The 96,025-nt window shown below is 40.8% G+C and carries 110 protein-coding genes, 1 tRNA gene, 10 pseudogenes, 4 riboswitches and 1 other annotated feature; of the genes and pseudogenes, 82 read left to right on the forward strand and 39 right to left on the reverse strand.

Annotation, left to right across the window (positions count from 1 at the left end; all coding sequences use genetic code 11):
- Positions 1-262: 262 nt before the first annotated feature.
- The 3 genes and pseudogenes from WAX46_RS03805 to spxA all read left to right on the forward strand — a co-directional run.
- Positions 263-460 (forward strand): annotated as a pseudogene (locus WAX46_RS03805) (HIT family protein); the annotation flags it as partial.
- Positions 461-956: 496 nt separating this feature from the next.
- Entirely contained in the window at positions 957-1,535 is a 579-nt protein-coding gene (locus WAX46_RS03810) for a GNAT family N-acetyltransferase (protein WP_226569286.1), read from the forward strand.
- Positions 1,536-1,728: 193 nt separating this feature from the next.
- Entirely contained in the window at positions 1,729-2,124 is a 396-nt protein-coding gene (gene spxA, locus WAX46_RS03815) for a transcriptional regulator SpxA (protein ID WP_226569288.1), read from the forward strand.
- Between the two features lie 39 nt (positions 2,125-2,163).
- On the opposite strand, the gene WAX46_RS03820 is transcribed toward spxA, so the two are convergent.
- Entirely contained in the window at positions 2,164-2,829 is a 666-nt protein-coding gene (locus WAX46_RS03820) for a TerC family protein (RefSeq protein ID WP_226569290.1), read from the reverse strand.
- Positions 2,830-3,092: 263 nt separating this feature from the next.
- On the opposite strand from WAX46_RS03820, the gene mecA reads away from it, so the two are divergent.
- The 4 genes from mecA (at position 3,093) to pepF (ending at position 8,727) form a co-directional block, all read left to right on the forward strand.
- Positions 3,093-3,758: an adaptor protein MecA gene (mecA, locus tag WAX46_RS03825; RefSeq protein ID WP_226569292.1), complete on the forward strand. Its 666-nt coding sequence runs from the start codon at positions 3,093-3,095 to the stop codon at positions 3,756-3,758.
- 83 nt (positions 3,759-3,841) lie between these two features.
- Entirely contained in the window at positions 3,842-5,362 is a 1,521-nt protein-coding gene (gene cls / locus WAX46_RS03830; RefSeq protein ID WP_226569294.1) for a cardiolipin synthase, read from the forward strand.
- Positions 5,363-5,522: 160 nt separating this feature from the next.
- Positions 5,523-6,686, forward strand: a complete 1,164-nt coding sequence (locus tag WAX46_RS03835) for a competence protein CoiA (RefSeq protein ID WP_336493386.1) — start codon at positions 5,523-5,525, stop codon at positions 6,684-6,686.
- A gap of 214 nt (positions 6,687-6,900) precedes the next feature.
- A complete protein-coding gene (pepF, locus tag WAX46_RS03840; RefSeq protein WP_336493387.1) occupies positions 6,901-8,727 on the forward strand; it encodes an oligoendopeptidase F in 1,827 nt (608 codons plus the stop codon).
- Positions 8,728-8,838: 111 nt separating this feature from the next.
- On the opposite strand, the gene WAX46_RS03845 is transcribed toward pepF, so the two are convergent.
- The 5 genes from WAX46_RS03845 to WAX46_RS03865 form a co-directional block, all read right to left on the reverse strand.
- Complete coding sequence (locus WAX46_RS03845; RefSeq protein ID WP_226569298.1) at positions 8,839-9,012, reverse strand: hypothetical protein; 174 nt, start codon at positions 9,010-9,012, stop codon at positions 8,839-8,841.
- A 296-nt stretch (positions 9,013-9,308) separates the two neighbouring features.
- Positions 9,309-10,220 (reverse strand): ClpXP adapter SpxH family protein, encoded by a 912-nt coding sequence (locus tag WAX46_RS03850; RefSeq protein WP_226569300.1) that lies wholly within the window; start codon positions 10,218-10,220, stop codon positions 9,309-9,311.
- Positions 10,217-10,615 carry a globin domain-containing protein gene (locus tag WAX46_RS03855; protein WP_226569302.1) on the reverse strand — a complete coding sequence of 133 codons (399 nt, stop codon included), beginning with the start codon at positions 10,613-10,615 and terminating at the stop codon, positions 10,217-10,219. The genes WAX46_RS03850 and WAX46_RS03855 overlap by 4 nt, the downstream gene beginning before the upstream one ends.
- 274 nt (positions 10,616-10,889) lie before the next feature.
- The gene (locus tag WAX46_RS03860) at positions 10,890-11,654 is read right to left on the reverse strand and encodes a lytic transglycosylase domain-containing protein (RefSeq protein ID WP_336493388.1); all 765 of its coding nucleotides are present in this window, start codon (positions 11,652-11,654) and stop codon (positions 10,890-10,892) included.
- Between the two features lie 21 nt (positions 11,655-11,675).
- Positions 11,676-12,254 carry a CYTH domain-containing protein gene (locus WAX46_RS03865; RefSeq protein ID WP_226569306.1) on the reverse strand — a complete coding sequence of 193 codons (579 nt, stop codon included), beginning with the start codon at positions 12,252-12,254 and terminating at the stop codon, positions 11,676-11,678.
- Between the two features lie 222 nt (positions 12,255-12,476).
- On the opposite strand from WAX46_RS03865, the gene WAX46_RS03870 reads away from it, so the two are divergent.
- From WAX46_RS03870 to WAX46_RS03930, 13 genes are all read left to right on the forward strand, one after another.
- Positions 12,477-12,842 (forward strand): hypothetical protein, encoded by a 366-nt coding sequence (locus WAX46_RS03870; RefSeq protein ID WP_226569308.1) that lies wholly within the window; start codon positions 12,477-12,479, stop codon positions 12,840-12,842.
- A gap of 33 nt (positions 12,843-12,875) precedes the next feature.
- Positions 12,876-13,505 carry a GTP pyrophosphokinase gene (locus tag WAX46_RS03875; protein ID WP_226569310.1) on the forward strand — a complete coding sequence of 210 codons (630 nt, stop codon included), beginning with the start codon at positions 12,876-12,878 and terminating at the stop codon, positions 13,503-13,505.
- A 65-nt stretch (positions 13,506-13,570) separates the two neighbouring features.
- Complete coding sequence (locus WAX46_RS03880; protein ID WP_226569312.1) at positions 13,571-14,371, forward strand: NAD kinase; 801 nt, start codon at positions 13,571-13,573, stop codon at positions 14,369-14,371.
- A gap of 17 nt (positions 14,372-14,388) precedes the next feature.
- A complete protein-coding gene (locus tag WAX46_RS03885; RefSeq protein ID WP_226569333.1) occupies positions 14,389-15,282 on the forward strand; it encodes an RluA family pseudouridine synthase in 894 nt (297 codons plus the stop codon).
- A 391-nt stretch (positions 15,283-15,673) separates the two neighbouring features.
- Positions 15,674-15,783: riboswitch (TPP riboswitch) on the forward strand.
- A 78-nt stretch (positions 15,784-15,861) separates the two neighbouring features.
- Positions 15,862-16,572: a thiaminase II gene (gene tenA / locus WAX46_RS03890; RefSeq protein WP_226569314.1), complete on the forward strand. Its 711-nt coding sequence runs from the start codon at positions 15,862-15,864 to the stop codon at positions 16,570-16,572.
- Positions 16,547-17,164 carry a thiazole tautomerase TenI gene (tenI, locus tag WAX46_RS03895; protein ID WP_226569316.1) on the forward strand — a complete coding sequence of 206 codons (618 nt, stop codon included), beginning with the start codon at positions 16,547-16,549 and terminating at the stop codon, positions 17,162-17,164. Before tenA ends, tenI begins: the two co-directional genes overlap by 26 nt.
- The gene (thiO, locus tag WAX46_RS03900) at positions 17,148-18,260 is read left to right on the forward strand and encodes a glycine oxidase ThiO (RefSeq protein ID WP_336493389.1); all 1,113 of its coding nucleotides are present in this window, start codon (positions 17,148-17,150) and stop codon (positions 18,258-18,260) included. The genes tenI and thiO overlap by 17 nt, the downstream gene beginning before the upstream one ends.
- Positions 18,257-18,460 carry a sulfur carrier protein ThiS gene (thiS, locus tag WAX46_RS03905; protein ID WP_226569320.1) on the forward strand — a complete coding sequence of 68 codons (204 nt, stop codon included), beginning with the start codon at positions 18,257-18,259 and terminating at the stop codon, positions 18,458-18,460. The genes thiO and thiS overlap by 4 nt, the downstream gene beginning before the upstream one ends.
- A gap of 4 nt (positions 18,461-18,464) precedes the next feature.
- Positions 18,465-19,232 (forward strand): thiazole synthase, encoded by a 768-nt coding sequence (locus WAX46_RS03910; protein ID WP_058014279.1) that lies wholly within the window; start codon positions 18,465-18,467, stop codon positions 19,230-19,232.
- Entirely contained in the window at positions 19,229-20,242 is a 1,014-nt protein-coding gene (locus WAX46_RS03915) for a thiazole biosynthesis adenylyltransferase ThiF (protein ID WP_226569323.1), read from the forward strand. The genes WAX46_RS03910 and WAX46_RS03915 overlap by 4 nt, the downstream gene beginning before the upstream one ends.
- 17 nt (positions 20,243-20,259) lie before the next feature.
- Positions 20,260-21,069, forward strand: a complete 810-nt coding sequence (thiD, locus tag WAX46_RS03920; RefSeq protein WP_226569325.1) for a bifunctional hydroxymethylpyrimidine kinase/phosphomethylpyrimidine kinase — start codon at positions 20,260-20,262, stop codon at positions 21,067-21,069.
- 149 nt (positions 21,070-21,218) lie between these two features.
- On the forward strand, positions 21,219-21,995 hold the full coding sequence (gene fabI / locus WAX46_RS03925; RefSeq protein WP_336493390.1) for an enoyl-ACP reductase FabI: 777 nt from the start codon (positions 21,219-21,221) through the stop codon (positions 21,993-21,995).
- 113 nt (positions 21,996-22,108) lie between these two features.
- Positions 22,109-22,681 carry a CotO family spore coat protein gene (locus WAX46_RS03930; protein WP_226569330.1) on the forward strand — a complete coding sequence of 191 codons (573 nt, stop codon included), beginning with the start codon at positions 22,109-22,111 and terminating at the stop codon, positions 22,679-22,681.
- A gap of 37 nt (positions 22,682-22,718) precedes the next feature.
- Here the strand turns inward: WAX46_RS03930 and WAX46_RS03935 are convergent, their stop codons facing one another.
- The 5 genes from WAX46_RS03935 to WAX46_RS03955 all read right to left on the reverse strand — a co-directional run bounded on the left by WAX46_RS03935 (position 22,719) and on the right by WAX46_RS03955 (position 25,350).
- Entirely contained in the window at positions 22,719-23,162 is a 444-nt protein-coding gene (locus WAX46_RS03935) for a CotY/CotZ family spore coat protein (RefSeq protein ID WP_226570032.1), read from the reverse strand.
- A 209-nt stretch (positions 23,163-23,371) separates the two neighbouring features.
- Positions 23,372-23,863 carry a CotY/CotZ family spore coat protein gene (locus WAX46_RS03940; RefSeq protein ID WP_226570034.1) on the reverse strand — a complete coding sequence of 164 codons (492 nt, stop codon included), beginning with the start codon at positions 23,861-23,863 and terminating at the stop codon, positions 23,372-23,374.
- Positions 23,864-24,010: 147 nt separating this feature from the next.
- A complete protein-coding gene (locus WAX46_RS03945) occupies positions 24,011-24,496 on the reverse strand; it encodes a spore coat protein (RefSeq protein WP_226570036.1) in 486 nt (161 codons plus the stop codon).
- Between the two features lie 88 nt (positions 24,497-24,584).
- A complete protein-coding gene (locus WAX46_RS03950; RefSeq protein WP_226570038.1) occupies positions 24,585-24,911 on the reverse strand; it encodes a spore coat protein in 327 nt (108 codons plus the stop codon).
- Positions 24,912-24,954: 43 nt separating this feature from the next.
- Positions 24,955-25,350, reverse strand: coding sequence for a spore coat protein (locus WAX46_RS03955; protein ID WP_226570040.1), 396 nt, complete (start codon positions 25,348-25,350; stop codon positions 24,955-24,957).
- Positions 25,351-25,518: 168 nt separating this feature from the next.
- Here WAX46_RS03955 and WAX46_RS03960 point away from each other — a divergent pair, with 168 nt between their 5' ends.
- From WAX46_RS03960 to WAX46_RS03980, 5 genes are all read left to right on the forward strand, one after another.
- Positions 25,519-25,872 (forward strand): DUF1360 domain-containing protein, encoded by a 354-nt coding sequence (locus tag WAX46_RS03960; RefSeq protein WP_226570063.1) that lies wholly within the window; start codon positions 25,519-25,521, stop codon positions 25,870-25,872.
- 71 nt (positions 25,873-25,943) lie between these two features.
- Positions 25,944-26,069 carry a hypothetical protein gene (locus WAX46_RS03965; RefSeq protein WP_336493391.1) on the forward strand — a complete coding sequence of 42 codons (126 nt, stop codon included), beginning with the start codon at positions 25,944-25,946 and terminating at the stop codon, positions 26,067-26,069.
- A 78-nt stretch (positions 26,070-26,147) separates the two neighbouring features.
- A complete protein-coding gene (locus WAX46_RS03970; RefSeq protein ID WP_226570042.1) occupies positions 26,148-26,369 on the forward strand; it encodes a hypothetical protein in 222 nt (73 codons plus the stop codon).
- Positions 26,370-26,453: 84 nt separating this feature from the next.
- A complete protein-coding gene (locus WAX46_RS03975; protein WP_226570045.1) occupies positions 26,454-26,567 on the forward strand; it encodes a YjcZ family sporulation protein in 114 nt (37 codons plus the stop codon).
- 138 nt (positions 26,568-26,705) lie between these two features.
- On the forward strand, positions 26,706-26,963 hold the full coding sequence (locus WAX46_RS03980; RefSeq protein ID WP_003212292.1) for a stage VI sporulation protein F: 258 nt from the start codon (positions 26,706-26,708) through the stop codon (positions 26,961-26,963).
- Positions 26,964-26,979: 16 nt separating this feature from the next.
- Here WAX46_RS03980 and WAX46_RS03985 read toward each other — a convergent pair whose 3' ends face one another.
- Complete coding sequence (locus tag WAX46_RS03985) at positions 26,980-29,289, reverse strand: ATP-dependent helicase (RefSeq protein WP_336493392.1); 2,310 nt, start codon at positions 29,287-29,289, stop codon at positions 26,980-26,982.
- Between the two features lie 126 nt (positions 29,290-29,415).
- Here WAX46_RS03985 and WAX46_RS03990 point away from each other — a divergent pair, with 126 nt between their 5' ends.
- Positions 29,416-29,673: a hypothetical protein gene (locus WAX46_RS03990; protein ID WP_336493393.1), complete on the forward strand. Its 258-nt coding sequence runs from the start codon at positions 29,416-29,418 to the stop codon at positions 29,671-29,673.
- Between the two features lie 80 nt (positions 29,674-29,753).
- Here the strand turns inward: WAX46_RS03990 and WAX46_RS03995 are convergent, their stop codons facing one another.
- From WAX46_RS03995 to WAX46_RS04005, 3 genes are read right to left on the reverse strand one after another with little or no spacing between them, the layout of a single operon-like run.
- Positions 29,754-30,191 carry a GNAT family N-acetyltransferase gene (locus tag WAX46_RS03995; RefSeq protein ID WP_226570050.1) on the reverse strand — a complete coding sequence of 146 codons (438 nt, stop codon included), beginning with the start codon at positions 30,189-30,191 and terminating at the stop codon, positions 29,754-29,756.
- A 6-nt stretch (positions 30,192-30,197) separates the two neighbouring features.
- The gene (locus WAX46_RS04000) at positions 30,198-30,713 is read right to left on the reverse strand and encodes a YjcG family protein (protein WP_226570052.1); all 516 of its coding nucleotides are present in this window, start codon (positions 30,711-30,713) and stop codon (positions 30,198-30,200) included.
- Between the two features lie 52 nt (positions 30,714-30,765).
- Positions 30,766-31,506, reverse strand: coding sequence for an esterase family protein (locus WAX46_RS04005; RefSeq protein WP_336493394.1), 741 nt, complete (start codon positions 31,504-31,506; stop codon positions 30,766-30,768).
- 216 nt (positions 31,507-31,722) lie between these two features.
- Positions 31,723-31,828: riboswitch (SAM riboswitch) on the forward strand.
- 78 nt (positions 31,829-31,906) lie between these two features.
- Here WAX46_RS04005 and WAX46_RS04010 point away from each other — a divergent pair.
- From WAX46_RS04010 to WAX46_RS04075, 13 genes and pseudogenes are all read left to right on the forward strand, one after another.
- Positions 31,907-33,025 carry a methionine biosynthesis PLP-dependent protein gene (locus tag WAX46_RS04010; protein ID WP_336493395.1) on the forward strand — a complete coding sequence of 373 codons (1,119 nt, stop codon included), beginning with the start codon at positions 31,907-31,909 and terminating at the stop codon, positions 33,023-33,025.
- Positions 33,022-34,200: a cystathionine beta-lyase gene (gene metC, locus WAX46_RS04015; RefSeq protein ID WP_226570057.1), complete on the forward strand. Its 1,179-nt coding sequence runs from the start codon at positions 33,022-33,024 to the stop codon at positions 34,198-34,200. Before WAX46_RS04010 ends, metC begins: the two co-directional genes overlap by 4 nt.
- Positions 34,201-34,317: 117 nt before the next feature.
- Positions 34,318-34,390: transfer RNA gene (locus WAX46_RS04020), tRNA-Val, on the forward strand.
- 158 nt (positions 34,391-34,548) lie between these two features.
- Complete coding sequence (locus WAX46_RS04025) at positions 34,549-35,523, forward strand: tyrosine-type recombinase/integrase (RefSeq protein ID WP_336493396.1); 975 nt, start codon at positions 34,549-34,551, stop codon at positions 35,521-35,523.
- A 390-nt stretch (positions 35,524-35,913) separates the two neighbouring features.
- Complete coding sequence (locus WAX46_RS04030) at positions 35,914-36,291, forward strand: helix-turn-helix domain-containing protein (RefSeq protein WP_336493397.1); 378 nt, start codon at positions 35,914-35,916, stop codon at positions 36,289-36,291.
- A 211-nt stretch (positions 36,292-36,502) separates the two neighbouring features.
- Entirely contained in the window at positions 36,503-37,288 is a 786-nt protein-coding gene (locus tag WAX46_RS04035) for a phage antirepressor (protein WP_226570334.1), read from the forward strand.
- Between the two features lie 22 nt (positions 37,289-37,310).
- Positions 37,311-37,646 carry a hypothetical protein gene (locus WAX46_RS04040; RefSeq protein ID WP_336493398.1) on the forward strand — a complete coding sequence of 112 codons (336 nt, stop codon included), beginning with the start codon at positions 37,311-37,313 and terminating at the stop codon, positions 37,644-37,646.
- A gap of 23 nt (positions 37,647-37,669) precedes the next feature.
- Positions 37,670-37,843 carry a hypothetical protein gene (locus WAX46_RS04045; protein WP_226570342.1) on the forward strand — a complete coding sequence of 58 codons (174 nt, stop codon included), beginning with the start codon at positions 37,670-37,672 and terminating at the stop codon, positions 37,841-37,843.
- Entirely contained in the window at positions 37,840-38,037 is a 198-nt protein-coding gene (locus tag WAX46_RS04050) for a hypothetical protein (protein ID WP_336493399.1), read from the forward strand. Before WAX46_RS04045 ends, WAX46_RS04050 begins: the two co-directional genes overlap by 4 nt.
- Entirely contained in the window at positions 38,034-38,246 is a 213-nt protein-coding gene (locus tag WAX46_RS04055) for a hypothetical protein (protein WP_336493400.1), read from the forward strand. The genes WAX46_RS04050 and WAX46_RS04055 overlap by 4 nt, the downstream gene beginning before the upstream one ends.
- A 95-nt stretch (positions 38,247-38,341) precedes the next feature.
- Positions 38,342-38,704, forward strand: coding sequence for a hypothetical protein (locus WAX46_RS04060; protein ID WP_336493401.1), 363 nt, complete (start codon positions 38,342-38,344; stop codon positions 38,702-38,704).
- Between the two features lie 145 nt (positions 38,705-38,849).
- Positions 38,850-39,286 (forward strand): annotated as a pseudogene (locus WAX46_RS04065) (BppU family phage baseplate upper protein); the annotation flags it as partial.
- Between the two features lie 42 nt (positions 39,287-39,328).
- Positions 39,329-39,595, forward strand: a complete 267-nt coding sequence (locus WAX46_RS04075; RefSeq protein ID WP_336493402.1) for a hypothetical protein — start codon at positions 39,329-39,331, stop codon at positions 39,593-39,595.
- A 439-nt stretch (positions 39,596-40,034) separates the two neighbouring features.
- On the opposite strand, the gene WAX46_RS04080 is transcribed toward WAX46_RS04075, so the two are convergent.
- The 5 genes and pseudogenes from WAX46_RS04080 to WAX46_RS04095 form a co-directional block, all read right to left on the reverse strand.
- Positions 40,035-40,589 (reverse strand): site-specific integrase, encoded by a 555-nt coding sequence (locus WAX46_RS04080; RefSeq protein ID WP_336493403.1) that lies wholly within the window; start codon positions 40,587-40,589, stop codon positions 40,035-40,037.
- Positions 40,590-40,594: 5 nt separating this feature from the next.
- Complete coding sequence (locus WAX46_RS04085; RefSeq protein ID WP_336493404.1) at positions 40,595-41,011, reverse strand: hypothetical protein; 417 nt, start codon at positions 41,009-41,011, stop codon at positions 40,595-40,597.
- Positions 40,980-41,189, reverse strand: a complete 210-nt coding sequence (locus tag WAX46_RS04090) for a hypothetical protein (RefSeq protein WP_336493405.1) — start codon at positions 41,187-41,189, stop codon at positions 40,980-40,982. The genes WAX46_RS04085 and WAX46_RS04090 overlap by 32 nt, the downstream gene beginning before the upstream one ends.
- Positions 41,182-41,367 (reverse strand): annotated as a pseudogene (locus WAX46_RS15730) (ImmA/IrrE family metallo-endopeptidase); the annotation flags it as partial. The pseudogene WAX46_RS15730 and the gene WAX46_RS04090, both read right to left, overlap by 8 nt.
- Positions 41,368-41,453: 86 nt before the next feature.
- Positions 41,454-41,668: pseudogene (locus WAX46_RS04095) on the reverse strand (transposase); the annotation flags it as partial.
- Positions 41,669-42,046: 378 nt separating this feature from the next.
- Here WAX46_RS04095 and WAX46_RS04100 point away from each other — a divergent pair.
- Complete coding sequence (locus WAX46_RS04100; protein WP_336493406.1) at positions 42,047-42,271, forward strand: hypothetical protein; 225 nt, start codon at positions 42,047-42,049, stop codon at positions 42,269-42,271.
- A 264-nt stretch (positions 42,272-42,535) separates the two neighbouring features.
- On the opposite strand, the gene WAX46_RS04105 is transcribed toward WAX46_RS04100, so the two are convergent.
- A complete protein-coding gene (locus tag WAX46_RS04105; protein WP_336493407.1) occupies positions 42,536-43,105 on the reverse strand; it encodes a site-specific integrase in 570 nt (189 codons plus the stop codon).
- 152 nt (positions 43,106-43,257) lie between these two features.
- On the opposite strand from WAX46_RS04105, the pseudogene WAX46_RS04110 reads away from it, so the two are divergent.
- Positions 43,258-43,443, forward strand: a pseudogene (locus WAX46_RS04110) (peptidoglycan-binding domain-containing protein); the annotation flags it as partial.
- A 170-nt stretch (positions 43,444-43,613) separates the two neighbouring features.
- A complete protein-coding gene (locus tag WAX46_RS04115) occupies positions 43,614-44,378 on the forward strand; it encodes a hypothetical protein (protein WP_226568933.1) in 765 nt (254 codons plus the stop codon).
- 385 nt (positions 44,379-44,763) lie between these two features.
- On the opposite strand, the gene WAX46_RS04120 is transcribed toward WAX46_RS04115, so the two are convergent.
- From WAX46_RS04120 to WAX46_RS04135, 4 genes are all read right to left on the reverse strand, one after another.
- On the reverse strand, positions 44,764-44,916 hold the full coding sequence (locus WAX46_RS04120; RefSeq protein WP_226568935.1) for a hypothetical protein: 153 nt from the start codon (positions 44,914-44,916) through the stop codon (positions 44,764-44,766).
- A gap of 123 nt (positions 44,917-45,039) precedes the next feature.
- A complete protein-coding gene (locus tag WAX46_RS04125; RefSeq protein WP_226568937.1) occupies positions 45,040-45,180 on the reverse strand; it encodes a hypothetical protein in 141 nt (46 codons plus the stop codon).
- A 114-nt stretch (positions 45,181-45,294) separates the two neighbouring features.
- Entirely contained in the window at positions 45,295-45,456 is a 162-nt protein-coding gene (locus WAX46_RS04130; protein ID WP_312887872.1) for a helix-turn-helix domain-containing protein, read from the reverse strand.
- Between the two features lie 455 nt (positions 45,457-45,911).
- Complete coding sequence (locus WAX46_RS04135) at positions 45,912-46,490, reverse strand: DUF421 domain-containing protein (RefSeq protein ID WP_226568940.1); 579 nt, start codon at positions 46,488-46,490, stop codon at positions 45,912-45,914.
- A gap of 164 nt (positions 46,491-46,654) precedes the next feature.
- On the opposite strand from WAX46_RS04135, the pseudogene WAX46_RS04140 reads away from it, so the two are divergent.
- Both WAX46_RS04140 and hag read left to right on the forward strand, forming a co-directional pair.
- A pseudogene (locus WAX46_RS04140) lies at positions 46,655-46,798 on the forward strand (galactose oxidase); the annotation flags it as partial.
- A 244-nt stretch (positions 46,799-47,042) separates the two neighbouring features.
- A complete protein-coding gene (gene hag / locus WAX46_RS04145) occupies positions 47,043-47,861 on the forward strand; it encodes a flagellin Hag (RefSeq protein ID WP_226568942.1) in 819 nt (272 codons plus the stop codon).
- 219 nt (positions 47,862-48,080) lie between these two features.
- Here the strand turns inward: hag and WAX46_RS04150 are convergent, their stop codons facing one another.
- On the reverse strand, positions 48,081-48,251 hold the full coding sequence (locus tag WAX46_RS04150) for a hypothetical protein (RefSeq protein ID WP_226568944.1): 171 nt from the start codon (positions 48,249-48,251) through the stop codon (positions 48,081-48,083).
- A gap of 473 nt (positions 48,252-48,724) precedes the next feature.
- Positions 48,725-49,096: a DUF5412 domain-containing protein gene (locus WAX46_RS04155; protein WP_226568946.1), complete on the reverse strand. Its 372-nt coding sequence runs from the start codon at positions 49,094-49,096 to the stop codon at positions 48,725-48,727.
- A 228-nt stretch (positions 49,097-49,324) separates the two neighbouring features.
- On the opposite strand from WAX46_RS04155, the gene WAX46_RS04160 reads away from it, so the two are divergent.
- Entirely contained in the window at positions 49,325-49,948 is a 624-nt protein-coding gene (locus WAX46_RS04160; protein WP_226568948.1) for a poly-gamma-glutamate hydrolase family protein, read from the forward strand.
- 10 nt (positions 49,949-49,958) lie between these two features.
- Here WAX46_RS04160 and WAX46_RS04165 read toward each other — a convergent pair whose 3' ends face one another.
- Positions 49,959-50,510, reverse strand: coding sequence for an ImmA/IrrE family metallo-endopeptidase (locus WAX46_RS04165; protein ID WP_226568950.1), 552 nt, complete (start codon positions 50,508-50,510; stop codon positions 49,959-49,961).
- 317 nt (positions 50,511-50,827) lie between these two features.
- Between WAX46_RS04165 and WAX46_RS04170 the strand changes: the two are divergent.
- Positions 50,828-51,202: pseudogene (locus WAX46_RS04170) on the forward strand (peptidoglycan recognition protein family protein); the annotation flags it as partial.
- A gap of 149 nt (positions 51,203-51,351) precedes the next feature.
- On the opposite strand, the gene WAX46_RS04175 reads toward WAX46_RS04170, so the two are convergent.
- The 6 genes and pseudogenes from WAX46_RS04175 to WAX46_RS04200 all read right to left on the reverse strand — a co-directional run bounded on the left by WAX46_RS04175 (position 51,352) and on the right by WAX46_RS04200 (position 54,865).
- A complete protein-coding gene (locus WAX46_RS04175; RefSeq protein WP_264188749.1) occupies positions 51,352-51,483 on the reverse strand; it encodes a hypothetical protein in 132 nt (43 codons plus the stop codon).
- A 99-nt stretch (positions 51,484-51,582) separates the two neighbouring features.
- Entirely contained in the window at positions 51,583-51,753 is a 171-nt protein-coding gene (locus tag WAX46_RS04180) for a type II toxin-antitoxin system SpoIISB family antitoxin (RefSeq protein ID WP_008358858.1), read from the reverse strand.
- Positions 51,728-52,498 carry a type II toxin-antitoxin system SpoIISA family toxin gene (locus WAX46_RS04185; protein ID WP_226568954.1) on the reverse strand — a complete coding sequence of 257 codons (771 nt, stop codon included), beginning with the start codon at positions 52,496-52,498 and terminating at the stop codon, positions 51,728-51,730. The genes WAX46_RS04180 and WAX46_RS04185 overlap by 26 nt, the downstream gene beginning before the upstream one ends.
- A 104-nt stretch (positions 52,499-52,602) precedes the next feature.
- Positions 52,603-53,601, reverse strand: coding sequence for an inorganic phosphate transporter (locus WAX46_RS04190; RefSeq protein WP_226568956.1), 999 nt, complete (start codon positions 53,599-53,601; stop codon positions 52,603-52,605).
- A 15-nt stretch (positions 53,602-53,616) separates the two neighbouring features.
- On the reverse strand, positions 53,617-54,234 hold the full coding sequence (locus tag WAX46_RS04195; protein ID WP_226568958.1) for a DUF47 domain-containing protein: 618 nt from the start codon (positions 54,232-54,234) through the stop codon (positions 53,617-53,619).
- A 195-nt stretch (positions 54,235-54,429) separates the two neighbouring features.
- A pseudogene (locus WAX46_RS04200) lies at positions 54,430-54,865 on the reverse strand (ASCH domain-containing protein).
- Positions 54,866-55,134: 269 nt separating this feature from the next.
- Here WAX46_RS04200 and ggt point away from each other — a divergent pair.
- The 15 genes from ggt (at position 55,135) to WAX46_RS04275 (ending at position 69,370) form a co-directional block, all read left to right on the forward strand.
- On the forward strand, positions 55,135-56,847 hold the full coding sequence (gene ggt, locus WAX46_RS04205) for a gamma-glutamyltransferase (RefSeq protein ID WP_376776450.1): 1,713 nt from the start codon (positions 55,135-55,137) through the stop codon (positions 56,845-56,847).
- Positions 56,848-57,370: 523 nt separating this feature from the next.
- On the forward strand, positions 57,371-57,529 hold the full coding sequence (locus WAX46_RS04210; RefSeq protein ID WP_226568962.1) for a hypothetical protein: 159 nt from the start codon (positions 57,371-57,373) through the stop codon (positions 57,527-57,529).
- A gap of 273 nt (positions 57,530-57,802) precedes the next feature.
- Positions 57,803-58,270, forward strand: a complete 468-nt coding sequence (locus WAX46_RS04215; protein WP_226568965.1) for a PTS sugar transporter subunit IIA — start codon at positions 57,803-57,805, stop codon at positions 58,268-58,270.
- 46 nt (positions 58,271-58,316) lie between these two features.
- Entirely contained in the window at positions 58,317-59,690 is a 1,374-nt protein-coding gene (locus WAX46_RS04220) for a PTS galactitol transporter subunit IIC (protein ID WP_226568967.1), read from the forward strand.
- Between the two features lie 19 nt (positions 59,691-59,709).
- On the forward strand, positions 59,710-59,988 hold the full coding sequence (locus tag WAX46_RS04225) for a PTS sugar transporter subunit IIB (RefSeq protein ID WP_226568969.1): 279 nt from the start codon (positions 59,710-59,712) through the stop codon (positions 59,986-59,988).
- A gap of 61 nt (positions 59,989-60,049) precedes the next feature.
- A complete protein-coding gene (locus WAX46_RS04230) occupies positions 60,050-60,496 on the forward strand; it encodes a hypothetical protein (RefSeq protein WP_226568971.1) in 447 nt (148 codons plus the stop codon).
- Complete coding sequence (locus tag WAX46_RS04235; RefSeq protein ID WP_336493408.1) at positions 60,493-61,524, forward strand: alcohol dehydrogenase catalytic domain-containing protein; 1,032 nt, start codon at positions 60,493-60,495, stop codon at positions 61,522-61,524. The genes WAX46_RS04230 and WAX46_RS04235 overlap by 4 nt, the downstream gene beginning before the upstream one ends.
- A 182-nt stretch (positions 61,525-61,706) precedes the next feature.
- Complete coding sequence (locus WAX46_RS04240; protein WP_226568976.1) at positions 61,707-62,690, forward strand: thiamine pyrophosphate-dependent dehydrogenase E1 component subunit alpha; 984 nt, start codon at positions 61,707-61,709, stop codon at positions 62,688-62,690.
- A gap of 31 nt (positions 62,691-62,721) precedes the next feature.
- Positions 62,722-63,702, forward strand: a complete 981-nt coding sequence (locus WAX46_RS04245) for an alpha-ketoacid dehydrogenase subunit beta (protein ID WP_226568995.1) — start codon at positions 62,722-62,724, stop codon at positions 63,700-63,702.
- Between the two features lie 18 nt (positions 63,703-63,720).
- A complete protein-coding gene (locus WAX46_RS04250; protein WP_336493409.1) occupies positions 63,721-65,043 on the forward strand; it encodes a dihydrolipoamide acetyltransferase family protein in 1,323 nt (440 codons plus the stop codon).
- A 12-nt stretch (positions 65,044-65,055) separates the two neighbouring features.
- Entirely contained in the window at positions 65,056-66,438 is a 1,383-nt protein-coding gene (gene lpdA, locus WAX46_RS04255; RefSeq protein ID WP_336493410.1) for a dihydrolipoyl dehydrogenase, read from the forward strand.
- A 30-nt stretch (positions 66,439-66,468) separates the two neighbouring features.
- A complete protein-coding gene (locus tag WAX46_RS04260; protein ID WP_226568982.1) occupies positions 66,469-67,164 on the forward strand; it encodes an SDR family NAD(P)-dependent oxidoreductase in 696 nt (231 codons plus the stop codon).
- Positions 67,121-67,927 (forward strand): SDR family NAD(P)-dependent oxidoreductase, encoded by an 807-nt coding sequence (locus WAX46_RS04265; protein ID WP_336493411.1) that lies wholly within the window; start codon positions 67,121-67,123, stop codon positions 67,925-67,927. Before WAX46_RS04260 ends, WAX46_RS04265 begins: the two co-directional genes overlap by 44 nt.
- A gap of 93 nt (positions 67,928-68,020) precedes the next feature.
- Positions 68,021-68,977 carry a sugar-binding transcriptional regulator gene (locus WAX46_RS04270; RefSeq protein ID WP_336493412.1) on the forward strand — a complete coding sequence of 319 codons (957 nt, stop codon included), beginning with the start codon at positions 68,021-68,023 and terminating at the stop codon, positions 68,975-68,977.
- A 63-nt stretch (positions 68,978-69,040) separates the two neighbouring features.
- Positions 69,041-69,370: a bh protein gene (locus tag WAX46_RS04275; RefSeq protein WP_226568989.1), complete on the forward strand. Its 330-nt coding sequence runs from the start codon at positions 69,041-69,043 to the stop codon at positions 69,368-69,370.
- A 12-nt stretch (positions 69,371-69,382) separates the two neighbouring features.
- On the opposite strand, the gene WAX46_RS04280 is transcribed toward WAX46_RS04275, so the two are convergent.
- Entirely contained in the window at positions 69,383-70,708 is a 1,326-nt protein-coding gene (locus WAX46_RS04280) for an APC family permease (protein WP_226568991.1), read from the reverse strand.
- A 503-nt stretch (positions 70,709-71,211) separates the two neighbouring features.
- Here WAX46_RS04280 and WAX46_RS04285 point away from each other — a divergent pair.
- Positions 71,212-71,422 (forward strand): annotated as a pseudogene (locus WAX46_RS04285) (ring-cleaving dioxygenase); the annotation flags it as partial.
- A 34-nt stretch (positions 71,423-71,456) separates the two neighbouring features.
- Here the strand turns inward: WAX46_RS04285 and WAX46_RS04290 are convergent.
- Positions 71,457-72,725, reverse strand: a complete 1,269-nt coding sequence (locus tag WAX46_RS04290; RefSeq protein WP_336493413.1) for a S1C family serine protease — start codon at positions 72,723-72,725, stop codon at positions 71,457-71,459.
- Between the two features lie 175 nt (positions 72,726-72,900).
- Between WAX46_RS04290 and WAX46_RS15735 the strand changes: the two are divergent.
- The 19 genes and pseudogenes from WAX46_RS15735 to WAX46_RS04380 all read left to right on the forward strand — a co-directional run.
- A pseudogene (locus tag WAX46_RS15735) lies at positions 72,901-73,137 on the forward strand (hypothetical protein); the annotation flags it as partial.
- A 117-nt stretch (positions 73,138-73,254) separates the two neighbouring features.
- Positions 73,255-74,079 (forward strand): M55 family metallopeptidase, encoded by an 825-nt coding sequence (locus tag WAX46_RS04295; protein WP_226569691.1) that lies wholly within the window; start codon positions 73,255-73,257, stop codon positions 74,077-74,079.
- An 18-nt stretch (positions 74,080-74,097) separates the two neighbouring features.
- Positions 74,098-75,033, forward strand: a complete 936-nt coding sequence (locus tag WAX46_RS04300) for an ABC transporter permease (RefSeq protein ID WP_226569688.1) — start codon at positions 74,098-74,100, stop codon at positions 75,031-75,033.
- Entirely contained in the window at positions 75,030-75,992 is a 963-nt protein-coding gene (locus WAX46_RS04305; RefSeq protein WP_226569684.1) for an ABC transporter permease, read from the forward strand. The genes WAX46_RS04300 and WAX46_RS04305 overlap by 4 nt, the downstream gene beginning before the upstream one ends.
- A 7-nt stretch (positions 75,993-75,999) precedes the next feature.
- Positions 76,000-77,013, forward strand: a complete 1,014-nt coding sequence (locus tag WAX46_RS04310; protein ID WP_226569681.1) for an ABC transporter ATP-binding protein — start codon at positions 76,000-76,002, stop codon at positions 77,011-77,013.
- Positions 77,010-78,632 (forward strand): peptide ABC transporter substrate-binding protein, encoded by a 1,623-nt coding sequence (locus tag WAX46_RS04315; protein ID WP_226569677.1) that lies wholly within the window; start codon positions 77,010-77,012, stop codon positions 78,630-78,632. The genes WAX46_RS04310 and WAX46_RS04315 overlap by 4 nt, the downstream gene beginning before the upstream one ends.
- 106 nt (positions 78,633-78,738) lie before the next feature.
- A complete protein-coding gene (locus WAX46_RS04320; protein WP_226569674.1) occupies positions 78,739-79,680 on the forward strand; it encodes a S66 peptidase family protein in 942 nt (313 codons plus the stop codon).
- Complete coding sequence (locus tag WAX46_RS04325) at positions 79,677-80,756, forward strand: dipeptide epimerase (protein WP_226569671.1); 1,080 nt, start codon at positions 79,677-79,679, stop codon at positions 80,754-80,756. Before WAX46_RS04320 ends, WAX46_RS04325 begins: the two co-directional genes overlap by 4 nt.
- Complete coding sequence (locus WAX46_RS04330; protein WP_336493415.1) at positions 80,756-81,673, forward strand: C40 family peptidase; 918 nt, start codon at positions 80,756-80,758, stop codon at positions 81,671-81,673. The genes WAX46_RS04325 and WAX46_RS04330 overlap by 1 nt, the downstream gene beginning before the upstream one ends.
- Positions 81,663-82,631, forward strand: coding sequence for an ABC transporter ATP-binding protein (locus WAX46_RS04335; RefSeq protein WP_226569667.1), 969 nt, complete (start codon positions 81,663-81,665; stop codon positions 82,629-82,631). Before WAX46_RS04330 ends, WAX46_RS04335 begins: the two co-directional genes overlap by 11 nt.
- Before the next feature lie 496 nt (positions 82,632-83,127).
- Entirely contained in the window at positions 83,128-83,649 is a 522-nt protein-coding gene (locus WAX46_RS04340; protein WP_226569665.1) for an acyl-CoA thioesterase, read from the forward strand.
- Positions 83,650-83,857: 208 nt separating this feature from the next.
- Positions 83,858-84,610 carry an HAAS domain-containing protein gene (locus tag WAX46_RS04345; RefSeq protein ID WP_226569663.1) on the forward strand — a complete coding sequence of 251 codons (753 nt, stop codon included), beginning with the start codon at positions 83,858-83,860 and terminating at the stop codon, positions 84,608-84,610.
- A gap of 110 nt (positions 84,611-84,720) precedes the next feature.
- Entirely contained in the window at positions 84,721-85,212 is a 492-nt protein-coding gene (locus WAX46_RS04350) for a small multi-drug export protein (RefSeq protein ID WP_226569660.1), read from the forward strand.
- 274 nt (positions 85,213-85,486) lie between these two features.
- Positions 85,487-85,595: riboswitch (guanidine-I (ykkC/yxkD leader) on the forward strand.
- 65 nt (positions 85,596-85,660) lie between these two features.
- Positions 85,661-85,990 (forward strand): DMT family transporter, encoded by a 330-nt coding sequence (locus WAX46_RS04355; RefSeq protein WP_117730043.1) that lies wholly within the window; start codon positions 85,661-85,663, stop codon positions 85,988-85,990.
- A complete protein-coding gene (locus WAX46_RS04360) occupies positions 85,987-86,301 on the forward strand; it encodes a DMT family transporter (RefSeq protein WP_226569658.1) in 315 nt (104 codons plus the stop codon). The genes WAX46_RS04355 and WAX46_RS04360 overlap by 4 nt, the downstream gene beginning before the upstream one ends.
- Entirely contained in the window at positions 86,294-86,536 is a 243-nt protein-coding gene (locus WAX46_RS04365) for a hypothetical protein (RefSeq protein ID WP_226569655.1), read from the forward strand. The genes WAX46_RS04360 and WAX46_RS04365 overlap by 8 nt, the downstream gene beginning before the upstream one ends.
- Positions 86,537-86,666: 130 nt before the next feature.
- Complete coding sequence (purU, locus tag WAX46_RS04370) at positions 86,667-87,569, forward strand: formyltetrahydrofolate deformylase (protein ID WP_226569653.1); 903 nt, start codon at positions 86,667-86,669, stop codon at positions 87,567-87,569.
- A gap of 43 nt (positions 87,570-87,612) precedes the next feature.
- Positions 87,613-87,829: a binding site (T-box leader), on the forward strand.
- Positions 87,830-87,884: 55 nt separating this feature from the next.
- A complete protein-coding gene (proB, locus tag WAX46_RS04375) occupies positions 87,885-88,982 on the forward strand; it encodes a glutamate 5-kinase (RefSeq protein WP_226569651.1) in 1,098 nt (365 codons plus the stop codon).
- 12 nt (positions 88,983-88,994) lie between these two features.
- Positions 88,995-90,242 carry a glutamate-5-semialdehyde dehydrogenase gene (locus WAX46_RS04380; protein WP_226569649.1) on the forward strand — a complete coding sequence of 416 codons (1,248 nt, stop codon included), beginning with the start codon at positions 88,995-88,997 and terminating at the stop codon, positions 90,240-90,242.
- 388 nt (positions 90,243-90,630) lie between these two features.
- Here the strand turns inward: WAX46_RS04380 and WAX46_RS04385 are convergent, their stop codons facing one another.
- The 3 genes from WAX46_RS04385 to WAX46_RS04395 all read right to left on the reverse strand — a co-directional run bounded on the left by WAX46_RS04385 (position 90,631) and on the right by WAX46_RS04395 (position 94,946).
- Entirely contained in the window at positions 90,631-91,101 is a 471-nt protein-coding gene (locus tag WAX46_RS04385) for a nucleoside deaminase (RefSeq protein ID WP_226570194.1), read from the reverse strand.
- A gap of 141 nt (positions 91,102-91,242) precedes the next feature.
- Entirely contained in the window at positions 91,243-93,531 is a 2,289-nt protein-coding gene (metE, locus tag WAX46_RS04390) for a 5-methyltetrahydropteroyltriglutamate--homocysteine S-methyltransferase (RefSeq protein WP_226570192.1), read from the reverse strand.
- A gap of 152 nt (positions 93,532-93,683) precedes the next feature.
- A riboswitch (cobalamin riboswitch) is annotated at positions 93,684-93,876 on the reverse strand.
- A gap of 107 nt (positions 93,877-93,983) precedes the next feature.
- Positions 93,984-94,946, reverse strand: coding sequence for a S8 family peptidase (locus tag WAX46_RS04395; protein WP_336493414.1), 963 nt, complete (start codon positions 94,944-94,946; stop codon positions 93,984-93,986).
- Between the two features lie 643 nt (positions 94,947-95,589).
- On the opposite strand from WAX46_RS04395, the gene WAX46_RS04400 reads away from it, so the two are divergent.
- Entirely contained in the window at positions 95,590-95,787 is a 198-nt protein-coding gene (locus WAX46_RS04400; RefSeq protein ID WP_336493416.1) for a helix-turn-helix transcriptional regulator, read from the forward strand.
- Positions 95,788-96,025: the final 238 nt, after the last annotated feature.

The following is a 96,025-nucleotide window of genomic DNA, read 5'->3' on the forward strand; positions in this document are numbered from 1 at the left end:
AATGCAGGCGATGCTTACTTTCGCTGCCATGAATCTCAAAAAGCTAGCAAACTGGACATGGAAAGGACCATGTCCAGCGTAAGACAACTGATAAATTTTATCAAAATAAGTGAAAACCCCACTTTTACTTGAAGTAAAGGTGGGGTTTGTCTACGGTCTGAAAGCACTGCAAGGTCAGTGCTTTTTTTATTTGGATTTGGTTTCAAATATTAAAAAGCATCAACCATCAAAGAAATAAACTTGCAAAAAGAAACGCTTTATTTATTTTTACAACGAAGATACCACCCATCATGTTCATATTTGGATGGTTCCAAGATATGAATGGATGTATAAATTTGGGCGTTCAGTTGAATCAGTCCGACCAGTATTACTTCACGCTAGAAATGAAATGAATATCAAAGACAATATTGAAGAAGTTAAGGAAGCCATCGACATTCTTACCAAAGAATTAAATAAATAATTGAATAGAAATTTCGTTTTTAGGTAGTGTATTTTCTTAAATACCAATACTAAACTTTAACAGATCCTTTACTTATAGTTAATGGTAATTTTAGGTAATAAACAACTTCCAGGAGGAAATAGATGTGGAGGATTTTTCGCTATTCATTGCTTCATTTTTTCAGCGTATTTATGCTTTTTTCAACGTTTTTTTCACTGAACCAAACGGAGGATAGTGGCTGCTTGGGTATATGGTGCTCATTGGTCTCGTTCTTTTTCGGGGGAATATATGCTTTACCGAAATATAAGCAATCAGAATCAAATCATGATGACACTTATTCTGTTTGTTTTTTTCATATGCTCATGAATCGTTCGATATAAAACTTTTTTTACATTGTTTGAAAAAAAGTGAAACCACCTATGACATTGTTGCGTCTTACTAGTACAGGCGTTTAAATAGCAGGAAATCGGGAATATCTAAGGAAGTGGTTCTTAACTATAGTATAAGGAGCGAATCCATGAATTGGTATGAAAAGCTCAGTGAATACTTCCCGATAGAAGAAATGAAGTCAAAAGAGCATATGGAAGCTTTATTAAAGGAAAGAAGTGATATTTATCATAAGGAGGAAGGACCTCATCATGTCATGATGTACGCTGAATTTGATTCTTTCATCTTTATTGATTATTTATTTGTTTCCAAAGATGCAAGGGGTGAAGGCCTCGGCTCAAAGCTCATTCATAAGCTAAAGAAAAAAAAGAAACCGATCTTGCTTGAGGTCGAGCCTGTAGATGATGACGATGAAGATACTGCAAAACGCCTAAAGTTTTATCAAAGAGAGCACTTCAAGCATGCAGAATCGATCGGTTATAAACGCAGGTCACTTGCAACCAATGAAGTGAACCGCATGGAAATCCTTTATTGGTCGCCTCTTACAGATAATGAGGAAGAAATGATGGAGGCCATGAGGAAGACATACGAAAGAATTCATACGTATAAAGATGAAGAATGGTATGGGCAATCGTATGAGGATGTTGATGACGTGTTAAAGGTCATTGAAAATAGAAAACAAAAGAATATTTTCAATCATCTCGACTAAATGATCATGTTCAGACATCAAGCATCACCATAAAAAGAATGAAATTGTCTAGTTTTTGTCACAAAAATTGCAAGAAAATCTGTTCACACTTACTTTTTTATAGTATAATCACTATAAAGATTACTTATTTAGAACAATTTTAATTTAAGAATACAGATCAATATTCATTCTACAAATTGAGGAGTGAAGATTTATGGTAACATTATATACATCACCAAGCTGTACATCATGTAGAAAAGCAAGAGCGTGGTTAGAAGAGCACAATATCCCTTATCAAGAAAGAAACATTTTTTCTGAGCCTCTTTCAATTGATGAAATTAAAGAAATTCTTCGAATGACGGAAGATGGTACAGATGAAATTATCTCAACACGTTCTAAAGTATTCCAAATGCTAAATGTGAATGTTGAAACAATGCCGCTTCAAAAATTGTATAAACTGATCAATGAGCACCCTGGTCTTTTAAGACGTCCAATTATTTTGGATGAAAAAAGACTACAAGTTGGGTACAACGAAGATGAAATTAGACGTTTCCTTCCAAGAACGGTTCGCACATTCCAACTAAAAGAAGCTCAACGACTTGCTAACTAATAGAAAAGCGAAAAGCTGCCGATCATTTGGCAGCTTTTTTTATTTGTTTTCAGCAGTTTGTTCATAAAATAGGCTAGCCAAAATGACGGTTGCGACTGTTAAAAATGGAAGTAAAAATTCAAGGATTGCATGCTGTGTCATAAATTCATTCAATTTTACATCACGAACGATCATTTCTCCGCCCGTAAAAGCCAAAAGAGCACTTCCGCCGTATAAAAGAAAAGGAAATTTGGTTAATGCGGCATGAATGAGCTTACTCCCCCAAATAATAATGGGAACTGAAATCATTAAACCAAAAGCGGTTAGGAACATGTTGCCTTTAGCCGCACCTGCAACAGCAATGACATTATCAAGTGACATAAAGAGGTCTGCAATGACGATGGTTTGGACTGCCCGCAAAAGGGAGCCGCTGCTTTTAATCAGAATGGGTTCTTTCTTTTGTTCAATTAACAGATTGTATCCTATATAAAGGAGAAAGAGCCCGCCAATAAATTGCAAATAAGGGATGGTCAATAAATAGACTGCAGCACCTGTCATTGTTATTCTCATTAGCACTGCCAAAAGTGTGCCGATCCATATGGCTTTATTACGTTTATCATTTGATAAGCTTCGACTTGCCAACGCAATGATTAAAGCATTATCCCCGCCTAAAATCAGGTCTATGCCAATAATCATAAGTAAGGATACGATCCACTCTGTTTCCATCCTATTCACCTCATTTCATTATAGAGCTCGTACAACCAATATATGAAGACAATTCAAATATATGTTTCTGTAAGTTTTCTCTGCAAAAAATGCGTTTTTATTTCTTTTATTCATGTTTTATCATAAAATAGACAGTACAAAGCAATACCTCAATTCTTTAAATGGCTAATATGTAGACGGAACGGGTAAAGTGTAGTAAAGTACTATTAATTGGGAGCTTGTATGTCCCTTCAACATCTTATATAGAAGGGAAGGTTGGCAAAATGGAAATCGAAAGAATAAATGAACATACAGTTAAATTTTATATTTCCTACGGTGATATTGAAGATCGCGGTTTTGATCGTGAAGAGATCTGGTATAATCGTGAGCGCAGTGAAGAGCTGTTCTGGGAAGTAATGGACGAAGTGCACGAAGAAGAAGAGTTTGCAGTAGAGGGGCCACTTTGGATTCAAGTACAGGCACTTGATAAAGGTCTTGAAATTGTCGTGACAAAAGCCCAACTTTCTAAAGATGGACAAAAGCTCGAATTGCCAATTCCAGAGGATAAAAAAGATCAAACAGATGAAGAAAGTCTAGATGCACTGCTTGATGATTTTCATAAAGAAGAGCAGGATCAAGAAGAACCTAATGAGAAGGAAAAAAAACTTCAACTTCAATTCGTGTTGAAAATGGATGACTTTGAAGATTTGATTGCACTTTCTCAGTTAAATATGCATGATTTTACCACAAGTTTATATTCGTTTGAAAACCGTTATTATCTATATGTTGACTTCCACGAGGATTTGTCAGATGAGCAAGTGGAGAATAAGCTCAGCATTCTGCTTGAATATGCTCATGAATCAGTTGTCAGCATCTACAGACTGCAAGAATACGGTCAGCTGATTGTGAAAGGTAATGCCCTTGAAACGATTCAACAGCACTTCTCGTAAACAACAAAAAGTCGATTTCTATAGAGGAATCGGCTTTTTTATCTGAATGAATAGTTAAACAAACAGATCAAGGAGAAAATGAAATGAGAAATGTAGTCAAGGTTCTTTTTTTTCTTATCATTACGATAGGTGCTTATTTGATTATTCAAATTTTTGCCGGTGATATAGCAGTAAGTGTACTAAGTTTCATCAGTGTCCTATTCACTTTATCGATTATCTTCATTGGATTTGTTATTTTCTTAGAGAACCGAAATCCGTCTCAAACCATCACTTGGCTTGTCCTACTTGGCAGCTTTCCGCTGTTCGGATTTTTGTTCTATTTTTTCTTTGGACGCAATATTAAAAAGCGCCGGCTGTTTGAAAAGAAAGCGGTACTAGATGAACAGTTAATCCAGGAAGATGAGCGCATTCACAGAGAAGCAATTGAAAAAATGACACATATGGGTGACCATCAGCAACTCTTATTTAAGCTGGCTCACAGACTTGGACATACCCCTATTACGTATCGCACTTCCTCTAAAGTCCTAACCAATGGGGAAGAAACGTTCTCTCATATTTTTGAAGAGATCAAAAAAGCAACACATCACATTCATCTAGAATATTATATTCTCCGCCATGATGACCTTGGCCAAGAACTAAAGGACATTTTAATTGAGAAAGCAAAAAAAGGCGTCATTGTTCGCTTTTTATATGATGATGTAGGGAGCTTAAAGCTCTCTCGTCAATATATTGCTGATCTAGAAAAGGCCGGTGTGCAGATCGTATCATTTTTACCAGTGAGACTGCCTTTGTTAAATAATAAAATTAATTTCCGAAATCACCGAAAAATTGTTGTGATTGATGGAGAAGTAGGCTTTGTCGGAGGGCTTAACATTGGGGACGAATACATGGGCAGAAGCAGACAATATGGGTTCTGGCGTGATACGCATCTCATGATTAAAGGCGAGGCTGTTCGCGATTTGCAGCAGATTTTTATGCAGGATTGGTATTATATGACCAATGAAAGATACTCAGGAGTAGACTACTTCAGAGATTTTAGCCACGTGGAGAGTAAAACAGAAGGCGTACAAATGATTGCTGGCGGTCCTGATAAACAGTGGGAGGTCATTAAAAATCTTTTTTTCTCCATGATCATCTCAGCCAAAAAATCGATTTGGATCGCTTCACCATATTTTGTTCCAGATGATGATATTTTGTCAGCTCTGAAAATCGCTTCTTTGAGCGGAGTAGATGTTCGGATTATTGCTCCTAAAAATCCAGATAAACGCATCGTATTCCACGCGTCTCGTTCATATTTCCCTGAACTTCTTGAAGCAGGAGCGAAGGTATATGAATATGATCAAGGCTTTATGCATAGCAAATTTATCATTGTCGATAGTCAACTGGCCTCAATTGGGACGGCGAATATGGATATGAGAAGCTTTCATTTAAACTTTGAAGTCAATGCTTTCCTCTATAAAACCAAAAGTACGGAAAAGCTAGTCAATGACTTCTTAGGGGATTTAGAGCAGTCGCATGAAATCATCCCAGAAGAATTTGCAAAGAGACCTCTGAGAGTGAGACTATTTGAATCAACAGCAAGATTATTATCACCACTTTTATAAACTTTTTATTTTCCCCCTTTCCTTAAGGGGGATTTTTTATTTTATCTATGAAATAATGGAGAAATATATAATTTGGAAGAAGAAAAGATCATTTTCTATATTCGCTTCCCTAGAAAAAATCAAGATATAATACGGTATCAAAGAGCAAGGAGCCAAATGAATGAATGCAGCGATCATGGATAATGGGAAGCTTATCCGAATTACACATCATCTAACGAAAAGCCGGTTAGAGCATATAAGGTCTACGTGCAAATTTTATTGTCCTGAATGCAGGCAGGAGGTTCAATTAAAGTTAGGTGAGCATCGTATCTATCATTTTGCACATAAACAGCAGACAGCATGTCCGTTAGCCGCTACAGGCGAAACAGCATATCATCAGTCGGGAAAGACTGCCCTCGAAGGTTGGCTTAAACGACTTGGACATGAGCCAATGCTGGAGAAATATGTTTCTAAGGTCCAGCAGCGCCCTGATGTGACCGTCGTTGAGGGAGATGTAGATTACGCGATCGAATTTCAATGTGCGAATATTTCTCAGCAAGAGGTAAGGAAAAGAACAAGAGGTCTCCGTGCCGCAGGGCTCTTCCCTATATGGATAATAGGTGCAAATCGTTTAACACGAATATCTACCCAGCTCTTTTCTTTCTCTGCTATTCATTGGGGAGTTTTAAGGCAATCGCACAAAAGGAGATTGATCTTTTATTGTCCATTTCAGCAAATGTTCATCCACCTTGATCATCTCCTCGCATTTCAGTCAACGAAAATATGTGCTACAATGACCGTCAGGCCGTCTTCAGCATACCATCAACTTTCAGCACTCCTCGATCCTCCCTTGAGTAAGCGTCCATTAAATAAGCAATGGGTGAGGTGTGTTCAGCAATTTAGGCAGCGGCCTCCCCGCATTTTATCAAATGAAAGTAGGCGTTTGAGACACATTTTTTATGAGCATCATCGCACCGCATATCCATTTCTACCAACTGAATTGTTTATTCCATTGACAGAAGCGTATATCTTTAGTAGTCCAGTTTATGTTTGGCAAGGGTGCCTTTATCATTGGATGGTAAAAAGGAAGGGAAGAGCACCAGTGACAATCCAACTGCTGATAAAAGAAATCTATCGGTGTGTGCAGGCAAAAGAAGTAAAGCTCCGATTTGCCAATGTCACAACCAAAGAAGTCAAAGACGTGATTACTGCATATATGAAGGCTCTCATCAGCAAAGGGTTTTTACACATGACGAAAGAGGGTAATTATCAAGTAACATCGAATCAAGTGCCTATACGAACAATAAATGAAGCGTTTAAACGTGATGCTTTCTTATTTCATTAGCATGTTTCAGGACCACTTTGATCATCATAAGAATAAGGTGGTGGTGCTGTTGATTAGAAAGAAACGCTTTATTCTCATTTTTTTAGTCTGTTTGGTATTTATTTCTGCATATGATTTGACAAATATAGTTCAAAACAAAGAAGATAAATACAACACCAATTTCTTTCACTTTCCGAAAGGTTGGTTCAACACAACTCATGCAAGGGGGATTCATATGACTTCACAAAGCAAAAACAACCATTTACCAGTCAGAAGCGAAGTAAAAGAAGAAAACAAATGGCGCCTTGAAGATATTTTTGAAAGCGTGGATTCGTGGAACAAGGAATTCAAGGCTGTAAAAAAAGAAATTCCTAAGCTAGCCCAATTTAAAGGCAAGCTGGCCCATTCTGCTGATGTTCTGTATGAAGCCCTAACATTTCAGGATCAACTTTCTGAAAAGCTTGGCAAGCTTTATACATATGCGCACATGAAGTACGATGAAGATACAACAAACTCATCATTTCAGGCATTAAATGATAAAGCGTCTAATTTATTTACACAAATGTCGAGTGCATCTGCTTATATTGTTCCAGAGATTTTATCCATTCAAGAAGATAAACTGCAGCAATTTATTTTGGAAAAGGAAGAATTAAAAATTTATTCTCACGCTCTCGAAGAAATTAACAAAGAGCGTCCACATATTTTAAGTGAAGAGCAAGAAGCTTTATTAGCTGAGGCATCTGAACCTCTATCATCTTCATCTACTACATTTAGTATGTTTAATAATGCAGATATTTCGTTCCCTTCTGTAAAGGATGAGAATGGGGAAGAAAAGAAGATTACCCATGGAAACTTTATTACATTTTTAAATAGTGAAGACCGTGAAGTGAGAAAGAACGCCTTCAAAGCCGTTTATAAAACGTATGTTCAATATAAAAACACACTTGCTTCTACACTTAGCGGTTCGATTAAAAAGGATAATTTTTATGCGAAAGTCCGAAATTACAAATCCGCAAGGGAAGCAGCTTTATCAAGAAATAGCATTCCGGAAGAAGTGTATGACAATCTAATTGATACAGTTCATCAATATTTACCGTTATTACATCGCTATATAGAATTGCGTAAAAAGGTATTAAAACTTGATGAAGTGCACAATTATGACTTGTATACGCCACTTGTGAAAGATGCTGGCATGAAGCTGACCTACGATGAAGCCAAGGATTATATGCTGAAAGGGTTAGCCCCATTAGGAGAAGAATATGTGTCCGTCTTAAAAGAAGGACTTACCAATCGTTGGGTGGATGTTTATGAGAATAAAGGGAAACGAAGCGGTGCATATTCATCTGGAAGCTACGGCACGAATCCGTATATTTTAATGAACTGGCAAAATAATATTGATAATTTATTTACATTGGTTCATGAATTTGGTCACTCTGTCCATAGCTACTACACAAGAAAGCATCAGCCATATCCGTATGGAAACTATAGTATTTTTGTAGCAGAAGTGGCCTCCACAACAAATGAAGCGTTACTAGGGGAATACTTGCTAAATAACTTAGAGGATAAAAAGCAGCGTTTGTATGTATTAAATCACTTATTAGAAGGCTTTAGAGGAACGGTATTTAGACAAACGATGTTTGCTGAGTTTGAGCATCTGATTCACGTAAAAGCACAAGAAGGAGAAGCATTAACGCCAGAGTTTATGACGAACCTTTATTACGATTTGAATAAGAAGTATTTTGGAGACGACATGGTTGTAGATAAAGAAATTGGATTAGAGTGGACGAGAATCCCTCATTTCTATTACAACTATTATGTGTATCAATATGCGACAGGCTATAGTGCTGCACAGGCGTTAAGTAAGCAAATACTAGAGGAAGGTAAACCTGCGGTGGAGCGTTATACAGACTTCCTTAAAGCAGGAAGCTCCGATTACCCAATCAATGTGTTGAAAAAAGCAGGTGTTGATATGGCATCTAAAGAACCAATTGAGGCAGCATGTCAATTGTTCGAAGAAAAACTAAAAGAAATGGAAGAGCTTATCTCCAAAACTGGTGAGTAACGAAAAGACTTCTGTCAAATATGTGAGTTCGAGCTCATCTTTTGGCAGGAGTTTTTTCTTAGGATAATAAAAAAGGCCTCTCCTGATGAATAGGAGAAGCCTTTCAAATGCTCACCCTTTAAATCCTTTAAAGGTCTTACGGTGATTCAATCGATATATTGTAAAGAGAATCGAAACAAATAAGAGTGGTGACGTCAGATAAAGAGGCAGCATTTTCATTAAGCCTAATATATTTAAAAAGAAGCATAAGCCAATGGCAACAAGTCCAATCGTTATGATGCGCATGAAGATCCCCCTATTTTTTCGTTACTTTCATTATATGAAAGTGACAGTCCTCTTATGTTTTGTGACAAAAATATGAACATATAGCATATCGGTTGTCATAAGTCGACAAAATTTGCTATACTAAAGATGTGAAATTAATCACATACAAACATTACCCCTTTGTTTGACCGTGAAAAATTTCTCCCATCCCCTTTGTTGTCGTTAAGACATAGTGAAACCGCGCTTATCCCGGCGCGGTTTCTTCGTGTCTATGTTTAGAACGAATGTTCCTTTTTTAGGTGAAGAAAAAACATGGATCAGCACCCATGTTCATTTTCACATCCGTAGACATTAAGATCTAAATAGTTCTCATTTTCTTTATAGCGCCAAAATATTTCTTGATGTACCTGCACACGTTCTACCTTTTTAGCGAATGCCAGCTTCTTCATTTCACGTTCAACTTCTTCAAGCGACAGGTCATATACAACAGCAATCTCTTTTGCTGATGCAAATTGAAAGTAAGCTATAAACCATTCAATTGGAGGCCGTTCTGAAGGTGTTGGTTTTTCACCAATCATTTCAAAAAGAACTTCCTTGTATATATCATAAGAGTATGCACCCGAAATCTTTACACCTTCATCTCCGTTTATCGTATTAAAAAAGGCGAAGGTAGGAAGCTCAGATATGTCCATTTCAGCTGCAATTTTCATATCACATTTTAGGGCTTTGACTGCACTTTGCGAATGGACATCCCGCTGGAATTCCTCAATGTCCAGTCCAGCAATTTTTGCATTCTCTAGCAAGACATGTTCACTTGTAACGTCTTGCTGGTGGCAAAAAAGTGATTCTTGAATGAGACGTAAAAATTTCATTCCGCATTTTCTACCTTGAAGCTCTGCTGCTTTTAGTGCGAGCGAGGCGAGATAGGGCGATGTTACAATTTGTTCAGACAGCATTTGTACCTTTTTGGTCTGGGTTTTGGTGGCAAATTTCCCCCATGCTTCAGTCAGCAAATGCTTCTTTCTTTTCCGGTTTAATGCATTAATACTAGAACTTGTGACCGTTCGTAAAGTGAAAAAACGGCCATACTTCATTTTCAATTTTTTAATTGATGGCTCTATTAACCAGCAGTCCGGGCTGAGAGGGTCAATGAAAACATAGATTTCTATCGGCTTTTGAGGATGTCCGTGACAGTGTGAAAAATATTGATCGTGCGGATTGCAGCTCAAGATCGTCCGTCCTTTTCAGGTGTTTGATTGACCATATGACGAGCCGTCAGAGAAAGCCGCTCAAATAAAAAGTCACGAATATCGCCTGTTAGTCCTATTTGATCCATTGCATCCTCCATGCATTCAAGCCATGAGTCAGCCCGCTCCTCAGTAATGGGAAAAGGGAGATGTCTCGCCCGTAGCATTGGGTGACCATGCTCCTCTGTATAAAGCGGCGGTCCGCCTAAATATTGAGTTAAAAACTGTTTTTGTTTTCTTGCTGTTTCTTTTAAGTCATCCGGGAAAATAGGATGAAGCAAAGGGTGACACTTTACATTTTCATAAAAAGTATCAACAAGTTGCGATAGAAGTTCCTCTCCAATCGCTTCGTAAGGTGCGTTAAACGATTGTACCATGTTGACTACTCCTTTTACTCGTAGCTAATAGGATGATTCACCCTATTGCGAATTTCATTTATTTCAAAAATGAATATTCAGTTTGTTCTATTTTATTGTTTCGATTCTTGTATACTTATTTTAACAACATAAACTCAATTCCACAAACAAATCGCTCTGGCCCTTTTAAAATAGAGAGAGGGTTGGATTCAGTGTTGATTGACCATATCATAACATATTCGGTCAAAAAAAGGTGAAAAGCGACATACAAAAAACCGAAGAGGCTATCTTCGGTTTAGGCGAAATACTGTGCAGTGATTTTCTTTACATAATTTTGTGTTTCTTTAAATGGAGGAATGCCCCCGTATTTATCTACATTTCCTGAGCCTGCGTTATAGGCAGCTAAAGCGAGTGAGATATTTCCATTATATTTATGAAGCATTTGTTTTAAATACTTCGTTCCGCCTTCAATGTTTTGGGCCGTATCAAAGGCATTATTCACGCCAAGTGATTTAGCAGTAGACGGCATGAGCTGCATGAGTCCAAGCGCACCTGCGTGGCTGACAGCATTCGTACGATATCCAGATTCTTGCTTGATCACCGCGTGAATCAGCTTCTCTGGAACGCCATGCTTTTGAGCCATTTGAGAGACAATCTGGTCAATCTCTTTTGTTGAAGCACTTGAAGCGGTCTTTTGAAGTGGCGGAGTAAAGCTGTTGTTTAAGACATTTCCGATGCCATTCGCTGTATTCAATTGAGCGTCATTTGTATATAAAGATTGAGAAGAAAATGGTTCACTGCTGCCCATGGCAGATAGATACGGATTCGTACGCACATATTGCGTGTTCGGAGCCGTTGATGGGTCCGCGCCCATGAAAGCAGAGATTGAAAGCGGAAGGCGTGATAATTCTGACCCGCCTAAAAAATCTTGCAGCAACGACTGGAATGAAGCCTGTGCACTTGATTCTTGGTTGGTCGACATTTGTGTTTGCCCGTTATCCAATTGTAACGTTTTGAGAGCTTGAAGCTGCATAAAGGATTGAAGTTGATTGACGTTCATCATGTTCCTCCTTCAAGGAATTCATCTATTCTGTGTTTTCATTTTCTCTTCATAAAAACGAACCACTTTATTCCTCGTGTTTCGTGTTGGGATCTGAAATTGACGGAGCAATGTTGAGAATGCGGCTTGTCCGATTTCTAAGTTGCTCACTTCAAATTCTAGTTCATAGTCCTCTACTGTTAAATATCGGCTGTGATCTAAAACAATTAAGCCTTCGTTGATTATTTTTTCTGCTCTTAATGTTTCAAGTGAACCAAAATACACAATTTGATCCTTTCGAATGCTTAGGTCGTCTAACCGGTCAGCCACTTCACCTTCTGGTATTTGAAAATCATCAAGGCTAGTGGGAGGAGCTGTCGTTTGATGAGTTTCCAGCAAGCCAATCTCGTGTAGTTCCTTTAAAGTGAGGACCCATTGACCGTCTTTTTCTCTCATACGTAATGCAGCAAATTGAGATTTTATATCAAATTGAGGTGTATCAAAGTAATAGTTGGTTTGAGTGCGGAAATCTGTATCCTTCAATTGAAAATATCGTTTCAGCTGTTCAAATTCTTCTTTTAATAATAATTGCTTTAGTTCAATTTCAATTTCCTGTGCCATTTTGCATCAACCTTTCATTTAGAGGAAATATATTTATTGTATATGATGTGTGTTCGCCATGTAAAAGATTGTTTTGTAGCTCTATTTAGTCTTTTTTTAGACTGAATGATGCAAAATCATCATTTGAAAACGAAAATCGAGATTTTCTTAAAAAGTTCGGTTTATCAATATTGAACTTGATATGATAAAATAAAGCTGTACTTTGTTGTAAAGGAGATCATGATGCAAAACAGAATTGAAATCACAGAAGCAACTTTAAAAGAAGACAGGCTGATTTTGACGGTTCAGTCAGATGAGCAAATTCAACAAGCAAAAGCAACAGGACAAATGCTTGTTGATTCTGATCACTTTGCGTTCGTTTACATATTCGAAACCGAGGAGTCTTTTACGTATCTTATCTTCGGGGAAGATACATGGGCTTCATTAAAAGAAGCAATGAATCGTGACATCCCTGTCTATTTGACGGCAGAAGAAAAATCGTTAGAACTGATTCAACTTCAACAGGAATTACACTATCTAATCGACAATATTAAAGACAATGCCAATTACGGAGATATGGAAGAGAAAGTGAAAAGCACATTCCTCTGAAATAATTAGGTATTTGGAATTGGGGGAAGTTTCATGGACAAAAAACAATGGGATCAATTCCTCGCACCATATAAGCAAGCAGTCGAAGAATTAAAAGTAAAACTAAAAGGCATTCGAAAGCTGTATGAATTCGAGGATGACCATTCACCAGTAGAATTTGTTACAGGCCGAGTGAAACCAGTTGCCAGCATATTAGAAAAAGCAAAGCGTAAAAACATCCCGATGCATGAGATTGAAACGATGCAGGATATTGCTGGGCTTCGCATTATGTGCCAGTTTGTAGAAGATATACAAGTCGTGAAAAAAATGCTTCAGTCACGAAAAGACCTTGTGGTGGTTGATAAACGTGACTATATTGCAGAACATAAAGAAAGTGGATACCGCTCGTACCACCTTGTTGTGTTATATCCGTTGCAAACGATCAACGGAGAGAAGCAGCTCCTCGTCGAAATCCAAATTCGTACACTTGCGATGAACTTTTGGGCGACCATCGAGCATTCTCTGAATTATAAATATAGCGGGAATATCCCGGAAAAGGTCAAGCTACGCCTTCAAAGAGCTTCTGAGGCAGCATCTCGTCTTGATGAGGAGATGTCTGAAATCCGAGGAGAAATTCAAGAAGCACAAGTGGCATTTTCCCGGAAAAAGAAAACCGATAGCTGAACCGAAGCTTGATCAAATATGATGCTGCCTTCTAGTAGCAGCAAGGTGGAAAAGGAGAAGAATTCATGAAATTTGCCGTTTCTTCAAAAGGGAATTCTGTATCTGACACACTCAAAAATAAAATTCAGACCTACTTACTGGATTTTGGCATGGAATTAAATGAAGAGGAACCGGATCTTGTCATTACTGTCGGGGGAGACGGAACTCTTTTATATGCTTTTCACCGCTATAGCAACCGCTTGAATGAAACAGCTTTTGTCGGTGTTCATACAGGGCATCTTGGCTTTTATGCTGACTGGGTGCCGAGTGAAATTGAAAAGCTTGTCCTCGCCATTGCAAAAACACCTTATCATATTGTGGACTATCCGATTCTTGAAGTCATTGTCAGATACAACGATGGCGGCCGAGAAGAGAAATATTTAGCGATGAATGAATGTACGATCAAAAGTATGGAAGGTACGCTTGTGGCAGATGTTGAAATTAGAGGTCAGCTTTTTGAAACATTTAGAGGTGACGGTCTTTGTTTGTCTACGCCATCTGGCAGTACGGCTTATAACAAAGCACTTGGCGGCGCCATTATCCATCCTTCCATTAGAGCCATTCAGCTTGCAGAAATGGCTTCGATTAATAACAGGGTGTTCCGGACAGTCGGTTCACCGCTTATTTTGCCAGATCACCACACTTGTGTGATCAAACCGATCAACGATGTGGATTTTCAGGTGACAATTGATCATTTGACGCTGCTTCATAAAGATGTGAAATCCATTCAATGTCGTGTGGCAGACGAGAATGTCCGTTTTGCCCGATTTAGACCATTTCCGTTTTGGAAAAGGGTGCAAGATTCCTTTATCGGAAAAGGAGAATAAGAAAGAGGTCGTTCTCGCTGGAATATTTTAAGTTAAACAAAACTATCGCAGCCAAAGAAGAGGGACTGCTGTTAAAGGATTATTTAATCGATCTTGGCATCTCAAAAAGAATGCTCACAGATATTAAATTTGATGGAGGTGATCTCCTCATTAATGGAGAGCATGTTACCGTGCGGTATGAGCTGCATAAGGGAGACAGGCTCACCATTTTATTTCCTGAGGAAAAGGTGAGTGAAGGGCTAAAGCCTGCTCCGATCCCGCTTGATATTTTATTCAAGGATGAGCATGTGCTTGTGCTAAATAAAAAGCCATATATTCCATCGATCCCTTCTAGAGAGCATCCTGAGCACAGTATTGCAAATGGACTGCTGCATCATTATGCTGAAGAGCCTCTGCGGTTGACCGTTCATTTGGTGAACCGCCTTGATCGCGATACTTCTGGTGTGATGCTTGTTGCCAAACACCGCTTTGCTCACAGCCTTTTATCAAAGGCGCAAAAAAAAGGTCAAGTAAAGCGAACATATAGAGCTTTTACACATGGCATCATCACACAAAAGCACGGAACAATTAGAGCCAAAATTGCTCGAAAAGGGGATAGTATCATTGAACGAATGGTCCATGAAACAGGCCATGAGGCAGTGACGCATTATACCGTTCGAGCGGTAGACGCTGATCTCAACATGTCCGATGTGTCTCTTTCTCTTGAAACTGGAAGAACACATCAAATTCGTGTGCACATGCAATATCTTGGTCATCCGCTCATTGGTGATACGCTATATGGCGGAACGAGCGAGCTTATGGACCGGCAGGCACTGCATAGTGAAACCCTTGTCTTTCCTCATCCGATGACAGGGGAGCAAATGACATTTTCTGCTCCTTTGCCAGATGATATGGAATCATTGCTTTTATAAAATACCCGGTAACCTTCTAAGCAGTGGTCTTATCCCTGTCAAGTAGACACATATAAAAAGCCTAAACAGCCAGTGTGTGACGGTATTCTATTGAAGTACCTGATGCGATTCGATTGTTAACAAATGAGGATTTTTCTTTGTATCAAATTCAAATGAACAACCATCGATATCATAATGTCATGGTACGGGAATTTCCTTTTACAGGGAATTTGGTATTTGTCTGTATTTTTAGAGGGGTAGACAGCTTAGTACCGCATGGGGATAGCGGTGATTCGCGTGCTTGTGTCAGGCTTCGGGAGTATGTGGTAGGTCGTAGAGCTCAATTAGAGTTACAATGAATCCTTGACCAATGAACAATTCCTGATTAAGATAGAGGTACAACATCATATGTTTGATCCACTAGGGGAGTCCTTTAAAAGGGCTGAGATAAAAGTGTAGACTTTTAGACCCTCATTACCTGAACAGGTTCATACCTGCGTAGGGAAGTGGTGCGGTTTTTGCCTATGCTTTTGACAAATTCCAAGCCACTTTCCACGCGGAAAGTGGCTTTTTTATATGGAAAAACAGGAGGAGAGGAACATGACATTTTCACAGGAATGTAAAGAGGCAGCAGCAACATGGTGGAATGGAAGCTTTACGCATCCTTTTGTGAAAGGGATTGGAGATGGCACACTTTCAATCGATCGTTTCACCTATTATGTGATGCAGGATTCATATTATTTAACCCATTTTGCCAAGGTGCAAGCGTATGGAGCTGCGATTAGTGAGGACTTACATACGACGGGCAGAATGGCGTATCATGCGCAGGGCACGTATGAAGCAGAACTATCACTGCATAGGAAATTCACAGAGCTTCTTCAGATCTCTGATGAAGCTCTCGCAAGCTTCAAGCCTTCTCCAACTGCTTATGCGTATACCTCTCATATGTACCGGTCTGTGAAAAGCGGACGATTTGAAGAAATATTAGCCGCGTTATTGCCGTGCTACTGGCTATATTATGAGTTGGGTGAAAAACTGAAACAAACGACACCTGACCATCCCATTTATCAAGAATGGATTTTGACTTATGGAGGGGATTGGTTTAAAGAGCTTGTTTTTGAACAGGTTAACCGTTTTGATGAACTCGCAGAAAAAGCACCTGAACATGTGCGGGCCAATATGAGAGAAAATTTTGTGATTTCAAGTTATTATGAATACCATTTCTGGGAGATGGCGTATGAAAAAGAAACGTGGCAAACAGCATGCTTAGATGGGGTTGGTGTAAATGGAACTCCATGCAGTAACAAATAATTCGTTTCCCGTTATCGAGCTGATCAAGCAAATAAGAGTCATTGAATCTGAAGTGGACTTTATTCATATCCGAGAACGATCTAAAACTGCCAGTGAGCTCATCTATCTTGTAAAACAACTCCTTTCAGAAGGAGTACCCAAAGAGAAACTCGTGATCAATGACCGAATAGACGTCGCACTGCTCACCAATATTCACCGAGTACATCTCCCAGGCCACAGCTTTTCGCCAAAGGAGCTGAGACAAAAATTCCCTCACCTTCATGCGGGTGTGTCTGTTCATTCTTTAGAAGAAGCCCAAGCAGCAGAGAAGAATGGGGCAGAGTATGTCATGTTTGGGCATGTGTATGACACCTCATGTAAACCAGGACTGAGGGCAAGGGGAGTAGAGCTTGTAGAAGAACTGACTTCCGTGTTGTCCATTCCGGTTGTGGTGATTGGCGGCTTGACGCCTGAGCGCATTCCAGAAATGATGCATGTGAATGTGAAAGGAATTGCTGTTATGTCGGGGATTTTTTCTCATCATCAGCCGCGAATCATGGCGCATGCATTTTCTAAAAAGCTAAAGGAGAATCCTTATGAAAAAGCATTATGACGTTGCAATCATTGGTGGTGGAATCATAGGGATGTCAATTGCCTATCACCTTGCTAAAGCAGGAAAGAAGGTTATCTTACTTGAGGCGAATGAGGTAGGGAAGCAAACGACGAGTGCGGCCGCTGGGATGCTCGGTGCACATGCTGAAGGAGAGGGACATGAGGATATTTTTTTTCAAGTGGGCAGAGCAAGCCAGGCATTATACGAAAAATTAAAAGTCGATCTTCGGCATGAATCAGGCATTGATATTCGGACATCAGCGGGCGGCATTATGAAGGTGGCCTTTACAGAAGAAGAGAAACGTGCACTTTGCCGGATGCAGCATTTGTCTACTTTTCAATGGCTTGAAGCAAGCAGCGTAAAAAAACGCATGCCCCAAATCGCAGATGACATCATAGGAGCAGGTCTGATTGAAGATGATGTCCATGTTGAGCCTTATGCGGTATGCAGGGCATTGTGGCAGGCGGCCGTCTGGTACGGGGCGGATGTCAAGGAGTATACACCCGTTATTGAAGTGAAACAGGATAAAAAGGCATTGACTATCAGAACAGTCGAAGGCACATTCACATGTGATCACCTCACTGTAGCAAGTGGTGTATGGTCTGGCCGGTTTTTTGGAGAGCTAGGATTATCTCATTCTCTCTATCCAGTCAAAGGAGAATGTGTGTCTGTGTGGAACAGCGGTCCAGCGCTTGCACATACCATTTATCATGGTCATTGTTATGTCGTTCAAAGAGATAGCGGAAAGCTGGTCATTGGTGCAACGATGAAGCCAAATGAGTGGCATGCCCTTCCGACACTTGGCGGTATTGAGGCTGTTATTCAAAAAGCGTCTCAGCTCATGCCTTCTATTCAGGAGATGCCGATTGATCAGTGCTGGGCAGGCCTTCGACCAGCAACAAGTGACCTGCATCCCTATATCGGAAGACACCCAGACGATGAGCGTATTCTCTTTGCTACAGGACATTACCGGAATGGCATATTACTTGCGCCAATGACAGGAGAAATCATTCGGGACCTCATATTAGGCGAGCCTGTAAATGAGGAATGGCTAGATGCGTTCCGTATTGGCAGAAAGGAGGCATTGTTTGAATGAAAATTCAATTGAATGGCAGAATCGTTGATTTCGATAAAGAGAACGGAACCATTTTTGATCTCCTAGCAGTCTATCAGCTTGAAAACCGTGTGGTGATTGTCGAAAAGAACCAAAAAATTATTGATAAAGAAGCCTTTCAACAAGTAGAAATTAAACCAAATGACACGATTGAAATCGTTCACTTTGTAGGAGGAGGATAATACAATGCTACACATTGGCGGAAAAACATTCACATCAAGATTATTACTTGGTACAGGAAAGTATCCATCGTTTGAGATTCAAAAGGAAGCGGTGAACGTGTCAGAAGCTGAAATTTTGACCTTTGCTGTGCGAAGAATGAACATTTTTGAAGCATCACAGCCGAATTTTTTAGAGCAGCTCGATTTATCAAAATATACATTGCTTCCGAATACAGCAGGCGCAAGTACAGCGGAAGAAGCGGTGCGTATTGCCCGTTTAGCGAAAGCTTCTGGACTGTGTGACATGATCAAGGTAGAAGTGATTGGCTGTTCAAGATCTCTTCTTCCAGATCCAGTCGAAACGTTAAAAGCATCTGAAATGCTACTGGAAGAAGGATTTATCGTGCTGCCATATACATCAGATGATGTGGTGCTGGCAAGAAAATTAGAAGAACTTGGTGTTCATGCGATTATGCCAGGGGCTTCTCCAATCGGGTCAGGTCAAGGTTTATTAAACCCTCTGAATCTCTCATTTATTATCGAGCAGGCGAAGGTGCCGGTCATTATTGATGCCGGTGTAGGCTCTCCGAAGGATGCTGCTTATGCGATGGAATTAGGGGCTGACGCTGTATTACTGAATACCGCCGTGTCTGGCGCAAAGGACCCTGTGAAAATGGCAAAAGCGATGAAGCTGGCGATTGAATCGGGAAGACTTGGTTTCGAGGCAGGTCGTATTCCATTGAAAAACTATGGTACAGCAAGCAGTCCGCAGGAAGGGATGCCAGCGTTTTGAGCACACGTTATTCACGCCAAGAGCTTTTTAGACCAATCGGAAAAGATGGGCAAAAGCGGCTAAACGCCTCAAAGGTCGTCATTATTGGAGCGGGAGCACTTGGAACAGCCAGTGCTGAAATGTTCGTTCGTGCTGGCGTAGGCTCTGTGACCATTTTGGATCGAGATTATATTGAATGGAGCAACCTTCAGCGTCAGCAGCTTTACACAGAGCAAGATGTACAAGATCGGCTCCCAAAGGCTGTAGCAGCTGAGAAAAGGTTAAAGCAGGTGAACAGTGAGGTCCACGTAAGAGGGATCGTCATTGATGTGACTGCTCAACATATTGATGAACTTGTCAGTGGTGCTTCAATTATCGTAGATGCAGCGGATAATTTTGAGGTGCGAATGATCGCAAATGATGCGGCTATGAAACATCAAATTCCCTTTCTTTACGGAGCCTGTGTAGCCAGCTATGGCATTCAATTGACTGTCATTCCTGATGAAACACCGTGCTTACACTGCCTACTTGACCATTTGCCTGCACAAGGCATGACATGTGATACAGCAGGTATTATTAGTCCGGTTGTGCAGCAAGTGGCGGCATATCAAGTGGCAGATGCGCTTAAATTGCTAACAGGACATCAAGTCACCCCGATATTAAGATCTTTTGATTTATGGACAAATGAACGATCTGATATTCACTCCGTCTCATCATTAAAGAAAGAACAATGTCCAAGCTGTAGATTAAAGGCGTTTCCATTTCTGTCATATGATCGCAGAGCGAAGGTAGATGTGCTGTGTGGTCGTAATACGGTGCAAATCCGCAGTGCTGCCGGTACACCACCGTCTTTACATGAAGTGGCCCTTCGGTTAAAGAAAGCAGGAATGGATGTACTAGAAAATCCGTATTTGGTTTCCTGTCAAAAAGATGAGTACAAGCTCGTCTTATTCAAAGATGGCAGAGCACTTGTGCACGGAACGAGTGATATTGCCAAAGCGAGAACGATTTATCATCAATGGATTGGCTAATGAGAGGGTGTGGTGAAATGACAATCAAAAAGGCGTTAACAATCGCAGGGTCAGATTCAGGCGGTGGTGCAGGAATTCAAGCAGATTTGAAAACCTTTCAGGAGCTTGGTGTATACGGGATGTCTGCCATCACAGCGATTACGGCACAAAACACACTTGGTGTTCACGGTATATATCCACTTTCTATCGCGGCGCTAAAAAGCCAAATAGATGCAGTGGCAGAAGATTTAATGCCAGATGCGGTCAAGACAGGGATGCTGTGGAGTGCTGACATGATTACCACCGTCGCTGAAAAAACGGTGCAATATCAGATGAACCTGATTGTAGATCCAGTCATGATTGCAAAAGGCGGTGCTTCTTTATTAAATAAAGATGCTGTCTCTGCACTTAAAACACATTTGCTGCCTGTAAGCTATGTGGTAACGCCAAATCTCCCCGAGGCAGAAATACTGACAGGCATGAGTATTCAGACAAAAGAGGATCGCTATCGAGCGGCAGAACGACTTTATGAGCTCGGCACGAAATATGTCGTGATCAAAGGCGGCCACGGTCCTGTTGGCGGCCTCATTACAGACCTGTTGTACGATGGTAAAGGCTTTATTGAAGTTACAAATGAACATATTGATACACCGCATACACACGGCACAGGCTGTACTTTTGCAGCGGCATTAACAGCAGAAATAGCCAAAGGATGTTCCATGAAGGAAGCCTTTGAAACAGCAGAGACCTTTGTCCATGAAGCCATCATATATCCTTTGCATGTAGGCGCTGGTCATGGGCCTACCAACCATTTTGCTTATCAGCAAAACAGGAGAAAAGAGGTGTGACCGTCTTCACTTGTGAGGACGGTTTTTTTGATCAAAAGATGAAAAAGAAACTTTCTTCAAGTGGAAATTGTCAATATCTCATGATTTGTGATAATATTATGATCAGGTACTAATACTATGTCTTGAAAAAATAGGAGGCTTTAATACATATGAACTTTTCTTTAGAAGGCCGTAATATCGTGGTGATGGGTGTTGCCAATAAACGAAGCATCGCTTGGGGAATTGCTCGTTCACTTCACGAAGCAGGAGCTCGTTTGATCTTTACTTATGTGGGAGACCGACTTGCGGAATCTGTCAAAGAGCTTGCAAGTACACTTGAGCGTGATGATTCAATTATTCTTCCTTGTGACGTGACAAGTGATGAAGAAATCGAAAAATGTTTTGCAACAATTAAAGAAAAAGTACAAGTGATTCATGGTGTTGCGCATGCGATTGCATTTGCCAACAAAGAAGAGCTTGTTGGTGAATATTTGAACACGAACCGTGAAGGTTTCCTGTTAGCGCACAACATTAGTGCATATTCATTAACTGCAGTAGCAAAAGCGGCACGTCCGTTGATGACAGAGGGCGGCAGCATTGTAACACTTACTTACCTAGGCGGAGAGCGTGTTGTATCTAGCTACAATGTCATGGGTGTAGCGAAAGCAGCACTTGAAGCAAGTGTGAAATATTTAGCAGCTGATCTAGGAGCAGAAGGCATTCGTGTGAATAGTATTTCTGCTGGTCCAATTCGTACTTTATCTGCAAAAGGGATCAGCGGTTTTAATAAGATCCTTAAGGATATTGAAGAGCGTGCACCGCTTCGCCGTACAACAACTCCTGAAGAAGTTGGCGATACAGCATTATTCTTATTCAGTGATCTGTCCCGCGGCATGACAGGTGAGAATCTTCATGTTGATTCCGGGTTCCATATCATTGCCCGATAAGCGAATAAATGATCCGCAGCATACCGATGACTGGTATGCTGTTTTTTATTTTTCTTCTGATTTGAGGCGTCCGTTCATATATATAAGGAATGAATCATTCGGGAGGGATTAGTATGTCAAATAAAGGTGATGAGAATCAAAAGCCGCTTATGTATATTGTTCAACCAAGCTATGATGAATCAGAGCCAGCCATGCAAAATATTGTGAGGAAGCGAAAGAAGTTAGAAAAACTGCCAGAAAGTAAAAAAAGCGTTAAAGATTCAATCGAAGAAAGCGCACAGGAACCTGTATCACAGGAAGTAGAGAAGGAAAAAGAAGAGCCGCCCGCACTTCAGCAAGAACGAGAGATCATACAAGAAGCAGAGTCTTCACAAGAACGAGAGCCAGTCCAAGAACAAGAAAAGCAGCCAGAAGGCGTATATCATGAAATAAAAGAAGAACCAAGGAGAAAACGAGTGAAAAAGCCTTTAAGTCAGATGAACATTGACGAAAAGGTCGATTTTCTCACAAGCCTGCCGCATAATATGCCAAGAGCACTTTGTCTCATTGAAGCCGATGAAAAAACATACAGAGGGATTGTGATGGAGAGGATAGAGAATATGGTAATTATTCGTACAGCAGGCGGTGGAAATCCGGTCGAGTTAGCGATTGATGATATTTCCTCCATTCATCCGCTCGGCTTTTAACGAACATGGAAAAAAGTCCCATATAGGGACTTTTTTGTTAGTTGTTACGGTTGATGAGTCGTGGGTTTAAGCACTTGATTGCGCAGAAGCAGTCAAGGTCTACTTCTATGCAATACTTCGATTTTTCTAATCGGAACACATCGCACACGGAGTCTTTATCTGTAAAATCTAAAATATAACGGTCTTTGTCAAATGCAATAAGCAAGCTGAGTGTTGCACAGTGATCAGAGATGTGTTCGACTCTGAAAAATGCAGTGCTGAAGCAAGGTCCTGCATCTACTTCTCCGACGTTTCCGAATGCGACGAATGGTTTTGATTTTGATGTAAATAGAACAAACGGGATAGTGTCACCTAATGAGTGTGATGGAGAAAGGAGATTGCTGTAACAGCTAGTTGGGCACTCTTCTTCGACGGCATTTTGTAAGTCGTGAATGTTTTCAACAGCCTCTGCTACACAGTTCCATGAATGTTTGCGGCTCATATTCAACCCTCCTATACAAGGAATTTTGTTTGAGTATTTGAGCACTGTCATCATCTACAAGCTTTATTTTGTGCTTACACCGGTTGGTGCATGTCGTTTCAATCAATGCGGAAGCGGCCAACTTTTTTGCTGACTGCTCCGCATTGGTTGTCATTCGTGAGGAAGGGGATGCTATGACTCATTACAAGTTAGGTCAACGGATGATTTGTTTAGCCGTGGTGATGATGTTTTTTATCTTTCATCGGTAGTACTCTGTCTACAAGTTCTGGGTTTAAACATTGGATCGCGCAGAAGCAGTTCAAATCAACCTCGATACAAAAGTCCGTTTTTTCTAGACCAAAAAAGTCAGGGTCACAAGGGTGACAAACGCTAAGCGTATGTCCGTGTACATCAACAGGTCTTAATACAGATAACGTAGCACAGCAGTCGTATAATTTTTCAACCCGGAAGAAGATAGATTCGAAGCATTGAGAATCGTCCACAAATCCTCCAATGTTTCCGAAAGTAGAGAACAATCCGCCCTTTTTATCAAAAAGTAAAAACGGAATCGTATCTTTTCCAGAAACTGTCGGGCTTAATAAATTACTGTAGCAGCTCGTAGGACATTTATCTTCTACAGCTTCCTGCTCTGCTAAAATCTTATCAACCGCATCGCATACACAGTTTTCATCATGTCGGCCATGGTGTTTTCCGCAGCTCATGGATTTCAGCTCCTTTAACAAGGTATTTGACTTTAGTCCTTAACAACATATGTATGCGCCCTCTAGTTGGTGTGGGTAAATGACTATTTATATTTGTTGTATTTTTCATAAAAGGAAAAGCAGAGCTTTTCGCTCTGCTTTTGTACATTAGAGGATACCGATTGCGATGATTAGAGCAGCTAAAATTTGTATAAGTGTTTGAACTGCAACGGCTACATCTGCGTCGACTGTAGAAACTGTTACATCTCGGGAGTTTTCGATAACCAATTTTTGACGGTTTGCTTGTTTCGAGGTTGTTAACTGTACCAAATCTTGTGCTACTTGATCAGCTAAGTCATTGTCCGCAATTGAAAGGTTGATAATAGCTACTAAAGCCAGTTGTACAGCTGTCTGAATAGAAACTGCGACTTGAGCATCAACAGAAGAAACATTGATATCGCAAGAATCTCTAATAATGATAACTTCTTCTGAGATTTGCTTGTTTTGCGAAATTTGATCTGCGTTTTGTAGAATATTTTCATCATGGTCATAGTAACCATCATCACATACAGGTTTTCTGTCATAGTGATGGTAGTCTCCTTGGTGACTACAATTACGATCAAGTGCTACCCATGAATATGGTTTTGAACTCATGTTTTTTCCCCCTCTCGTTTACTTTATTAAATGCGAAGTTACTGCATTTGGTTTGGGGCATATATCTTGCTGGGATCACCCATTTTTACTAAATGTTATTTTGTTCAGAATCTCTTCGCTGATGGATACGCTGTCTTAAAGTGTTCGTTCTACGCTTTGATTGAGCCTCTTCTTGATGATTATTTTGAGCTTCTTCTAGGCGTTTTTTTTCTTTTTGCGATTCGACAAAAGCATTTGCTTTGTTTTGAAGGTCTTCTACTAATTTTAAAATGCTTCTTTTTTGCTCGTCATTTAAAGGTCGTCTGTTTTCTGCTGTAATGTTGTACTTATTTAAAACGTCACTGACAAGTAGACTAGTTAATGGGTCTACGTTTGTATCAATATCGAAATCTTCTTTTTTGTTTTCTTCAGACAATTCATGTCACCTCTTTCATTCGTAATGTTAGAAAAAGAAAGGGTCAAAGAATGCCGGCTTCAACTAAGAGTACATTCAGTGTTTGAGTGAGAATTTGTACGGAGTTCAAAATGGATTCATCAGATAATGTAATCGTGACGTTATAGCAATTGATGATTTGAATCACCGTTTTCTTTTGGACTGTCACTTGTTGTGTGGATAAAAGCTGCTCTGTGATCTCTATAGCCAATTCATCGTCTGGTACAAGAATTTGAATTAAAAGAGTAATGATTGTCGTTACGGTCGCTTGAAGGGAGAGTGCGGCTGTTACATCTGATTTATGAATCGTGACATTTTCGGAATCCTTGATCTCAAAGAAATCATCATAATTGCTCATTAATTCGTTTAACAGTTGTGTGTATAATAAATCAGCACTTTCTTCAATAGACAATACTTTCACTCCTTTCTTATCTATACATTATTTAATGCAGCAGGGATTCAAGGTGGAATCGGAAAGCGTGAAAAAGTAGAACCCAATTTTACTTCCACTCGAATCATCATGGCGGTCCTTCTGTTTGCATATATAAAGAAAGGACGGAAAAAGAAGAAAGAAGGAGGTGGAGATTTCCTGATTGGTGCTTTGTCTTTTGTCGTGTTTGCCCTCGCATCCTTTCGGCTGACGAGATTGGTCGTGTTTGATACTATTACTGCCCCTTTTCGCCGTTTATTTCATGAAGAGCAAGAAGAAATAAACGAACAAGGTGAAGTCGAGACATATATTATCATCAAAGGAAAAGGACTGCGGTCTTGGGTAGGAGAATTATTAAGCTGTTATTGGTGTACGGGCATGTGGTGTACTGCTGCTTTACTTGTGATATACATACTTTTTCCTCTCGTCAGCATGTGGCTTAATTTACTATTAGCGATTGCCGCAGCAGCAGGCATTATCGAAGCAGTCGTGTCGAAGCTGCTTGTGAAATAAACAGGCATTCTGATCAGACACGCTTTAAAAAAATGCATATACTAACATGGAATAGGAAAGGAAGGGTTGCGATGAAACCAACTGAAACGCCTTCACATATGCTTCAAGGTTATCCAGCGCAGTCAAACCAATCTGTTTATAAAAAAAAAATCAAGAAGACTAGCTGCGGCTGTGGAAAGAAAAAGAAATATGAATAGTAGAAAGCCGGATTTATCCGGTTTTTTTGTTGCCCTTTTTTCGAGTTCTGCATATGAAAGAGAGAAGGGGTGACCAGAATGGACGCATTCGAACAATTAATCGGCTCTTTGTTCACTAAACCTCATGATGGGAAAGAACAAGCGTATGAAAAGGTTGAAATGGATCTAGCTAATAAAGCGAATGATCTTGAGCAGCACTTAAAGGTATTTGGCGAGAAGATGGACGCCTTTGCGAAAGAAACAGAGGCATTCATGATGCGTCATGGAGACGCAGATTATGTATTTAAACAGCAGAAATAAAATTTCCGCACTTTTTTATCTGATCGTCCAAACCATTTCTTGTTTTTTTCATATTTTGTAATGGAGTAGAGGAGGTGCTTAAATATGGGTTGTTACGGTTACGGTGGCGGCTATGGCGGCGGTTATGGTTCAACTTTTGTTCTTGTCGTCGTGTTGTTTATTCTTCTCATCATCGTTGGTGCTTCTTTCTTTAACTAAACAGTCAGAAGGTGAGGGAAGCAATGGGGAAGCCTTTTGCTTTCCTTTCTCTTTGGTCAAACAAGGCAGTAGGATAGGCACATATCTCCCCTATTTTCATATAGTATGGTGATTACTCCACAAAGAGGAGGCAAATGAATGGATAATAAATTCTTTAAAAGTGTCGAAAATAAAACAGGTGTCAATATGAATGATGTCTTTAAGCTTGCAGGATCGTTGCAAAATGCCAACTTTAAAGATGAGGCCACTGTTCGAGGTGTTATTAAAAAAGTAGCGCAGCTTGCGAACAAACGTGTACCTAAAGAAATGGAAGACAAAATCGTCCAATCGATTACAAGTGGAAAAGAAAAGCTTGATTTCAATACAATCGCTAAAATGATGAACAACAAAAAATAAACAACAGGCTCTCCAGTCAAAGGGGGGCCTGTTGTTTTTGTGTGAACAATTCACGGTTTTTCTTCAGAAGAGGGTACAAAAAACGAGAATGATGAGCGGTTTTTCCTCTTCTAAAAGAAGGGACAGATAGATAGAGGTATTGTTCTGCTCTTGTCATGGCAACGTATAATAAACGCCGCTCTTCTTCAAGGGCTTCTTCATCACCATTTCTTAGTTCATCAAGTGCGAAATCATGAGGTAGTGCACCGTCGATCACACAAGTGATGTACACCGTTTGGAATTCAAGCCCCTTTGCGCGGTGGATCGTCATGAGCTGAACACCTGGTTCGTCTGTTTTTTCCTTTTCGGCAGATTTCATATGTTCAGCATGTGAGAGAAAGGCTTCAATCGTTTCAAAGCGTTTGGCGGCTGTTTTCACATCACGTACATCATCCGCCCCTTTTTCAAGCACATTTGTATCGTTCACACGTTTTTTTAAGTAATCGCCAAGTCCCATCTGTTGTTCAATAAATGCCACAGCGTCAGACGGCTTTAACGTTCGTAAAGTTCGGAAAAGAGGAACGATCGATTGGAGCTTTTTACGCTGAAACGGCTGAATGTCTGTTAGTTTTCCAAGCGCTTCTACCATTGAACAATCTTCCGTAATGGTCAGGACCTTTAGAGTATTCAGTGTCTGTTGCTTTAAAAAGAAAACCGGCAGCAACTGTTTCATTGCAGCGACATCATCTGCATCTTGACTTAAAGAAAGAAAGGCGAGCAGTATCCGAACCATTCGTCTGCTGTAAAAGGCTTTGACGCCAGCATCCGTCTCATATGGAATGGCCGATTGATGAAGCCGTTCATAAATGGCGCGTCCGCCTGTTTTGGTCCTAAACAGCACACAGAAATCATTCGGCTTTGCTCCGTTTTTCATTTTATCCAGAATATCTGCTGCGATCATGGTCGCTTCCTCTTCCTCATCATATGGATAAAAGAGAGTCGGAGGGACTTTCTCAGCACGAACGGCTTTTAACGTTTTCTCATAACGATGCTGATTTTTTTTAATGATGGCATCTGCACTTGCGACAATTGTATGGTGAGAACGGTAATTCGCATGTAAATGGACGATCTGAGCGGAAGGATAGTCCTGCTTGAAATCAAGAATGAAAGCGGGATTACTTCCTCTAAAGGCATAAATGGCTTGATCATCATCACCGACACAAAATAGCTGCTCGGATTCTCCGGCTAACAGTTGAATTAATTGATATTGAACCGGATTAATATCCTGAAATTCATCCACCAAAATATACTTGAATCGTTTTTGATATCGTTTGAGGAGTTCAGGCTGTTCAGTCAGCATGTGTAAGCAGGCAATCGCCATGTCATCAAAGTCAAATTGCTGATTGTCTCTTTTTTGCTGTTCATACAACTGATAGATCGTCCACATTTGCTTTTCCCTTTCATCTTTCAGCTCAGGAAGTTCGTCTGGTAAAAAAGCATTTTTCCAATAACCAATCGATTGTAGCACCTGATCGGTTGGATACTCTTTCTCATCAAGCCCTTCATTCATGAGCGCTTTGCGAATGTACTGTTCCTTTTGCCAGTCAAATTTGATTAGGTGCTGGCCGTTCCATCTCTTCGGATCATCATGAAGCAGCATTTTATAAAAAAGACTGTGGAAGGTGCCCGTCACGACCTGACTCTCTTGTGAGGGATGAAGCTGGTATTGCTTGCGCAGCCTTTCTTTCATCTCACTGCTTGCTTTTGTGGTGAAGGTCACGAGTAATATATGATGAGCGGGCATTTGATGGTGCGAAATCAGATAAGCTGCTCTAGCCGTCAGCACCCTTGTTTTCCCGCTGCCGGCACCAGCAAGCACAAGCATTGGACCGTCTTGATGTGTCACAGCTTGAAGCTGCGGTGTACTAAAGGTGATTTGCGGAAAGAGGTCGATGGTATGTACATGTTTATTCTCTTCTAAATGGATGGCTTCGCTCAAATGAACCAACCTTGGTTCCTGCCAGTCAAACGATTCCTTCGTTTGCGAGATGATCTGTTTGCCAGTTGGAAAACGGAAGCCGTCAAGTTCTTTGTAGGAAGCACTTTCCTCTGGTTCTGTCGTTTTCATGTCTTGTTGTTCTTCAGCCTTTTCGCACATCTCCTGCTGAGACGTTTGCTTATGAATAAAGGTAGGTTCTTCATGTATATTTAATCTGAAAAAGACGGGTTGTCCGCAATATGGGCAAGATAAGTGCCCCTTTTTTCCCTCATCATAGAGGAATTGATAATGTTCTCTCGAATACATATGTAATGAGATCGTTCGATCATGTCGTCGTGCGCATTTCAAAGCTAGTCCTCCAATTGTCAATCAATCTTAAAAAGAAACAAATCTAATCATATCAAATGAAGCAAGTTTCATACAGTCATAATTAGGGAATAGTAGAATAGAAGAGAAGCAAAGGAGGCGTTTTTGATGGGATATATAGCCCCGATTCAGCCGGATCTGTATTTTCAGTATAGCAACCGTCCTGCTCCTCAGGATAAAGAAGACTATGCGAAAGTGACAAAGGTCACGCGCACTTTTCATGACAAGGTATACAGAGAGCTGGAGAAAAAAGAGGACTTAATGACAGAAGCAGAAAAGAAAGTTCAGCAAAAAAAGCGGGAACGCTTTGTGCGAGATATGTTTATGGAAGAAGGAAAGGGCATTTATATCAATGTCTATATATAAATGATTGCGCTTTCTTACCTATCCGAATGATGATGAATCTAGAAAAGCCAGAGCATCCATGATGCCCTGGCTTTACTTTGTTATCTAGCAGATAGTGTTTTTGTCATTTTGACATGTGTGATACCTGCTTCTTCAAACGGTTCAGAAATGGCTTTGTAGCCTTTCTTTTCGTAGAAAGGAAGAGCTTGGACTTGTGCATGCAAGACAGCTTCCTTTGCTCCTTTAGCAATAGCTTCGGTCTCTAGCGCCTCTAATAGCTTGTGGCCAAGGCCGAAAGAGCGCGCCTCTTTTAACACACAAATCCGTTCAAGCTTTCCCTTTTGACCTTCAATGATACGTAGTCTAGCAGCAGCCTGTGGCTCTTTGTCATCATTATAAATGACAAAATGGATGGCTTCGTCTTCTAGTTCATCAATTTCGATCTCTAATGGGACTTCTTGTTCTTTCACGAAAACTTCTTTTCGAACGTAATATGCATCTTCTCGTTGTGTTTGTACTTTTGCGATGACTGTTTTCAAATGTCTTTAACCCTCTTCTCCTAAAATAAATGTTTCATAAACGGTCCAAGATCCATTGTCTAATTGATATAAAAGGTGGAAGCGATCAACCGTTTCTTCATGATCAATCTTTCTCAGCTTTAATGTGCCAAGTACGTCTGAATGCTCATCATCTGATAATTTTTGAGCCACTGTTACATGCGGAACAAATGCATATTCAGGTGTACCAGCAAGTGGATCAGTGTACAATTTATCATTTAGAGCCGTTAATTCCTGGTTCGGTTCTATTTTCATATATATGACGTTGTTTACAGGAGCGAATGAACTGAATTTTTTAATACGTAAGGTAATAGGAGAGGCATTTTTTGCATAATCTCGTAGGGTTGAGACGACCTCAGCTGCTTCTAAATCCGTTAACTCAAAAGGTGTTCGTAATGTTAAATGAGGCGGTATGAGTGAATAGTTCGGATCATAACGTTTTCGATAAGAATTCGCAATATCTTGCAATTTTTTTGATGGAAATAAAACAACTCCGTATTTCATCATGTTCCCTCCTGATTAATAAAGTATTTATTATTCTTTATTATAACAAAATTCAGTTGTTAAACGAATATGGGAGAATTCTTTTTAACGAAGGAGCGATGAGCGGCTGCCAAAACGTCCATTTGTGATCACCTTCGAATGTCTCAAATAAATAATCCGCACCAGACTGTTCAAGAAGGGCCTTTAAGTCTTCGTTCGGTTTGATAAAATCAAGCACTTGACCATCGGTTGTTTTCACTGCCGTTTCTTCTGACCCAATTTGATGAATAATGGCATAATGAGAAAGAGATGTTGATTGTTTAACTGCTTGTAAGACCGTCTTATCGACGTAAGGAGACTGCAAAATCAACCCGCCAAATAAAGAAGGGTAATCAATGGCTGTCATGAGTGAAATCGTAGCACCTAGTGAATCACCAATAAACGTACGTCCTGATCCAATTTGATACGTTGGATAGTGTTCATCAATATAATGGACAAGTTCATTTGCCAAAAAACGTTTATACGCTTCAAACTTTTTGCCGTCTGGATGATAGGTATTTCGCCTTTCAGTGACATTTTCATACGGAATCCCAATAATAATCGAGCGTTCGATTTCTTTGTTTTGCATAAGTTCTTCCGCCTGTCTGCCTATTTTACCTAAGCGGAAATAATCATGACCATCTTGTGCAATGATGACATGATATGTATAAAGGGGAGAGTAATTGACTGGCAAATAGATTAAAACTGTCATGTCCGTCCCAAGCTCTTTTGATTGTAAAGTTTCTTCTTGAATGATTCCTGTTTTCTTCACCATAATCCATTCCTCCAGCTAACCAAATTCATCATAAGTGAAACGTTTCCATTCATTGTAACATGAAAAACAGCGTTGTTCCTATATACTAACATGCAATCAAATCTACTGACATCCAATCTGCTACAAAATACAGAAAATTTTAATTAATTGCTACATTTCCACTTGAAAAATGAGTTTTAATGCGTTACATTATTAAGAATTAGTACAGACAACACATTCTTATCGTGAGAGGTGGAGGGACTGGCCCTTTGAAACCTCAGCAACCGGTGATATACCAAGGTGCTAAATCCAGCAAGCAACTTTTTTGCTTGGAAGATAAGAGGAAGCGATTAAACCCCTTCTTCTTATGAAGAAGGGGTTTTCTGTTTTGAAATCAGATATTTACTTAGGATGGTGTCAAATGACAGAACATGTGGAAACGAAATTAGCCCAAATTGGAAACCGTAGCGAAGAGGCGACTGGCACGGTCAGTCCCCCTGTTTATCTTTCAACAGCATACAGACATAGAGGCATTGGTGAATCAACAGGGTTTGATTATATTCGGACGAAAAACCCAACAAGACAGCTCGTAGAAAATGCGATTGCTTCACTCGAAGAAGGGACGGCCGGTTTTGCCTTCAGTTCGGGAATGGCTGCTATTCAAACGATCATGGCTCTATTTGAGAGCGGAGATGAACTGATTGTTTCATCAGATTTATATGGCGGTACATACCGTTTATTCGAGAACGAATGGAAAAAGTATGGCCTTCGTTTTTTATATGATGATTTTTCAGATGAAGACTGTTTACGCTCTAAAATCACGCCAAACACAAAAGCCGTCTTTATTGAAACGCCGACTAATCCACTCATGCAGGAAGCGGATATTCAAAAGATTGCGAAGATTGCAAAAGAACAGGGCGCTTTGGTCATTGTCGATAACACCTTTTACACACCAGTCTTGCAAAAGCCGATTACGCTTGGAGCGGATATTATCATTCATAGCGCAACCAAATATTTAGGCGGACACAACGACGTCCTTGCCGGGCTTGTGGTGACAAAAGGGGAGCAGCTATCTGAGGACATGTTCCAGCATCAAAACGCCATCGGAGCGGTTTTATCTCCATTTGATTCATGGCTTTTAATGAGAGGGATGAAAACGTTGGCTCTTAGAATTAGACAGCACGAGGCAAATGCGAAGGAGTTAGCCGACTTTTTAGAGAAGCAGCCAGAAATCCAAGATGTCCTTTACCCAGGCAAGGGGGGGATGCTGTCATTCCGTGTAGTAAAAGAAGACTGGGTTAATCCATTTTTAAAGCAGCTAAAAACGATTTGTTTTGCAGAAAGCCTTGGTGGAATCGAAAGCTTCATTACGTATCCTGCCACGCAAACGCACATGGACATTCCAGGGGAGATTCGCATTGCAAACGGTGTGTGTAACAAACTGCTCCGTTTCTCTGTTGGGATTGAGCATGTAGATGACCTGAAAGCCGACCTTAAACAGGCACTATCAAAAGTCAAAAAGGAGGTACACGCAAAATGACCACACACGATTGGACACTCGAAACAAAACTAGTTCATAATGCCTTTAAAACAGACCGTTCAACAGGTGCAGTTAGTGTACCGATTCAGCATGCGTCAACGTTTCATCAAAGTAGCTTCGATGAATTTGGCCAATATGACTACTCCAGATCAGGGACCCCTACACGTCAAGCATTAGAGGATACCATTGCAGCGTTAGAAGGAGGAACAAGAGGTCTTGCCTTTGCCTCAGGCATGGCAGCCATTTCAACCGCTTTTCTCCTTTTATCAAAAGGAGATCACGTCCTTGTCACTAGAGATGTGTACGGCGGAACATTCCGTATGATTACACAAGTCCTTTCGAGATTTGGCATTGAGCATACCTTTGTGGACATGACGGATTTGAATGAAGTCAAACAAGGTATTCAATCGAATACGAAGGTCATTTACATGGAAACACCGTCAAACCCAACACTAAATATTACGGATATTCAAGGCGTTGTCCAGTTTGCGAAAGAGCATGACTGTCTGACTTTCTTAGATAATACGTTTTTAACACCTGCTCTCCAGCGGCCGCTATTCCTAGGCGTTGACGTTGTGCTGCACAGTGCAACGAAATTTCTAAGCGGTCACAGTGATGTGCTGTCTGGCTTAGCGGTGGTCAAAGACGAGGAGCTGGGAGAGGAACTATATCAGCTGCAAAACTCCTTCGGTGCTGTCCTTGGCGTTCAGGATTGCTGGCTTGTGTTAAGAGGGTTAAAAACCCTTCAGGTCAGATTAGAAAAAGCAAGCCAAACGGCATTAGAATTGGCTTCATTTCTGAAAGAACATCCTGCGGTGAAAAAAGTATACTACCCAGGCTTAGATGACCATCCAGGTGCGCAGATTCAGCGAAAGCAAGCAAGCGGAGCAGGAGCTGTTCTCTCGTTTGAATTAGAAAACAAAGCGGCGGTTAAAGAATTGGTCGCGAGTGTCACATTACCTGTATTCGCTGTCAGCCTCGGCGCTGTCGAATCGATTCTTTCCTACCCCGCAAAAATGTCACATGCCGCCATGCCAAAAGAAGAAAGAGAAAAAAGAGGTATCACAGACGGTTTACTTCGATTAAGTGTTGGTATCGAAAACGGAGAGGATCTCAAACACGACTTCAAACAAGCACTCGATCAACTAAAGCCCGTCCTTGTGAACCAATCATAAATGAACTTGTAAAAAGCCGGCTTTTTGTTTTTTTGAACAAACCCATTGACGCCCTCTACTTATGGTTATATAATAGAGACTGTCAGTAACAGAAAGCCCAGAACTGATACATAACTTGATTCCGTAGCTCAGCTGGGAGAGCGCTACCTTGACAGGGTAGAGGTCGCTGGTTCGAGCCCAGTCGGAATCATCTACGGCGGTTAGAGGCGTTATATCAACGTTTCTAGCCGTTTTTTATTGCGTTGACTTAGCGTTGACTTATGCGTTTTTAGTTACTGGGTAGCGGTCGTACCGTCGGCAAGGTAGCGGTCTTCATTTCGATGACTTAATCGATTTGGAGGTGGTAGTATGTCGGCAAATAGGACAGGAAGGCGCATTAAAAAAGAGCGGACTTTACGGAAAACGACGAGCAATCTCGACGTTTTATTCATTCAGTTCCGCGCGATAAAGAAATCAGAGGGGCGCGCAGAAGGGACGATAGAGCAATATGAGAATAATTACGGCTTCTTTATCGAATTTTTCGACCGCCATAGAATAGAGCGGTCGATAAAAGAGATTAATAGAGAAGTTCTACAGAAATACATCGTCTATATGCAGGACGAATGGGTGAAGTTTGAAGGTCACGGATTTAAAAAAGAGGAGCATATGACGAAAGGTTTAGCGCCCGCTACAATTAACACGCGTCTTAAGACTTTGCGGGTGTTCTTTAAAACGCTCTATGACGAAGGTTTAATTGAAAATAACCCTATGTGGGGCATAAAGAACGTTAGAGAACTGGAAGAAGAGATCGTTATATTAGATGAGGATGAACTACGTTTGCTGTTTGCGGCACCGAACCAAAGGAATTATGCAGACTTTCGAGATTACGTTTTAATGAACGTTTTGTTAGACGGGATGATGCGTATTTCTGAAGCGCTGGGTCTTCGTGAGGAAAACTTCGATTTAGAAGGAAGGGTTCTGTACATACCTGCTGCAATCGCCAAAAATAGAAAGGCTCGGTCAGTACCTATTGACTTTGGAACGGCGAAGATATTAAATGAGTTAATTATCGAGAATAAAGCCGATTTTGATTCCGACTTTATATTCCTTGCGAACTATGGCGAGAGATTAACACGCGATCACTTCCGGAAACGGCTTGCAGAATATGCAAGGGAAGTCGGTATTAAAAAGCGTGTCCATCCACATCTTTTCCGTCACACGGCCGCAACAATGTATCTAGAATCAGGCGGAGATATTCGTCATCTACAAATCCTACTCGGACATAGTGACTTACGGATGGTTATGAGATATACGCACTTGTCGGGAAAATCACTGACCGCGTAGCATGATAAATATTCTGCGATTAATGTCGTTAGAAAAAAACTAAATAAGCAAAGAAAAATTAAGAGAAGATGACTCGGCCACATGGTCGGGTTATTTTTTATTTTAAATGTCCCGATTTACGCCGCCCACATGCGACTGTATAAGTGAAAGCGAAATTTTTTTAAGAAACGATGTCCAATTCTAAAAGTATATACGCAGTTATAAGTGAAAGCGAAAAAAGTTCCGAATTTATTGTGCGGTTTTAAAAAGTGGAGGGTATTATTTCGTGTATGAGGTTTTAATAGGTCGTATGCGACTGTACTTTTGAAAGCGAAAAAAGTTCGTAAATTTTGTGCGGTTTCCAAATACGGTTCGTATGATTAAGTAGAAGTGGGAATAGGAGGTTTTAATATGCCAAACGAAAAGCGACCGATCGACTTTCACGACCACAGATTCGTCCGAGTAACGAAGTCGGTTATCGCAGACGAAACGTATTTGGATAAGCCGGTTCAGAAACTCGTATACGCCGTTCTTTGTTTCTACGCAGACAATACGAGTAAGAAGTCGCACCCAAGCGTTCAGACTATCGCAGATAAATGTCGATGCTCAACGAATACGGTGCGGGCAGCATTACGTAGGCTGAAGGAACTCGACCTCATTGACGTCAAAGAACGGAAAAATGCGAACGGGCAGGCATCGAATGAATATACGCTTTGGGAACCTCCGGAATGGTTCGTTGAGACCGGCACTTCAAAAAACGACAATAGCCCCCTGCAAGATTTGAAGTAAGGTACTTCACAGTTTGAAGACGAACTAAACTCATTTAACTATACTTATTTAACTAGACTAATAATAGCGCTCAATTAAAATCTTTCGCGCAAATAATTAAATTAAAAGATATATCTATCGCGATAAAAGATATTTGCAAAGAGTGAGCGTAAGCGAACGAATTGCTACGGTTTTAAAAATAAACGGAAAAAATAAACGAGGAGGAATCGTAATGAACGAATTACAAAAAGTATTCAATTATCAAGAACAACAGGTGAGAACAGTCGTGAAGGATGGTGAACCTTGGTTTGTTGCAAAGGATGTATGTGATGTGTTAGAAATCGGCAACCCAAGTCAGGCTTTAAGTCGTTTGGACAAAGATGAGAAGAATACCATCATTTTAAATGAGGGTATTGGCAATCCCAATAAAACAATTGTAAACGAACCAGGTCTTTACACATTAATTCTAGGCAGCCGCAAACCGGAAGCCAAACAGTTCAAACGTTGGATCACGCATGATGTCATCCCGACAATCAGAAAGACAGGCGGCTATGTAGCGAATGAAGATCTATTCATTCAAACGTATCTGCCATTCGCGGACGACCAAACAAAGCTTTTATTTAGCGCAACTTTAGAGACTGTACGAAAGCAAAACGAAGTAATTTCCGAAATGAAACCGAAAGCAGATGAACACGATCGTTTTATTTCCGCGACAAACGTACAGCCGTTAGACCAGGCAGCCAAATCGATCGGCATTGGCCGAAACAAATTAACGTCATTCTTACGGACAATCGGTGTCTTTGTTCGGAAGGAAGGATCACCGGTTCCTTACCAGCGCTACATCAACGAAGGATATTTTAAAGTCAAACAGTCGCCGTCTAGATATTACGGAGTTAACTTTGTGCAGACGTACGTTACTGCGAAGGGCGTCTCCTTCATCGACCGAAAGCTGGAAGAGTACGGAGGATCACGGGCGGTCAACGCATTGAGGATGAAGGAAATCGAACATATAGCGTAAGAAGAGGAGGAGCCCGATAATCATGACGATTGAAATTACGATATCACCCGACTACCGCCTAACATCCGACGTCCACAACATCATCGTAAATGAACGTTATTTCACCGACCCGACCAAAGCGCCGGGCTGGGCCAAGAAGCTAGCCGATAATCCTGACGCTGACCCGACGCCGGTCGAGCGCTGGAGAGAAGTTTCGTACCACCCGACCGTTGATCGCGCCGTCTTAGACGTAATGAATCGACGCATAAAGACCTCGGATGCGGAAACACTGGCCGAGATCGCACAAATGGTACAGGAATTTCGCACGGAATTTGCGGCGGCACTGACGATCGAGGGCGCTAGTATCCCCGACAAATAAAACGTCTAGGAGGCGGTTAAATCATGGAAAGAACGTTTGACGTTAAGAAGCTCGAAGAAACCTACGGGCATCTCGGACTTACTGTTCGGAAATGTGAGCCGGGAGAGATTGGCGGTATTTTCGTAAAGGCCAGCGACGGAACAAAACGCGAGGTAACTATGGAAGATTTATTTCCGGGATGGGAGGACGTCAAATGACAAAAACGAACGATCAAGAAATCGCAGAATTACGTCATGCAATGACGGGGCTGATTGCGGAGAATGAGCGGATGGTGCGCACCTTACGTTTAATCGAAGAAAAGTCGGATACACCGATTCGAGAAAACGTTGATGACGTTTCGATAACGGTTCTATACGAAATTAACTTACACGCATGGGAGGCGTTAAAATGAAGCCGGAAATCACGAAAGAGCAGGCAGAGGCTATCGAAGAAAGCCTCAAATGTTATAACCGTCAAGGCTTACGACCAGGTGCGGAGTCGTACAACCACTTTCTAATCGACCATACGAAAGTTTTTACGGCAGTAACCGATCCGTGGAAGGACTTGTTCTCGTGCTTGAACGACATGGACATCGTAACGCTAGCGGCCGCGAAAAACTAGCGTACGGCTTAAAGAACCTCGTAGGAAAGTTCGTTTCGGCTACGTTCTTTAGGAACCAGCGAACGGTAAAAGACGAAGAATAGGAGGCGGTATTTATGAGCGAAAAGCCCATCGAAAAATGGACGGCACGCGACTTCATCGTCTATCTACACGAGCGTCACCTCGAAGTCTACGGCATTAAGTACGTCGCCAATAATCGCGGCATGGAAGCGCGTAACATAAAGACGATGATCGGCGAACATGGGGCGATTATTGTACGGGACTTCATCGACGCGTGCTTTGCGGCTAAAAAGCCGACGGCTCAATGGCCCGGCTGCAACTTCGGCTTTATGTTTTCGTATATGCGAGACCGGCACCTGCCGCCGTTGCTCGTAAAGCAAAAGACGGCTGAACAGACGGAAGAAGACGATCGAAGGGCGGTTGAACAGTCGCAAATAAACTACGGGGAGTTGTTTTAGTATGACGAAATATAAGACGGAGAAACGTAAGGCAAACGTTGGCGAACGGATTTTGATTACGGATAAACACGTAAATGAAACTCGGTATAAAAACGGAGATGTATTTGAAGTAACGCAACGGAAACGTGGGTACGTGTGGTCAGAAATGGCCGTGAATATCCTCGACTATGAATACGAAGTCATCGTCGGAGTACAAACGCCAGCACCGAACATCCTCGAAGTCTTTTACGTCTTGCTGCGTAAGGGTATCCACTTAAGCTTCTATGACTCAAAGATTGTGTTTTCAACACAAGATATAGGCACAGCTAGATTGATATTCAAGCTGCATAAAGATGGAATGCCTCTCCCTTTGTCTGCAGTAGAGGGTAAGTTAGTCTTGTTGTTCTCTAATGGATCTAAGCACATTAGAAATATCACGCTGTCGACAAGGTCGAAGGGATAGCCGAATATATCCTAGACAATGACGAGATTAAGCTATACGGCAGGGTTCAAGCATCATTAAATCTCTTTTATAACAACGGTCAGTCCCTGTCTGTACACGAGTTTACATTCTCAATAAAGAAGAATTTAATAGATGAGAATATTGTTCCAGATGCAGAATATTACATTGACCATTTTGACTCGTTGAAATCAAAGATAGAACAAAAAGCAGCTAATCTGGAAGCAGATATAAAAAAGCGCACCGATGTAATGCAAGGAAACATTGATGCAACTACTAAAGAGTTACAGGTTCACCTTTATAAGATGAAGGAAAAACTTGACGACCTTGATTCTTTGGAAACAAAAAAAGGAGCTCAAGCAAAAGCCGACGACCGTGCGGCAAGCGAGGCAAAACGCCGTAAAATGCGTGGTAAATTAGCGGAGTTCGAGGCGTTTATTGGGGCGGAGTAGGTGGTCGATAGTTCAATTGGGAGACGATAGAATACGATACCATCTTATCGCAAATTGCGACAACATCGGCTATTGGACGAGTCCATATTTTGGTTCGCACAAATTAGGTAGCGGATGTAATACTTGCAAGTTAGCGCTCCCATCGTTTATAATACGTACTATCGAAGTGAATTCGTTTGACTTACCGACTGACTTAACGTCCATATACCAACGTTTGACTTACCAGAGACGTCACGGATACCTTGTCAGGGTAGAGGTCGCTGGTTCGAGCCCAGTCGGAATCATCGTTGAAACCCTTGCCTAGCAAGGGTTTTTTGTTTTTTTAACAACGAATATTTGTTCTATTTCTTTTGATTGGGGACGAATTGGGGACGAACTTTATCCACCAGATTGTTTCTCAATATTTTTAGGATCAAAACGATTAAAGTGTTCTGCAGTGTTAAATTCTAATTTGTTTGTTACATGACCATAAAATATCTGAGGTTGTTTTAGCACTAGCATGTCTGGCTCTTTTCTGAATAGCATTAATGCTCTCACCTGCCTCGATAAGGAGAGCGACCATTGTATGTCTTAAATCATGTAGTCGAATGTTTTTTAATTTTTGTTTGTTTTTGATTTTAAACCATTTGGAAGTAGGGGTTGTGTAAAAATAAGGCTCACTAAAGCCATTATGAAATATATATAGATGCTCTCCGCCTTTCCATAAGTCGCCAACTAATAGTTTTTCCTTTTTCCACATGATATGATACTGCTTTAATTCATCCATATACCAGCTAGGCATCTTCACAAAGCGTTTAGAACTTCTTGTTTTAGGTTCTTTAACATAGGGCTTACCATCAATTGTTTTTGATATTGAACGATTAATATGAAATCCACCGAGGTCCCAATCAACATCCAAATGCCATTCAAGAGCAAGACTTTCACCGCTTCTTAGACCGCCGATCATAGCAGCTAAAAAATATAGTCTCCACTTAATATCAACTTCTTTATACAAAATTTTTATGCATTCAGCAGCTTCGTCACAAAATAGTTCATTTCTTTTCTTTCATGTTCTGGTTGAGGAAGTCCTTTCATAGGATCAACCATAATAATCTTCCATTCTTCAGTAGCAGTTTTAAAAACAACTTGTAAAATTATAAAAATGTCCTGTATAGTGACCCCGCTTAAACCTCCTGATTTCCCATCCTTTCGTGCGCCATCTTTTTTTAAACTGTCTAAAAAATCTACAATATGAAGGCTTTTTATTTGTTCCATTTTTTTATTACCAAAGACAGGGAGAATGTGATTTTTTAAATGTCTCCAATATACATCGGAAGTAGTAAGAGAATATGGTTTTCCACTCTCTTGATAAAGCTTCTTCTCTTTCCACTTTGCGATGAAGGAATCAAAGGTTAGTTTTTCCGGAGTTGACTTCAATCTTGAACTGAAAAAGCTGATCTGAGAGGTATTCCTGCAATTTTCTTTTCGTTTTTAACAGTTTATGATCATCTATACGAATAGTTTTATACTTTCTTAACCTTTTTCCATTAGCATCATATCCAGTTTCAACAACTAATCTAAAAGAATTACTTCCTCTTTTTTCAATGCTAGCCATATAAAACGCTCCTTGTCTGAGAAAAAGTTTTTTGACAATAAAGATTTAAACGGTGATTTGCAAATTCAGGAGTAACATTGAAAATATTAGAAACTTTCAAGATAGCTAGTTCATGTTCTTTGGGTAAATCGAAATCTATTAACATGAATGTTGGAACGCAAAAGTGATAAGCAAAATAATTTGCTTCAGACCGTAGACAAACCCCACCTTTACTTTAAATAAAAGTGGGGTTTTCACTTATTTTGAAAAAATTGATCAGTTGTCTTACCCTGGACATGGTCGTCTCCATGTCCAGTTTGCTAGCTTTTAAGATTCATGGCAGCGAAAGTAAGCATCGCCTGCATTGAAACTTTTTTCAGTCCACGAAGTTTCGTCCAACGCATACCATGTTTTTCTTTTGCATCCGCAAAAACGCGTTCAATCGTTTCTTTACGTTTTGCGTAGATGTTCTTATTCATTTCGGTGTGTCTGAGATGGTCTGATGGTGAGTTTAAATCTTGGGTTAAAGAGAATTGCGATTTCTTCTTCAACAGCTTTTAAATTTATACAAACATACGAGCAATTCAAAGAAGTCGCGACTCACTACAGGTAAACTATTCGAAATGCTTTCTCTACCTACTTCAGTGGATCGACAAAAATTCATCGACTCATCTCACCAAATCCCATCAACAGGAGAAACAAAAACTGTAGATGAGATGACTGTGCGTGAGCTGCTGAAGTGAAGAAAGCTAAGATAAAAAGCGATTAGGACGTGAGTTAGATGAAGTTAAGAATATAGATCAAGATGAATTAATTGAGGATTTGAGAAGAACCAATGTTATCATAGAAGAAAATGGATATTGGGGGATTGTCAGTAAATGCTCAAATCAAAGTTAGTTGTTTGGACGTTTATCATTGTGATTGGATTTTATATGCTCGTAAGTATATGGAACATTGCTGTATTTCCAGATAAGACATGGGCAAATTATGCAAGACAGATTTTAATTATCGTTATTGGGAGTATGGTAAATGGTTTAATCGCTGCTATCTTTATGTACGCAGCATCCATGTTAGTGAAATATATTAATGGTGATAAAGTTTAAATTTGCAGACAGGAATGTTACCTTTTTGTTTTTAGAAAGACAAAAGAACACTCTCGATTATCTCAAGAATGGCTCTGTATCAATGGTTTTGTGTATTGAGCATAGCGGGATCGAACCGCTGACCTCTACGCTGCCAACAGCGCTCTCCCAGATGAGCTAATGCTCCGGGATGTTTCAACAAATATTATTATATTTAATTCCGCTTAGAATACAAGGGGAAAGGCTAATTTTTTATTTTTGATGAGAAATCTCTCAATTTTTGTATTATGCATTATTTTTAACCTTGGGGCCGACTTGGGGACGGAGATTTCCTGGCTCTAATTTTGTGTTTCTCAAATGTTTGGGATCAAACTTGTTAAAGTGATTCGCTGCACTCTTTTTCATTTCATCGGTTACATGGCCATATATATCAGATGTTGTTCTGGCACTAGCGTGTCCTGCACGTCTTTGAATAGCACTAATGCTTTCTCCGACTTCCATCAGCAAAGCAACCATAGTATGGCGCAAATCGTGTAAGCGGATATTTTTTATTTTATATTGGAGTTGTAAAATAGTAGGTTTACCAAAACCACTATGAAAAATGCATTGGTAATCTTCACCCTCCCATGTATCTTTTAGCTTATCCTTTTCTCTTTTCCACATATGATAATATAGTGACAATTCATTCATGTACCAGTCAGGCTTCTGTACAAAACGTTTTGAACTTTTTGATTTAGGATCTTTTACGTGTTGGTTTAAAAGAGATCGGTTTATTCTAAATCCGCCGGCCGTCCAATCAACATCTAAATACCATTCAAGTGCAAGACCTTCGCCTCGCCTCAATCCTCCTATCATTTAAATGAAGTGCCCCCTGTCAAGTAGACAGTGTTAAAAAGACACTAAGCAGCCTGGGTTCTGTATTGATATGGGCTCAGGTTGTATAATTTTTTTAGAACGTTGATGATTGTAAAATGGATATATCATACTGCTTCATAAACTGCTTCAGCCAGATTCAGGAGGCATTAGTGATGTATTACTATCCCGACAAAGGAGCAAAAAACAATGGAATTGATGGATATTATGGCGTGAAAACAACGGATGCAGTAGAACGATTCCAACTTATGCACGGACTTAGTGCTGACGGTATTTATGGTCCGAAGACGAAAGTAAGATTGGAAGCATTATTGAAGTAATAATCCCTCTTTTAGGGGGAATAAACCTTTTTTAATCTCTGTAAAACTTTAATTATCGTATCATCCATTTGCTTTATTTGCTTTCTTTTTAATAATTTTTACATTTTTTCAATAATTTATGATATAGTGATTTTGTTGGAAATATTTTATAATAGAAAGGAAGAATAAAAGTGAAAAAAATCATGTGTTTTACCCTAGTACTTACTTTAATTATGTGTTTGGTTGGAGGTGGAGGTGTATCAATGGCCTCAAATATAGAAACCTCAATAAAAGATAATGTTAGAGACGCCATTAAAGTGTATAATGAATTAAGTGAACAATCTGAAAAAGTTAGTAACAATAAAGTTGAGAAGCTGGTGACTAAAACAACTGAAATTGTAAAAAACAAAGAGGTAACGCTTTACAGCAAAAATGAGCTTAATTTGGATGGTGCTACCGCTTTGTTTAATAAAGAAACTAACGAAATCTTTCTGAATGTACCTATGAAGACATCAGATCCCCTGAATAATATGGAAGGTATAGTACTAACGTTTGATCAGAATAATACTTTAGTTAATTATTCAGAAATTCATTTGAAAACTAATAAGGAAGAACTTGAAGGAACTTCGTCTTATTGGGTTAACGGAAAATTGGTAAGCGAAAAACTTCTTAATTTTTCAGAAAATGACTTTGATAAAATTGTAGCTTTCGAAAAAAGTGATACAAACAAAATGAAGCTTCAGGCTTCCCCACATAAAAATTTCAAAAAATGGTGGAATGGTTTTAACAATTGTTTATCTTCAAAAGGAGTTAGTTGGGCGATGATTACATTAGCAGGAAGCATCTGTGGCGGAGCTTGTAGTGTAACAATGGGTACAGCTTGTGCGCCTTGCTTTTATGGCTTAACATTCTTATCAGGGTTTAACATTGGCGAATGCTTTTGGAAAAAATATTAGTTAGGGGTATATAAATGAATCTAGTTCGTGTATTGTGTATGCTGATTTTTATAGTATCATTAACGGGCTTTATACAAATCATTATAAATAAACAATATATTTATAATGGGATTATATATATATTAATATTCCTATTATCCTTAGCTCTTTCAATCACTATCCCTATACAAAATAAGAATAATAATTCGTCTACACAAAAGTGAAAGTAAACACAATGTAAAAACTGCATCCCTGTTATTGACATATCATCATACAGTCAAAGGTGCAGTTTATCAGGAGCATATTAATAAGCCTTTCGCATAGCGAGAGGTTTTTTAAATATATTCAATCGACCGAAAGGGTGGTAAGTGGTGGGAGTATTCACAAAGACCCACCAAATGGCGGGCTACTTGAATAGTTTACCTAACAATTTTCCAGTCGTTTTCCCCGCAGCACGTCGCATGATACGTTTTCCGATTGTACCCTTTTGAACGGCATTTACATCCCCTGATACCTTAGCTGACTTATAAAGTGCAGAACGGATTTTATTGATCTTCATATACACTACCCCTTTGATATGAGTATTAGTTGTTAAGGCGTTCCTCTATGTCATAAATTTTTCTGTCTAATTCAGAAAATCTCTTATCAGTGTATCTAAGCTCACGTTCGAGATCCTTTTTGATCAATTAAGCATAGCCATTATCTCTTCAGGCTCATTTTCTTCCAGCTTGGTAACTGTAGATTTAATTTCTTTCACATCTTGTTTAATGGTTGATACGTCCGCAGCCAATTGTTCAATTATCTTAAATAGTTTTTCGTCCATTGTTTCACCTCTAATCTAATTGTACCACCATTGCAATGGTTTTGTTTAAGGAAAAGGCGCAACTAACCCTTGTCTTTTTTTTTTAGGTGATCTTTGATTATTTTTTCGAGTCCGTCAATATCCTCGTTCATAATTCGCATAAGTCGCTCTATGAATACCTATTTTTTCTGACATTTGCTCCTGGGTTAATTTTTTGCTTTTTCTAAGCTTGATCAAACGGTCTTCAAACATACAAACACCTAAACAAACGAGAGTGAGGGAGATTAAATTAAACATATAACGATTGTTCAAACTGAATTCAACACCCAAGAAATAAACAACTTATATTCTGCAATTATCGTTAAAGAAGGTTATGAAGTAGGGGAGTGTGATGATCATATTGTTCTAGCTGAAATCTCTCAACGAACTGACGGTAACTATGATGAGGGAAAGACCTGGTATATAGGAAGAAACGTTCCATATACAGACTTGCTGAGGTCGTTGGTTTGAGCCCAGAGAGAATCATCGTTGAAACCCTTGCGGAAGAAAATCTTTGTTATAACGGTTATCTACCAAATTTTTTTCGTACTTGCAGTTCTAGTCTTTCGTAGATCGTGATGTTGAGGGAGGTTATACATTTGGTACCAACCAATTATGTCTTATTTTTCTGGGTTTAAAAAAACACGATCAGGCACTCCGTGAAAGGAAAAAGTGATCGATGGATTGCTCAGCATATGGATATTTCTTTTTCACTAATGCAGCTTTTTAGGATTCTTTTGAGTTTGTTCTTTGTTTATTTCCTCGAATATATTGCTTTGATTATTTTGTTGGTGGATCGAATTCATGTTCGGGGAATTAAATATTTTCTTAAAATCTCCAACAGTTAAAGGCTTTGCATCATCTTTTAGTTCATATCCTAACTGTCCATTTGGTTCTAAAGTAGCGTTCTTTACATTGTTAATATTAGAAATTCCAAGAAGTCTTAATCGCATTTCAAGCTGATCAACTGTTAGCCGCATTTTCTTTAAAGTATCTACCTTGAGTTGCCCATCCTCTATAACCAGTTTTGCTTTCCCAGTTAAAAATTTTTCAACCCAATTGGCTTTTATTTGAAACCATTCCATTAAAACTAAGGCGATAGTAAAAATACCAGCAGTTGTAATAGTTTTCCATAAGCTGGTTTCCGTAATTGGCTGAACGATAATTGTCCCGATTGAAATCATGACCACAGTTTGGGCTAAAGTCATTTGTGCAATTGATTTTCTTCCTGAAATCCTCAAGAGAAGGATGCCAGACACAATTAAAATTAATGCTTGCCATGCAAAATTCATTTCATCACCTATTTTTTCTCTTTTTTGTAGTTTTCCTTAGGATAAAAAGTATTATTCATAAAACAATCATGGCATAAACTGAACGTTGTTCCGGATTGTTGATGATCAATTATATGTCATTGGTGGACGTAACTACGCTTATAGTATGGGTCATCTTTCTGTAAAAAGAGATCAATGATGTTCTAAATTGGTACAAAGAAAGAAGCTTTGGAATCGGAATGAACTTCTATGGAATCAATGACGAACACAATCAAGGACCCTTCACAAGTAAAAAAGATTACGTGGTGTACGATATCAAGCAATACTGATAATAGATCAGCAGCTTCAACTTGTAGAGAAACCTATGTTTTTCTACAAGTTTTTTTATTTTTACATAATTATTAAAATAAAGGATTAATGGCATAAAAAAATAAGATGTTTTTAAAAAAATCTGCTAAACATCCTATAACTATATCCGATATTAGAATTGTCAGGGTTGATAAGCCCTAGAATAAAGGACTTTTTTCAGACAAGGACGTCTGTCAGGTCCCACATACATGGAGGTAATAAGAAATGAGAATTAACCACAATATCGCAGCACTTAACACATTAAACCGTTTATCTGCAAACAACGGTGCTAGCCAAAAAAACATGGAGAAGCTTTCTTCTGGTCTTCGTATTAACCGTGCAGGAGATGACGCCGCAGGTCTTGCGATCTCTGAAAAAATGCGTGGACAAATCCGCGGTTTAGATATGGCATCTAAAAACGCACAAGATGGTATCTCTCTTATCCAAACAGCCGAGGGTGCATTAACGGAAACACATGCGATCCTTCAACGTATGCGTGAACTAACTGTTCAAGCAGGTAACACTGGTACTCAACAAGCTGAGGATTTAACAGCCATTCAAGATGAAATTAATGCACTTGTTGATGAGATCGATGGGATTTCTAAGCGTACAGCATTTAACGGAAAAAACCTTTTAGATGGTACTGAAGGAGCATTTAAATTCCAGATTGGTGCTAACGCAAATCAAAATATCGATGTCACTATTGCTGACATGGGAAAAACTGCTTTAGGCGTAGATGCTATTAAAGTTGATGATCCCGCTTTCGATTTTGACGCAGAAATCGTAAAAATTGATGCAGCAATCACGAGTGTGTCTTCACAACGTTCTCAACTTGGTGCGGTTCAAAACCGTCTAGAGCACACAATCAACAACCTTGGTGCTTCTTCTGAAAACTTAACAGCGGCTGAGTCTCGTATCCGTGACGTTGACATGGCGAAAGAAATGAGTGAGTTCACGAAGAACAACATTCTTTCTCAAGCTTCTCAAGCTATGCTTGCACAAGCGAACCAACAGCCACAAAACGTACTTCAATTACTACGTTAATTAACCAAAAGCCCCTAATTGCAGGGGGCTTTTTTTTCATGTCATTTTGAGTGCAGTAGGCCTGTGTAATTGAAAGTCCGGGACAGCTTCTTGGAAAGAAGAGTGATTTCATTCAACGTTCTCTCTATCCCATTGACGCCACCAACGAGCGGATTCGCCAAAGGGATCAGCCTGAATTATATCATGTAGCGTCAAATTGGGGATTTTGCTTTCCTCCTTTTAACTCGACTTCTTCCCATGCCATAGCAGCAATCGAACAAAGCCAGCAGCCAGGCTCAATGGCGTGCTGCATTGTTGTAAGGTGTTTCTTTCAAACGATAAATGCTTATTTTCTTGTGCTTGTTTCAGCATACGCTCAAGTGTTTGTGCCTCAAGAGCTGCTTTGGTCATTCCCTGCCCATGAATGGGATCTCATGTACACCAGGCATCGCCCATCATAAACCACTTAGCCAATCCCGCTTTTGTTCGTAGTAATTTATCACACAAGAAGGTATGGGCAGCAGTTTCTGAATTGAGATGAAAAGCCGATAAATACAATGAGGAGGTAGGGAAAGTGGATACTACAGAGTATTGTGACAGTTGCACCTTATATCATGCAGGTATTAAAGAATGAATTAACGATAAGTGATTGATCGAGGAAAAATTCTTGCTGTATTTGCCACCGAAAGATGTCGATTTTCAAATACGAGCAGGTGAACCAATAAAACCAGGTGTGCACTCGCTTTAGGGTTTCCGATCAAAAATCAATTAGAGCTTGAAGTGTATACGGAGTCATTGAATGCCATCATTCATAGTATTCAAGAAAAGGTGTATGTCAACGTAAAAAACGAATCTAAAGAGGGTTCGTTTTTTACGTTGGTAACTTATTTTCTAGTTTTTTTGTCAAAGCGATAATCATACGTTTCTCCTTTGACAACATTTAAAAGCTCGTGTCCAATTTGAACAAGCTGTGCATTTTTCCATTTGATGAGAGGGTCTTTATCAGGGTATTTCCAGTAAATTGTTTTCTTTCGATGGGTCAATTTGTTTTCGATTTCTGCTCTTACTGCATTCTCCTTTAGTTTTCCTCCACTATGTCGATAGGTGTTAATGATATATGTTCCATCGGGTGATGACATAGAGCGGATATATGTTCCGTGAGACACGCCTTGAAGAGAGAAGCATTTCCAATAAATGATTCCGGCGAAGCTAAGGAATAAGATGACAAGGATAATGGTGGTTTTCTTTTTAGACATGAATTCCTCCAGATGTAGATCACAATTTCTAATATATGAGAGAATACAAAAAGATTCATATAGTGCAAAAGTCAATTATCGGTCATTTTTTCTCAAAATTCAACAGAAAGCCGAAAAGATAAGGAAAATTTAAGGATGTCTTCAGGTGGGAGGATGATCCGAAAACACTTTACAAAAGAATTTAGGATCAGTAGACTTATGCTCATATAGAGAAATGGGGAAGGTGGAATGACGCCAATCATCGATACGTATCAAAATTATGAAGAGCTTTCCGCTCATGAAAGAAAAGGGATCGACTATCAAATTCTTCACAAGCGGAAAGGTGATCAGCTTCTGGTCTTGTCCCCTCATGGTGGAGGGATTGAATCTGGTGTGAGTGAGCTGATTCATGAATTAACAAGCAATTATTCTATGTATTTATTCGAGGGGCTTAAAGTGAAAGGCAACCAAGTTCTTCATATTACGAGCACACGTTTTGATGAGCCGATTTGTCTTTCTCACGTGCATACACATCATTATACGTTTGCCCTCCACGGCTATGGGGAAACAGACGTGCATCAAACATTAGTAGGCGGAACAGATAGAGAAAGGGCTGCAGAAACAGTGAAACGTTTAAGATGGAATGGCTTTCAAGCCTTGCTGCAATCTGAAGCTGATCGCTTTTCAGGAACACATCCTCATAATATTAATAATCAATGTCTGACAGGAAAAAGTGTACAAATTGAAATCAGTCAAGCTCAGAGAAGAGCATTCTTTGATGACTTTAGGCGGCGTCATAGGTGTAAAACACAAAATGATCAATTTTATAAATACACAAACGTGCTGAAACAAGTATTAAACCTTTATGAATAAACCTCTGAAGTCATGTGTGCAGATAAACGCCTTCTTTTTCCGCAACCATCTCCGCTTTCATTAAATAAGAAGTAAACTGCTTTTGAAATCGAATACCTGCTTTTCGCTGCTCAAATAAGGCAAGCCGTTTTTCAGCGAAAGCCCAAGTTACGTGAAATGTTTGAGCGATTTGCAAAATGGCTTGCTGGCGAAGATTTGGAAGCTTCATTTGCAAAAGCAAAAAGGTTGGCACACAAAAGTGATACATGAATTGTTTGGCCTGAAACTCTTGTAGTTCTCGAAAGAGCTTGTGCATCTTAAAGTGATTGCCTGTATGCTTCAGCACATGACAAAGCTCGTGGGCAAAATCCTGCCACTGTTCTTCTGGTGATAGGGATCTGTTTAAAATAATACTGTAAAGACCTTGATGTTTGATCATCATGCTGCCGGTATCCTCATAGTGAATCCACACATTAAATTCAGATGCAATCTTTTGCATATCCACATAGGCAGGACCACTTATTTGTAGTTGAGAGTATAACCGTTGAATATCTTCTTCTAAATGGGTTAAAAAACCAGTCATAAAAAAACCTCCATAAAAACGTATGTTCTATTTTTGGCGTAAAAGAAAAGTCCATATAGGACTAAATAGCTAATTAAGCTATCGCTTATTTTTTGTATCGGTTTATTTTTAACAATTTTAACATGAAATCAAAGAAAAATGGAACGATCTCCTGTTTTTTCTTTATTTTTCATTATGAAAGGTGAAATTTTACCAAAACAAACAAAATGTTTCTTATGAATGCAACCGATTGATCAGAAAAATCAATCATCAATCTAGCAAAAGGGAGTGAAGAACATGTTATTTCAGTTGTAAATGGGAACCGGCCAGGATACGCCATGGTATGTGACGGTGCATAACACAGCAAATACATCAAAGGGAGCTGATGAGAAAAGTCATGCGGCATATGTCAAACGGGGAACGACCGAGGTGAGCTGACATTTAACAATGGATGATTGTGAAATCAGCAATTGCCTTTAAATGAAATGGCTGGCGTGAAGGGGACGGTCATGGAAATGGTAAGCGGAAATCGATCGCAATTGAAATTTTGTGAAAATGAAGATGGGAACTTTCAGCAGGCCGTCATACATGCTCAATGGCTCATTCAAAAGCTATTAAGAGAGCATCACATTCCACTAATAAATGTGGTGAAACATCAGCATAGGTCTGGAAAAACATGTCCACGCCTGCTTCTAACTACATGGGATCATTTTTCTCAACATTGTTCAAAATGAAGAAAAGAACAAGTATGTGTTGCCGGATGGGATTTTACGAAGGGAAAGCACCGCGTTTTCAGCTGATGAATGGTTTGACAAATGAAAGGGTGTACGGTCCTAAAATAAAGGAAAAGCTACTTGAGCTATTAAATAAGTGAGTTTTTCTGTTTGAATGATTGAATGACTGCTTCACTTTTTTCGTTTAATCGATGAAAATAAGGGGACGGCTGAAATTCAGCAAACTGAACATATCTCAATTGTTTGATTTTCTTTTTCATTTTGGCACCTCAATCGTTGCAGCATATGATCTTTTTGTATGCGATTATATGAGAAAATGGAATCAGGACGCAGATTTAGTTCTGCGTCCTTTAGTGTGATCAAGCTTTTTTATTTTTATACTCATCCAGGAGCTGTTCATTTTTTTTGAAAATACGCTCTGTATGGGGGCTTACCTTGTAATCAGCCATACTAATATGCCGCTTCTTTTTTAATATTTTAAAAGGATTTTTCTTGCGGTTGTTGTTATCCCCTTGAAGTGCGTGGTCCATCTTCATCACCTTCCTCTTCGTCTGGCAAGATTAGGTCATAAATCGTTGTAAGTGAGGTTATTAATAAATAGTCGAACTCAGTGACAATTTTATCAGAGGTCAGCTTAATGACAAAGTATGCATCAGCTACTGAAAACGGGATGAGTACCAATTTGCCGAAATCATCGTAATACACTTCCTGCCTGTCAAGCTTCGCCTGAATGAGAACTTGCTGATCAAGCGTCCAAAGCAGGTCATCTTTTTGTTCCTGCGTGTCATATGGACAAAGAACCGCTTGAATATTCATTTTTTCGGCAAAAGAATAAATCAGCCGTTCAATTCCCTCTATATAAGCTTCTATACTTCCATAATATACATGGATCGGTTCGTTTTTCAATAGGTATTGGTACGTTTTTAGTTTATTGAGGTAAGAATGAAGGAGATCGTTATTTTGTTCAAGGAGTTGGTGTGTGTCGGTTTCTAGTTCATGATTCCCGAGTTTTTTAATATAGGAGCTGAGAAAAATGAAAGCATCGGTTAAGGCGAAAAATATAGCAATAATTAAATAATGCATCCAATCGGTGAAGATTGAAGAGGGATCATATGTCCAGTAAATAACAGCACCAGCTACATAAATCCAATACCACGTTTTACGAATAGCAAACATTTTTTCTTTCACTTTTTGTTCAAAGCGCCATACAGCAAAAACATATACAGCAAGAGCCACTAACAAAATCCAGACGGTCAGTTGAAAAAATAATAGCATGTCCTTCTCTCCCATAGACAGATGAATACTTGATTACTTCTATAGGTATGTTTGGAAAACCTGCTTCATGAAAAAAAACTGCCTTTAAGAACAGGCAGTTTGTATTAGAGCATCGCGTTTAACACAAAGTATACGAGAGCACCTAGTGTCCCTGAAATCGGTAATGTAATGACCCAAGTGACAAGCATACGTTTTGCAGTACCCCAGTTCACACCTTTTACTCTGTGTGCAGAACCTACGCCTAGAATAGAAGAGGAGATGACATGGGTTGTACTAACCGGTAAATGGATAAACGTTGCACCGAAAATAATGGCTGCACCAGTTAAGTCGGCCGATACTCCGTTTACTGGACGAATTTTCATGATTTTACCGCCGACTGTTTTAATAATCTTCCAGCCACCAACAGAAGTACCAAGTCCCATGGCAAGTGCACAAGAGAATTGTACCCAGAATGGAATGTCGTCTGTTGTATGAAGGTTAGCTGCGATTAAAGCCATCGTAATAATCCCCATCGCTTTTTGCGCATCGTTTGTGCCATGGGTATACGATTGAAGTGCAGCAGTTAAAATTTGAACACGTCGGAATTGTTTATTTGTTTTTGCGAGATTGTTGTCTCTAAATATAAATTTAATAATGGTATACACGATATATCCCAATATGAAAGCTAGGATAGGCGAAAGCAAAAGTGCTTGAATGATTTTAATGAATCCCGAATAGTTTAAAGCGCCAAAACCAGCAGAGGCAATAACGGCCCCTGCAATTGATCCGATCAGTGCATGTGAAGAACTACTCGGAATCCCGTAATACCAAGTAAGCAAGTTCCAAGTAATGGCCGCAATTAAAGCAGCCAAAATGACGACAGAACCATTTTGAAGTGTAAAAGGATCTGCGATGTCTTTTGTAATGGACTTTGCTACACCTGTAAATGTCATCGCTCCTAAGAAGTTCATGAACGCTGCCATAATAATAGCATGTCTAGGCTTTAACGCTTTCGTTGAAACAGAAGTGGCAATGGCATTCGCTGTATCATGAAATCCATTAATGAAATCAAAAGCCAGTGCACAAATGACAATAAGTATGGTAAGGATGATTAATATGTCCATGTTTACCTAACCCCGTTACGCATTCTTCATAATGATTGTTTCTAAATTGTTGGCAACACTTTGACAGGAATCAGCGATTTCTTCAAGTGTTTCGTAAATTTCTTTGTATTGAATGACCTTAATTGGATCTGTTTCTTTTCCGAACAAGTTCTTTAGTGATTTACGATAAAGATTGTCACAATTATGCTCAATCTCTTTGATTTTGATTGCGTGCGGATGAATATCTTTTAAGCGATTTTGAGCCAGTAGTTCAATTGTGATTAAAATTTCTTTTGCACATTCTCTGATGTAGTGGCTGAATTTGTCGATATGTTCGTCTGAGCTCGTCATTGAATAAATTTCCATTGTTGCTGAAAAATGTTCAATTCCATCTAAAACATCATCGAGGCTATTCGTCAATTGAAGAATGTCTTCACGCTCAATCGGTGTAATAAACGCTTTGTTCAGCTCTTTAATCATGGTATGAACATGATTATCACCTTTTGTCTCATATTCCTTCAATGTGTCAGAAAATTCTTTCAGAGTGGTTTGATTTGTTACTTTATAGCTAACAAAATACTCAGCAGTTTCATCTAAATTTTTAGCAATTTCCGTTAACAAGACGGAAAACTTGTCTTTTTTCCTTTTTAACATGTAAAAACCCTCCATTGTATAAATGAGACAATGCACACATCAAATAATTATATATTCTTTTGTCGAAAAAAAACAGGTGTAGTCGAAAATTTCTTCACTTTTTCTATTTGATCTTATTCTGACCTAAAGATGAGATCTCATCACACCTTATTCAGAAAGGGAAAAAAGCGGGCCGTATTCGACGCCGCTGAAAGGTTATGAAGCTGAATAAATTAATTTGAAACGCTCACAAACAAGGAGCATATCTTCTTGAAAGTCTAATCCGTATGGTTTGAGTGCTTCTGTGAAGAATTCTTTATGGGCTCTGTACCAATAGTCATATGATAGATCGGGATTCAGGGACTTTGTTCATTTGTATCACATCTACATCTGTGATCTCGATGAGGGCTTTTGGTTCTTCCTGACTGTCTAAAATGATTGCGTATTGCCCGGCCTTCGAAAGCGGCTCTTGTTCCATCTCGTAAAAAATATGTCCAGAGCAAGTGGCTGTTTTTTTCCCTTGCTGTACAAGGTCAAGCAAGTGATCTGGATCTGCGCCAAATGCCCAAGCAGAAACAGAGGTGTGATGTGGTGCTTTTCTTGATTTTTCTTCCCAATAAGATTCCCAAAATAATGTGCTTTTGTGGTTCATCCTTTTTCCCCCTTTGTGATGAGTTTATTATATCGCGGAGTTTCATACTTGGAAATAATACGTCTTTATTCCTGCATGATGTGCATGTCATATGTTTTGAAAAAGGACATTTTGTTTGTTGAATGTAGGTTGATAGAATGAAAATTTTTGAAATTTTAGAATAATCTATTGTATTCTGGTCAAGAAGTAGGTAAGGTCAAAGTAAGAATATGGAAGGGGTGTTGTTCATGAAACGCATTTCTCTAACTGTTTTGTCCATATGTCTGTTTATGTTCTCGTTTTTTCTGCCTGTCAGCCAAGTCACTGCAAACGAAAATCATGGGAATAAAGTAGCTGTTGGCAAAGATGGCATGGTGGCTACAGCTCATCCGCTTGCATCAGAAATTGGTGCTGATGTATTGAAAAAAGGTGGAAACGCAGTTGATGCTGCTGTTGCCATCCAGTACGCACTGAATGTAACAGAGCCAATGATGTCTGGTATTGGCGGCGGAGGATTTATGATGGTTTATGATGGTAAGACAAAAAAGACATCTATCATTAATAGTAGAGAACGGGCACCGCAGGGCGCAACACCTGACATGTTTTTAACTGATGACGGAAAAGTCATTCCATTTGCGGAGCGGTCCACACATGGTAATGCTGTTGGTGTACCCGGTACTTTAAAAGGTCTTGAAGTGGCACTAGATAAGTGGGGTACTCGTTCTATGAAGGAATTGATTGAGCCTTCTATTCAGTTAGCCGAGGATGGATTTGAAATTGATTCTGTTCTTGCAAAGGCCATTGATGATCATCAAGGGAAATTGAAAAAAACGGCTGCAGCGTCAACCTTTCTTCCAGATGATCAACCGCTCAAAGAAGGAGATCGGCTTGTACAGCCAGGTCTTGCGAAAACATTTAAGCTGATTGCGACAAAAGGAAGCAAGGCGTTTTATGAAGGGAAAGTAGCGAAGGCACTTGCAAATACGGTCCAAGATTTTGGTGGTACGATGACAACAGATGACATTGGTCATTATGAGGTCAAGACTGACGAGCCAATCTGGGGAAAATATAAAGGCTACCAGCTTGCAAGTATGCCTCCACCAAGCTCGGGCGGAGTATTTATGCTACAAATACTCAAAATACTTGACCACTTTAACCTATCTCAGTATGACCCAAAATCATTCGAAAAATATCAGCTGCTTGCTGAAACGATGCACCTCTCCTATGCTGACCGTGACGCATATGCCGGTGACCCCGAATTCGTAGATGTTCCACTAAAAGGACTATTAGATGATGATTACATTTCAGAAAGAGCCTCTCTTATTCAAGTAGATCAAATGAATCGTAACCCGAAGGAAGGAGATCCGTGGGCTTATGAGGGTGAAAAAAATCCATCCCCGATTGTCCCCCAGCCAGAAGATAAAACGATTGGTGAGACCACCCATTTTACTGTTGCAGATCAGTGGGGAAATGTTGTGTCATTTACAACAACCATTGAACAGTTATTTGGTACAGGGATTCTCGTCCCAGAGTATGGCTTTTTCTTAAACAATGAACTGACGGATTTCGATGCAAGGCCTGGCGGAGCAAATGAGGTTCAGCCGAATAAACGCCCCTTATCGAGTATGACTCCGACGATCATTTTTAAAGATGGAGAGCCTGTCATGACCGTGGGATCACCTGGAGGAAAGACCATTATTGCTTCTGTTTCACAGACAATCCTAAATTTGCTTGAATATGACATGGAACTTCAGGATGCGGTGGAAGAACCAAGAATTTATACAAACAGCTTAGATTCTTATCGTTATGAAGTAGGTGTTCCTCTGGATGTGAGAACAAAGCTAAATGATATGGGCCATCGTTTTGGCAGTTCACCTATTGATATCGGAAACGTGCAAGCTCTCCTGATTGATCGAAAAGCAGGGACATTTACTGGAGTAGCTGACTCCACGAGAAATGGAACCGCTGTTGGTGTCAATTTAAAGCTATCTGAAGATCAATAACATTTCCCGGGAAAAGAAGCGCCTTTTGAAGATGGCGTTTCTTTTTTGTCTAAATAAAAAGAAAAAACCATTTGGACAGACTTTATTATTTGGAAATCGGAGAATTGATTTTTTCTACCGCCATCTGGGAAGACCACTTTATTCAGAACCATCGCAGGCTTGCCTATGCCAATAACGGGAGATTTTTATTTGGAGACTTGGACTATAGACTATACCAGAAAGCTGCAGATCGGTTTTCTGATTCAGCGATATGTTCTTTGTCGAAATATGACGGTATTTGTTCACAGTGCGTACAGTCTTCAGCTCAAACCAAGAGGAGAACGGATATAAAAAAATACATCAGAGAGAGGAGGCATGAGCTGCTGTAGGTCATTCAGTTAACGCAGTATGAGCACCGTTATGCAGAGCAGCTGTGAGGGGGATAAAAGCAACGTGTAGCTTTCCTACGTACGCTTGCCGCCAAACCGAAGGCACTCCTATTAGATGAACCTCTTGGCTCTCTAGATACGAAGGTGATGAAAGAATGAAGGCATTGGCTGAAAAAATTCCATCAAGAATTTCAAATGACGGCATCTTTGTGACAAAAGATTATGAAGAAACGTCCGATATTGCTGTTCGTGTTGTGGTCATAAATAATGGAAAAATTGATCAGATAGGGACAAAGCAAGAAATGGCAGAGTAAACGACAATCTCTATGTCTCTGAATTTTTAGAGATAACAAGAGGTGTAGAGATTTCGAATGGGAGGATGCAGCATGGGCTGCGTCTTTTTCATAAAATATTTTTGGGATATTGACTTATAATTTTGAATATTATAATATTTTTACAAAGGTAACTATATTGAACATTTTCACAAATAGATATTTGTAAGCGCTTTATAAAAAGATTCTGTTTTAAAATGTTCTTCCTTTTTGTTACATGTGTTCATATTTAAATCAAAAGAAAGAGGTGGTTGTTTGAACAACTTGTTTGAGTTAGATAAGCAGCTAATTCAGTTGCAGTACGAGGCATCTTCACGAGAGGAGGTGACAGCAAGTTTAGCAAAACGGTTAGAAGCTGGAGGGTATATTAAATCGAGCTTTTTACCAGCTGTGCTTGAAAGAGAAAAAACATATCCTACAGGCCTGCCTCTTGCGACCTTTGGAGTGGCAATTCCCCATACAGATCCTGAACATGTCAACCATCCGGCGATCAGTGTAGCGACTTTAAAGGAGTCCGTCATTTTTCATAAGATGGGAAACCCTGATGAAACAGTGGAAGCCAAAATTGTGTTTGTTCTTGCAATCACTGAACCTAGTAAACAGCTTGTGATGTTAGAGAAGCTTATGACGTTTTTCAGAAAAGAAGAGATTATGACAAAGCTATCTCACTTGACATCGTATGAAGAAGCCGTTGAATTACTTCAACAAGAATTAAACCAGTAATCTTTTAAATGTAAGCGTTTTATCCAAAAATTCAGGAGGTGGATGTATGATCAAGCAAGCAGTCGATTTTATTTTAGATCTTGGACCAACTATTATGCTCCCAATTATTATGACGATTTTCGGTATGATCTTGCGGCAGGGCTTTAAAAAATCTTTCCGATCCGGTATTACGATCGGAATTGGATTTGTCGGTGTCAACCTTGTCATTAATTTACTTGTGAGTGGTCTTGGGCCTGCCGCAAAAGCCATGGTCAATTCCCTTGGGTTAAAGCTCGATATTTTGGATGTCGGCTGGCCGATTGGAGCCGCAATTTCCTTTGGTACACCCGTTGCCCCTTTGATGATTCCTCTTGTGCTTTTGTTAAATGTCATCTTATTGTCCGTTAATTTTACAAAAACACTGAATGTAGATATTTGGAATTTTTGGCATTTGATTTTCGCGGCCTCTGTTACTTACTACGCTTATCATAATATGTTCTTAGCCCTTGCAGTTGGCTTGATCGTCTCTGCTATTACACTGAAATTAGCTGATTGGACAGCGCCGACGATTGAACACCACTTCGGATTAAAAGGCGTATCAATGGCGCACGCTGAAACGGTCAACTTCGCACCGCTCATGTATGCGTCAAACCGCGTGATTGATAAAATTCCTGGCTTAAACAAAATTCATGCTGATCCAGAAACACTGAAGAAACGTTTTGGCATTTTTGGCGAACCGCTTGTGATGGGTCTCGTACTTGGTATTCTTATTGGTCTTCTTGGCGGCTATGATGCGAAAGGCGTCATGACCCTTGGGATTCAAATGGCAGCAGTTCTTGTGTTAATGCCAAGAATGGTCGCCTTATTAATGGAAGGGCTCATTCCCATCTCTGAGGGTGCTCGTTCTTATATTCAAAAGCGTTTCCCTGGTAAAAACGTCTACATTGGATTAGATACTGCGATTGTTATCGGTCACCCGGCGAATATGGCCGTAGCCCTTTTGATGGTGCCAATCACGATTTTGCTCGCTGTTGTTCTTCCGTACAATGGCATGCTGCCATTTGCGGATTTATCGGTTCTGCCATTTACGGTTGTATGGGCAGTAGCAGCCGCTCGTGGAAATATTATTCGCGGCCTCATTAACAGTATTTTAACAATAATGATCGTCTTCTTTATCGCAACGAACCTCGCACCACTTGCGACCACAATGGGGAAAGCCGTTGGATTTGATTTCCCAGAAGGGGCAAACATGATTTCTGGTATTGACCTTGGTTCTCACGTCATTCCTTGGATCATGGTGAGACTTCTTGATCCGAGTAATCCTTACTTTATTGCAGCGATTATCTGTGCATTTGCTTATGGGCTTCTTTGGTACTGGGTGCGAAATGATATTAAGAAGCAGTATGCAAAAGAAATGGGTTTAGATCAGAAAGAACAATAAATGAGCTGGAGGTTTTTTTATGGCAAAGAAAATATTGGTATCGTGCGGCACGGCAGTTGCTACGTCAACGGTTGTCGCGAAAAAGGTAGAAGACACGTTAAAGGAAAAAGGCTACGATGTCGTGGTTGAACAATGTAAGGCATCTGAGGTACCGCAAAAAGCAGAGGGTGCCGATTTAATTGTGACCACAACGCCAGTCAGTGATACAAAAGGTACGCCTGTGATTCAAACGTTATCTTTTTTAACCGGATTTGGCATTGAAGATGATATTGAAAAAATCATTGATCACATTAAGTAAACAATGTTTGCGTGAAGGAGCGTTTAAGGCTCCTTCTATATATCTGAAAGGAGGATGTCTGATGCAACAGCATACTTATAGTCGAACGTCTGCAGTGTTTTCTATTTTTCTTCCAGCCTTGTTAATATGTGTGTTTTTTCTCTGGTCTCTTTATACATTAATGTCGGCAGGGCCTGAGCCGTTAGCTGTGTTGGGTGTTTATACGCTGCCTATCCTCATGCTTTCTAGCATCACGGGACTGAATCAGCCAACGAACGTCATCATTAGTAAGGATGAGCTGAAGCTAGGTGCTTTTGGTAGATGGCACACATATGCTGTGTCCGATATCAAAGGAAAATTGTTTTTAAAGCCGTATCCTCATATCGGGAAAGTATATGTCAGAGTTGGGGCCACGCGAATATTCGGCGGACGCTACTGGATCTCAAGTGAGATGAGTGAGTACAAGCAACTTGTTCAAACCTTACAGGACCTTGCGAAGTGTGATGAAAAGGAGGATGCAGCGACATGAAATCAGCTGTCTTTTATTCTTCAGATGACATTCGTTATGAGGAGCGGAAGCGGCCTGCTATTGGTGATGATGAAGTCCTATTGAGGATGCGTGCCTGCGGCTTATGCGGTACGGATATTTACAAAGCAACATATGAGACGGTACCTCCTGGAACTGTACTAGGACATGAAATCGCTGGTGATATTGTTGAAACGGGCCGTAATGTAACACATGTTCAAACGGGAGACAGGGTGTATGTGGCGCATCATGTCCCTTGTTTCACATGTGACTTTTGTCAAAGAGGATTTTATACAATGTGTCCGCAGTTTGGAGCAACAAATGTAGAGCCGGGCGGTTTTTCAGAATATATTCGTGTTTCTTCTTTACATGTCAAGCATACAATGGGCAAGCTCCCGCACGGTGTTTCATATGAGCAAGGGGCGATGGTCGAACCAGTTGCTTGCTGCCTGCATGGATTTGAACGAGCGCCTGTTCATCCAGGAGATTCTGTGCTGATCCTTGGAGCAGGGCAAATTGGCTGCATTCAATTACAGCTCGCCAAATATGGTCTGGCTGGAAAAGTGATGATAACGGATGTGAATGAGAACCGGCTACTTCAAGCGAGAAATTTAGGAGCTGACGTCGCTTTTCATCCAGAATTTGAGCCAGTGGAAAACCGTGTCATGAAAGAAACAGATGGAAAGGGAGTAGACCTCGTCATTATTTCTGTTGGGAGCAGTGCGCTTTTAAAAGAGGCGTTTCAAGCTGTAGCGAGAGGCGGAACGATTTTGGTGTTTGCTCATTTTCCAAAGGGGACTGTCTCCATTCCGGCTGAGCGATTTTTCCATGATGAAGTCAAAGTAGTGGGAGCGTATTCTTCGCATCCGTATCACTATAGTGAAGCGCTTGGACTTCTGAAGGCGAAGGTGGTTCACACAGAAAAAATGGTGACGCATCGTTACCCGTTAAGTCAGCTGCTTCAGGCGATAGAATGCGCGAGGCATCCAGAAGGGAAGAGCGTCAAAATCATGATGTATCCAGATGAATGAAAATGTAAGAGGTTGAGAGAGGAAGAGAAGGTCTTTGGAAAAGGGCTTTGCCTTTCTCTTTTTTTCTGATGAAAGATGAAAACGCTTAAAAATAAACGGAAATGCTTGACTTCAATGAGAGTTAAACATATGATAATTACAAATGTAATATATAAGAACAAATGTAAAAAAGGAGAGAAGAAATGCAAAAACAAATCATTATTCCTGAACAGATTAGTCATGAGACATTAGCAGATTTATATAAACAAATGTGGTTAGTTAGATATTTTGATGAGAAGGTCGATCAGTTCTTTGCAAAAGGATTAATCCACGGAACAACCCATTTATGTGTTGGACAGGAAGCGTCGGCTGTTGGATCTATTGCCGTGTTAAAGGATGAAGATAAGATTGTCAGCACCCACCGTGGACATGGTCACTGTATTGCGAAAGGTGCAGAGGTCAATAAAATGATGGCCGAGCTGTTTGGACGTGAAACCGGCTATTGCAAAGGAAAAGGCGGCTCTATGCATATTGCCGACTTAGAAAAAGGAAACCTTGGGGCAAATGGAATTGTTGGCGGTGGTATCCCACTTGCAACGGGCGCGGCGCTGACATCTAAGATGAAGCAGGAAGGCTTTGTTGTTCTTTGTTTCTTCGGAGACGGTGCGACAAATGAAGGAAGCTTCCATGAAGCGTTAAACCTTGCATCCATTTGGGATTTACCTGTTGTGTTTATTTGTGAAAACAACCAATACGGCATGTCTGGCCCAGTGAAAGAAATGATCAACATTGAAGATATTTCAACAAGAGCAGAGAGCTACGGCATGCCAGGAAAAACTGTAGATGGAAATGACATGATCGAGATCATGAACACAGTAGATGAGGCGGTGAGTCGTGCAAGAGCTGGAGAAGGTCCATCACTCATTGAAATGAAAACGTATCGCTGGAAGGGTCACTCAAAAAGTGATGCGAAAAAATACCGTACACGTGAAGAAGAGACAGAATGGAGACAAAAAGACGGAATCAAACGCTTTAAGTCTCTCTTAATTGATCTAAATGTTCTGACAGAAGAGCAGGCAGCAAGCTTACAGGAAGAAGCGAAACAGGAGATCGAAGCATCTGTTGAATTTGCTAAAAGCAGTAAAGAACCATCCATTGGCACACTATTAGAGGATGTATACGCCTAATTAGGAGGGGAATCACGTGACAAAAACAACAGTGAGAGAGATTTCATATTTAGAAGCCGTTCGAGAGGCTATGAGTCAGGAAATGAGAGAAAATCAAGATGTCTTCATTTTAGGTGAGGATATAGGTGTATACGGAGGTGCTTTTGGGGTCACGCGTGGCATGATTGAAGAATTCGGTCCAGAACGCGTGCGCAATACGCCGATCTCAGAGGCGGCCATCGCAGGGGGCGCAGTCGGAGCTGCTTTGACAGGCATGCGTCCGATCTTAGAACTACAATTCTCTGACTTTATCACCATCGCCATGGATCAGCTTGTCAACCAAGCAGCGAAAACACGTTACATGTTTGGCGGAAAAGGGAAGGTGCCGCTCGTTGTAAGAACACCAGCAGGCTCTGGAACGGGTGCAGCAGCCCAGCACTCACAAAGTTTAGAAGCGTGGATGGCTCATATCCCAGGACTAAAGGTTGTCCAGCCTTCAACGGCTTATGATGCAAAAGGACTTTTAAAAGCGGCGATGGATGATGACAACCCTGTCATTTTCTACGAACATAAGCTTTTATATAAAACAATCAGTGAAGTGCCAGAAGAGAAGTATTCGATTCCTTTAGGGAAAGCGGATGTGAAAAGAAGCGGGAAGGATGTCACGATTGTAGCAACAGCCATTATGGTGCACAAAGCATTGGAAGCGGCGAAGGAATTAGAAGCAGAAGGAATCGATGTTGAAATCATTGATCCACGAACACTCGTCCCATTAGATGAAGAAACCATTATCGAATCTGTAAAGAAAACGGGTAAATGTATCGTTGTCCATGAGGCGGTCAAACGAGGCGGCTACGCCGGAGAGATTGCGAGTATGATAGCAGAAAGTGAAGCCTTCGATTATTTAGATGCTCCTATTAAACGACTTGGTGGTCTTGCCGTACCAATACCTTACAACCCAACGCTGGAAAAAGCCGTCATTCCACAAGTGCCAGATATTATTGAAGCAGCAAAAGAGCTCGTACGCTCTTAAATAAAGGGGGAGAAGGTCATGCCAAAAGAGATATTTATGCCGAAGCTAAGCAGTACGATGGAAATCGGCACCTTGCTTCAATGGTTTAAAGAAGAAGGAGATTCGGTTGAAATCGGTGAGTCTCTTTTTGAAATTATGACAGACAAGATCAATATCGAGGTTGAAGCCTATGATGATGGCGTTTTTCTGAAGAAATACTATGAAGCAGATGATCAAATTCCAGTTAACGCTGTCATTGGGTACATCGGAGAGGCAGATGAAAAGGTGCCAAGCGAGCCGCCTGCACAGGCAGATGGAGAATCCTCAGAAGACAGCGGATCGTCACCACAATCTGCCTTATCCGCTTTTACTGAAGTCGAAAAAACTTCTGATGAAAAAGTACGTGCAACGCCCGCGGCGAGAAAAACGGCAAAAGATCACCATGTGGCGATTCACGAGATATATGGCACAGGACCAAAAGGCAGAATTCAAAAGCGGGATGTCGAGGCTGTCGTCAATACTAGTGAGAAAGATCAGCGAGTATCACCGCTTGCAAGAAAAGTGGCTACTCGTGAAGGAATCGATTTAGCGAATGTTGCTGGATCTGGTGCACACGGAAAAATGATGAAAAGAGATGTGAAAGCAGCAACTGTAAACACATCAGACTCTACTCCAGTAAAAACACAAAAACTAACTGGTATGAGAAAAGTGATCGCAGATCGCATGTCAAAAAGTGCTTTTACAGCGGCGCACGTCACATTAACAAGTGAAATCGATATGACAAAAGCGAAAGAAATGCGCAAGCAGCTATTGCCGGCCATTGAAAAAGAGACAGGCTACAGATTGTCGTTTACTGAAATCATCATTCATGCGGTTAGTAGCGTCCTTACAAGCCACCCGCAAATCAATATGACGTTTGAACAAAATGAGCTCCATTTCCATGAGGATGTGCACATAGGTCTTGCTGTTGCTGTGAAAGACGGCTTAATGGTTCCGGTCATTTCTCATGCGAATCAAAAAGGGTTAAAACAGCTGACAAAAGAGGCAAAGGAAATTGGACAAAACGCACGTGATCAAAAACTTTTACCAGATCAGCTGAAAGGGTCCACATTTACCATTAGTAACTTAGGTATGTATGCCATTGATACCTTTACCCCAATTATTAATCAGCCAGAAGTGGCGATTTTAGGTGTTGGACGCATTCAAGAAAAACCTGTTGTGATAGACGGAGAAATTCATGTGCGGCCAATGATGGGTGTCAGTTTATCTTTTGATCACCGAGTGATAGATGGTACACCAGCGGCGGCCTTTTTAACAGACCTCAAAAAAGTACTTGAACAACCATTTGAATTGCTAATGTAGGAGATGAATCGGATGACAAAAACGTATGATCTGTTAGTCATTGGCGGAGGGCCTGGCGGGTATACTGCTGCCCTTCAAGCAGCTGAGCGTGGACTTAAGGTCGCATTGATTGAAGAGGATTTTCTAGGAGGTACTTGTTTAAATCGAGGCTGTATCCCTTCAAAGACACTGCTCAAACATGCAGAAGTTATTGAATCAATTGAGAAGGCGAAAAGCTGGGGAATTGAAACAGGTGAGATGGTTCTTTCCTTCGAAAAAATGAGAAAGCGTAAAGATGCCGTCATTGAAAAACTCAGGGACGGAATTGCCTTTTTATTGAAGCAAGGAAAGATTGATGTATATAACGGCAGAGGCACAGCTGTTACAAAGCATCGCATTGACATTGAAAAACAAGATGGTTCAGAATCGATTGAAACAAAAGCACTGATCATTGCAACCGGATCTTCACCTGCCATTCCGCCAATTCCGGGGCTGAAAGAGGTTCAATTTGATACAAGTGATATGATTTTTGACATCCCAGATATCCCTGCTTCTGTTGTCATTATTGGCGGAGGTGTGATTGGTCTTGAGCTGGCATGCATCTTCCAGAGTCTTCAATCAAAAGTGACCATTATTGAAGCGGCACCGTCCATTATTCCGCTAGAGGATGAAGAAGCATCGAAATTGCTAGAAAGAGAGTTGAAGAAAAAAGGCATCCATATCGCGAAAAAAACAACTGTGACAGAGGTAACAGAAAGCGAAGGGATCAAAGCGGTTCATGGAACAGATGATAAAGGGGAGACTCATATCTTTACAGCTGAAAGACTGCTTGTTTGTGTAGGAAGAAGACCGAATGTATCAGCTGTAAGCCAGCTTGACCTTCAGCTGGATGGCCCTTTTATTAAAGTAAACGACCGTATGCAGACAAGTGCTGAAGGTGTATATGCAGTTGGCGATGTCGCCGGCGGTTATCAGCTCGCTCATGCGGCGATGGCAGAGGCAGCCGTTGCAGTCAGCAATATATGCGGCGAACCTGAAAAAATGAATTCAGATATCGTACCTAGATGTATTTATACATTACCAGAGGTGGCGAGCGTTGGGCTGACAGAGAAAGAGGCAAAAGCGGAAGGGCTTAACGTTCAAATAGAACGATTCGATTTAACAGCATGCGGAAAAGCATTGGCAGCAGGTGTTCAGACAGGCTTTATTAAATTGGTGTACGATACGACATATGGCGAAGTGATTGGCGCCACTATGGTTGGTCCACACGTAACAGAGATGATATCAGAAGCTTCCTCATTTATGTACTTAGAAGGAACAGCTGAAGAGATGGCTAAAATGATTCATCCACATCCAACCATCTCAGAAGGCTTTTATGAAGCAGCTCTTCATATCGTGAGTAAGCTGAGAAAATAAATGTCAAACAAGGAGTAGGGAGGAGATACAATGAACGTCCAGCTTCATCAGAAAGCGGCACTTGTGACAGGTAGCACATATGGATTTGGAGAAGCCATCTGCCTGGCTTTAGCCCGGGCAGGTGCACATGTTTTTATACACACCTTTCATGACGAATCAAAGGCAAACATTATAGGTGAAGAAATTCAAAAAAAGGGAGGCAAAGCGAGTATCATCATGAATCCACTTGAGACACCACGTGATGCCACGCGCATGATGAGGCAAGTGATTAATACATGCGGCAAGCTTGATATTTTGGTCAATCAAGGAGATCAAAAAGTGAGCTCGCAGCTTGCCAGCGTAAGCCCTGATGTATGGGTGGATGATGTGGAATCGGCGGTGAATACAGTCTTTCTTTCCAGTCAAGCCGCTGTATGGCATATGGTTGACCATAAGCAAGGCTGCATCATTAATATATCTTCTTCAGGCAGTATAACAGGTGATGGCGGGATCTCACATGCTACATCGAATAGTATGTTGAATGCCATGACAAAAGGTTTAGCGCGAGAATTTAAAGACAAAGGCATTCGGGTGCTGGCACTATTACCGCCTCCTTTCCATTTGATTGATGACACAGAGCAAATCAAGGAGACTGTCGCTCATATGACGGTTTTTTTAAGTACATCGTATGGTTCATTTACAGATGGAGCAGCGATTATGCTCGACGGGGGTGAGAGCGCTGGCTAATGATCGAAAACCAGTTCTCATTGTTGGTGGTGCTCAAGGGATCGGGCGAGAAGTTGCCGAGCGTTTTTTAAAAGAGGGGCATCGTGTTGCTGTGTCAGATATAGATGATCAGGGTCTTTCGCGATTAAAAAAGCAGCATCCTCATCTGCTGACTTTTCAAGCTGACGTTTCATCGTGGGAAAGTGTTCAGCAGATGATGTCAGCAGCTGAAAGGGAGCTAGGCGGCATTCATCATCTTGTGTATTCAGCAGGAATGACAAAGTCACTTCCTTTTTTAGAAGTTGATTTTTCACTTTGGAAAAAAACACTGGCTGTGAATTTATATGGTCTTTTTTATTGCATCAAAGCCTTGGCACCCTATCTATGTGAGCGGCAAGAAGGCAGTATTGTCATCATTGGTTCGGGATCAGCGATAACAGGCTCTGGGGGTGGTATTCAGTATTACACGTCAAAAGCAGGTGCTTTTGGCCTGATGCGTTCGCTCGTAAAGGAATTAGGCTCATATCATGTACGCATTAACGTCATTGCACCGCGTGTCATTGAATCTCAAATGCTTGATACTCTTTATCCTACTGAGGAGGAAAAAAGGCAACTTCAAGCGCTCATTCCAATTGGGAGATTAGGGCAACCTGAGGATATCGCAGGTCTCACTTTATTTCTCACAAACGACGAGGGAAGCTATTTGCACGGACAGATTATCCTGTTAGACGGCGGGAGAACGTATCAGCCGAAATATACCGAGGAAAAAAAAGCGGAGAGTTGATCGCTTTTTTTGTCATTTTCATAACAATTGTTCCAATCGAAAACGAATGTTTGGTATACTGGTAATCATAGTATATTAAAAGGGTGATGTCACATGCTGAATTGGGAAGAAAGACGACAGCTCGTCAAGGTTGCTCATCTTTATTATACAGACGGATGGACGCAGCAGGAAATTGCAAAAAAGCTAAATGTTTCACGACCAGTCATTTCAAAGCTTCTACAAAAAGCAAAAGATGTTGGAATCGTTGAAGTATACATTAAGGATGAAAGCATTCATACGGTGGAACTCGAAAAGCAGCTAGAAACGACCTTTCAATTAACAGATGCTGTCGTTGTCCCAAGTGTCGGGACAATGTCTGAGCTTGTCAAGCGAGCAGTCGGCCAAGCAGGCGCTTATTACCTATCCAAAAAAATGAAAGGCGCTGAGAAAATCGGCATTTCTTGGGGCACTACGCTTGCTGAACTTGTGAAGGAATATCCGTTTGAACGAAGAAACGAAGTCAAAGTCATCCCTTTAGAGGGCGGGATGGGCAGGCAGGCGGTCGACATTCATGCCAATCAGCTGGCATATGAGCTGGCAAAGAAGATGAATGGCTCGTGTACCTATTTATATGCACCTGCGATTTTAGAAACAGAAGAATTAAAGGAACGGCTCATGGCGATGCAGGACATAGAAGCTGTGCTTGAAGAAGGCAGAAATGTGGATATTGCCCTCATCGGTATTGGAAATCCGCATAAAGGCTCTACATTAAAAACAGTCGGTTATTTAAAAGAAGAGGATCTATCTGGTCTAAGACAATCAGGTGCTGTTGGTGATATTGGGTTTCGCTTCTTTGATGGAGAAGGAAAACCTGTCCAAGATGAACTGAACCAAAAGGTCATTGGGTTGTCGCTAGAACAATTAAAAAGCGTCAAGAAAGTCATCGCCGTTGTGGAAGGAACCCATAAAGCAGAAAGTATTTTAGGTGCTTTAAATGGCGGCTTTATTCAAGTGCTGGTGACCGATGAACTGACTGCAGCAGCCATTTTAAAGGAAGCATCAGTCCAATAAACGGCAAGCGGCCATCGTATTGTATCAAAACAGCAACACTAAACGAGAAAGGAGCTGTGTATCTTGAAGAAAACCGAAATGGAAGCAAACCTACACTGTACTCGGTGCCTAGAAGAGACCCTCCACAGCATCGTTTATGTGAATGATCAGATGAAAAGCGTTGAGTGTACAGAGTGTCATCAGAAGATCAGTGTGCAAGTCGACATCATGAAGGAATTTTACAAAGAAGTATACGAAAAAATTGCGACAAAGCCAAAACGGATGACCCAGGAATATAAGACCAATTTGAATGGTTTTATTTCGAGGCTCCCCATCCGTGTACTAAGTAAGCCGTACCGGCTCATAAGGTATTTAAACGAATCATATAAAGTGATCAAACAATATAAAAAATAAAGCAGAGGCTGTTTAGCGCTCTGCTTTATTTTGTGCTTTTTTCATATAGTAATAAATTGGCAGTCCAGCCATTCCGATTAGCATGGAGATCAGACAGCTTTTCCAATCCGTGATCATCGTGCTGATTAAGACGAATAAAGAGCCGATAATTGCAATGATCGGTGTCAGCGGGTAAAGTGGTACGCTATAAGCGCGCTTCATTCCGATGTTTTGCTTTCTTAGCTTAAATACAGCGAAAAAGGCCATCACATAAAAGATATAAATCATGAAAATCGAAACCTCTGACAGCTTCTCTGGATTACTGACGATCATAAACACAATGGCAATCAAAATCTGCACAAATACAGCCACCCAAGGTGTTTGAAAGGTAGGGTGTATTCGTGAAATGGCTTTAGCAAACGGAATTTGCTTTCGTTCTGCCATGGCAAAAATAACCCGGGGGAAAGAAAGAACCTTTCCATTCAAACAGCCAAAGATGCTAATGATGATGCCGATACTAATAATTTTCCCGCCAATTGGACCAAATAGCATGGTTGCAGCAGTGCTCGTCGCATTTTCACCTAACTGAACGATTTGATCAGCTGGTAATACATGCAAAAGGGCAACATTAATAAAGAGATAACAAGCGGTGACAATTAAAATACCACCTGCCATTGCACGAGGGAGCAGTTTCTCCGGATTTTTCATTTCCCCGCCGAGAGCTGCAAGCAAAATCCAGCCATCATAGGCAAACAAAGTAGCCAGAATCGCTGCGCCGAAGTTCATCTGTGCAATACTATCATTCACAGCTGTAAAGATGTGTTCATTTCCTTTCCATAAGCCAAACACAATAATCGCGGCAATCGGGACAAGCTTTCCGATCGTGGTCAGACCTTGGATAAACCCGCCGTACTTTGTCCCCATAATGTTGATCAAACATAAAAAAAGAACCGTGATAATGCCAATGATTGTAGACCATAAAGAAGAAAGGGAAAATAAATTGGCTAATAAGGAACCAAAATAAAGACCGAGAGCGCCAATAATGGCAGGTCCGTAAATGATAATTTGCACCCAGCCGCATAGATAGCCCCAAAACTCACCATACACTTCTTCAAGATAAGCATACAGGCCGCCGGTTCGCGGGATTTGTGTACCAATTTCAGCGACAGTTAGTCCGCCTGCAAGGGTTAAGATTCCACCTAACAGCCAAGCAAATAATGCGATGTCGGAGCTTCCTGAATAAGAAAGGACATTGCCTGGTTTCATGAATACGCCTGACCCAATAATTGTCCCGATGACAAGAGAAAGGGCAAAGAATAAGCCGATATCTTGTTTTAATGCTGGTTGTTCTTTGTTCATTACACACGACCTCCTGCATCACTTTCATACGTTGCTGTGACATGTATTTTATTCATTGTAATACGATTTTAGGAAAACAAGAATTTAAAAAAAATTCTGATTTTCGTATTTTAATTACGAAAAAATTTGTTTATTGGAGATATCAGCATGAATGTTGTGATAAAAACGAACAATAAGAGGTTTATTTTGATTCAATGTTAATTTAAATAGCGAAAACCGAACATCCAGCACATGTGCAGCCAAATGGTTGACTTTTTTTGAAAATGCACTTGAATTCGAGATATTTTAAAATAGGAGTGAGAATAATGAAAATAAACCGGCAGACCTACTTTGCGATTTACAGGTTCAGAAGGGCAGCAGATGTTTTTGACAGTAGAACCAAGCGGACTTGAGGCAGGATCACCGTCAGTGAATGACGATATTCCTTCAGAATTTGCGATCAGAGGCTTAGGGCCAGTAGAATTAACAGTTGCAAACGCAGAGGAGCTTGAAAAATGCATAACAAAATATCTAAAGCAGGCTTTACGAACTCTGGTGTCGTGGAACGCTTCTATTTTAAAGCTCTTTACTTTAGAGAGCGGTATTATGTTTGAAATTTTAACAGATGGACCTGGGTTTACAGTGGACGAAGGTGTGGAGGAGTTTGGTCGGTTAACATTTCCGCCATTTTTAGAGCATAAACGAGCAGAAGTCGAACAAAGATTATCATCATAAAAAAGCAGCTCATGAGGTGAGCTACTTTTTTATATTAGGAGGTCACTTGCTTTGATTCAGATTGGGTTAATGTGACTTGTTTTGTTTCTTCTTTTCCGTTTCGAACAAGTGTGATTTTCACTGTGTCTCCTACTTTTGCATTCGTATAAAGCCCGTATCGTAATTCACTGCCGGTTTTGACTTGTTTGCCATTTATGGCGGTAATGACATCCTCTGACTTTAAGCCTGCTTTTGCGGCAGGTGAGCCTGCAGCGACTTCTTTTACGTAGACCCCTTTATCCACCTGACTGCTTTTGAGTCCGAGTGTTTCTTTCTGATAAACATCCGGGACCTGTTCCAGGTCTAGCATACTAATGCCGATATATGGGCGTTCTATTTTTCCATTTGTAAGTAGCTGCTGTCCTATTGGTTTGACATCATTGATGGGAAGCGCAAAACCAATTCCTTCAACGCCTGTTTCAGAAATTTTCATACTTGTAATTCCCACAACCTTTCCATCTGTAGTGAGAAGTGGTCCACCACTATTGCCCGGGTTAATAGCTGCATCTGTTTGAATGACATTAATACTGCTTTCACCAGCTGATGTATTCATAGAGACCGTTCGATCGACACCACTGACAATTCCTTGCGTCACCGTTCTTGATAAATCTTCACCAAGTGGGTTTCCGATTGCGATAACTGTTTCTCCAGCTCGAAGTGAGGAGGAATCTCCAAGCTCAGCAACCTTTGTTACATGTCTGCTATTAATTTCCACAACAGCTAGGTCAGTGAGCGGGTCAGCACCGACCAGTTTCCCCTCAACGGTTTTGCCATCATGCAAGGAGACTGTCAGTTTGTTTGCCCCTTCAATCACATGGTTGTTTGTTAATATATAGGCTTTGCTTCCGGATTTCTTAAAAATAACCCCAGAGCCTGTACCGGTTGCTTCCCCTTGACTGCTTTTGTTTTGATTTTGCTTGGATTCATCAAAAGGCGTATTGAAATCTTCAAAGTCTGTTGTTGTTTGATTTTGTGTTTGATAGTTTGTAATGCCAACAATGGCAGGTGATACATTTTCAACCATATTGGAAATGCTGTTGGGCGAACTTGATGTTTGTACAGCTTCTGTTTTTGTTGACGATTCATTTGCTGTATTGTCCACTGAGTGCTGAGCATATGGGGTTATGATATAGACTCCAAATGCTAATGCTCCCCCAACAATTCCACCTGCAAAGGGCTTAAACAAGCCTAATCGACCTTTCTTCTTTTTTTGAGGTTGGTCAATGATCTGCAATTCGTACTTTTCATCTTTGTGGTTAGTCATTTCAATCACTCTCTCTCATGAATTTTTACATGTATGTTTATCAGATGTTTGCGTATGTTGTTGAAGCTGACTTTATCGTAAGAAAAAAGTGTGGGATAAAAATGAAAACATTGTGGGATATTGTTAAAAGTAGTGAATTTAAGGATAATAGAGGAGACTAAAAAAATTGTGGAGACAGGTGCTTGTCGAGCGTAGCCTTACATTCGCTGAAACCGTCGATAGGGTGGGTGGCGACAAAAGGTGGGATTACAGGAGAAGGCGCTGCGGTCATTCAAAAGCAGGCCCCGTATGTTTGATGACTTATTTACGCAAACCATGAAGAAATATGCACCTGAAATCACAGATCGACGAAGCAGTGTTTTATATGTTAAAAAAACCCTTACCTTCTATTCTTTTGACCTGTAGTAGGTGAGTCTAATTTCCTTATTTTTAGACATTGTATTGAAAAATCAATCAAGTTCTCATATAATTTTTTAGAAAATTTAGAAAAATATACACGAATTTTAAGTTTAATTAAAGGGGGATGGGGATGAAGCTCTATCTATCTGTCGATATGGAGGGAATTACTGGTCTAGCTGATCATACATTTGTCGATGCCCGAAAGCACAATTATGAGCGTGGCAGGAAAATCATGACCGGTGAAGTGAATGCCTGTGTAGAGGCTCTTTTTGGGCATGGTGCAACGGATATTTTGGTCAATGACAGTCATTCTAAAATGAATAATCTCTTGATTGAAGAATTACATCAAGAGGTAGCCCTGATTTCAGGTGATGTAAAACCTTATTCAATGGTTCAAGGATTAGATCAAACCTATGATGCAGCTGTTTTTTTAGGTTACCATGCGAGGGCATCGATGAAAGGTGTGATGTCCCACAGTATGATCTTTGGTGTCAGACATTTTTACATAAATGATCATCCAATTGGAGAAATGGGCTTGAATGCGTATGTCGCAGGATATTATGGTGTCCCGGTGATTCTTGTATGCGGAGACAATCAGGCAGCACTTGAAGCAGAAAAGCTGATGCCTGGCGTCAAAACAGTTGCAGTGAAAGAAACCATATCAAGATCTGCTGTGAAATGCTTAACACCAGCAAAAGTAAACAAACAAATCTCGCAGCAAGCGGAAGCTGCCATGAAACAGATTCATCAAATGACGCCGCTGACACCTCCTGATCAGCCACTACTCAAGATCGAGTTTGCCAATTATGGACAAGCCGAATGGGCAAATTTAATGCCGGGTACTGCCATCGTAGAAGGGACAACAACGGTGACGTATCAAGCGAATCATATATTAGAAGCCTACCAAGCCATGCTTGTCATGACAGAGCTTGCCGCACGTACAACATTTTGTTAAGCGAGGGGGAGACAGAAGATGGCCAGCTTTTTACTCAGGCGTTTTATTGCGATGATTGCCACGATCTTAACCATTACGACTTTAACGTTTATTTTGATGAAGGTGATCCCAGGATCGCCCTTCAATGAAGAACGGAATACAAACGAAACCGTCCAACGAAACCTCGAAAGCTACTATCACTTAGATGAACCACTTTATGTTCAATATGTTATCTATTTAAAATCCATCGTTACCTTTGATTTTGGTCCTTCCATTAAAAAGCCTTCTGAAAGTGTCAATGATCTATTGGCGAGAGGCTTCCCAGTCTCATTAGAACTTGGTTTTATCTCAATTTTGATTGCTGTCATCTCTGGCATCCTGCTAGGGGTTATGGCTGCCCTCCGGCATAATGGCTTCATTGATTATATGGCCATGACCATTGCTGTTTTCGGTATATCCATTCCAAACTTTATCTTTGCTACCTTATTGATTCAGCAGCTTGCTGTGAATTTGAAACTCTTCCCTACAGCGATGTGGACAAGTCCGATGCATATGGTCCTTCCTACAATTGCACTAGCTGTCGGTCCAATGGCGATTATCGCTCGGTTAACAAGATCGAGCATGATTGAAGTGCTGACGCAGGACTATATTCGCACTGCAAAAGCAAAAGGACTGTCACCTTTTAAAATTGTGTTTAAACATGCGCTTCGAAATGCGCTTTTACCCGTTGTCACCATTCTTGGGACACTTGTCGCAAGTATTTTAACAGGAAGTTTTGTCATTGAAAAAATATTTGCCATCCCTGGAATGGGGAAATACTTTGTCGAAAGTATTAACAATCGTGATTATCCAGTAATCATGGGTACCACTGTTTTTTATAGCATCATCTTAATCACACTTCTTTTCATTGTAGATGTGGCGTATCATCTGCTTGATCCAAGGATTCAGTTACATCAGAAAGGAGGGAAGGCATGAGTATACACCTTCAGCAGGATCAAACGAATCGAACCCATGAAGTGCCGGATGAATGGTTTTTTCCTAGAGAGGAAAAGAAACCGAAAGCCCATACCATTAAAAGACCTTCTCTATCGTATTGGGCAGACACATGGAGACGGTTAAAGAAAAATAAACTTGCCATGTTTAGTCTATCGGTGTTGATATTTCTTTTCATTATGGCGGTCTTGGGTCCACTGCTTGCGCCAAATAGTGTGACAGAGCAGCTTCTTTCGATGCAAAATCTGCCGCCGTCTGCTGCTCACTGGTTTGGAACGGATGAGCTTGGACGAGATGTGTTCACGCGTACATGGTACGGAGCACGCATTTCGTTATTTGTCGGCGTGATGGCAGCACTCATGGATTTTGCCATCGGTGTTATTTATGGAGGTATTGCCGGCTATAAGGGAGGGAAATATGACCATGTCATGATGCGAATCGTCGAGGTGCTCTATGGCCTTCCTTATTTACTCGTGGTGATTTTATTGATGGTGCTCATGGGGCCTGGGCTTGTCACCATTATTGTAGCCCTCACAGTGACAGGGTGGATTGGAATGGCCAGAATCGTTAGAGGTCAGGTTCTTCAGCTGAAAAACCAGGAATATGTTCTGGCCTCTAAAACCTTTGGTGCAAAAAGCCTTCGAATCATCCGCCGAAACTTACTGCCGAATACGATGGGACCGATTATCGTGCAAATGACTCTGACTGTGCCGACAGCGATATTTGCAGAAGCGTTTTTAAGCTTTCTCGGTTTAGGTATTCAAGCGCCGTTTGCAAGCTGGGGCGTGATGGCCAATGATGCTCTGCCAACTGTGCTATCAGACAATGGACATTGGTGGCGTTTATTTTTCCCAGCATTTTTTATTTCACTCACGATGTTTTGTTTTAACAATTTAGGTGATGGCTTGCAAGATGCGCTTGATCCAAAGATGAAGAGGTGATGGCGCTGTGAAAAAAATTCTTCAGATTATCGATCTGCATGTCAGCTTTCAGACATATGGCGGCTCGGTTCAAGCGGTACGCGGGGTGAATATGGATGTGTATGAAAAAGAAACCCTTGCCATTGTTGGAGAATCAGGTTGCGGAAAAAGTGTGACGTCACAAAGTATCATGAGACTTTTACCGGCATATAGCGCTCATGTGGATCAGGGAGAAATTTGGTTTCGTGACCGAAACTTGCTTTCATTATCTGAAAAAGAAATGCGCACCATCCGTGGTGTCGATATCTCGATGATCTTCCAAGATCCAATGACCGCACTGAATCCTACCCTGACAATTGGTGACCAGTTGATGGAGGCAGCAAAGGAACATCAGAAGCTGACCAAAAAAGAAGTCAAAGAAGCCGCTATTCGTATGCTTGATTTGGTTGGCATTCCGCAGCCTATGGAGAGATTAAAGCAATATCCACATCAGTTCAGTGGTGGAATGAGGCAGCGGCTCATGATTGCAATGGCGATAATTTGCAAGCCTAAGGTACTGATTGCAGATGAACCGACAACCGCACTAGATGTCACCATACAGGCGCAAATTTTAGAACTATTTAAAGAGATTCAGAGGAAAACAGGTGTCACCATTATTTTAATCACACACGATTTAGGGGTCGTAGCTCAAGTCGCAGATCGAGTGGCTGTGATGTACGGTGGGAATATGATTGAGGTTGGTACAAGACGAGAAATTTTTTACAGTCCGCAGCATCCATACACAAAAGGACTACTGGAATCTGTTCCAAGACTGGATATGAAAGATGAACTCATTCCAATTGAAGGAAGCCCGCCTGATTTATTTGCTCCACCGAAAGGCTGTCCATATACTGAGCGGTGCCCAGCAGCGATGAAAGTGTGTGATCATATCATGCCGCACGAAACGCGGCGTTCGCCTTCACATACAGTGCATTGCTGGCTCCAGGATGAGCGAGCGAAGCATACGATTTTATCTTCAACACAAAGGGGGAGTTTCTCATGAGAAAAAAAGGTTGGATCTTCAATGTATGTTTGTTATCTATTATGCTGCTCATTGGATGTACAGCCAATGAGCAAGCAAATAAAGGATCGTCAAGCAATCAGGGGGAAGAAAAAGTTTTAACATTAAATAATGAAAATGAACCGACATCGTTTGATCCGCCAATTGGTTTTAATAATGTATCCTGGCAAGGAATCAATAATTTAATGGAAGGATTAACGAGACTCAATGAAAAGCACGAACCATCTGCTGCAATGGCGGAAAAATGGGAGATTTCAGAAGACGGGAAAACGTACACTTTTCATTTAAGAGATGGCATTCAGTGGTCGAATGGCGATCCGGTCAAAGCGAGTGACTTTGAATATGCGTGGAAGCGGCTGTTAGATCCGAAAACCGGCTCTTCTGCGGCGTTCTTAGCTTACATGATTGAAGGAGGCGAGGCATTTAACAGCGGAAAAGGAAAGAAAGAAGATGTAAAGGTCAGTGCTGTAAATGACAAAACGCTTGAGGCCACACTTGCGTACCCGCAGAAATCTTTCATAAATATGACCGCAAATCCTGCCTTTTTCCCGGTGAATGAGAAGGTGGTCGAGAAAGATCCGAATTGGGCAAAGGATGCCAAAACCTTTGTCGGCAATGGACCGTTTAAGCTTACAGAGTGGAAACATGATGAGAGCTTCACAATGGAAAAAAGTGAGATGTATTGGGACAAAAAAACGGTCAAGCTGGATCAAGTGAAATGGCTGATGATCAGTGATCGAAACACGGATTATCAAATGTATCAATCAGGAGATTTAGATACTGCCTTTGTACCAGCAGAACAAAGTGAAGACCTTCTAAAAAGGAAAGATGTTCAAATTGAGGATCAGGCTGGACTGTTCTTTTATCGTCTGAATGTCAACATGAAACCCTTTCAAAATAAGAACATTCGCCAAGCCTTTCAAATGGCCATCAACCCGCAAGATATCGTGGATTATGTAACAAAAAATAAAGAGAAACCAGCTCGCGCCTTCGTCTCCCCAGGTATTCTAGATTCAAATGGGAAAGATTTTAGAGAAGCTGGGGGCGACCTTGTTAAAAATGATGCGAGTGAAGCGGGCAAGCTGCTAGAAAAAGGGCTAAAAGAAGAGAATTATTCCAAGTTGCCGCCCGTCACATTAACATATAGTACAAAGCCTGAGAACAAGAAAAAAGCTGAAGCCATTCAGCAGCAATTAAAAGACGCCCTAGGAATAGATGTCAAGCTTGCCAACATGGAAGCGAATGTGTTTGCAGAAGATCAAAAGGCACTCAAATTCCAATTCTCACAAAGTTCTTTTTTAGCAGACTATGCAGATCCAATCAATTTTCTAGAGAGTTTTCAAACAGGTAATGCCATGAACCGGACAGGTTGGTCAAATGCAACATATGATCAGATGATAAAAAAGGCGAGACAAGAAGCAGATGAACAAAAGAGAAATAGCATTCTGCATGATGCGGAGGCACTCCTCATTGAAGAAGCACCGATTATTCCGATTCATTTTTATAACCAAGTACATTTACAAAAAGAAGATGTGAAGGGCATTGTTCGACACCCGGTTGGTTATATCGATTTGAAATGGGCGCAAGTAAATGGAGAGTAAATGAGATAAAAGAACGCTTTGAAAAAAACGTCTGTTCCTTTATTGCTCATGTTATGGGGAAGATGCCCATAGATTGAAAGAAACAAAGAGAAAGAGGGGATATGGCATGAACCAGCGGCCAGCCGCACTTCGAACAGGGGATACGGTGGGGATTATTGCACCAGCAAGCCCGCCTGATGAGCTGAAATTAGCAAAAGGCATTGCCTTTTTAGAAAGTCTTGGGCTGAAGGTGAAAAAAGGAAAGTATATCGACTGTCGATATGGTTATTTAGCAGGACATGATCATGAACGAGTGGAAGATATTCATCACATGTTCCAAAATCCAGAAGTGAAGGCCGTTATTTGTGCTTGCGGGGGATACGGGACTGGAAGAATTGCAGAAGCCATTGATTATGACTTGATTCGCCGGAACCCAAAAATCTTTTGGGGCTATAGTGATATTACGTTTTTACATACGGCCATCCAGCAGCAGACGGGCCTAGTCACCTTTCATGGCCCAATGCTATCGTCTGATGTGGGGCATGATGACGTCCATCCGTATACGAAGGATACCTTTTTGCAGCTTTTGACACCAAAGGCCTTTACGTATGCGCACCATCTGTCACCTCTTCATACCTTCTATCACGGCACAGCATCAGGCGAGATCACAGGAGGGAACCTTGCCCTCATCGTGACAACACTAGGTACACCGTTTGAGATCGATACGAAGGGGAAGCTCTTGTTCATTGAAGATATTGACGAGGAACCATATAAAATTGATCGAATGATGCAGCATCTTAAATCCGCTGGGAAACTGGATGATGCGGCTGGATTCATTATTGGGGATTTTCATCAATGTGAGCCGAAAAAGAAAGAGCAATCCCTGACTCTGGAGCAGCTATGGGAGACTTATATTGTGCCTCAACAGAAGCCTGCACTTGGTGGCTTTCGGATCGGCCATTCAACTCCAAATTTCGCCATCCCAATAGGAACGCAGGCTGTATTAGATGCTACAGGAAAAAAGCTGCACATTTCTCCAGGAGTTGCGGCGAAAGAGGCGATCAAATGAAAATCGTGGATGTTCATACATGCAGAACGAGTGTACCGCTAAAAAAGCCGTTCAAAACGGCTTTAAGAACGGTATATGACGCAGCATCTCTCGTTGTGATCATCACATATGACCAAGGGGAAACAAGCTATGGAGAAGCAGTGCCAACATCGGTGATTACAGGTGAAACACTCGAAAGCATAGACTATGCCATCTGTGAGGTGATAAAGCCAATCTTGCTCGGGTCTTCCTTGGCAGGGTATGAACAAATCTTTTTAGCAATGGACCGTGTGCTTGTTGGAAACACAAGCGCAAAGGCTGCGATTGATATGGCGATTTATGATGGCTTAGCGAAGCAGTCAGGGCTTCCGCTTTATCAATACCTTGGCGGTTATCGCGATCAGCTTGAAACGGATTATACCGTCAGTGTGAATCGGCCGCTAGAGATGGCAGAAGATGCGATGCAATACGTAGCTGAAGGTTTTCACACCTTAAAGGTAAAAGTGGGGAAAGATGACATAGACACCGATATTCAGCGCATTAAACGGATTCGAGAAAAGGTCGGGCCGGATATACAAATCAGGCTTGACGCCAACCAGGGCTGGACGTGGAAGGAAGCGATCGTGGCCATTCGAAAAATGGAGGCACTGAATATTGAGTTAGTCGAACAGCCGGTGCATAAAGAAGACATTGAAGGCCTGCGCAGGGTGACGGAAGCAACAGACACATTGATCATGGCAGATGAAAGCATTTTCCGGTTCCATGATGCCATCAAGGTGCTTGAAACGAGAAGCTGTGATCTGATCAACATAAAATTAATGAAATCAGGCGGTATAAAGGAAGCACTGAAAATCAATGGATTAGCAGAAGCATACGGAGTAAAGTGCATGATTGGCAGTATGATTGAGACAAAACTCGGCATTACAGCAGCCGCTCATCTGGCCGCAAGCCAGCCGAATATCACTCGCTTCGACTTTGATGCCCCGCTCATGCTAAAAGAGGATTTAATAGAGGGAGGAATTGTGTATCAAGGAAAAGATATTTTTTTTCCGCCACATCATGGGTTAGGCATTCAAGGAGTGAAAGGAGTCTTATGATCATATATGAATCAAAGGTTCCAGTCGCAAATGTATGGACAGCGCCGCAGTCGCCGAGAGAAATCGATCGAAAGATTCTTCGCAATTCCGTCCCGATCAAAGAGTGGATTGAACAGCAAACGTATGAAGAGAAATTGGCTTTATGTAAAGAAAATTTGATTCAATCGCAAGTGCTACTCGGTGAACGAGTCATTGTGTTAGAGGAGACAGACGGGTGGATGAAAGTGGTGATACCACAGCAGGTAAGCAGGAAACATCCACAAGGCTATCCAGGCTATATCCCTGTAGAGCAGTTAAAGCAAGTAACAGAGGGAAAGGCATCAGCTAGAACCTATATCGTTTGTCAGAAAAAAGCCGTGCTATATCAAAAAGGGAAAATGGATATGGAGGTTAGTTTTTTAACAGAGCTGGCACCTGTCGAAGAAACCCGTGATCATTTTCATGTTCTTACCCCGGTAGGAAGAAGAGAAATCAAAAAAGAGGATGTGCGCCTGGTTTCATCGCCTTCCTCTAGGAGCGGCAGGGATGTCTTAGACATGGGAAAACAATTTATTGGACTTTCGTATTTATGGGGGGGCATGAGCAGCTTTGGCTACGACTGCTCAGGCTTTGCTTACAGCATGTACAAAGCGTGCGGATATCTTTTGCCAAGAGATGCAAGTGATCAAGCGGTTCAAGGAACCCCGGTCTCCACAAGTCATTTAGAACCTGGTGATCTGATGTTTTTTGCAAATGAAAATGGAAAGGGAGCTGTGCGCCATGTAGGGATTTATGCTGGGGACGGCTTGATGCTCCATTCGCCGAAAACCGGCAGACAAATTGAGCTTCTATCCCTTTCTGGCACTTCATATGAAAGAGAATGGGCAGGTGCAAGGCGGTATTTGCCAAGCGAGAGGGGGAGATGTGATGGGAATTGAACCACTTTTACAAGTCAACAACCTAAAAAAATATTTTCATCTATCCAAAGGAAGAACCTTAAAAGCATTAGACGGCGTCTCTTTTCAGCTGAAGCAAGGAGAAACCTTTGGGCTCGTTGGTGAGTCTGGCTGCGGCAAATCCACACTTGGGAAAGTGCTCATGCGTCTTTATGATCCGACAGATGGTGAAGCCTTGTATGAAGGGAAAAGTCTTCACCATCTGTCTAAAAGAGAATCATTTGATTTCAATAGACAAATTCAAATGGTGTTTCAAGACCCGTATTCATCCTTAAATCCGAGGCTATCTGTAAAAGATATTATGCTGGAGCCGATGGAAATCCATGACCTCTATGGCAGTCAAAAGAAAAGGATCACCCGCGTGAAGGAACTGCTTGAAGCGGTAGGGCTTAGCTATGACTTCGCCACCCGCTATCCCCACGAATTTAGTGGAGGACAGAGGCAGAGAATAGGCATTGCAAGAGCACTTGCCTTAGCGCCAAAGTTTGTTGTGGCAGATGAGCCGATTTCTGCACTTGATGTATCAGTTCAAGCGCAAGTCGTTAATTTGCTGAAAAAGTTGCAAGAAGAGCAAGGGTTGACGTTTCTATTCATTGCGCATGATTTGTCAATGATCAAATATATTAGCGATCGAATCGGTGTGATGTATTTAGGTCATCTCGTAGAAATGACCAGCAGTGATGTTTTAAATAAGACGCCGCTTCATCCTTATACACAAGCATTGCTATCCGCTATCCCCATTCCAGATCCAGATGTAGAAGACAAGCGTAAAAGATTCATTTTAAAAGGAGAAATTCCAAGTCCAGTGAACCCGCCAAGCGGCTGTGTATTTCGGACAAGATGTCCTGCGGCCATGGACGTGTGTGCGGAAAGAAAACCAACATTACAAGTAGCGGAAGAAGGACATGAAGTCGCCTGTCATTTATACGATACGAAATAATGTCGAACACATGATATAGGACAAGCCACAAAAAAGCCACCAGATTTAATGATTTCTGAAAAATCCACTTCAATGACTGTGTACCCGGGAGCGGTCATTTGCAGGGAGCAGGATAGGCCGTACATGATGGTCTTTTAGCGTTTGAATCAATTGCTTATGCTGGGCAACTGCTTTGAGAAATATTTTCTCTAGCAAAATGCTTTTGGGTTTCATTGATGATCTGTTTTATTTCCATATAAATAGGACTGCACAAGAAAACCTCTGGTAAATCATCATATTCACTCATACGGTACGGCGTTTTGTACACTTTCTCTGATTTCATAGAATCCTTGTTTATCGATAGTTATATAATTCCTCCTTCTAGTAACTGTTGAAACATTCCCGAAAGAAAATCTCTCATGTAAGAGTAAAGCAAAAAGTTTAGACAAACCTAAAAGAATAGTGTTTAATAAAAGTCGTTCCGCATCAACGAAAACAGCAAGAAGGAGCTATCATGATGAGTGAAGAAAATTTCAAGTATTGCAAAGAATCGAAAGTTGTTAAAACAAGCAGGGTATTTCCTCTAGATACGAATAACCACCAAACCTTATTTGGCGGGAAATTAATGAGTTATATAGATGATATTGCATCCATCTCGGCAGCAAGACACAGCCGAAGTGAAACCGTCACGGCATCGATGGATTCAGTTGATTTTTTAGAGCCGATTGGACAAAAGGAGTCGGTTTGCTTAGAGTCCTATGTCACATGGGTCGGCACGTCTTCTATGGAAGTGTTCGTCAAAGTCATTAAAGAAAACTTGATGTCTGGAGAGCGCAGACTCGCAGCGACCTCATTTCTTACATTTGTCTCGTTAGATGAAAACGGAAAGCCAAAACGAGTCCCGCAAGTCATGCCGGAAACAGAGGAAGAAATCATGCTGCATCAAACAGCGAAGCAGCGGTCAGAGGAAAGAAAAAGTCGCCGGAAGCATAGTAAAGCATTGGCGGACGCACTTTGGACGCATAAACCTTGGGCGTAAAAATCACCCTTCAAGCGGTGATTTTTTTGTGACACGACACCAACAATAAGAACAGCTAGTGATCCGGTAACGAAAGCCGGCAAGTGGGCCGAAAAGGAAATACTATACGTTCACTCAAAGGGGAGAACAAGTGCTAATAGATTTTATTGAACGTGGAATGAGCTATCAGAAAATGTAGAACGCCTATTACAAAAAGGGAAGTGAGAATATGGTATCAAAAGAAACAAAACACATCTTACTAGAGCTGAGACTCTATCTCATATCAAAGGGGAAAAATGAAAACGAAATTGACGAGCTCATGGATGAATTGACGACACACGCGGTGGCAGCTGAAAAAGATGGCAAAACAGGTGAGGATGTGTTTGGCGGAGATCCGCGAGCACTTGCTGATGAACTGGCAAAAGAGCTTTCAAGAAATCATAAAGACTGGGTTCCATTTGTCAGTGTCTTTTTAATTGGGTCTTTTTTTTACATGATTTTATCAGATGCGATCAGTCAAAGTTTATCGTATTCTTGGTATGCACTGATTGGTTACCCACTGATTTTAGTGGCTAATGTCATCGTGACAGTTGTGATGTTTAGAGCGTCTGCCTTTCAGACAAGCAGTAGGGCTTTTTACTATTTTTGGATCTTAGGAATCTTTCAGCTGACCGCTATGATCACAGTCAAGCTATTGGACCAAAAGCTCGGCACGCCATTCATTGTGCTTACCTCAAGCCAAAGATGGGAAGTCATCCTTCTCTTATTGATTTGTATTGTCGTATTTAATGCGATCTTAAAGGCGAATGTTGTATCGCTGATTCCGATTATTTTTTTCGGACCACAGCTCATATTCGAATGGATTGGCTGGACGTCCCCAAGTGTGCTTTTCCTACTAAGTCTACTATCAATTGTCATCTTAATATTGCTCACGCTATTTGTCTTACGCCGGACAAACAAGAAAAATGAAAATACCATGTAAACAGAGGACATCCTATACGATGTGCTTTTCTTTTTTCTAAAAAATGTAGAAATGGGATCATGTTTTTCTTTACAATGGGAAGAGGCCAAAAATGAAAAGGGGTTTTGGATTTGGATATCTTATGGGGGTATGTACTCGTTTTTGTACTGGCAGCTTTGCCATTTTTTGAAGTGATCGGTGTCGTTCCACTGGCGATCCTAAGTGGACTGCATCCTGTTACAGCAGCAATCATTGGGTTCATTGGCAACTTTTTTACAGTCTTGCTTCTTATTGTGTTTGTTGACCGGTTCAAAGAATGGAGAATGAAGAGAAAAGAAAAAACAAGTGATGAAAAAGGGGAGAAAAAACAGCTAAGAGCCAGAAGGATTTGGGAACGATATGGTCTTCCAGGTCTTGCGCTCGTCGGTCCTTTTATCATCGGCAGCCATTTAGCGGCCTTCATGTGTATGAGCTTCAGTAGAAAAAGAAAAAAAGTGGCCGTGTGGATGACGGTCAGTTTAATGATGTGGACGGCACTAGCAGCAGGACTAACCGGTGCAGGCTTCCATTACTTCGCCCCAGATTCAAATGGATTGTTCGGCGATATCTTTCGCAACGAGTAAGAGGGGGATGAAAAGTTGAATCAACAGACTCGAACAGTGCTCAAAACAGAGTACCTCAGTCGCGGTTTTTGATAGGAATGCATCAGGTAATGGTTTCAGGCTGCGCAGTTTCATCTTGATCTCTTGCTACCATTTAGTATACTGCGGTTCAAATCACTTTCTTTTGAAAAATGAACAAGTATATTTGAAAGGGAAGGTAAAGCGGCAGACCGGCAGACCGAGGTGTGATACAATTTCCATACAGAATAAGCTCTATAGCAGGTCTACTTATCATGAATTGGTTTTCTAGGGTTCCGTGCGTTGATGCAGTCTGGACCGAGAGAAAACACATATGGTCTAAAAGATAGACCATATGGACACGGAGGGATAAAAGCCCGGGAGATTTGATCAAACGATCGATTTCCGGGCTTTTTTGTTGGTTGGAATCGTTCAGAAAGGAGAAATTCAGATGAAATGGGGAAATGTCTTCATTGCGGCCATTTTTGAAGTCGGTTGGGTGATGGGGCTGAAATATGCTCACTCTCTCATAGAATGGGGCGCAACCGTCGTTTGTATTATTGTGAGTTTTTATTTACTCATGAAAGCAACAAGTGTACTTCCAGTTGGCACACTTTATGCCGTTTTTACCGGGCTTGGAACAGCAGGTACCGTCCTTTTAGGCATGGTGCTTGGTGAGCCGGTGCAACTTGTCAAACTGCTTCTGATTGTGATGCTTTTGTGCGGTGTATTAGGACTGAAGCTCACAACAGGTGAAAAGAAGGGAGAGGCTGAATCATGAGCTGGCTTTTACTCAGTGGAGCGGGCATCTTAGAAATGCTTTGTGTGACGATCATGAATCAATTCCAGAAAGACCGACATGTCAAATGGATTATATTCATTGTGGCTGGATTTTCACTTTCCTTTCTGATGCTGTCTCTTGCGATGAATACGATTCCGATGGGAACGGCGTACGCCATTTGGACTGGAATCGGAGCTGCTGGAGGTGCCGTGGTCGGTATGCTGTTTTACGGTGAGTCGAAAGATGCAAAACGTATCTTCTTCATCGCACTGATTTTATCTGCGGCAGTGGGGTTGAAAATCATTGAATAAGAAAAGGCTGGCAGATAGGTGCCAGCCTTTTGTTACATCGAATGATGATTGGAATCGTTTTCATTTTTGCGGTAAGCTGACTCACAAGCAGAAATACACCAAACGTGAGCAAAGGAATGAGCCTTTCTCCAGTTATAAACAGATAAATGCCCGTGATCAGGCATACGATCCAAGCCAAAAGTTCATTCCAAACAAAGTCATGCGTTTCATCTCCATCACTCCTTTTTTGATATAAGGTCTATTCACATTAACACATGTTGGATGCAGAGTTGAAATTCAATAAAAACGTGACTCTCAATTGCTTTTTCTCATTCCAGTCCAGTATAATATTTCATTAGATGAAAACGTAAAAGAGGTTATCATACATGAGAACATTGATTACAGAGAAACTTGAATTACACAGACAAAAGCATCAGCAAAAAGGAAGATTACTTGTTAGCTGCCCGGATCAGCCTGGAATTGTTTCAGCTGTTTCTACCTTTTTATTTGAGCACGGAGCAAACATCATTGAATCCAGTCAATACACAACAGATCATGAAAGTGGGCGTTTCTTTTTAAGAATCGAATTTGACTGGAAAGACATCTCGGCCAACATTGATCAGTTGAAAAACAGTTTTGAGCCGATTGCTGAATCATTTCAAATGACATGGAGCATGTCACGTGCAAGTGAACTTAAAAAGTTGGCGATCTTCGTGTCAAAAGAACTTCATTGTTTACATGAGCTTCTATGGGAATGGCAAAGCGGTAATGTCATGGCGGAAATCGCGGTTGTCATCAGCAACCATGAAACGGCAAAAGATACAGTAGAAGCACTGGGAATCCCATTCCATTTTGTGAAGGCGAACAAAGACATTCGCAAAGAAGCAGAAAAAAAGCAGCTCGCATTATTAGATGAGTATGATATTGATGCGATTGTGCTTGCTAGATACATGCAAATTTTAACACCTGGATTTATAGAACAGCATCCGAATAAAATCATTAATATTCATCATTCCTTCCTCCCAGCGTTTATCGGTGCGAACCCATACAAGCGGGCATATGAAAGAGGGGTCAAATTAATCGGCGCTACCTCTCACTACGTAACAAATGATTTAGATGAAGGGCCGATCATTGAACAGGATATTGAACGAGTAGACCACCGAGATGATGCAGAGGCTTTAAAGAATATTGGCCGTACGATTGAGCGAAGTGTGCTTGCACGTGCCGTTAAATGGCATTTAGAAGATCGAATTATTGTTCATGAGAATAAAACGATCGTGTTTAATTGATCTCTTGACTTTTCTGAAGCCATTGGTGATAATATAAAAAAATGAATGAGCGTTGAAAAGGAATAGTAAGCAGGAACTGCTGTGTAAAGAGAGCAAATGAAGTGCTGAAACATTTGTCGCAGACAGCTGCTGAACCTACCCTTTGAGCCTTAGAGGCAAAATCTAAGCGCATGCCTGGCGTTATAGGAGTTGAGTGGAATAAGCCATATATGCTTATTCAATGAAGGTGGTACCACGGAAAATCCCTTTTCGTCCTTTACATAAGGAAGAAAAGGGATTTTTTTGTGGTGAGAGGTAAAGCGGAGGGAATCAATGATGAAAAAGCAAAGGATCGTCATAAAAATTGGCAGCAGTTCATTAACAGAACAAAAAGGAGCCATTGATGAACAAAAAATGTGGGATCATGTGAGAGCCATTGCAAAGCTCAAAGAGGCAGGACATGAAATCATTTTAATTTCGTCAGGAGCTGTTGCGGCTGGATTTGGCAGCTTAGGATATCCATCAAGGCCTGTGACTTTAAAAGGAAAACAGGCTGCTGCTGCCGTTGGTCAGAGCTTGTTAATGCAGAAATATACAGAACTATTTTCACAGTTTCATATGACGCCTGCACAAATGCTTTTAACACGTAATGACTTTTCAGATCGTACAAGATATCGAAATGCATATGCAACGATGATGGAACTGCTAGAAAGGAAAATGTTACCGATCATTAATGAAAATGATTCAGTGTCGATTGAAGAACTCACCTTTGGTGATAATGACATGCTATCAGCTCTTGTTAGTGGATTAATCCATGCAGATCAATTGATCATTTTAACGGATATCAATGGGATTTATGATGCAAACCCACATGAGCATCCTGAGGCGAAACGATTTGACTTGCTGACACACATTTCAGATGAATTGTTCTCATATGCGAAAAGCACTGGCTCGAAGGTGGGGACAGGCGGGATGAAATCAAAGCTTTCTGCTGCACAAACCGCACTTTCACTTGGCGTCAAAGTCTTCATTGGCACAGGTACAGGAGAAGACAAGTTACTTCACATTCTCGCTGGTCAAGGTGACGGAACTTATATTGGTGCACAAGACTTATCAGCGGTCAACAACCGTCGGCAATGGATTCAATTTCACTCACCTGTCTCTGGTAAGATCATCATTGATGCGGGAGCAGAAGCGGCGATTTCGCATAACGGAAGAAGCCTTCTTCCTGCTGGTGTCATGGATGTCTCTGGTCATTTTTTGAAAGGAGAGGTTGTCGAAGTCGTTGGTCCAAATGGAATACTTGGTAAAGGACAAACATTGTACGCATCAGATGAGCTTTTGGGCATTAAAGGGATGAGAAGTGATGAGCTTTCTAATGAGAAGCCTGAGGTCATTCACCGAGATGATTGGGTACAGCATGTACAAAACTGAGGAGGGGATACGATGAATGAAGTTCTTGAAAAAGCGAAAAAGGCAAGCGTAGCCAAAGATCAGCTGCTATTAAAAACGACTGAACAAAAGAATGAAGCATTACACGCAATTGCAAAAGCACTAAAAGCATCTTCAGCTTTTTTAATTGAGGAGAACCAAAAGGATGTCCACTCGGCCGTAGAAAAGCAGTTCACTCCATCTGTCTTAGACCGGATTACATTGACAGAAGAGAGGATTGAAGCGATCGCAGACGCTACGCTTCAACTGATTCAGTTAAAAGACCCAATTGGTGAAACGTTAGAAACCATTCAAAAAGAAAACGGTCTTTTGATTGAAAAGATACGTGTGCCTCTCGGGACGGTTGGGATGATTTATGAAGCAAGACCGAACGTGACAGTGGATGCTGCTACACTTTGTTTGAAAACTGGAAATGCTGTCATTCTAAGAGGAAGCTCATCGGCTATCCATAGTAATAAAGCAATTGTGAAGGTGATTCATGAAGCGCTTCATGAAACGAATATTCCAGTAGACAGTGTGCAGTTGATTGAATATACAGGTAGAGAAACGGCTAAAACGCTGTTCACCTTAAACGATTACCTGGATGTCCTCATTCCGCGTGGAGGGAAAAATTTAATCGATCTCGTTGTCAGAGAGTCCACCGTTCCAGTGCTTGAGACAGGTGCAGGGAATTGTCATATCTACATTGATGAAACGGCCAAGAAAGACATGACTGAGCAAATTGTCCTAAATGCCAAAACCCAAAGACCATCTGTTTGTAATGCCATTGAGAGCATTGTCATTCATGAAACATGGGCAAAAACACATGGTGCTTCGTTATTTGAAGCACTTCAGTCAAGTGGTGTAGAGATACGAGGAGATGAAGCTGTATGCCAGCTTGCTCCTAGCGCAACTTTAGCGACAACAGATGACTTTGAAACGGAATTTTTAGCACCAATTGTCAGTATCAAAATAGTTCAGAACATAGAAAAAGCCATTCAACATATTCAAACATATAGCTCCAAGCACTCTGAAGCAATCATTACGGAAAATGATCAGCATGCGGCATTTTTCTTAACAGCCGTCGACGCTGCCGCTGTTTATCATAATGCGTCGACTCGATTTACAGATGGGTTTGAATTTGGCTATGGAGCCGAAATAGGCATTAGTACACAAAAACTGCACGCAAGAGGGCCTATGGGTCTGCCAGCCTTAACCTCTGAAAAATTTGTGATTTGCGGTCAAGGCCAAATAAGAAAATAACGAATCTAAAAGAGAGTCTTGTCACAATGGGCTCTCTTTTTCCTTCCATTTTTAAAGCCATTAAAGGAAGGAATGCTTCGCGCCAACTTTTCCGATCTTTCGAAAGAAATAGATGAGCATCAAACCCATGTCACGGCATGCTTGAATCCTACTATCATTTCTTCAGAGGCATGTATGAATTCGGCCGGAGGCAATACATTGCTGCCATATCGTCATATGAAAAGGCGGAGCACAAGCTTTCTTTTGTGTAAGACGATATTGAACGTGCTGAAGATCATTTTAAAATGTCAGAAATATATTATCAAAAGAGGACAAAGGGCTAAAATAAAGATCACTTTAGCCCTTTGTCAACAATCTGTGACACCTGCTGTAAAGCATGTGTCTTATGTTAATATTCTTTCTTTTTGTCGTATGCTTCCCACGCTTCAAATGGCGCAAAGGTTTTTTGAAGGGTTAGCTTGAAAAATGGAATGTTTCTTGATTCGTATTCTTTGTTGATTTCTTCATAAATAAATGAGTCATCAAAACCAGAAGTCGCTGCATCCTCATGTCCAGCTGCAAAATACACCGCTTTTGGCCTTGCCCAATAGATAGCGCCAAGGCACATCGGACAAGGCTCACAGCTTGAATATAAAATACAATCTTCTAATTGATATGTATGTAGAGCCTGGCACGCCTTTCGAATGGCTGTGACTTCTGCATGTGCGGTTGGATCGTTGCTCGCTGTGACATTGTTACTTCCCTCTGCAATGATCTGCCCACCTTTGACAATGACTGCTCCAAAAGGACCGCCAGTACCACTATTGACTCCTTCTACTGCAAGATCAATTGCACGTTGTAAAAAAGCTTCGTGATTCATTGTCTTCCTCCCTGTGTTCGACTGACTTCTCTAGTATAAACGAATCATACTAGAAAAGAAATCACCCTAGCAGGTGATCGAACAGGACAATATACGGATATAAAAACCCCCTGCTATATTCAGCAGGGGAGAGACATTCAATTATGCATGCTGCTCCAGCTTTTTACGAGCCACTTCAGCGGCTGTTACCATGTTTTTCAAAGCTGCAATGGTTTCAGGCTCTTGTCTTGTTTTTAGACCACAGTCAGGATTGACCCAGAAGCGGTCTGTCGGACAAACGTTCAGCGCATCATCAATGATTTTACTCATTTCCTCAACAGATGGTACGCGTGGGCTATGGATGTCATATACCCCAAGTCCAAGTCCTTTCAAGTACGGATGTTTTTCTAAATAATCAAGGAATCCGCCATGACTGCGTGAGTGTTCAATGGTGATGACATCGGCATCAAGGTCTTCAATCGTATCAACAATATCCTCGAAGTTACTGTAGCACATATGTGTATGAATTTGCGTTTCATTTTGAACAGACGATGTCGATAAACGGAATGACTCTGCTGCCCAGTTTAAATATTCTGCCCAATCACTTTCTTTTAAAGGAAGACCTTCTCTTAATGCAGGCTCATCCACTTGAATGACTTGAATACCTACTTCCTCTAATGCTTCTACCTCTTTACGCAAAGCGAAAGCGATCTGGAAGGCAATGTCTTTCCGGGAGATATCTGTTCTTGGGAAAGACCAGTTTAAGATCGTAACAGGTCCTGTCAGCATTCCTTTGACCTTTTTCTCTGTTAAGCTTTGAGCGTAAACCGTCTCTTTCACTGTCATTGGCTCTGTAAATTCTACATCTCCATAAATGATTGGCGGTTTCACGCAGCGTGATCCATAGGATTGTACCCAAGCAAATTTCGTAAAGGCAAAGCCAGCTAGCTTTTCACCGAAGTATTCAACCATGTCTGTACGTTCAAATTCTCCATGAACCAGAACATCTAGGCCAATCTCTTCTTGGATATCAATCCATCTTTTTGTTTCTTTCTTAATAAATTCATCATATTCTGCATCGGTCCACTCATTTTTGCGCCATTTTTGACGAGCACTGCGCACCTCGGCTGACTGCGGGAAGCTTCCAATTGTTGTTGTTGGAAGAAGCGGCAGTTCAAGAGATTCGTTTTGAATCCGAAGGCGCTCTTCAAAGGCAACTGGACGTTTAAAATCTTTTGAAGAAAGGCTGTTGCGTTCTGCTGTTAAATCCGCATTCGTTCCTTTCGCAAATTCTTTTAAAGTTAGAAGTGCTTCTGCTGCTTCAGTGATGTCTACATCAATGGCAGCAGATCCTTTTGATAAGCCTTCTTTTAATAGCGTTAATTCAGCCAGTTTTTCAGTGGCATAAGAAAGTCCGTTTAATAGTTTTTCTTCAAGCTGTTCGCTTGGATGTTTTGCAACTGGTACGTGAAGAAGGCTGCTTGAAGGCTGTAGCCATACTTCTTTCGGCTGAACGTCAGCAATCACTTCAGAAATAAACGATAATCTTTCACCTAAATCTGATCTCCAAATATTTCTGCCGTCAATGATGCCTGCTGCTAAAATTTTATTTTTCGGGAAACCATGCTTTTTCACTTGTTCAAGGTTGCGTCCTTGATCATGGACAAAATCAAGACCGATGGCTTCAACTGGATACGTGACAAGCTCTTCATAGGCATCTACTGAGTCGAAGTATGTTTGAAGGAGAACGTTTAAGGCAGGTACAGCTTCTTTAATCGTTTGATAGATCTCTTTTACTGCTTTCACGTCTTCACTTGAAGCTGTGACTAAAGCAGGCTCATCAATTTGAACCCATTTCACACCGGCTTCTTCAAGCTCTTTTAACAACTGAATATAAAACGGCACTAGACGCTGCTGAATCTCTTTCACTTCATTGGCTTCATAGCCTTTAGAAAGAGAAACAAATGTATAAAGGCCAAGAACGACAGGTTTTGTTTCAACACCAAACGCCTTTTTCACCTTTTCATAAGCTTCAAGCGGTTTGTTGTGTGTGAGTTTGAATTCCGTGCTATTTTCGTATTCTGGAACGATGTAGTGATAGTTTGTATTAAACCATTTTGTCATTTCACTTGAGACAGCATCTTTTGTCCCTCTTGCCATCGCAAAGTATGTATCTAGCGGGTCTTTCAAGTTGCGGAAGCGCTCTGGAATCCAATTGAACATGACAGCAGTATCCAGCACGTGATCATAGAAGGTGAAGTCTCCAGAAGGAACAACGTCAATTTGTTGATCAATTTGAGTTTTAATAGCGGCTAAAAATTGTTCATCGAGAGTGCTTAATAGGGTTTCTCGGTCAGTTTGACCTTTCCAATAAGATTCAAGTGCTTTTTTCCATTCTCTGTTTAAACCAATTCGCGGAAAACCTAGGTTACTTGTTTTAACAATTGTCAATTCCAATTCCTCCTCTAAATATAAAAAGACATTCACACTCATGATCAAGATTGATGAGGGAAAATGTCTGGTTTAAAAAGACAAAATGTGTGTGCGAAATCAAGCGAGAGTAGAACTGATGCTTTTCCGACATCTCCTATCAACCGTAGGGGGTTTGATGTGATAGAGCGGCTGGTATCCTGGCTGGTGAATCTGCAAGCTTTTCATCCTTCCCATCCTAATGATAGTGGATCAAAAAAGAAAAGCTCTCCTCACTTACAGTGGCGGGACCGCGCCGGATTTTCACCGGTCTTCCCAATTAAAATTCGACGTGTCATCGAATTACCGACTCTCAAACTATGAATTTATTGTGTTCGATTATATAACGTTCACTTCATTTCGTCAAAGTAAATTTTGAATAATTTTAATTAAAAAAATCCTGAGAAAATTCTATCTTTTCTCAGGACCTATACTTAATCTATAGATAAAAGATCGGATTCCAACGTTTTTTCAAGCAGTACATCAGGCGCAGTTAAATATAAAAATCCGTTTCCTACAAGGGGTTTCGATTGTTTCAGCGGGAGGGTTCTCCGCACGAGCTGAGCATATACCTCAGGTTCTGTCAGCTTACGCTGGAACGCTTCTTCCTCCGCATTTTTAATTATGGCTAATGCACCGCTCACGTGAGGGGCAGCCATTGAAGTACCTGTCAGTCTTCCGTATTTATGGTTAGGGAGAGTGGATAAAATGTCTTCTCCTGGAGCGACGAGGTCGATTTCTTTATTCGCATTGGAAAATTTAGAGGATTCTCTTGCAAGGGAGACAGAGCCGACGGCAATGACCTCATTGTATGCAGCTGGGTAGGAGAACTCTTCAGTACGCTCGTCCCCGTCACCTTCATTTCCTGCTGCACAGACAACAAGCACACCGCTGTTTACCGCATGTTGAATGGCTTCCTCGAGGGCTGGCTCATTGCTTGGACCTCCGAGAGACATGGAAATAATATCAACCTTCTGCTCAGCCGCATAGTTGATGCCATTGATAATCCATTCGTATTTCCCGCTGCCATTTTTCCCTCCGAGGACTTTTACGATCAGTAGTTTGGCTTCAGGAGCAACACCTAAAATGCCGCCATTTTGATCCGTTGCTGCAATCGTGCCTGCTACATGGGTACCATGCCCATTGTAGTCTTTCACATTTTCAGCATCTCCATCGTCATCATCGGTAAAGTTCTTGCCTCCGATAATCTGATCTTTTAAATCGGGATGCTCCGTATCGCAACCTGTATCAAGGACAGCAATGGTTATGCCTTTTCCTTTGAAGCCACTTGACCAAAGTTCGGGTGCTTTAATCTCCTGAATACTTTCCGGCGTCTCTTTCGCTTCCATCACATTGGCTTTTACTTCATACGGAATTAAGCGAATTTCACCTTTCATAAGAAAGCCCTCCTTATTTTGTTTTCAAAGTAGATTCAGGCTGCGTAATGTTATTGTATAAAACAAACATTTGATCGGAAAGGGTCAATTGTAATAATTTTTAAAATAATCAAACTATTATTAAATGTGCAGTTCTCCTCATATCTTGAAGAAAGAAGTCACCTTTTGAGGAAAACTCTTGATATCATATGAAAAAGAAGGAAATGCTGCATAGTGAACTTGCACCTGTACAGGTGGAAATGGGTGAAAAGAACTAAAAAAGGCAGAACGGAAAAAACAATTAAATAAAGAAATAGAAGAGAAAAGGAAAGAAAGAGCACATGCGAGGGCAGATGATTGTTTTATTATGATAATTTTATCGAAAGGACAAAATGTAAAAAATATTTGACATATTGGCTGGGAGGGGACTAAAAATTGGATGATGTAAAAGTTGTGTATTCAGTGATATTATTAGTGATTAGATTGTTCATTTTAATCCCACCAATGATTCAAAAAGAAAAAAATTTACTACTCAAAAGCTCAATCCTATGCATTTATGGTGGTGATCGGTATGCTTGTATTAGAAGTCGCAGAATCCATTTTCTTAATGATTCAAATGATATGTGTTCCATTACTCATTTACAGAAAAAAATATGGTGATTTAATGCAAAATCATATTAGAGAGCTAAGAAAATCCATGAAATTATCCCAAGAAGAACTTGCTAAACGTTGTAAGGTCTCAAGACAAACCATAAATGCCATTGAAAATGATAAATACAACCCTACTTTACAATTAGCCTTTGACATTGCCTCTGTCTTGAATACCACAGTAGATGAGCTTTTTGTCAGTAGAAAGAAGTAATCAAGTGGCCTCATGTTGAGGCCTTTAGGCTGTCGATTTTCTCGACAGCCTAACCTTACACATTCATGTGTAAGGTTTCAGACCGTAGACAAACCCCACCTTTACTTCAAGTAAAAGTGGGGTTTTCACTTATTTTGATAAAATTTATCAGTTGTCTTACGCTGGACATGGTCCTTTCCATGTCCAGTTTGCTAGCTTTTTGAGATTCATGGCAGCGAAAGTAAGCATCGCCTGCATT

Source organism: Bacillus sp. FJAT-53060, assembly GCF_037104745.1.
In the GTDB taxonomy this organism is placed as follows: Bacteria; Bacillota; Bacilli; order Bacillales; family Bacillaceae; genus Bacillus; species Bacillus stratosphericus_B.

What these genes read in the sequence shown, in the direction of transcription:
- pepF (WP_336493387.1), top strand. Translation starts at nt 6,901, where the DNA reads ATGACTTCACAAAGCAAAAACAACCATTTACCAGTCAGAAGCGAAGTA.
- WAX46_RS03975 (WP_226570045.1), top strand. Translation starts at nt 26,454, where the DNA reads ATGGGTTGTTACGGTTACGGTGGCGGCTATGGCGGCGGTTATGGTTCA.
- WAX46_RS04355 (WP_117730043.1), top strand. Translation starts at nt 85,661, where the DNA reads ATGAAATGGGGAAATGTCTTCATTGCGGCCATTTTTGAAGTCGGTTGG.
- WAX46_RS03940 (WP_226570034.1), bottom strand. Translation starts at nt 23,863, where the DNA reads ATGAGCTGCGGAAAACACCATGGCCGACATGATGAAAACTGTGTATGC.
- WAX46_RS03835 (WP_336493386.1), top strand. Translation starts at nt 5,523, where the DNA reads ATGAATGCAGCGATCATGGATAATGGGAAGCTTATCCGAATTACACAT.
- WAX46_RS03965 (WP_336493391.1), top strand. Translation starts at nt 25,944, where the DNA reads ATGAAACCAACTGAAACGCCTTCACATATGCTTCAAGGTTATCCAGCG.
- WAX46_RS04325 (WP_226569671.1), top strand. Translation starts at nt 79,677, where the DNA reads ATGAAAATCGTGGATGTTCATACATGCAGAACGAGTGTACCGCTAAAA.
- WAX46_RS04155 (WP_226568946.1), bottom strand. Translation starts at nt 49,096, where the DNA reads ATGTCTAAAAAGAAAACCACCATTATCCTTGTCATCTTATTCCTTAGC.
- WAX46_RS04360 (WP_226569658.1), top strand. Translation starts at nt 85,987, where the DNA reads ATGAGCTGGCTTTTACTCAGTGGAGCGGGCATCTTAGAAATGCTTTGT.
- ggt (WP_376776450.1), top strand. Translation starts at nt 55,135, where the DNA reads ATGTTCTCGTTTTTTCTGCCTGTCAGCCAAGTCACTGCAAACGAAAAT.
- WAX46_RS03930 (WP_226569330.1), top strand. Translation starts at nt 22,109, where the DNA reads ATGTCAAATAAAGGTGATGAGAATCAAAAGCCGCTTATGTATATTGTT.
- lpdA (WP_336493410.1), top strand. Translation starts at nt 65,056, where the DNA reads ATGACAAAAACGTATGATCTGTTAGTCATTGGCGGAGGGCCTGGCGGG.
- WAX46_RS04160 (WP_226568948.1), top strand. Translation starts at nt 49,325, where the DNA reads ATGACGCCAATCATCGATACGTATCAAAATTATGAAGAGCTTTCCGCT.
- WAX46_RS04035 (WP_226570334.1), top strand. Translation starts at nt 36,503, where the DNA reads ATGAACGAATTACAAAAAGTATTCAATTATCAAGAACAACAGGTGAGA.
- WAX46_RS04000 (WP_226570052.1), bottom strand. Translation starts at nt 30,713, where the DNA reads ATGAAATACGGAGTTGTTTTATTTCCATCAAAAAAATTGCAAGATATT.
- WAX46_RS04165 (WP_226568950.1), bottom strand. Translation starts at nt 50,510, where the DNA reads ATGACTGGTTTTTTAACCCATTTAGAAGAAGATATTCAACGGTTATAC.
- purU (WP_226569653.1), top strand. Translation starts at nt 86,667, where the DNA reads ATGAGAACATTGATTACAGAGAAACTTGAATTACACAGACAAAAGCAT.
- WAX46_RS04235 (WP_336493408.1), top strand. Translation starts at nt 60,493, where the DNA reads ATGAAATCAGCTGTCTTTTATTCTTCAGATGACATTCGTTATGAGGAG.
- thiD (WP_226569325.1), top strand. Translation starts at nt 20,260, where the DNA reads ATGACAATCAAAAAGGCGTTAACAATCGCAGGGTCAGATTCAGGCGGT.
- WAX46_RS04105 (WP_336493407.1), bottom strand. Translation starts at nt 43,105, where the DNA reads ATGATAGGAGGATTGAGGCGAGGCGAAGGTCTTGCACTTGAATGGTAT.
- tenI (WP_226569316.1), top strand. Translation starts at nt 16,547, where the DNA reads ATGGAACTCCATGCAGTAACAAATAATTCGTTTCCCGTTATCGAGCTG.
- WAX46_RS04100 (WP_336493406.1), top strand. Translation starts at nt 42,047, where the DNA reads ATGCTCAAATCAAAGTTAGTTGTTTGGACGTTTATCATTGTGATTGGA.
- WAX46_RS04195 (WP_226568958.1), bottom strand. Translation starts at nt 54,234, where the DNA reads ATGTTAAAAAGGAAAAAAGACAAGTTTTCCGTCTTGTTAACGGAAATT.
- WAX46_RS04295 (WP_226569691.1), top strand. Translation starts at nt 73,255, where the DNA reads ATGAAGCTCTATCTATCTGTCGATATGGAGGGAATTACTGGTCTAGCT.
- mecA (WP_226569292.1), top strand. Translation starts at nt 3,093, where the DNA reads ATGGAAATCGAAAGAATAAATGAACATACAGTTAAATTTTATATTTCC.
- WAX46_RS04175 (WP_264188749.1), bottom strand. Translation starts at nt 51,483, where the DNA reads ATGAAAAAGAAAATCAAACAATTGAGATATGTTCAGTTTGCTGAATTT.
- WAX46_RS04005 (WP_336493394.1), bottom strand. Translation starts at nt 31,506, where the DNA reads ATGGTGAAGAAAACAGGAATCATTCAAGAAGAAACTTTACAATCAAAA.
- WAX46_RS04025 (WP_336493396.1), top strand. Translation starts at nt 34,549, where the DNA reads ATGTCGGCAAATAGGACAGGAAGGCGCATTAAAAAAGAGCGGACTTTA.
- WAX46_RS04345 (WP_226569663.1), top strand. Translation starts at nt 83,858, where the DNA reads ATGGTATCAAAAGAAACAAAACACATCTTACTAGAGCTGAGACTCTAT.
- WAX46_RS04225 (WP_226568969.1), top strand. Translation starts at nt 59,710, where the DNA reads ATGGCAAAGAAAATATTGGTATCGTGCGGCACGGCAGTTGCTACGTCA.
- WAX46_RS04210 (WP_226568962.1), top strand. Translation starts at nt 57,371, where the DNA reads ATGAAGGCATTGGCTGAAAAAATTCCATCAAGAATTTCAAATGACGGC.
- WAX46_RS03870 (WP_226569308.1), top strand. Translation starts at nt 12,477, where the DNA reads ATGCAAAACAGAATTGAAATCACAGAAGCAACTTTAAAAGAAGACAGG.
- WAX46_RS04280 (WP_226568991.1), bottom strand. Translation starts at nt 70,708, where the DNA reads ATGAACAAAGAACAACCAGCATTAAAACAAGATATCGGCTTATTCTTT.
- hag (WP_226568942.1), top strand. Translation starts at nt 47,043, where the DNA reads ATGAGAATTAACCACAATATCGCAGCACTTAACACATTAAACCGTTTA.
- WAX46_RS03865 (WP_226569306.1), bottom strand. Translation starts at nt 12,254, where the DNA reads ATGGCACAGGAAATTGAAATTGAACTAAAGCAATTATTATTAAAAGAA.
- WAX46_RS03970 (WP_226570042.1), top strand. Translation starts at nt 26,148, where the DNA reads ATGGACGCATTCGAACAATTAATCGGCTCTTTGTTCACTAAACCTCAT.
- WAX46_RS04185 (WP_226568954.1), bottom strand. Translation starts at nt 52,498, where the DNA reads ATGCTATTATTTTTTCAACTGACCGTCTGGATTTTGTTAGTGGCTCTT.
- WAX46_RS04265 (WP_336493411.1), top strand. Translation starts at nt 67,121, where the DNA reads ATGGAGCAGCGATTATGCTCGACGGGGGTGAGAGCGCTGGCTAATGAT.
- WAX46_RS03935 (WP_226570032.1), bottom strand. Translation starts at nt 23,162, where the DNA reads ATGAGCCGCAAACATTCATGGAACTGTGTAGCAGAGGCTGTTGAAAAC.
- WAX46_RS04395 (WP_336493414.1), bottom strand. Translation starts at nt 94,946, where the DNA reads ATGAAAGGTGAAATTCGCTTAATTCCGTATGAAGTAAAAGCCAATGTG.
- WAX46_RS04400 (WP_336493416.1), top strand. Translation starts at nt 95,590, where the DNA reads ATGCAAAATCATATTAGAGAGCTAAGAAAATCCATGAAATTATCCCAA.
- metC (WP_226570057.1), top strand. Translation starts at nt 33,022, where the DNA reads ATGACCACACACGATTGGACACTCGAAACAAAACTAGTTCATAATGCC.
- WAX46_RS03855 (WP_226569302.1), bottom strand. Translation starts at nt 10,615, where the DNA reads ATGGTACAATCGTTTAACGCACCTTACGAAGCGATTGGAGAGGAACTT.
- cls (WP_226569294.1), top strand. Translation starts at nt 3,842, where the DNA reads ATGAGAAATGTAGTCAAGGTTCTTTTTTTTCTTATCATTACGATAGGT.
- WAX46_RS04260 (WP_226568982.1), top strand. Translation starts at nt 66,469, where the DNA reads ATGAACGTCCAGCTTCATCAGAAAGCGGCACTTGTGACAGGTAGCACA.
- WAX46_RS04120 (WP_226568935.1), bottom strand. Translation starts at nt 44,916, where the DNA reads ATGAAGATCAATAAAATCCGTTCTGCACTTTATAAGTCAGCTAAGGTA.
- thiS (WP_226569320.1), top strand. Translation starts at nt 18,257, where the DNA reads ATGAAAATTCAATTGAATGGCAGAATCGTTGATTTCGATAAAGAGAAC.
- WAX46_RS04055 (WP_336493400.1), top strand. Translation starts at nt 38,034, where the DNA reads ATGAAGCCGGAAATCACGAAAGAGCAGGCAGAGGCTATCGAAGAAAGC.
- WAX46_RS04040 (WP_336493398.1), top strand. Translation starts at nt 37,311, where the DNA reads ATGACGATTGAAATTACGATATCACCCGACTACCGCCTAACATCCGAC.
- WAX46_RS04180 (WP_008358858.1), bottom strand. Translation starts at nt 51,753, where the DNA reads ATGGACCACGCACTTCAAGGGGATAACAACAACCGCAAGAAAAATCCT.
- WAX46_RS03810 (WP_226569286.1), top strand. Translation starts at nt 957, where the DNA reads ATGAATTGGTATGAAAAGCTCAGTGAATACTTCCCGATAGAAGAAATG.
- WAX46_RS04220 (WP_226568967.1), top strand. Translation starts at nt 58,317, where the DNA reads ATGATCAAGCAAGCAGTCGATTTTATTTTAGATCTTGGACCAACTATT.
- WAX46_RS04125 (WP_226568937.1), bottom strand. Translation starts at nt 45,180, where the DNA reads ATGGACGAAAAACTATTTAAGATAATTGAACAATTGGCTGCGGACGTA.
- WAX46_RS04010 (WP_336493395.1), top strand. Translation starts at nt 31,907, where the DNA reads ATGACAGAACATGTGGAAACGAAATTAGCCCAAATTGGAAACCGTAGC.
- WAX46_RS04315 (WP_226569677.1), top strand. Translation starts at nt 77,010, where the DNA reads ATGAGAAAAAAAGGTTGGATCTTCAATGTATGTTTGTTATCTATTATG.
- WAX46_RS04250 (WP_336493409.1), top strand. Translation starts at nt 63,721, where the DNA reads ATGCCAAAAGAGATATTTATGCCGAAGCTAAGCAGTACGATGGAAATC.
- fabI (WP_336493390.1), top strand. Translation starts at nt 21,219, where the DNA reads ATGAACTTTTCTTTAGAAGGCCGTAATATCGTGGTGATGGGTGTTGCC.
- WAX46_RS04385 (WP_226570194.1), bottom strand. Translation starts at nt 91,101, where the DNA reads ATGAATCACGAAGCTTTTTTACAACGTGCAATTGATCTTGCAGTAGAA.
- WAX46_RS03980 (WP_003212292.1), top strand. Translation starts at nt 26,706, where the DNA reads ATGGATAATAAATTCTTTAAAAGTGTCGAAAATAAAACAGGTGTCAAT.
- WAX46_RS04190 (WP_226568956.1), bottom strand. Translation starts at nt 53,601, where the DNA reads ATGGACATATTAATCATCCTTACCATACTTATTGTCATTTGTGCACTG.
- WAX46_RS04300 (WP_226569688.1), top strand. Translation starts at nt 74,098, where the DNA reads ATGGCCAGCTTTTTACTCAGGCGTTTTATTGCGATGATTGCCACGATC.
- WAX46_RS04380 (WP_226569649.1), top strand. Translation starts at nt 88,995, where the DNA reads ATGAATGAAGTTCTTGAAAAAGCGAAAAAGGCAAGCGTAGCCAAAGAT.
- tenA (WP_226569314.1), top strand. Translation starts at nt 15,862, where the DNA reads ATGACATTTTCACAGGAATGTAAAGAGGCAGCAGCAACATGGTGGAAT.
- WAX46_RS03845 (WP_226569298.1), bottom strand. Translation starts at nt 9,012, where the DNA reads ATGCGCATCATAACGATTGGACTTGTTGCCATTGGCTTATGCTTCTTT.
- WAX46_RS04230 (WP_226568971.1), top strand. Translation starts at nt 60,050, where the DNA reads ATGCAACAGCATACTTATAGTCGAACGTCTGCAGTGTTTTCTATTTTT.
- WAX46_RS04050 (WP_336493399.1), top strand. Translation starts at nt 37,840, where the DNA reads ATGACAAAAACGAACGATCAAGAAATCGCAGAATTACGTCATGCAATG.
- WAX46_RS03990 (WP_336493393.1), top strand. Translation starts at nt 29,416, where the DNA reads ATGGGATATATAGCCCCGATTCAGCCGGATCTGTATTTTCAGTATAGC.
- WAX46_RS04340 (WP_226569665.1), top strand. Translation starts at nt 83,128, where the DNA reads ATGAGTGAAGAAAATTTCAAGTATTGCAAAGAATCGAAAGTTGTTAAA.
- proB (WP_226569651.1), top strand. Translation starts at nt 87,885, where the DNA reads ATGAAAAAGCAAAGGATCGTCATAAAAATTGGCAGCAGTTCATTAACA.
- WAX46_RS03945 (WP_226570036.1), bottom strand. Translation starts at nt 24,496, where the DNA reads ATGAGTTCAAAACCATATTCATGGGTAGCACTTGATCGTAATTGTAGT.
- WAX46_RS04150 (WP_226568944.1), bottom strand. Translation starts at nt 48,251, where the DNA reads ATGACCAAAGCAGCTCTTGAGGCACAAACACTTGAGCGTATGCTGAAA.
- WAX46_RS04320 (WP_226569674.1), top strand. Translation starts at nt 78,739, where the DNA reads ATGAACCAGCGGCCAGCCGCACTTCGAACAGGGGATACGGTGGGGATT.
- WAX46_RS03820 (WP_226569290.1), bottom strand. Translation starts at nt 2,829, where the DNA reads ATGGAAACAGAGTGGATCGTATCCTTACTTATGATTATTGGCATAGAC.
- WAX46_RS04045 (WP_226570342.1), top strand. Translation starts at nt 37,670, where the DNA reads ATGGAAAGAACGTTTGACGTTAAGAAGCTCGAAGAAACCTACGGGCAT.
- WAX46_RS03880 (WP_226569312.1), top strand. Translation starts at nt 13,571, where the DNA reads ATGAAATTTGCCGTTTCTTCAAAAGGGAATTCTGTATCTGACACACTC.
- spxA (WP_226569288.1), top strand. Translation starts at nt 1,729, where the DNA reads ATGGTAACATTATATACATCACCAAGCTGTACATCATGTAGAAAAGCA.
- WAX46_RS04305 (WP_226569684.1), top strand. Translation starts at nt 75,030, where the DNA reads ATGAGTATACACCTTCAGCAGGATCAAACGAATCGAACCCATGAAGTG.
- WAX46_RS04290 (WP_336493413.1), bottom strand. Translation starts at nt 72,725, where the DNA reads ATGACTAACCACAAAGATGAAAAGTACGAATTGCAGATCATTGACCAA.
- WAX46_RS04135 (WP_226568940.1), bottom strand. Translation starts at nt 46,490, where the DNA reads ATGAATTTTGCATGGCAAGCATTAATTTTAATTGTGTCTGGCATCCTT.
- thiO (WP_336493389.1), top strand. Translation starts at nt 17,148, where the DNA reads ATGAAAAAGCATTATGACGTTGCAATCATTGGTGGTGGAATCATAGGG.
- WAX46_RS04335 (WP_226569667.1), top strand. Translation starts at nt 81,663, where the DNA reads ATGGGAATTGAACCACTTTTACAAGTCAACAACCTAAAAAAATATTTT.
- WAX46_RS04030 (WP_336493397.1), top strand. Translation starts at nt 35,914, where the DNA reads ATGCCAAACGAAAAGCGACCGATCGACTTTCACGACCACAGATTCGTC.
- WAX46_RS04060 (WP_336493401.1), top strand. Translation starts at nt 38,342, where the DNA reads ATGAGCGAAAAGCCCATCGAAAAATGGACGGCACGCGACTTCATCGTC.
- WAX46_RS04240 (WP_226568976.1), top strand. Translation starts at nt 61,707, where the DNA reads ATGCAAAAACAAATCATTATTCCTGAACAGATTAGTCATGAGACATTA.
- WAX46_RS04130 (WP_312887872.1), bottom strand. Translation starts at nt 45,456, where the DNA reads ATGTTTAATTTAATCTCCCTCACTCTCGTTTGTTTAGGTGTTTGTATG.
- WAX46_RS03910 (WP_058014279.1), top strand. Translation starts at nt 18,465, where the DNA reads ATGCTACACATTGGCGGAAAAACATTCACATCAAGATTATTACTTGGT.
- WAX46_RS03875 (WP_226569310.1), top strand. Translation starts at nt 12,876, where the DNA reads ATGGACAAAAAACAATGGGATCAATTCCTCGCACCATATAAGCAAGCA.
- WAX46_RS04090 (WP_336493405.1), bottom strand. Translation starts at nt 41,189, where the DNA reads ATGGCTAGCATTGAAAAAAGAGGAAGTAATTCTTTTAGATTAGTTGTT.
- WAX46_RS03860 (WP_336493388.1), bottom strand. Translation starts at nt 11,654, where the DNA reads ATGAACGTCAATCAACTTCAATCCTTTATGCAGCTTCAAGCTCTCAAA.
- WAX46_RS04270 (WP_336493412.1), top strand. Translation starts at nt 68,021, where the DNA reads ATGCTGAATTGGGAAGAAAGACGACAGCTCGTCAAGGTTGCTCATCTT.